This is a genomic window from Streptomyces sp. DI166 (assembly GCF_900091315.1).
Classification (GTDB): Bacteria; Actinomycetota; Actinomycetes; order Streptomycetales; family Streptomycetaceae; genus Streptomyces; species Streptomyces fuscus.
The window spans coordinates 1-113,414 of the sequence record NZ_FLSP01000008.1 but is presented as its reverse complement, the minus strand read 5'-3'; the positions used below and the strand labels follow the sequence as shown (position 1 = coordinate 113,414).

The 113,414-nt window shown below is 70.1% G+C and carries 106 protein-coding genes, 3 pseudogenes and 1 riboswitch (1 of these 110 running past the window's edge); of the genes and pseudogenes, 57 read left to right on the top strand and 52 right to left on the bottom strand.

The window, feature by feature from the left end:
* Together GA0115233_RS06465 and GA0115233_RS06460 are read right to left on the bottom strand one after the other, a co-directional pair.
* Window positions 1-290 carry the 5' portion of a hypothetical protein gene (locus GA0115233_RS06465; protein ID WP_093719108.1) on the bottom strand. Its footprint begins 250 nt before the window's first position, so 290 of the gene's 540 nt are visible here — the first part of the coding sequence; the start codon lies at window positions 288-290; the stop codon falls past the left edge of the window.
* On the bottom strand, window positions 287-568 hold the full coding sequence (locus GA0115233_RS06460) for a WhiB family transcriptional regulator (RefSeq protein WP_176711657.1): 282 nt from the start codon (window positions 566-568) through the stop codon (window positions 287-289). Before GA0115233_RS06460 ends, GA0115233_RS06465 begins: the two co-directional genes overlap by 4 nt.
* 341 nt (window positions 569-909) lie before the next feature.
* Here GA0115233_RS06460 and GA0115233_RS06455 point away from each other — a divergent pair, with 341 nt between their 5' ends.
* Window positions 910-1,728 (top strand): GntR family transcriptional regulator, encoded by an 819-nt coding sequence (locus GA0115233_RS06455; RefSeq protein ID WP_093719133.1) that lies wholly within the window; start codon window positions 910-912, stop codon window positions 1,726-1,728.
* On the top strand, window positions 1,725-2,117 hold the full coding sequence (locus GA0115233_RS06450) for a hypothetical protein (protein ID WP_141689482.1): 393 nt from the start codon (window positions 1,725-1,727) through the stop codon (window positions 2,115-2,117). Before GA0115233_RS06455 ends, GA0115233_RS06450 begins: the two co-directional genes overlap by 4 nt.
* Window positions 2,118-2,190: 73 nt before the next feature.
* Here the strand turns inward: GA0115233_RS06450 and GA0115233_RS06445 are convergent, their stop codons facing one another.
* Window positions 2,191-2,868, bottom strand: a complete 678-nt coding sequence (locus GA0115233_RS06445) for a YdcF family protein (protein ID WP_255310067.1) — start codon at window positions 2,866-2,868, stop codon at window positions 2,191-2,193.
* Window positions 2,869-3,101: 233 nt separating this feature from the next.
* Between GA0115233_RS06445 and GA0115233_RS06440 the strand changes: the two genes are divergently transcribed.
* Window positions 3,102-3,419, top strand: a complete 318-nt coding sequence (locus tag GA0115233_RS06440) for a hypothetical protein (protein ID WP_093719104.1) — start codon at window positions 3,102-3,104, stop codon at window positions 3,417-3,419.
* Between the two features lie 198 nt (window positions 3,420-3,617).
* Here GA0115233_RS06440 and GA0115233_RS06435 read toward each other — a convergent pair whose 3' ends face one another.
* From GA0115233_RS06435 to GA0115233_RS06425, 3 genes are all read right to left on the bottom strand, one after another.
* Window positions 3,618-3,851 carry a hypothetical protein gene (locus GA0115233_RS06435; protein WP_141689481.1) on the bottom strand — a complete coding sequence of 78 codons (234 nt, stop codon included), beginning with the start codon at window positions 3,849-3,851 and terminating at the stop codon, window positions 3,618-3,620.
* A 201-nt stretch (window positions 3,852-4,052) separates the two neighbouring features.
* Complete coding sequence (locus tag GA0115233_RS06430; protein WP_093719102.1) at window positions 4,053-6,866, bottom strand: NB-ARC domain-containing protein; 2,814 nt, start codon at window positions 6,864-6,866, stop codon at window positions 4,053-4,055.
* A 5-nt stretch (window positions 6,867-6,871) separates the two neighbouring features.
* The gene (locus tag GA0115233_RS06425; protein WP_093719101.1) at window positions 6,872-7,309 is read right to left on the bottom strand and encodes a hypothetical protein; all 438 of its coding nucleotides are present in this window, start codon (window positions 7,307-7,309) and stop codon (window positions 6,872-6,874) included.
* A 178-nt stretch (window positions 7,310-7,487) separates the two neighbouring features.
* Between GA0115233_RS06425 and GA0115233_RS06420 the strand changes: the two genes are divergently transcribed.
* Entirely contained in the window at window positions 7,488-7,940 is a 453-nt protein-coding gene (locus tag GA0115233_RS06420) for a DUF6292 family protein (protein WP_093719100.1), read from the top strand.
* Between the two features lie 186 nt (window positions 7,941-8,126).
* On the opposite strand, the gene GA0115233_RS06415 is transcribed toward GA0115233_RS06420, so the two are convergent.
* From GA0115233_RS06415 to GA0115233_RS06395, 5 genes are read right to left on the bottom strand one after another with little or no spacing between them, the layout of a single operon-like run.
* Window positions 8,127-9,260 carry a hypothetical protein gene (locus tag GA0115233_RS06415; protein WP_093719099.1) on the bottom strand — a complete coding sequence of 378 codons (1,134 nt, stop codon included), beginning with the start codon at window positions 9,258-9,260 and terminating at the stop codon, window positions 8,127-8,129.
* A complete protein-coding gene (locus GA0115233_RS06410; protein ID WP_093719098.1) occupies window positions 9,257-10,192 on the bottom strand; it encodes a lactate/malate family dehydrogenase in 936 nt (311 codons plus the stop codon). Before GA0115233_RS06410 ends, GA0115233_RS06415 begins: the two co-directional genes overlap by 4 nt.
* On the bottom strand, window positions 10,189-11,403 hold the full coding sequence (locus tag GA0115233_RS06405; RefSeq protein WP_093719097.1) for a phosphotransferase: 1,215 nt from the start codon (window positions 11,401-11,403) through the stop codon (window positions 10,189-10,191). The genes GA0115233_RS06410 and GA0115233_RS06405 overlap by 4 nt, the downstream gene beginning before the upstream one ends.
* Entirely contained in the window at window positions 11,400-11,891 is a 492-nt protein-coding gene (locus GA0115233_RS06400) for a hypothetical protein (RefSeq protein ID WP_141689480.1), read from the bottom strand. The genes GA0115233_RS06405 and GA0115233_RS06400 overlap by 4 nt, the downstream gene beginning before the upstream one ends.
* Window positions 11,888-12,337, bottom strand: a complete 450-nt coding sequence (locus GA0115233_RS06395; protein WP_093719095.1) for an ATP-binding protein — start codon at window positions 12,335-12,337, stop codon at window positions 11,888-11,890. The genes GA0115233_RS06400 and GA0115233_RS06395 overlap by 4 nt, the downstream gene beginning before the upstream one ends.
* Window positions 12,338-12,578: 241 nt before the next feature.
* Between GA0115233_RS06395 and GA0115233_RS06390 the strand changes: the two genes are divergently transcribed.
* Entirely contained in the window at window positions 12,579-14,171 is a 1,593-nt protein-coding gene (locus GA0115233_RS06390; RefSeq protein WP_141689479.1) for a helix-turn-helix domain-containing protein, read from the top strand.
* Here the strand turns inward: GA0115233_RS06390 and GA0115233_RS06385 are convergent.
* From GA0115233_RS06385 to GA0115233_RS06370, 4 genes are all read right to left on the bottom strand, one after another.
* The gene (locus GA0115233_RS06385; protein WP_093719132.1) at window positions 14,132-14,686 is read right to left on the bottom strand and encodes a GNAT family N-acetyltransferase; all 555 of its coding nucleotides are present in this window, start codon (window positions 14,684-14,686) and stop codon (window positions 14,132-14,134) included. The two genes, GA0115233_RS06390 and GA0115233_RS06385, sit on opposite strands and share 40 nt — an antisense overlap.
* 97 nt (window positions 14,687-14,783) lie before the next feature.
* Window positions 14,784-16,583, bottom strand: a complete 1,800-nt coding sequence (locus tag GA0115233_RS06380; RefSeq protein WP_093719093.1) for an ADP-ribosylglycohydrolase family protein — start codon at window positions 16,581-16,583, stop codon at window positions 14,784-14,786.
* Window positions 16,580-17,314: a DarT ssDNA thymidine ADP-ribosyltransferase family protein gene (locus GA0115233_RS06375; RefSeq protein ID WP_093719092.1), complete on the bottom strand. Its 735-nt coding sequence runs from the start codon at window positions 17,312-17,314 to the stop codon at window positions 16,580-16,582. Before GA0115233_RS06375 ends, GA0115233_RS06380 begins: the two co-directional genes overlap by 4 nt.
* Window positions 17,311-18,699, bottom strand: a complete 1,389-nt coding sequence (locus GA0115233_RS06370) for a 3'-5' exonuclease (RefSeq protein WP_093719091.1) — start codon at window positions 18,697-18,699, stop codon at window positions 17,311-17,313. Before GA0115233_RS06370 ends, GA0115233_RS06375 begins: the two co-directional genes overlap by 4 nt.
* Window positions 18,700-19,264: 565 nt before the next feature.
* Between GA0115233_RS06370 and GA0115233_RS06365 the strand changes: the two are divergent.
* From GA0115233_RS06365 to GA0115233_RS06350, 4 genes and pseudogenes are all read left to right on the top strand, one after another.
* Window positions 19,265-19,837, top strand: a pseudogene (locus GA0115233_RS06365) (ATP-binding protein); the annotation flags it as partial.
* Complete coding sequence (gene dprA, locus GA0115233_RS06360; protein ID WP_176711656.1) at window positions 19,834-20,982, top strand: DNA-processing protein DprA; 1,149 nt, start codon at window positions 19,834-19,836, stop codon at window positions 20,980-20,982. The pseudogene GA0115233_RS06365 and the gene dprA, both read left to right, overlap by 4 nt.
* A 282-nt stretch (window positions 20,983-21,264) precedes the next feature.
* Entirely contained in the window at window positions 21,265-22,107 is an 843-nt protein-coding gene (gene whiG, locus GA0115233_RS06355; protein ID WP_093719089.1) for an RNA polymerase sigma factor WhiG, read from the top strand.
* An 86-nt stretch (window positions 22,108-22,193) separates the two neighbouring features.
* Window positions 22,194-22,751 (top strand): TetR/AcrR family transcriptional regulator, encoded by a 558-nt coding sequence (locus GA0115233_RS06350; RefSeq protein ID WP_093719088.1) that lies wholly within the window; start codon window positions 22,194-22,196, stop codon window positions 22,749-22,751.
* Window positions 22,752-22,771: 20 nt separating this feature from the next.
* Here GA0115233_RS06350 and GA0115233_RS06345 read toward each other — a convergent pair whose 3' ends face one another.
* On the bottom strand, window positions 22,772-23,299 hold the full coding sequence (locus GA0115233_RS06345; protein ID WP_093719087.1) for a M23 family metallopeptidase: 528 nt from the start codon (window positions 23,297-23,299) through the stop codon (window positions 22,772-22,774).
* A gap of 272 nt (window positions 23,300-23,571) precedes the next feature.
* Here GA0115233_RS06345 and rpsB point away from each other — a divergent pair, with 272 nt between their 5' ends.
* The 5 genes from rpsB to GA0115233_RS06320 all read left to right on the top strand — a co-directional run bounded on the left by rpsB (window position 23,572) and on the right by GA0115233_RS06320 (window position 28,191).
* Window positions 23,572-24,441, top strand: coding sequence for a 30S ribosomal protein S2 (gene rpsB, locus GA0115233_RS06340; protein ID WP_093719086.1), 870 nt, complete (start codon window positions 23,572-23,574; stop codon window positions 24,439-24,441).
* Between the two features lie 133 nt (window positions 24,442-24,574).
* The gene (gene tsf, locus GA0115233_RS06335; protein WP_093719085.1) at window positions 24,575-25,411 is read left to right on the top strand and encodes a translation elongation factor Ts; all 837 of its coding nucleotides are present in this window, start codon (window positions 24,575-24,577) and stop codon (window positions 25,409-25,411) included.
* A gap of 182 nt (window positions 25,412-25,593) precedes the next feature.
* Entirely contained in the window at window positions 25,594-26,352 is a 759-nt protein-coding gene (gene pyrH / locus GA0115233_RS06330; protein WP_093719084.1) for a UMP kinase, read from the top strand.
* Window positions 26,353-26,497: 145 nt separating this feature from the next.
* Window positions 26,498-27,055 (top strand): ribosome recycling factor, encoded by a 558-nt coding sequence (gene frr, locus GA0115233_RS06325; RefSeq protein WP_014675285.1) that lies wholly within the window; start codon window positions 26,498-26,500, stop codon window positions 27,053-27,055.
* Window positions 27,055-28,191, top strand: a complete 1,137-nt coding sequence (locus GA0115233_RS06320) for a phosphatidate cytidylyltransferase (protein WP_093719083.1) — start codon at window positions 27,055-27,057, stop codon at window positions 28,189-28,191. The genes frr and GA0115233_RS06320 overlap by 1 nt, the downstream gene beginning before the upstream one ends.
* Window positions 28,192-28,394: 203 nt before the next feature.
* On the opposite strand, the gene GA0115233_RS06315 is transcribed toward GA0115233_RS06320, so the two are convergent.
* The 12 genes from GA0115233_RS06315 to GA0115233_RS06260 all read right to left on the bottom strand — a co-directional run bounded on the left by GA0115233_RS06315 (window position 28,395) and on the right by GA0115233_RS06260 (window position 35,443).
* Window positions 28,395-29,657: a tyrosine-type recombinase/integrase gene (locus tag GA0115233_RS06315; protein WP_093719082.1), complete on the bottom strand. Its 1,263-nt coding sequence runs from the start codon at window positions 29,655-29,657 to the stop codon at window positions 28,395-28,397.
* The gene (locus GA0115233_RS06310; protein ID WP_055573517.1) at window positions 29,657-29,854 is read right to left on the bottom strand and encodes a helix-turn-helix transcriptional regulator; all 198 of its coding nucleotides are present in this window, start codon (window positions 29,852-29,854) and stop codon (window positions 29,657-29,659) included. The genes GA0115233_RS06315 and GA0115233_RS06310 overlap by 1 nt, the downstream gene beginning before the upstream one ends.
* 2 nt (window positions 29,855-29,856) lie before the next feature.
* Window positions 29,857-31,239 (bottom strand): replication initiator protein RepSA, encoded by a 1,383-nt coding sequence (gene repSA / locus GA0115233_RS06305; RefSeq protein ID WP_093719081.1) that lies wholly within the window; start codon window positions 31,237-31,239, stop codon window positions 29,857-29,859.
* On the bottom strand, window positions 31,232-31,417 hold the full coding sequence (locus GA0115233_RS06300) for a hypothetical protein (RefSeq protein WP_093719080.1): 186 nt from the start codon (window positions 31,415-31,417) through the stop codon (window positions 31,232-31,234). The genes repSA and GA0115233_RS06300 overlap by 8 nt, the downstream gene beginning before the upstream one ends.
* 85 nt (window positions 31,418-31,502) lie before the next feature.
* On the bottom strand, window positions 31,503-32,054 hold the full coding sequence (locus GA0115233_RS06295; protein ID WP_093719079.1) for a GGDEF domain-containing protein: 552 nt from the start codon (window positions 32,052-32,054) through the stop codon (window positions 31,503-31,505).
* An 89-nt stretch (window positions 32,055-32,143) separates the two neighbouring features.
* A complete protein-coding gene (locus tag GA0115233_RS06290) occupies window positions 32,144-32,470 on the bottom strand; it encodes a SpdD-like protein (RefSeq protein WP_093719078.1) in 327 nt (108 codons plus the stop codon).
* Between the two features lie 12 nt (window positions 32,471-32,482).
* Window positions 32,483-32,638 (bottom strand): hypothetical protein, encoded by a 156-nt coding sequence (locus tag GA0115233_RS06285; RefSeq protein ID WP_093719077.1) that lies wholly within the window; start codon window positions 32,636-32,638, stop codon window positions 32,483-32,485.
* Between the two features lie 9 nt (window positions 32,639-32,647).
* On the bottom strand, window positions 32,648-32,839 hold the full coding sequence (locus tag GA0115233_RS06280; RefSeq protein ID WP_093719076.1) for a mobile element transfer protein: 192 nt from the start codon (window positions 32,837-32,839) through the stop codon (window positions 32,648-32,650).
* Window position 32,840: 1 nt separating this feature from the next.
* Window positions 32,841-33,035, bottom strand: coding sequence for a hypothetical protein (locus GA0115233_RS06275; protein WP_093719075.1), 195 nt, complete (start codon window positions 33,033-33,035; stop codon window positions 32,841-32,843).
* Window positions 33,036-33,054: 19 nt separating this feature from the next.
* The gene (locus GA0115233_RS06270) at window positions 33,055-33,711 is read right to left on the bottom strand and encodes a DUF2637 domain-containing protein (RefSeq protein ID WP_093719074.1); all 657 of its coding nucleotides are present in this window, start codon (window positions 33,709-33,711) and stop codon (window positions 33,055-33,057) included.
* 19 nt (window positions 33,712-33,730) lie between these two features.
* Window positions 33,731-35,086 carry an FtsK/SpoIIIE domain-containing protein gene (locus GA0115233_RS06265; RefSeq protein ID WP_093719073.1) on the bottom strand — a complete coding sequence of 452 codons (1,356 nt, stop codon included), beginning with the start codon at window positions 35,084-35,086 and terminating at the stop codon, window positions 33,731-33,733.
* Between the two features lie 3 nt (window positions 35,087-35,089).
* Window positions 35,090-35,443, bottom strand: coding sequence for an SCO3933 family regulatory protein (locus GA0115233_RS06260; RefSeq protein ID WP_093719072.1), 354 nt, complete (start codon window positions 35,441-35,443; stop codon window positions 35,090-35,092).
* A gap of 157 nt (window positions 35,444-35,600) precedes the next feature.
* Between GA0115233_RS06260 and GA0115233_RS06255 the strand changes: the two genes are divergently transcribed.
* Together GA0115233_RS06255 and GA0115233_RS06250 are read left to right on the top strand one after the other, a co-directional pair.
* A complete protein-coding gene (locus tag GA0115233_RS06255) occupies window positions 35,601-36,332 on the top strand; it encodes an XRE family transcriptional regulator (RefSeq protein WP_093719071.1) in 732 nt (243 codons plus the stop codon).
* A gap of 28 nt (window positions 36,333-36,360) precedes the next feature.
* Window positions 36,361-36,831 carry an NUDIX hydrolase gene (locus GA0115233_RS06250; protein ID WP_093719070.1) on the top strand — a complete coding sequence of 157 codons (471 nt, stop codon included), beginning with the start codon at window positions 36,361-36,363 and terminating at the stop codon, window positions 36,829-36,831.
* Here the strand turns inward: GA0115233_RS06250 and GA0115233_RS06245 are convergent.
* The 4 genes from GA0115233_RS06245 to GA0115233_RS06240 form a co-directional block, all read right to left on the bottom strand.
* Entirely contained in the window at window positions 36,819-37,379 is a 561-nt protein-coding gene (locus GA0115233_RS06245; RefSeq protein WP_093719069.1) for an HDIG domain-containing metalloprotein, read from the bottom strand. The two genes, GA0115233_RS06250 and GA0115233_RS06245, sit on opposite strands and share 13 nt — an antisense overlap.
* Before the next feature lie 413 nt (window positions 37,380-37,792).
* A complete protein-coding gene (locus tag GA0115233_RS40555; protein ID WP_141689478.1) occupies window positions 37,793-38,686 on the bottom strand; it encodes an S-4TM family putative pore-forming effector in 894 nt (297 codons plus the stop codon).
* A gap of 9 nt (window positions 38,687-38,695) precedes the next feature.
* Entirely contained in the window at window positions 38,696-39,574 is an 879-nt protein-coding gene (locus GA0115233_RS40550; protein WP_176711655.1) for a nucleotidyltransferase domain-containing protein, read from the bottom strand.
* A 351-nt stretch (window positions 39,575-39,925) separates the two neighbouring features.
* Window positions 39,926-41,302, bottom strand: a complete 1,377-nt coding sequence (locus tag GA0115233_RS06240) for an IS1380 family transposase (RefSeq protein ID WP_093719068.1) — start codon at window positions 41,300-41,302, stop codon at window positions 39,926-39,928.
* 198 nt (window positions 41,303-41,500) lie between these two features.
* On the opposite strand from GA0115233_RS06240, the gene GA0115233_RS06235 reads away from it, so the two are divergent.
* From GA0115233_RS06235 to GA0115233_RS06210, 6 genes are all read left to right on the top strand, one after another.
* On the top strand, window positions 41,501-42,127 hold the full coding sequence (locus tag GA0115233_RS06235; protein ID WP_093719067.1) for a hypothetical protein: 627 nt from the start codon (window positions 41,501-41,503) through the stop codon (window positions 42,125-42,127).
* Window positions 42,128-42,296: 169 nt separating this feature from the next.
* Window positions 42,297-43,403, top strand: a complete 1,107-nt coding sequence (gene rlmN / locus GA0115233_RS06230; RefSeq protein ID WP_093719066.1) for a 23S rRNA (adenine(2503)-C(2))-methyltransferase RlmN — start codon at window positions 42,297-42,299, stop codon at window positions 43,401-43,403.
* A gap of 31 nt (window positions 43,404-43,434) precedes the next feature.
* A riboswitch (TPP riboswitch) is annotated at window positions 43,435-43,540 on the top strand.
* 76 nt (window positions 43,541-43,616) lie between these two features.
* Window positions 43,617-44,705, top strand: a complete 1,089-nt coding sequence (locus tag GA0115233_RS06225; protein WP_093719065.1) for a thiamine ABC transporter substrate-binding protein — start codon at window positions 43,617-43,619, stop codon at window positions 44,703-44,705.
* A gap of 38 nt (window positions 44,706-44,743) precedes the next feature.
* On the top strand, window positions 44,744-46,345 hold the full coding sequence (locus tag GA0115233_RS06220; protein ID WP_093719064.1) for an ABC transporter permease: 1,602 nt from the start codon (window positions 44,744-44,746) through the stop codon (window positions 46,343-46,345).
* A complete protein-coding gene (locus GA0115233_RS06215) occupies window positions 46,345-47,373 on the top strand; it encodes an ABC transporter ATP-binding protein (protein WP_093719063.1) in 1,029 nt (342 codons plus the stop codon). Before GA0115233_RS06220 ends, GA0115233_RS06215 begins: the two co-directional genes overlap by 1 nt.
* 15 nt (window positions 47,374-47,388) lie before the next feature.
* The gene (locus GA0115233_RS06210) at window positions 47,389-48,186 is read left to right on the top strand and encodes a maleylpyruvate isomerase family mycothiol-dependent enzyme (RefSeq protein ID WP_093719062.1); all 798 of its coding nucleotides are present in this window, start codon (window positions 47,389-47,391) and stop codon (window positions 48,184-48,186) included.
* Window positions 48,187-48,213: 27 nt separating this feature from the next.
* Here GA0115233_RS06210 and GA0115233_RS06205 read toward each other — a convergent pair whose 3' ends face one another.
* The 7 genes from GA0115233_RS06205 to GA0115233_RS06175 all read right to left on the bottom strand — a co-directional run bounded on the left by GA0115233_RS06205 (window position 48,214) and on the right by GA0115233_RS06175 (window position 54,852).
* Window positions 48,214-48,900, bottom strand: coding sequence for an LAETG motif-containing sortase-dependent surface protein (locus GA0115233_RS06205; RefSeq protein ID WP_093719061.1), 687 nt, complete (start codon window positions 48,898-48,900; stop codon window positions 48,214-48,216).
* A gap of 149 nt (window positions 48,901-49,049) precedes the next feature.
* Window positions 49,050-50,171, bottom strand: a complete 1,122-nt coding sequence (locus GA0115233_RS06200; protein ID WP_093719060.1) for an LOG family protein — start codon at window positions 50,169-50,171, stop codon at window positions 49,050-49,052.
* A gap of 26 nt (window positions 50,172-50,197) precedes the next feature.
* On the bottom strand, window positions 50,198-50,605 hold the full coding sequence (locus GA0115233_RS06195; protein WP_093719059.1) for a VOC family protein: 408 nt from the start codon (window positions 50,603-50,605) through the stop codon (window positions 50,198-50,200).
* Between the two features lie 111 nt (window positions 50,606-50,716).
* A complete protein-coding gene (locus GA0115233_RS06190; protein WP_093719058.1) occupies window positions 50,717-51,967 on the bottom strand; it encodes a hypothetical protein in 1,251 nt (416 codons plus the stop codon).
* Entirely contained in the window at window positions 51,949-52,692 is a 744-nt protein-coding gene (locus GA0115233_RS06185) for an ABC transporter ATP-binding protein (RefSeq protein ID WP_093719057.1), read from the bottom strand. The genes GA0115233_RS06190 and GA0115233_RS06185 overlap by 19 nt, the downstream gene beginning before the upstream one ends.
* A gap of 236 nt (window positions 52,693-52,928) precedes the next feature.
* Entirely contained in the window at window positions 52,929-54,293 is a 1,365-nt protein-coding gene (locus GA0115233_RS06180) for an aspartate aminotransferase family protein (protein WP_093719056.1), read from the bottom strand.
* A 19-nt stretch (window positions 54,294-54,312) separates the two neighbouring features.
* Complete coding sequence (locus GA0115233_RS06175; RefSeq protein WP_093719055.1) at window positions 54,313-54,852, bottom strand: Lrp/AsnC family transcriptional regulator; 540 nt, start codon at window positions 54,850-54,852, stop codon at window positions 54,313-54,315.
* Between the two features lie 171 nt (window positions 54,853-55,023).
* Here GA0115233_RS06175 and GA0115233_RS06170 point away from each other — a divergent pair, with 171 nt between their 5' ends.
* The 3 genes from GA0115233_RS06170 to GA0115233_RS06160 all read left to right on the top strand — a co-directional run bounded on the left by GA0115233_RS06170 (window position 55,024) and on the right by GA0115233_RS06160 (window position 58,379).
* On the top strand, window positions 55,024-56,463 hold the full coding sequence (locus GA0115233_RS06170; protein ID WP_093719054.1) for a gamma-aminobutyraldehyde dehydrogenase: 1,440 nt from the start codon (window positions 55,024-55,026) through the stop codon (window positions 56,461-56,463).
* A 132-nt stretch (window positions 56,464-56,595) separates the two neighbouring features.
* Window positions 56,596-57,777, top strand: coding sequence for a polyamine ABC transporter substrate-binding protein (locus GA0115233_RS06165; RefSeq protein WP_093719053.1), 1,182 nt, complete (start codon window positions 56,596-56,598; stop codon window positions 57,775-57,777).
* Between the two features lie 62 nt (window positions 57,778-57,839).
* Window positions 57,840-58,379, top strand: coding sequence for a hypothetical protein (locus GA0115233_RS06160; RefSeq protein ID WP_093719052.1), 540 nt, complete (start codon window positions 57,840-57,842; stop codon window positions 58,377-58,379).
* Here GA0115233_RS06160 and GA0115233_RS06155 read toward each other — a convergent pair.
* The 3 genes and pseudogenes from GA0115233_RS06155 to GA0115233_RS06135 all read right to left on the bottom strand — a co-directional run bounded on the left by GA0115233_RS06155 (window position 58,351) and on the right by GA0115233_RS06135 (window position 61,893).
* Window positions 58,351-59,052 (bottom strand): glycerophosphodiester phosphodiesterase, encoded by a 702-nt coding sequence (locus GA0115233_RS06155; RefSeq protein WP_218063401.1) that lies wholly within the window; start codon window positions 59,050-59,052, stop codon window positions 58,351-58,353. The genes GA0115233_RS06160 and GA0115233_RS06155 overlap by 29 nt on opposite strands.
* Window positions 59,049-60,244: pseudogene (locus tag GA0115233_RS06150) on the bottom strand (adenosine deaminase). Before GA0115233_RS06150 ends, GA0115233_RS06155 begins: the two are co-directional and overlap by 4 nt.
* Before the next feature lie 1,064 nt (window positions 60,245-61,308).
* On the bottom strand, window positions 61,309-61,893 hold the full coding sequence (locus tag GA0115233_RS06135; protein WP_093719048.1) for an NADAR family protein: 585 nt from the start codon (window positions 61,891-61,893) through the stop codon (window positions 61,309-61,311).
* Window positions 61,894-62,104: 211 nt separating this feature from the next.
* Here GA0115233_RS06135 and GA0115233_RS06130 point away from each other — a divergent pair, with 211 nt between their 5' ends.
* From GA0115233_RS06130 to GA0115233_RS06095, 8 genes are all read left to right on the top strand, one after another.
* Window positions 62,105-63,637 (top strand): gamma-aminobutyraldehyde dehydrogenase, encoded by a 1,533-nt coding sequence (locus GA0115233_RS06130; RefSeq protein ID WP_093719047.1) that lies wholly within the window; start codon window positions 62,105-62,107, stop codon window positions 63,635-63,637.
* A 50-nt stretch (window positions 63,638-63,687) separates the two neighbouring features.
* A complete protein-coding gene (locus tag GA0115233_RS06125) occupies window positions 63,688-64,935 on the top strand; it encodes a polyamine ABC transporter substrate-binding protein (RefSeq protein ID WP_093719046.1) in 1,248 nt (415 codons plus the stop codon).
* Window positions 64,932-66,089 carry an ABC transporter ATP-binding protein gene (locus GA0115233_RS06120; protein WP_093719045.1) on the top strand — a complete coding sequence of 386 codons (1,158 nt, stop codon included), beginning with the start codon at window positions 64,932-64,934 and terminating at the stop codon, window positions 66,087-66,089. The genes GA0115233_RS06125 and GA0115233_RS06120 overlap by 4 nt, the downstream gene beginning before the upstream one ends.
* On the top strand, window positions 66,089-67,012 hold the full coding sequence (locus tag GA0115233_RS06115; RefSeq protein WP_093719044.1) for an ABC transporter permease: 924 nt from the start codon (window positions 66,089-66,091) through the stop codon (window positions 67,010-67,012). Before GA0115233_RS06120 ends, GA0115233_RS06115 begins: the two co-directional genes overlap by 1 nt.
* On the top strand, window positions 67,013-67,813 hold the full coding sequence (locus GA0115233_RS06110) for an ABC transporter permease (protein WP_093719043.1): 801 nt from the start codon (window positions 67,013-67,015) through the stop codon (window positions 67,811-67,813).
* A 35-nt stretch (window positions 67,814-67,848) separates the two neighbouring features.
* The gene (locus tag GA0115233_RS06105; RefSeq protein WP_093719042.1) at window positions 67,849-69,267 is read left to right on the top strand and encodes an NAD(P)/FAD-dependent oxidoreductase; all 1,419 of its coding nucleotides are present in this window, start codon (window positions 67,849-67,851) and stop codon (window positions 69,265-69,267) included.
* A 129-nt stretch (window positions 69,268-69,396) separates the two neighbouring features.
* A complete protein-coding gene (locus GA0115233_RS06100) occupies window positions 69,397-69,843 on the top strand; it encodes a hypothetical protein (protein ID WP_093719041.1) in 447 nt (148 codons plus the stop codon).
* 174 nt (window positions 69,844-70,017) lie between these two features.
* Window positions 70,018-71,826 (top strand): chitinase, encoded by a 1,809-nt coding sequence (locus tag GA0115233_RS06095; protein ID WP_093719040.1) that lies wholly within the window; start codon window positions 70,018-70,020, stop codon window positions 71,824-71,826.
* Here GA0115233_RS06095 and GA0115233_RS06090 read toward each other — a convergent pair.
* Entirely contained in the window at window positions 71,765-72,628 is an 864-nt protein-coding gene (locus tag GA0115233_RS06090) for a phosphatase PAP2 family protein (protein ID WP_093719039.1), read from the bottom strand. The genes GA0115233_RS06095 and GA0115233_RS06090 overlap by 62 nt on opposite strands.
* A gap of 115 nt (window positions 72,629-72,743) precedes the next feature.
* Window positions 72,744-74,078 (bottom strand): 4-aminobutyrate--2-oxoglutarate transaminase, encoded by a 1,335-nt coding sequence (gabT, locus tag GA0115233_RS06085; protein WP_093719038.1) that lies wholly within the window; start codon window positions 74,076-74,078, stop codon window positions 72,744-72,746.
* A gap of 242 nt (window positions 74,079-74,320) precedes the next feature.
* On the opposite strand from gabT, the gene GA0115233_RS06080 reads away from it, so the two are divergent.
* From GA0115233_RS06080 to GA0115233_RS06070, 3 genes are all read left to right on the top strand, one after another.
* Entirely contained in the window at window positions 74,321-76,423 is a 2,103-nt protein-coding gene (locus GA0115233_RS06080; RefSeq protein ID WP_093719037.1) for an ATP-binding protein, read from the top strand.
* Window positions 76,424-76,523: 100 nt separating this feature from the next.
* Window positions 76,524-78,209: a PucR family transcriptional regulator gene (locus GA0115233_RS06075; protein WP_093719036.1), complete on the top strand. Its 1,686-nt coding sequence runs from the start codon at window positions 76,524-76,526 to the stop codon at window positions 78,207-78,209.
* Window positions 78,210-78,343: 134 nt separating this feature from the next.
* Window positions 78,344-79,789 (top strand): aldehyde dehydrogenase family protein, encoded by a 1,446-nt coding sequence (locus GA0115233_RS06070; RefSeq protein ID WP_093719035.1) that lies wholly within the window; start codon window positions 78,344-78,346, stop codon window positions 79,787-79,789.
* Window positions 79,790-79,943: 154 nt separating this feature from the next.
* Here GA0115233_RS06070 and GA0115233_RS06065 read toward each other — a convergent pair whose 3' ends face one another.
* A complete protein-coding gene (locus GA0115233_RS06065) occupies window positions 79,944-82,763 on the bottom strand; it encodes a glycoside hydrolase family 3 C-terminal domain-containing protein (protein ID WP_093719034.1) in 2,820 nt (939 codons plus the stop codon).
* Window positions 82,764-83,139: 376 nt separating this feature from the next.
* Here GA0115233_RS06065 and GA0115233_RS06055 point away from each other — a divergent pair, with 376 nt between their 5' ends.
* From GA0115233_RS06055 to GA0115233_RS06030, 6 genes are all read left to right on the top strand, one after another.
* Window positions 83,140-84,831, top strand: coding sequence for an extracellular solute-binding protein (locus tag GA0115233_RS06055; RefSeq protein ID WP_093719033.1), 1,692 nt, complete (start codon window positions 83,140-83,142; stop codon window positions 84,829-84,831).
* Between the two features lie 27 nt (window positions 84,832-84,858).
* Window positions 84,859-85,893, top strand: coding sequence for an ABC transporter permease (locus tag GA0115233_RS06050; protein WP_093719032.1), 1,035 nt, complete (start codon window positions 84,859-84,861; stop codon window positions 85,891-85,893).
* On the top strand, window positions 85,890-86,819 hold the full coding sequence (locus GA0115233_RS06045; RefSeq protein ID WP_093719031.1) for a carbohydrate ABC transporter permease: 930 nt from the start codon (window positions 85,890-85,892) through the stop codon (window positions 86,817-86,819). The genes GA0115233_RS06050 and GA0115233_RS06045 overlap by 4 nt, the downstream gene beginning before the upstream one ends.
* Window positions 86,820-86,884: 65 nt before the next feature.
* Window positions 86,885-88,882, top strand: coding sequence for a beta-galactosidase (locus tag GA0115233_RS06040; RefSeq protein WP_093719030.1), 1,998 nt, complete (start codon window positions 86,885-86,887; stop codon window positions 88,880-88,882).
* A complete protein-coding gene (locus tag GA0115233_RS06035) occupies window positions 88,879-91,080 on the top strand; it encodes a glycosyl hydrolase family 95 catalytic domain-containing protein (protein WP_093719029.1) in 2,202 nt (733 codons plus the stop codon). The genes GA0115233_RS06040 and GA0115233_RS06035 overlap by 4 nt, the downstream gene beginning before the upstream one ends.
* 38 nt (window positions 91,081-91,118) lie before the next feature.
* Window positions 91,119-91,835 carry a glycoside hydrolase family 12 protein gene (locus GA0115233_RS06030; protein ID WP_093719028.1) on the top strand — a complete coding sequence of 239 codons (717 nt, stop codon included), beginning with the start codon at window positions 91,119-91,121 and terminating at the stop codon, window positions 91,833-91,835.
* A 50-nt stretch (window positions 91,836-91,885) separates the two neighbouring features.
* On the opposite strand, the gene GA0115233_RS06025 is transcribed toward GA0115233_RS06030, so the two are convergent.
* Window positions 91,886-93,928: a glycoside hydrolase family 31 protein gene (locus tag GA0115233_RS06025; protein ID WP_093719027.1), complete on the bottom strand. Its 2,043-nt coding sequence runs from the start codon at window positions 93,926-93,928 to the stop codon at window positions 91,886-91,888.
* A 72-nt stretch (window positions 93,929-94,000) separates the two neighbouring features.
* Window positions 94,001-95,008: a LacI family DNA-binding transcriptional regulator gene (locus tag GA0115233_RS06020; protein WP_093719026.1), complete on the bottom strand. Its 1,008-nt coding sequence runs from the start codon at window positions 95,006-95,008 to the stop codon at window positions 94,001-94,003.
* Between the two features lie 283 nt (window positions 95,009-95,291).
* Here GA0115233_RS06020 and GA0115233_RS06015 point away from each other — a divergent pair, with 283 nt between their 5' ends.
* From GA0115233_RS06015 to GA0115233_RS05985, 7 genes are all read left to right on the top strand, one after another.
* Window positions 95,292-97,223 carry an acyl-CoA dehydrogenase family protein gene (locus tag GA0115233_RS06015; RefSeq protein WP_093719025.1) on the top strand — a complete coding sequence of 644 codons (1,932 nt, stop codon included), beginning with the start codon at window positions 95,292-95,294 and terminating at the stop codon, window positions 97,221-97,223.
* Window positions 97,224-97,585: 362 nt separating this feature from the next.
* The gene (dxr, locus tag GA0115233_RS06010) at window positions 97,586-99,019 is read left to right on the top strand and encodes a 1-deoxy-D-xylulose-5-phosphate reductoisomerase (RefSeq protein ID WP_255310061.1); all 1,434 of its coding nucleotides are present in this window, start codon (window positions 97,586-97,588) and stop codon (window positions 99,017-99,019) included.
* Between the two features lie 8 nt (window positions 99,020-99,027).
* A complete protein-coding gene (locus tag GA0115233_RS06005; RefSeq protein WP_093719129.1) occupies window positions 99,028-100,320 on the top strand; it encodes a M50 family metallopeptidase in 1,293 nt (430 codons plus the stop codon).
* 159 nt (window positions 100,321-100,479) lie between these two features.
* Window positions 100,480-101,637, top strand: coding sequence for a flavodoxin-dependent (E)-4-hydroxy-3-methylbut-2-enyl-diphosphate synthase (gene ispG / locus GA0115233_RS06000; RefSeq protein ID WP_093719024.1), 1,158 nt, complete (start codon window positions 100,480-100,482; stop codon window positions 101,635-101,637).
* A 335-nt stretch (window positions 101,638-101,972) separates the two neighbouring features.
* A complete protein-coding gene (locus GA0115233_RS05995) occupies window positions 101,973-102,821 on the top strand; it encodes a GNAT family N-acetyltransferase (protein ID WP_093719023.1) in 849 nt (282 codons plus the stop codon).
* Window positions 102,822-102,840: 19 nt separating this feature from the next.
* Complete coding sequence (locus tag GA0115233_RS05990; RefSeq protein ID WP_093719022.1) at window positions 102,841-103,371, top strand: GNAT family N-acetyltransferase; 531 nt, start codon at window positions 102,841-102,843, stop codon at window positions 103,369-103,371.
* A gap of 72 nt (window positions 103,372-103,443) precedes the next feature.
* On the top strand, window positions 103,444-105,144 hold the full coding sequence (locus GA0115233_RS05985) for a proline--tRNA ligase (RefSeq protein ID WP_093719021.1): 1,701 nt from the start codon (window positions 103,444-103,446) through the stop codon (window positions 105,142-105,144).
* A gap of 64 nt (window positions 105,145-105,208) precedes the next feature.
* Here the strand turns inward: GA0115233_RS05985 and GA0115233_RS05980 are convergent, their stop codons facing one another.
* Together GA0115233_RS05980 and GA0115233_RS05975 are read right to left on the bottom strand one after the other, a co-directional pair.
* Complete coding sequence (locus GA0115233_RS05980) at window positions 105,209-105,454, bottom strand: hypothetical protein (RefSeq protein WP_093719128.1); 246 nt, start codon at window positions 105,452-105,454, stop codon at window positions 105,209-105,211.
* A gap of 120 nt (window positions 105,455-105,574) precedes the next feature.
* Complete coding sequence (locus GA0115233_RS05975; RefSeq protein WP_093719127.1) at window positions 105,575-105,997, bottom strand: helix-turn-helix domain-containing protein; 423 nt, start codon at window positions 105,995-105,997, stop codon at window positions 105,575-105,577.
* 311 nt (window positions 105,998-106,308) lie between these two features.
* On the opposite strand from GA0115233_RS05975, the gene GA0115233_RS05970 reads away from it, so the two are divergent.
* The 4 genes from GA0115233_RS05970 to GA0115233_RS05955 are packed head-to-tail and all read left to right on the top strand — an operon-like array spanning window position 106,309 to window position 108,681.
* Window positions 106,309-106,899: an RNA polymerase sigma factor gene (locus GA0115233_RS05970; RefSeq protein ID WP_093719126.1), complete on the top strand. Its 591-nt coding sequence runs from the start codon at window positions 106,309-106,311 to the stop codon at window positions 106,897-106,899.
* A complete protein-coding gene (locus GA0115233_RS05965; RefSeq protein WP_176711654.1) occupies window positions 106,896-107,699 on the top strand; it encodes a BN159_2729 family protein in 804 nt (267 codons plus the stop codon). Before GA0115233_RS05970 ends, GA0115233_RS05965 begins: the two co-directional genes overlap by 4 nt.
* Window positions 107,696-108,379, top strand: a complete 684-nt coding sequence (locus GA0115233_RS42310; RefSeq protein WP_141689476.1) for a WhiB family transcriptional regulator — start codon at window positions 107,696-107,698, stop codon at window positions 108,377-108,379. The genes GA0115233_RS05965 and GA0115233_RS42310 overlap by 4 nt, the downstream gene beginning before the upstream one ends.
* Window positions 108,265-108,681 (top strand): hypothetical protein, encoded by a 417-nt coding sequence (locus tag GA0115233_RS05955; protein WP_354432400.1) that lies wholly within the window; start codon window positions 108,265-108,267, stop codon window positions 108,679-108,681. The genes GA0115233_RS42310 and GA0115233_RS05955 overlap by 115 nt, the downstream gene beginning before the upstream one ends.
* 301 nt (window positions 108,682-108,982) lie before the next feature.
* On the opposite strand, the gene GA0115233_RS05950 is transcribed toward GA0115233_RS05955, so the two are convergent.
* The 3 genes from GA0115233_RS05950 to GA0115233_RS05940 are packed head-to-tail and all read right to left on the bottom strand — an operon-like array spanning window position 108,983 to window position 110,898.
* Window positions 108,983-109,882 (bottom strand): aminoglycoside phosphotransferase family protein, encoded by a 900-nt coding sequence (locus tag GA0115233_RS05950; protein ID WP_093719018.1) that lies wholly within the window; start codon window positions 109,880-109,882, stop codon window positions 108,983-108,985.
* A gap of 27 nt (window positions 109,883-109,909) precedes the next feature.
* Entirely contained in the window at window positions 109,910-110,374 is a 465-nt protein-coding gene (locus GA0115233_RS05945; RefSeq protein ID WP_093719017.1) for a ferritin-like domain-containing protein, read from the bottom strand.
* Window positions 110,371-110,898, bottom strand: a complete 528-nt coding sequence (locus GA0115233_RS05940) for a hypothetical protein (RefSeq protein ID WP_093719016.1) — start codon at window positions 110,896-110,898, stop codon at window positions 110,371-110,373. Before GA0115233_RS05940 ends, GA0115233_RS05945 begins: the two co-directional genes overlap by 4 nt.
* A 196-nt stretch (window positions 110,899-111,094) precedes the next feature.
* Here GA0115233_RS05940 and rimP point away from each other — a divergent pair, with 196 nt between their 5' ends.
* The 4 genes and pseudogenes from rimP to GA0115233_RS05920 all read left to right on the top strand — a co-directional run.
* Window positions 111,095-111,604: a ribosome maturation factor RimP gene (rimP, locus tag GA0115233_RS05935; protein WP_093719015.1), complete on the top strand. Its 510-nt coding sequence runs from the start codon at window positions 111,095-111,097 to the stop codon at window positions 111,602-111,604.
* A gap of 2 nt (window positions 111,605-111,606) precedes the next feature.
* On the top strand, window positions 111,607-112,593 hold the full coding sequence (gene nusA / locus GA0115233_RS05930; RefSeq protein ID WP_093719014.1) for a transcription termination factor NusA: 987 nt from the start codon (window positions 111,607-111,609) through the stop codon (window positions 112,591-112,593).
* 102 nt (window positions 112,594-112,695) lie between these two features.
* Complete coding sequence (locus GA0115233_RS05925; protein WP_093719013.1) at window positions 112,696-112,974, top strand: YlxR family protein; 279 nt, start codon at window positions 112,696-112,698, stop codon at window positions 112,972-112,974.
* Between the two features lie 146 nt (window positions 112,975-113,120).
* A pseudogene (locus GA0115233_RS05920) lies at window positions 113,121-113,414 on the top strand (translation initiation factor IF-2 N-terminal domain-containing protein); the annotation flags it as partial.

Below are 113,414 nucleotides of genomic sequence, written 5' to 3'. Positions count from 1 at the left end.
GGGGCGGGCGGGACGGCGGCTGGGATGGTCGCGGCCAGCAGCCGGGCCAGGCCCGCCCGCAGCTGCAGGATCGCCATCACCAGCGCGTCGGAGTCCATCTCCTTCAGCGGCAGCGCGATGGCCTCCGATAGCAGGTCGCGGGCGCTTTCGGCGGCCTCGACCCGGCGCGCGGCCGGGGACGCGGCGGACAGACCGTTCCACGCCATCCGCATGTACTCGGCCAGCTCCGGAAACACCGGCTCCGGCAACGCGCGGTTGCGCCGCGGCAGTTCGGGCTGGTGCGCGTTCATGCCGCACCCCCGCTCCGCGCCTGCTGGCGGGCCTGGTACATCTCCCGCCGCTCCTCCTGGCGCACCCCGCCGAAGACCCCGTTGATACGCGTGATCTCCGACTGGGCCAGGTCCCGCTCCAGGCACACCGCACGGACAGCGGCCGGGCACACCGCGCACACCGCCAGCGCCGACCGCTCACCCCTGTTGGGCGGCTGGTCAAGCTCGGAGGGGCGGGCGAAGAAGATCTTCGTGTCCAGGCCGGTGCAGGCGGCCTGCGGCCGGCCGTCGGAATCCACGGGCGGGGCACCGAACGGCAGTTGCAGTAACGAACCGGGCGAACGCCGTGCCACGGCGGCTGGCGCGCTCATACGCTTGGGCATGCGGAAGTCACTCCCAAAGCTCTGGTGGGCTTTCCGCGCCGAGGACCCCTGAGATCGGTGGAAGGAGATCGGGGGTCCTCTGCACGTTTTGGACAAGGCAGTGCTGTACGGGCGCAGGGCAAAACAGCCCCAACATCCCGCCGACTTCACTAGTGAAGTTGGTGAGATCGACCGTAGACAGAGATCCGCAACCTCGTCAAGAGTTCACTAGTGAAGTGCGCGTGACCTGACTAGTGAAGGTGCTCTACTCTGAGCCCATGACGGCAAAGGACCCGAGGCCGCGCGGAGCGCAACGGATCGCCGACGATCTCCGGGCGGAGATCGAATCCGGCGCCATCGAGCCGGGAGAAAGGCTCCCGACCACGCGTGAGCTTGTGGCGAAGTACCAGGTGACGGGCGAGACCGTGCGCCAGGCGATCATCCGGCTGAAGAACGCCGGGCTGGTCACCAGCCGGCAGGGCGGCGGCGTCTACGCCCGTGACCGCCCGCCCCTCAAGCGGCTCGGGATCCAGCGCTATGACAAGGCGAAATGGCGCGACAGCGACGAGGTGGCCTTCATCGCCGACCGGGTCGCCTCGGGCCGCGAGTACAGCCGTACCGACCAGACCCAGACCGTTCGCAAGGTGCCGTCCACTCGCGAAATCGCCTCCGCCCTGGGCATCCCAGAAGGGTCGGAGGTCTACGAGCGCGCCCGCTTGGTGAAGGAGAAAGGCCAGCCCACCCACACGCTGACCAGCTACTACCGGCCCAGCCACGTGGAAGGCACCCGGCTGGTCGACCCCACCCCCGGGCCCGCCGGCGCCGGGGGCGGCTTCCGCGTGTTCTACGAGCTCGGCCTGGAACCCGACCACATGACCGAGGAACTGCGGGCCCGCATGCCCACTCCGGCCGAGATAGAGCAGCTGGAGCTTCCCCCCGGCGAACCGGTCGTGGTCCTCAAACGCACCACCTACACCGCCGACGAGACCGTCATCGAGTACGCCCTCGGCGTCCACGCCTCCAGCCGCTTCAGCTGGAGCTACAGCTTTCAGTTGCCCGACTCCGCCCGCGACCAAGCCGAAAGGCAGGAATCATGACCAGTGAAGGAAAGCCGCGCGCGCTCGATGTGGCCGAGCTGACCGCTCCGGGCGACGTCCCGGAGGCGGGCGTGGTGGAGATGGCCCACCGCCGCCAGCGCCACCAGGACCGCATCGCGGGCACCGTCCGCGGTCTGCCTCCGCAGGAGACCGTCACGGCCGACGGCTCCGACGCCATCGCCGCGCTTGTCCTGGGCACCGCGATCACGGTGCAGATCGGCGACGAGCAGCCGTCCCTGATGCGCCAGGCCCTTAAGCACGGCCGAACCTGGGACGAGATCGCCACGGCGGCCGGGCTCACCGCTGAGCAGGCCCGAGCCGCCTATACCGCCTGGGCCGAGCGCCTCGAAGGGCCCGACCGCACGGAGGCCCTCAGCCTGGCCGGCTGACGGCAATCCGCACGCGCCGGTGCCCCGCGAGACAAGGAACGTCCTCGCGGGGCACCGGGCGCGTCTGGGCCGGTCAGCGCGGCAGGAGACGGCTGTCGAAACCGGCGTCGGCCAGCCGCTTGAAGGCCGCGGCCACGTCCTCCGGGACCTCCTGGGGGATGATGAAGCCCTGCTTGGGGTACACCATCACCCGCTGCAGCGCGCCCACCAGCATGTCGATGACCAGCTTCGTATCCCCGATCCCTTCGGCGTACGCGGCCAGCCCCACCGGCTCCGAGGAGCAGATTACGTCCACCCCGGGCCACACCTTCTTGAACGTCGCGTACGAGCGGCGCTCCTCGTACGGCTTGCACACCACCAGCACCGACTCCGGCACGATCCCGGCCTCCGCCAGCACCTGGCGGGAGAAGACGGCGTTCTGGCCGGTGTTCGCCGCCTTCGGGTCCACCAGCACCGCCTCCTCGGGCACGCCGAGCTCCAGGGCATGCTCGCGGTAGTGCACCGCCTCGCCCCGCGGGAAGCGCGCCTTCGTCGTCGGGCTGTTGCCGCCGGTGAACACCATCACCGGGAACAGGCCCTGCCGGTAGAGGTGCACGGTGTGTGAGGCGACCCCCAGATCGTGGCTGCCCAGGCCGATTCCCGCCGAGCACGGCCGCAGTTCGTGGTGCATCTGGTGGTAGTCCCAGATCAGCTCCGCATCCCGCCACTCCTGGGCGGTGATCACGCGCTGCCGTCCTTCGGCGTCTGCCACGGCCGCCACTCCCTGATCGATCCTGCTTCCGGCGCACGGCGTATCCGGCCGCCGCATCGTGATCGGCGGCGGGCCCGGGCCCCCTTGATGAGTACATTAGTGAACTCATGCGGGAGGGTTGCGCCGGGCACCGAGCCCACCTCCGCCCCGGGAACTTCGCCGATCCGGCTGTACGGGCAGGTCAGCGGCGGCAGACTGAGATCTCTGCCACCGTGAGCGGGAGGAATCAGCCGGTGCCGTACGATCCCAGCCCCCTGTCACGGGACGCAGCGAAGACTCTGCGGGAGATCGCCCGGGACCTTGAGGGCGGCAAGGCCGAGTACGGCAGCCCGCGCAGCGCGGCCCGTGTCCTGCGCGACCTCCACGAACTCGCCGAGTACCTGCCTCAGATCCTGCTGCAGACCTCTGCCGCGGTCGACCGGATGGCCCGCGACCGGGACGACGCCATGAGCGTGGCCCGCATGATCGGGGAGGCCGCCACCACTGCCACGAACCTCACCGACCAGCTCCGCCGCGCACACGAGGCCGCCCAGGACGTCCGCGGGCGCTGACGGCCGGCATCTGCCGACGGCACGGGCAGCCGGGAGGGCGTTGTCAGTGGGGTGCGGCAGGCTGGGCGGCATGAGTACGCATGTGACCGGCGGCACCGGACGGGGCGATCAGATCCCGGCCCGGCTGACGCAAGTGGGGCCGGGCTGGCACCCCTTGCTGAGACGGCTGCATGAACAGCTCCTCGCCCTGATGGCGGACTACCGCCTGGAGGAGTTCAGCCGAAACTCGGCGGCCTGCGCATCTACGTCGCCGACCGCTTCGACGACGACGGAGAGTTCGACGGCGCCTGGGCCGACATGGCCGGCGCTCTCGTCGAAGCAGCCGAGGCCGAAGCCGAGCGAACCTGCGAGGCCTACGCGGGTGCGGGCCGCCCCCGCTTCCACGGCGACCAGGACGGCACCTGGATCCGCGCCCTGTGCGACGGCTGCCACATGAGCCGGACACTGCCCGCCGGGCCTGCCGTGGCGGCGGCGCCTACGAACGAAGCTGCGGGCGCCTCGGACTTAGAAGCGGGCCGTAGGCGGCCAAGAGGCGCTCTACCGCGAGTCGGCGGCTGGTGCCTTACTAGATGATCAAGGTTGGCGAGCCGCTCGTGCCGGGCGGCCGGGAGGGAGAATCACGCGTGTTCGTCGTCACTTTGATGATCCGTCGTCTGACTCAGCCGACTCGCCCGGCGGTAACTCCTGTGAGCGGTGATACGCGTCCAGCCACGCCGTCCCTGCCGCGATTTGTGACGGCAATAGCCCGGTCTCCTGCTCTAGCGTTGTCGGGTTGAGCTCCTCTTTCGCACGCGTCATCGTTGCGTGGGCGATCTTGCATACGGACGCTTGGGCAAGCTCACCGAGCAGTCCAGCTTTGAGTTCCGCGGTATATCGGAGGAGTTCGGAATGTTCGGCAGGGTCGTTTCGGGCCAAGCCGGTAGCAATGTCGACCGCCTCCGTGGAAGCCTTTAACGCTGCGGGCAGTTGGGCGCTGTCCTGGGAGAGAACCCAGGCGAGATTGTCCAACGCTAGGGCAAGGTTCGTTTGGTGAGCGTGCGGATCCTGCTCAGCCAGTTGGCGGACGATAGTCAGGGCCTCTTGTGCAGCAACCTGGGCCTCATCACAGCGGCCCAGGTGCACGAGTGGAGTGCTGTAATTCCTCAGGATGTCGGCCAATTCTGGTGCAACTTCGTCAGGTCTGTTCTCGACTGCGCGGCGTGTAAGCGTGATTGCTTCGGAGAGCGCGTCCGCAGCCTGCTCGTAGTTCCCCTCGTGGGCGGTTGCGGTTAGCCTGGAGTCGCTGCCCTCGCCGGAGTTCTCTCCCAGGGCGATCAGGGTTGCCCCAAGGGCTCTGAAAGCTTCAGCTGCGGAAGTGTCGTCGCCTGTCTGCTTGAAAAGGGCGGCGCCTTGCCGGAAGTAGAGGCTTGCCTGAACGGGTTGTTCATCCTCCGAAAAGAGATTACCCAAGAAGACCGAGGCTTTTGCTGCGATGTCGGTCTCCCAGGGGCCACCCGCTTCAAGAGCGCACGCAATGCATTCTTGGAAGGAGTGGGTGGCTTCGGCGCGCCGACCAACACCGTCCAGTGCGTGGGCAAGATTCAGCAAGGCAAGGGTCTTTACGCTTTTGCTGGTCTGAGACAACACTGCCAGGCTCTCCTGCAGCGCACCAATTGCCTCGTTGTATCTTTTGAGGAGCGTCAGGTGAGCGCCGTAGTCCATGAGCGCTACCGCAGCAAAGTGCCGGTTGGAGCCTCGTTTCAGCAGAGGGATGGCCTGTTCGGACATCCGGAGAGATTCCTCATAGTGGCCGGAGTAGCTTAGGGCCGAGGCGAGGGCACGTAGTGCCATGCCTTCGCCGGATTGGTCACCCAGGCAGCGGAAAATCTCCGCCGCCTTGCGTGACTCAGAGATGGCTTCGGCGTAGGCATTCAGCGCACGCAGCGCGTCGCTGAGTGACACGCCTGCACGGGCCGCACCACGCTCATCATCCAAGGCCTGCGCGGCCCGAATGGCGAGCGCGGCATTGGCACGCCACTCCTCCACATAACCGTGCATGCTGAAGTAGTTCTCCAAGGCCAAAGGCAGATCCCGGGCGATGTCGTGGTGCCCCATAGCCTCTGCAAGAGCCGCCGCTGCGAACAGATTCTCCCGTTCTGCGTCCAGCCATGCGACCGCCTGGGATCGGTCGGGGAAACCGTGGGGCGTCGGTTCCATCAGATTGACCACATAGTCGTCAGCCCGCGTTGCGCGTTCGAGGTAGTAACGGAGAAGCCGCCTGACATCATCTGTCGTCGTAGGCTCCTTGGCTGCCCGCTCGCTGGCGTACACCCGGACCAGGTCATGGAGCCCCCAGCGCCCCCAGACAGCTCCAGGTTCGACCAAATGGGCACGGGTGAGCTCCAGCAGGAGTTGCTTGGTGTGCAACTGGTCCGCGGCGGCACCGTGCGCGGCTGCCGCAGTGGACAGATCGGGGCCGGGATTGAGAGCGACCAGCCGGAACATCCTGGCCTGGGCTTCGCTCAGTTGCTCGTACGACAGATCCAATGCAGCTCGCACGGCGCGGCTCTCGCGCGCGAGCTGGTCCAGCCGGTGGTGAACGTCAGACAGGGCCTGGCTCAAGTCGGCAAGGGGACGTCTAGGGGTATCGGCGAGGAGGGCGGCGGCGATGCGTAGGGCCAGGGGCAGGCCCGCGCACAACCGGGCGATCATCGCAGCATCCTCGGGGGCGTCAGATACGCGGGTGTCGGCGGCATCGCGCGCCTCGAAGAGGGCCTTGCGCAGCAGCTCAACGGAAGCGTGCTCGTCGAGGATGTCGAGGTCGTGGAGGCGGGCGCCCAAATCAAGGGTGTGGCGGGAGGTGAGCAGGACCGCGGTGGTGCCGTCGGTGGGCAGCAGCGGATCGACCTGCTCGCTGCTTGAGGCGTTGTCGATGACGACCAGAATGCGACGTTTCTGCCTGGCGAATTCCGCCAACACGCTGCGGTAGAGGCGCGAGCGATCCTGCTGTTCCTCGGGGATGTGCTCGTCGGGTATGCCCAGAGCGTGCAGGAGGCCGCGCAGGGCCTGCGCGGGGGACAGTCGACGTTTGCTGTCGTAGCCGAACATGTCGACGAACAACCCCCCTCCGGGGAACCAACCGGGCTTTTCCAACGCCCGGGCGGCGGTCTGCACGACAAGTTCGGTCTTGCCGACGCCGGCCAGGCCCGCTACTGACGCAACGAGCACCGCTTCCTGCCGCTGTGGGCCGGGAGCCAGCCCCTGCAAGAGCGCTTCCAGGTGGCTGTCGCGACCAATGAAGGTGGTCGAGGCTGGAGGCAGGCCGGACAGTGCCGGAGTGACCGGAGCAGGCAACTGCAGACTGACGTTCCGCCCCTGGATCACCCAGCCGAAGTACACGCCATCGTGGATCTGGTTCGACGTGTCCCGGCTCGCGCTATCTTCACCGGCGGCGTCGGCCTCAGCCATCCCGGTCAGTCATCCGTCGGCGGCGAGCTGGGGGTGGTTGGAGGCGGAGTGGTGAAGGAGACTCCGGAGAAGTCCCGGCCAAGCACAGCCGGTCCGTGAAAGGTGCCGCCCTTGATCTCGTTGTGCACCTCGCCGTCACCAGTGCGCACCAGCCTCGCCTGCTCAAGCCATCGCTGCAGCCCTGTCTGGAAGTCCGGGTCGAGGGCAGCCCGCACCGCCAGGGCGGTGCTCAGTGCCTGAGCGCGTGCCGGATCCGCCGGTGCATGCTCCAGTCTGGCCAGCTCAGCCTCCCCCGAACTCACCGCTCGGCCAACCGCGGCGTCCTGGCCGCGCTGAAATGGACGCCTCACCAGTGCGCTCAGCCCTGCCCATGCCTGCCGCCCGACTTCACCACCAGCGCCACCCGCCAAAGCAGCCAGCAGTCCCACCGAAACCGGATTCACCCGCTTCACCCCCGGTGCCTACGCACTCACCGATAGTAGACACACTACGAGATGCAACGGTTCCCGCGCAGGGCGATTAGGACTTATCGTCGGGCTGCGGGCCCGACGTCTTCGACGCCGTTTGCCGTCTGCCAACTGGAAGTCACAGTGGTTCGCTACCGCGGCGTGCGATCCCCACGTGAGGTTCAGAAACAGGCACTACAGGGCCGCGGTCGTCGCCCAGTTGGTGAAGGAAGGGATCCCGGCCACCGGCTACAGCATCCCTCCGGACCCATCGCCCGACGACTTCGATGGCGAGGCGGACGGGCATATCGAGATCCCCTTCGAGTTCACCACCCGGCACTACGGTCCGGGCCTGGAGGAACTCTGCCTTTGGTGGAATTCGGTCTCGGGCTGGCGCGTCCACACCCAGTACGACCCCAACCGGCCGGGCGAGGGCAGGCAGTGGATGGGGGCGGGGCTGCTCCCACCGCCAGCGAGGGTGTCTGCGTTCTTCGCCACCATGATGGTCGACCACACGATGGCCGGGTCCTTGGAGCGGCCGTTCTACCGTCGGCAGGGCGAGAGCGTGGCTGCGCTGCTTGAGCGCCTTCAGGTGTACGGGCGGCCGGCCCCGCCGGGACGGCCCTGACGGGCGGTTGTTCGATGCGGCGGTTGTGTCTGTGTGCATGAGCGGGGCGGGCGGGGGGCGGGGTTGCTCCGCCGCCCGCCCCTTGTGGCTCCGCCGCTTCCCGCTGCCCTTCTACGTCAAGACCGGGGGTCGGCGGAGTGCGTCCCGCCGGGCGCGGGGAGGGCAGCGCCCGGCGGGGGCCTCGGGCTACTCGCTGAGCAGCTGGTGGAGGAAGGCGGCGTTGGCCGCCAGGTCATGGCCGAGGACCACGGTGTGCTGGGGCAGCTTCTCCAGGTGGTAGGCCACGCTTTGTCGGGCGTCGCTGCTGCCGCTGCCGCCGGCCGGGGCGAGGCCGAGGATGTCGGCGTAGCGGTCCTCGGTCGCGCCGTGCATGAAGTCGGCGTCGCTGAGCGTGCGGCGGCAGCCTTCGACGGCTGGGGGGGCGTCCCGCCGGATCCGCGGGAAGAGCACGGCCTGGGCGAGGCCGCCGGTGGCCAGCTTGAGGCCGAACCAGTCGGCGAACTGGTCGGGGTAGACCTGCACCTTGCGTTCGCGCTTGCCGCCGGGTTCCCACAGCGGTTCGCGCCGCCCGGCCAGAACAGCGTCGGTGACGTCCGGGTGCTGGGTGGGGTGGAGGGCCTCGCCGGCCTCAAGGCGCTTGCGGGCGACGTCGTGCCAGCCCAGCGCGTCCAGCAGACCGAGGCCGATCGCGGCGGCCGACGGCCAGGGCAGTACGTGCAGTTGCCCGCCCTCGTCCGGTCGGACGAAGATCCGGTCGTTGGCCAGCAGCTGCCAGCCAAGGTTCGCCAGGGCGAGTGCGGTGGTGGTCTTGCCCGCACCCTTTTCGCCGAAGGTCAGCACGGTGCGGCAGTTGTTGTCGGTGACGGCGGAGGCGTGCAGCAGTGTCCAGCCGTCCCGCAGCAGCAGGCCGCGCATGGCGTCCCGGGCGATTCGTGCGGCGGCCAGCGCCACGGGCTCGCTCTCGGTGCCGATCACGGACAGGCGGCCGTTGGCTGGCTCGTGCCGGTAGGCGAGCTGCTGTGTGGAGCTGACCGCGGTGATCGTGCCCTCGGTGTCGCGGGCCACGAGTGTGGCGGCCTTGGCGTAGGTGGTCTCCTCGTGCGGGCACGTCTCCACCAGGGCCTGGAGTGTGGCGTACTGGTCGGCGTCGACGTCGGCGAAGACCACCGGGGTGGCGCACACGCTGGCGGGCAGCACCTCGAAGGCGTTCCACCACGGGCCGAAGTAGCGGCGCGCGTAGTCGGTGACCGCGGGGGTGTTGCTGACCATCGTGATGTTGACGTCCGCGGCATGCAGCCGCGTCGCGGTGACGGTGTTCATGAAGCCCTTTCGCTGTCGGGAGATTGAAGTTCGGGCAGGGACCGCACGGCCTGGTAGGCGGTGCGGAGCTTGGTGTCGGCTGCGGTGAACTGCCGCTGCTCGGCCGCGTCGAGGGAGGGCAGGCACGCTACGGGCTGGCCCTGGGTGAAGCGCAACGGAATTCCCAGCCAGCCGCCCCCATGCGGGGCGGACAGCTCCTCGATCCCGTCGTCCACCGCGAGCGACTTGCGCAGGGCGGAGAGCACGGCGCCGGCGGGCCCGGAACGGGTGCGGCCGATGCCCGCACTGATCCGTCCGGCCCTGGTGGCGAGCTCGTCCCGGAGCTGCTGCAGTGGCAGCGGGACCCGCTGGTCGTTGACGGTGGTGGCCGAGGCGCACACCACGGCGGCGTCCCCGTGCTCGCCGATCACGTGCCCTGCCACCGCGGCGGCTGGGACGTGCAGATGGCGGGCGAGGGCGGCCCGGTAGCGGGCGCTGTCCAGGTTCGAGCCGATGCCGAATACCCGGTCGCAGCCGGAGAGTTCGGCGAACAGCCTGCTCATCACGTCGACCGGGTTGGTCACCACCAGCACCGTGCCCGGATAGCCGTGCAGCGCGGCGGCCAGCTGGCCGATGGCGGGTGCGTTGGCGACCGCGCCTCCCATGCGGACGTCGGCCCTTCGGGGGTTGGTGAATGAGGCACGCACGGCGATGACCACTGCCTGGCAGTCGGCCAGGTCGGCCACGCGGCCGGCGTGGGGGTGCACAGGTGAGGCGGTGGCCTGCCGCATGTCGTCGATGTCCGCGGCCAGGGCGGCGGCCTGCTCCGGGGAGCGGCTGGCGATCAGCAGGCGGTGGCAGAAGCCGGTCGTGCACAGCGTGGTGGCCACGGCTTGGCCGATCGCGCCCGCTCCGACGATGCCGACCACGTCCACGGTGGGTGTGCGGGTCATCCGGCCACCGCCTTGGTCTCGCCCAGTGCGGTGTCCCACACGCGGTGCGCGTCCAACCCGCTGCCCAGAGCGGTGCTGATGCGGTCGGTCATGGTGCACACCGCCACCGCCCGCTCCACCAGGGGGCGCCCGCGCGGTGGCAGTGGCAGCGTGGCCGGGGCCGACAGGAAGGTGGTGAGGATGTTGACGGTGTCCATCAGCCACACGATCAGCAGCTCGCGCAGCCACGAGCGGGCCGCCTTGGGCGCCATCGCCCGCATCCGCTGCTCGGCGAACGCCCCGAGCCCGTCCGCGATCTGCTCGGCTGCCGTGGCGCCGGGGCGGGCGGAGGCGAGCAGGAGTACGGTGCGGCTGGTCAGCTTGGCGGCGTCCACCGAGGCCCTCGCCCTCAACAGGCTGGGATCGATGAGGACCGGCCGCCCGCCGGGCCCGTCGGGAAACACCAGGTGCTCGGGCTTGAGATCGCCGTATGTCAGCACGGCCTGGCCCGGCGCGAGCGCGGTCGGCCTCATCCGGTGCAGCCGGGCGACCACCGCTCGTAGCAGCGCGGCCACCTCGGCCTGCTCGGCCTCGGTGCACTGCTCGGCGCCCAGGCGGGTGAGGTAGGTCTGGCCGCTGATGCCGTTGAACTTCCGCTGGAACGTCGCCGCCACACTCCGCTCGGAGATCGTCCCGGCCGGGGCCAGCCGCTGGGCGGTCCGCGAGCGGTGCAGCCGGTGCAGGTCGGTGAAGACGGCCTCGAACAACCCGGCCGTGCTCGTCGGATCCCGTAACAGCAGGGCGGCCAGCGTCGGCCCGGGCACCGGCGCGGTGAACAGCACCCCGCGTGCAAGGCCGGCGACCTCGCACACCCGGGGCCTGCCCAGGTCGGCCAGCAGCCGCAGCTGCGCGGCCTCCCGCACCAGCAGCGCATCCGGCCGCTGGACATACACGGCCTGGGCGCGCTGCACCTCGGCCCAGTCACCGGCAACGCCATGCAGGATCGACACCAGCGACATCCCCAGGAAGGAGTGCTTGGCGTACAGCTCCCGGCCGCCCACCCGGATGCGGTGCACGTAGCCGGTGACGCTCGGGATGTGGGAGGACAGCTCCACGCGGGCGCCGGGCCACAGTTCGGCGGCGGCCGAGCGGATCTCGTCCTGGGCGAAGGCGAAGACCTCGGCCACGTCCGGCACCGGCCCTGGGGAGGTACGTGCTGCGGCTGTGCTCACGAATGACTCCTTCGCACTCGGCAGGCCGCGTCAGCGGCCTGCGGGCAGATGGTGTTCTGCGAAGCCGTCAGGGCCGCCCGCAGTGCGGCGGGCTGGGACCACTCCAGCGCGCACGGCGGCAGCGCGCGGCCGGTGCGGTGGGCCAGCGGCAGGAAGCCGACGGGCCGCGCACTCCAGACCAGCCGCAGCTGCTCGTGCCGCAGCGCGATGGCGAACGGCTCGCCGCGCTCCAGCGCGGCGGCGGTGGGATTCGAACCGAACAGCAGCCACTCGTGGACCGGCTCGGCCTCGGCCGCGTCGACCACGGAGACCAACATGCGCACGGCGATGCGGATCCAGCGCACCGCATCGCGGGCGGCATAGGCGTCGAAGGAACCGACCAGCACTGTGCTGTCCGATTCCGCCGAGGTCAGCAGGCACTCGCACCAGAACCCCGGCCGCGCGCCGGCGGTGGTCAGCGGCCCGCTGCCGCTGGCAGACGCTGTCATGCCACACACCCTGCGGGTGCGGGAAGCGACGCCCACACTGTCTTGCCGCCGCCCTCGCGATATCTCCAGCCCCACGCGGCGGCCAGGGCCTGCACCAGGAACAGGCCGCGGCCCTCCTCGACCTCCGCGCCGACCCGGCGCGGTACCGGCCGCTGCATGGAGCTGTCATCGACCTCCAGCAGCGCCTGGCCCTCCACCAGCTGCAACCGCACGGTGGCCTCACTGCCAGCGTGCTTGAGCGCGTTGGAGGCCAGCTCGGACGCCACGACCGCCATGTCGTCGGCGATGGCGCCTGCACCCCAGGACGTCAGCGTCGCCCGCACCGAGTGCCGTACCTCGGCGACCACCGCCCTGTCCGTAGCGATGCTTATCTCCAGGGCCCGGACCGTGGCGGAGGAGGAACCGGCCTGAGTCAGGCCCGGATCGGTATGGGTAGTCAGACGCATGACGCTGCATCACCTCGAGGCACGTCGGCGGGAACGGGCGACACCGCGAACCAAGTTCGCTAGTGAAGCAGAGCCTCAACTGTTGCGCCGTCGCAGCACGCAGGGCCATCCCGTCCAGCCGCCAACATGAGGCCGGGATCTCCCGGTTCAACCGGGAAAGAACGCACGCGTGTTGACGCGCCCCGCGCCGCGCTACCGTGCTGAACAAGGTGCGATCCACACACGGCCGAGAGGGGGCTGGGTGGCAGCAAGACCCCGGAGCCGCAGGCAGGAACAGGTGCAGTTCGCCACCGAGCTGCGGGCGGCCGGCAAGACCTGGCCCGAGGCGGCTGCCGCAGTCCGGCACCGCTACCGGGTCAACGCCCGCGTGGCGCCCCGGCTGGCCCGCGGCCTGAGCCAGCGCCAGGTCGCCGAGTTGTGGAACCAGCGGTGGCCGGACGACCCCAAGACCTTCAAGAACATCTCCACCTGGGAACTCTGGCCCGCCAGCACCGGGCACGCCCCCTCGCTCGACACCCTGGACCGGCTCGCCCAGCTCTACGAATGCTCCGTGGCCGACCTGCTCGCCGACCTCCCCAACCACGGCCACCCGCCGCCACACCCGCCACCGACCCCAGCAAGCCCCGGCCCCGCAGCTGGCGCCGACCTCTTGGACGGCCTGGCCGCCGAACCGCTCTTACTCACCCCGCAGCTGGCCGGCATCCTGGTCCACCGGCTGCACGACGTACGCTTCGAGGAACTGGCACAGGCACTGATCATGTGGGCACAGCAGGCCAATCCCGGGCTCAACCGCCGCGAACTGCTCCTGAAGATCAGCACCGCGCTCACCGTGGCTGCCGCGGCCCCGCTGCTGGACATCGCCGACGCCGACGAACGCGACCGCGTCGCCGCCGTTCTCGACGACCCCAGCCGCCTGGACCTGGCCACCATTACCCACGCCGAACGCGTCCTGCAGCACTACCGCCGCCAGGGCGACGTCCTCGGCCCGCAGATCGCCCTGCAGACCGCCCTCGCCCAACGCCAAGTCGTCGCGGACCTCGTGGCCAGCGCCCCTGAAGACCTCCGCCCCCGGGTGCTGACCGTGTACGCCGAGCTCAGCCAGATGGTCGGCTGGCAGCTGTACAACCTCGGCGACTACCGGGCCGCCCAGTACTACTACGACGACGCCCGCACCGCCGCCCACGACGCCGAGAACACCGAACTCGTCACCTACGTCCTGTGCACCATGAGCCAGCTCGCCACCTGGCAGAACAAACCCCGCGTCGGCATCGACCACGCCATCGCCGCCCAGGCCTGGGCCGCCCAGACCGAAAGCCCGGCCGCCCTCGGCTACGCCGCCGACGTCGCCGCTCGCGCCTTCGCCGCCGCCCAGCAGCCCGACAATGCCCACCGCGCCCTCGAACAGGAACACGCCGCCGTGCGCGACATGGCTGCCGGCACCCCACACGCCTCCTGGTGGTACTTCTACGACGAGTCCTTCTACTGGGGCACCAGCGCCGAATGCGCCCTCGTCCTGGGCACCCCCGAGAAGGCCCTGGCAGCCGCCCGCACCTCACTGCCCATGATCGACCCCACCAACGTGCACAACTACGCCCACACCCTCGCCCTGCAGAGCCAGGCCCACCTCCAGCAGGGCGACATCGCCGAGGCCAGCACCATCGTCGGCGACATCGCCCGCATCTCCGGCGTCAACCGCTCCCCGCGCATCACCCAGCGCATCGCCGACCTCCGCACCGCCCTCACCCCCTGGCAGCGCAGCGGGGCCGTCCGCACACTCGACGACCTGCTGACCCACTACCGGCTGACCGGCAGCTCCAGCACGAACAAGTCGTAGGCCGAGTAGTAGTCGCCCTCGTCCCCGGGAATCCGGCCCACCCGCCGCCACCCCCAAGACTCGTACACCGGCTGCGCCGCAGCGTCCGGGCCCGTCGCCAGCGTCGCCCGCTCCTCACCCCGCGCGCCCAGCGCCGCGTCATGCAGCGCCCGGCCCACCCCTCTGCCCTGCCAGGCCCGCCGCACCTCGATCTCCGACAGCACCCACGTCCGCGACCCGGTCTCCTCCAGGAACTCCGCCGTGGGCTCCGGCTGCACCCCGCCCCACCAGTGCGTATCCCCGGCCGGGAGCGTGTAGCCGAAGACAAACCCGACCAGTCGGCCTTCGTCCCGCGCCGTCACCCGTGCGAAACCAGGCCGTGTGAATTGCTTCTCCGCCCTGCGGCGAAACGCGGCCGTCTTCTCGTCACTCGGCTCCACCCCGTACGCGTCCGCATACACGTCACACAACTCCTCCAACAGCGCGGCGGCTTGCTCACCGTCGTGATGCGTCAGAGACACGTCGTTGATCGTCATGACGGTCAGGCTAGGGGCTTGCAATTGAAGGTGACCAGGCATGGAAGGTCCTGGCCTGGTCGGGGTCCAGAGGAGCGATGTCCGGCGGCCGTCCTCATTATTTCGCAGGGCGCTGGCCGACACGCACAGTGCGCCCGTCTGGATCCCGCACCTCAAACGTTGCGGATACACCGCTCGTCACGGTGCTCTCGATGCCAAGGCGGCGTGTGGCCTCGGCAAGGTCATCGACGGTGATGTGCACGATGACGGACGCTGCATCGATCAACGTGCCCGTTGCAGATTGACGAAGAAGCAGCCCAGGGCTGATCTCGACGGTGCCAGCACGCACCGGAATATCGCGGCCGGTGAGTTGAGCGTAGAAGGCTGCGGAGCGGGCGAGGCTCAAGGTGGCGAGGACAGCGTCGGTTTCGGGCTGGGTGGAGTGCCTTGCCACCGAGTGGGGCGCCATTGGTGTGTGTGTTGCGCTGCGGCTGCTCGTTCCGACTGGTTCACTCGCGCCGTTGGACTGTCCGGACGTGGGCTGTCGCTGTCGGGATGAGTGCTCACGGCTTGTCTCGCCGGACCTGGTTGTCGGGTCTGTGGGCAGGTCAATAAACGCGGTTTGGCCATCGTCAAGGAAAAGCCGTGCGCGCAGTACGCGACCGTCATGAAGAACGGCAAAGTCGTCGACGTGGCACTGGCGCCCATCGGGGAACTCGCTGTGGAAAGCACGGCGGGGAAGCAGCGCGTCGTTTAGCGCCCTGCGTAGCGCCATCGGACGACGGGTTGGCCACTTTGGCGGGTCGGCGGCGTGGGCGGCGCTGCGATCGGCCAACCTCGCGATGTAGTTGGCATCTTGCACCTCGGCAGCTAGGTTCCCCAGCCAATTTGTGTCGTGCAGTGCACCGAGTATCGCAGCGGTGAGTGAGGCCAAAGTGTCGGTGTCGCCCTTACGCAGGAATGCTGCGGTGAGCAGACCTCCTTGTGGGCGGGCGGCAAATCGGCTCGCGAGGTAGATGGCTGCAGCCGCGCTCACAGTTCCAGCACCGTTGATCTTCGGATCGGTGCATCCGAGCCGTTCCAGCGTGATCTCAGGGTTGCTCATGGCGCCGCGATGCAACGAGTCCGCAATGAGCTCCAGGAGTTGCGATGTCTCCTTATTAGTGTCCTGCCAGGTGACCGCGAACCGTTCGAGGTCGTGGGCGGTGCCCCAGCCGGTGGGCAATACCCGGAGGACTCGCTCGACGTCAACGAGGCCGGCAGCGGCAGCCTCGACGCTGTCGCCGAAGCCGTGTGTCGTTTGCGAGGAGGCGGCGTCGCGGAGTGCGAAAGCGTAGACCAGTGCGCCGACCAATGCGCGGGGATGGCCATGGGTTGTGATGCCGTCGAGTACGATGCGTCGGATCAGGTCGTCGGAAGTCTCGGCCCACAACACGTGGGGGGCGATACGCATCGCGACGCCATTGGCGCCAGCATTGCGGTAGCGCTTCTCGACGGCCTGCGCCCGTGATGGCCCATCGTTGCGCCATGGCGGACGTCCGTCGGCCCAGGACGCGGCTGCGGCTAGGACTGCTCCACCGCCGCCCCGCTGATACGACGGCCAGGTAGGGAGCTCTACCTCAGTGAGCCGCTCCCACCAACGCTCACCGGCCAGGCATGACCTGGCCACGGCAAGCAACAGTTGGGTGTCATCGCTGTATTCGCCAGCGTGGACAGGGTCGCGATAGCGCTTGGAGTAGTGGCCGGCGTATCGAGTCCAGTTCTGAAACTCGGGCCGTGGGGTAGCGCGGTCGCGTTCTTTCTGCCCGCCAACAAGACCGCCGCGGACCTCTTGCGGCCATCCCAGCGCGTCCCCGACTGCCGCGCCCAGGAAAATACCTCGCGCGGTCTTCGCCATGGTGTTGCTGGTACTGGTCATGATGTTGCCCTTGGTGAGGCCACCATTGACCAGGTGGCCTCAGGGAAGTAGCGGCTGTTCTGGACGGCGGCTGTGATGGTCCACTTATCGAACATACCCGGCGAAATCACCCATCGGACGCCATTGGGTGGGAGTGTGCCGAATCGGTCCAGCCGCCCATACTCCTCCGACGCTGCGGCTTCGGTAGGGAACACGATCGCATGGATCGCTGACACCGGCACCGGGGCGGTCACCAGTACCTCGGCTTGGATGTCGGTAGGGCTGCCAGGGTCGTGGCGCGGCCCACGGGTGCGGGTCTGTCCCCCTTGGCCCTGAACCGACGGAGCATAGCAAGCCCTGAAACCGGCCACACCGGGGGCGGCGAGGCCACTTCCTGCGGCAGCGTTCCGCGGGCAGAACAGTGCTCCCTCCGTCGCGGCGACGGCCTTGTCCAGCAGGAGGCACACCCAGTCCGGATAGTTGACGACATGGGCTTTGCGTCGGGCGATGTCGAAGTAAAAGCCGTTCGGATACTGCAAACTGCAGCAAACTCTGTCCGGGTAACCATCCAGACGCTGGAGATCAGTTACCCGGTAGCAAGCGCGCACATCCTCGGACAGGTCCTTGACGCTGCGTAGCTGGCCGTCGGCGAAAATGCTGGGCAGATTCAACGAAGGGGTAAAGTGCGTCAGCCGGGTCAGCGGCATAGAGGCCAGTGCGGCGGCGACCTCGACGTTGACTTGGCCAGTCATGTTGTCACCTGGTAGAGACCGGAGTCTGGAGCTGGTAGCAACGGGGTCGGGTCGCCGGTGTGGGTGATGATGAGCTCATCGCGAGCACGAGTCACGCCGACGTAGAGCAGGCGACTCTCACGGCTGGCGGCTTCGTCGTACCCGAAAGCGGTCACCGTGTCGCTGTCAGGGGAACGAGCAGCTCCGCAGAAGGGCAGGAACACGACATCAAATTCGAGTCCCTTGGCGGAGTGGTACGTACCCGCGTACACGCCGGCTTCGATTTCCCACCGCTGCAGCTGATCATGCAGCATCCGGACGCCCGCCACGCCCTGGACGGCCAGTCGTGCTTCTGCACGGGTGCGAGCGAGCACGCCTACGCGTGCGACTTTCGCGAAGGCCGCGACGCTGGTCGCGACTGCGGCTGCCTCGGCCTCGGTTGACGGGTAGCTGACAAGAGTGGGCTTTGCGCCGGCCGCGCGTTGTGGTGCCCGGGGTTCTACCAGGTCAGCAGAGTCGCGGAAGTGGGGCATCTGAGCCATGGCGATCGCAAGGCGAGCAATCTCAGGGCTGTTGCGATAGTTGTCGAGGAACACCTCGGTTTTGGCAACCTTCAGGCCACAGGAACGCCACGACACCCGCTGTCCGTAGATCTGTTGGGCGTAATCCGCGAAGAGCGTCAGACTGCCGTCTGCAGGGATGGCTTCTGCCAGTGAGCGGATCGACTCCGGGGAGAGGTCTTGTGCCTCATCGACCACAATGTGCTTGTACCGGCGGGCAACCGTGTCAGCGGCCAACGAGGTGCGCACCGAGGCTGGCAGCGAGGCCCAGTCGTACGGGTAGCCGCCCGCTGTGCGGGCGGCTAGGTAGTTCTTACGAATATCCCAGACCGCTCGTCGTTGACCTGGCTGCAGCGCGGCCATCCGACCGACCCGGTCGACCGCGAGGTAGGCCTCGACCGTGCCGAGCCCGTTACCGTCGATCCATTCGAGCTCGTCCAAGAAGAAGTCCGTTGCTCGGTCGAAGAACGAGTTCGGCTTGTAGGACGCCGCGGTCTCCTTGACGGCCTGCTCTACGAAAACCTTGCGCTGGTCCGGGCCGGCGATCTGGTTGTAGCCCATCCGACCCTGTGCGGCCAGGTATCCGCGGGCAAAGGTGCCGTAAGTCTCGATCGTGACCCTCGGCAACTTGTTAGCGAGATGCCGCAGGTATGTGACCAGTGACTTGTTGTACGTGAGCAGCAGCGTGGGCCCGTTGTTTCGAGTACGAGCGTCGGCTAGATGTGCTGCACGATGGATGGCCATCACAGTCTTGCCGGTGCCAGCGGTTCCTAGGACGACCTGATGGCCGTGCGCGGCCAAGTAGACGACGTCGCGCTGATGACCTTGAGGTATTGGCAGGCCCAAGATTCGTCTCCCTGTAGATCACCGGCGGTTGGGAGGGCCACTGGCATGGCACCGCCGAGAGGAGCGGAATCCTATCGGATTATCGGAAGCCTGTCCTCTCGGGTGTATTCGTCCCTGCTGTGATCGCTCGGTGACGATCCGACGGTCCGTAGTAACGACGGGTTGTATGGGCTGCGGCCCGCTTACCTAGTGGAGACCGCGATCTGCCAGGCGCTCACCGACTTCGTCGACCGGTAGAGCCTTGAGATCGCCACGTACGACCCCACATCTGCCGCCCAGGCTTTGGAAGCATCTTCGCCTACGGCTTCGCTCACAAGATCATCAAGGCCCTCGGTCGCTGAGATGAGGACGGAGGCATCTGTTACACGTGCGACGACGGGAGGGTCGAGGCTCGGGTGCCAGCCTAGAGGGGTTGAGTCAATCCCTGGAGAAGTCACACAGGGTGACATTCGAAGAGATCAAGAACGAGAGAGCGCCGTGCAAGAGGTGGTACGGGGCTTCCTGCGCGGGGGTTGGGTTGAGGTCTCGGAGCGGACAACGGACAGGAGTGAAGCACCCCGATAAGCTCGCGGCCAACCCCTGCCCCTGCGGCCGCTTCTCCCGTACCGACGACCTGTGCGAGTGCCCGCCCGCCGCGATCCGCCGCTACCAGGCCCGTCTGTCCGGACCGCTCCTCGACCGGGTCGACCTGCGCGTCGAGGTCGACCGGGTCACCCGCGCCGAACTCACCGAACGCGGCGCCCGCGGCGAGTCCACGGCGACCGTGGCCGCCCGGGTGCTGCAGGCCAGGGAACGCGCAGCCGCCCGCCTGGCCGACACCCCGTGGCGGACCAACAGCGAGATTCCCGGCCGGGAGCTGCGCAGCCGCTGGTACGCCGCGCCGGGTGCGATGGACGAGGCCGAGCGCCATCTGGAGCGGGGTGTGCTGACCGCCCGGGGCCTGGACCGGGTGCTGCGGGTCGCCTGGACCGTCGCCGACCTCCTCGGCCACGACCGCCCCGACGCGACGGACGTCGCCCTGGCGCTGCAACTGCGGACCGGGGTCCCCCGCGGGGTGCCCATGGCGATCGGGGCGTTGACGTGCCGGTATTCCGGGGTGCTCCGGGGCGCGTCCACAGCGATGGGAGCGTCGACGTGAGCCCCGGCGCCGAGCTGTACGACCGGGTCTTCCTCGCGCGTGTCCTCGAACCCGGGGACGAGGCGGCCGGGCGCTGGCTGCGGGAGGCCGGGGTGCGGGAGGTCGCCGGGCGGCTGCGCGGGAAGGGGCGCCGGTTCGAGGGCATCAGCGAGCGGCGCTGGGCCGGGCTGCTGGCCCGGGCGGAGCGGGCCGATCCGGAGCGGGACCTGGCGGTCGCCCGCGAGACGGGGGTGCGGTATGTGTGCCCGGGGGACGGGGAGTGGCCCCGGCAGCTCGACGACCTCGGGGACGCCCGGCCGCTGGGGCTGTGGGTGCGCGGAAGCCCGAACCTGCGGATGTGGGCCCTCAGGTCCGTCGGGGTCGTGGGAGCGCGGGCCTGCACGGAGTACGGGGCGCACACGGCGGCCACGGTCGCGGCGGGGCTCGCCGAGCGGGGCTGGGTGGTGGTCTCCGGGGGCGCCTACGGCATCGACGGCGCCGCCCACCGGGGCGCCCTCGCCGCCGGCGGGGCCACCGTCGCCGTGCTGGCCTGCGGGGTCGACCGGCCGTACCCGCGCGGGCACACCCAGCTGATCACCCGGATCGCGGAACAGGGGCTGGTCATCGGGGAGTTGCCGCCCGGTGACCACCCCACCCCGAGCAGATTCATCGTCCGCAACCGGGTGATCGCCGCCCTGACCAGGGGGACCGTCGTGGTCGAGGCCGCGCACCGCAGCGGCTCGCTGGCCACGGCACGGGCGGCGCAGCGGCTGGGGCGGCACACGATAGGCGTCCCCGGACCGGTGACCAGCGGGCTGTCCGCCGGGGTGCACGAGCTGCTGCGCGGGGACGCCGTGCTGGTCACGGACGCCGCCGAGGTCGTCGAACTCGTCGGGGACATGGGGGAGCTGGCGCCCGACCGGCGCGGACCCGTCCTGCCCCGGGACCTGTTGGCGGCGGGCACCCGCCGGGTGCTGAACGCACTGCCCGCACGGGGTGCGGCCCCGCCCGACGAGATCGCCCGCGGGGCGCAGACCACCCATGACGACGCCGTCGCCCGGCTGTACGAACTCCGAGCACTTGGTTACGTCGAACGACACGGCGACGGCTGGAAGTTGACACGCCAGGCGGTGATGCCACTCCGTGACGATCGCGGCCGATGCTGACCGAGCGTGTTCGGCCGTCCGGGGGAACCGCGATGCCCTTGGGAATTCCCGGAGTTGATACCCCGGGCCGATCACGCAGAGCGATCGGGCTGCCTCGGGGGGACGCCCAGCGGAACGTATCTGCGCATGCTCCGCGCCCCGTCCTTCGCACACCGCGACACTCCAGTCACGCTACGCTCACGGGGATTCCGGTGCAGACCGGCACCACGGCACCAGACCCGTACCAGACCGACAGCTCACCCAGGCACCCGCACTTCACGGCAGAACGGCACAAGGCGACGAATGCCCCAGCACACCTCCGGGTCCGACCGGGCGGCGATCCCCCCAGCCGCCCGCGACGGTGGCAGCGTGCGGCCGCCCGCTCCCTCGACGCTCGACGAGTTGTGGCGGTCGTACAAGGCGACGGGGGACGAGCGACTGCGCGAGCAGCTGATCCTGCACTACTCGCCGCTCGTGAAATACGTGGCGGGACGGGTGAGCGTCGGCCTGCCGCCCAATGTGGAGCAGGCCGACTTCGTCTCCTCGGGAGTCTTCGGGCTGATCGACGCCATCGAGAAGTTCGACATCGACCGGGAGATCAAGTTCGAGACGTACGCGATCACCCGGATCCGCGGCGCGATGATCGACGAACTGCGCGCCCTGGACTGGATCCCGCGCTCGGTGCGGACCAAGGCCCGGAACGTGGAGCGGGCGTACGCGACGCTGGAGGCACGCCTCAGGCGCACCCCGACCGAAGTGGAGGTCGCCGCCGAGATGGGGATCGCGGTGGACGAACTCCACTCGGTCTTCAGTCAGTTGTCGCTGGCCAACGTGGTGGCGCTGGAGGAGCTGCTCCATGTGGGCGGCGAGAGCGGCGACGGGCTCAGCGTCATGGACACGCTGGAGGACACCGCCGCGGACAACCCCGTCGAGGTGGCCGAGGACCGGGAGCTGCGCCGCTTCCTCGCCCGGGCGATCAACACCCTCCCCGAGCGCGAGAAGACCGTCGTCACGCTCTACTACTACGAAGGGCTCACCCTCGCCGAGATCGGCAATGTGCTGGGCGTAACCGAGAGCCGGGTCAGCCAGATCCACACCAAGTCGGTCCTGCAGCTACGGGCGAAGCTGGCCAGTTTCGGCCGTTGACCGGGCGGCGGACCTTCGGGAGCTACTCCCGTACCGGGCGGTGCGTCCGTAAAGTGGACGACGTGCCAAGGATTCGAGCGGCCTCCGTGGCCGAGCACAGGTCGATGCAGCGAGCCGCCCTGCTGGACGCGGCTCGTTCCCTGCTTTCCGAGGGCGGTACGGAGGCGCTGACGTTCCCGGCGCTGGCCGAGCGGACGGGCCTCGCGCGGTCGTCCGTGTACGAGTACTTCCGGTCACGGGCCGCCGTGGTCGAGGAGCTGTGCGCGGTCGACTTCCCGGTCTGGGCGGCCGAGGTCGAGGCGGCGATGGCCGCGGCGGACGGTGCCGAGGCCAAGATCGAGGCGTATGTGCGCACCCAGCTCGCGCTGGTCGGGGACCGGCGGCACCGGGCCGTGGTCGCGATCTCCGCGAGCGAGCTGGACGCCGGCGCCCGGGAGAAGATCCGCGCCGCGCACGGCGGGCTCGTCACGATGATCGCCGAGGCCCTGCGGGAGATGGGCCACGCCGAGCCCCGGCTGGCGGCGATGCTGCTCCAGGGCGTGGTGGACGCGGCGGTGCGCCGGATCGAGCTGGGTGCGGCGGAGGAGCCGGAGGCCATCACGGAGGCGGCGGTGGCCATGGCACTGCGGGGAGTGCGGGGCTGAGTCCAGCTCGGCCCGAGCTCCTACGGCAGGGGCACCCCCAGCACCGGCAGCAGTCTCGACGGGCCTGGGTTCAGCAGGGTCAGCGGGTCCAGGTAGGTCTTCCCGCGCCGCAGCCCCCAGTGCAGGCAGGACACCGCGCAGTGCGGCGGCCCGGCGCCGACCGTGCCGATCACCTCGCCGGCCCCGACCTCCGCCCCCTTCTCCACCTGCGGATCGACCGGCGCGTAGGTCGTTCGCAGCGGCGGAGTGCCCGTCCCCGGGTGCTCCACGGAGACCACGCCCCTCCCCGCCACCCGCCCCGCGAAGAAGACCCGGCCCGCCCGCGTCGCCCGTACGGGCGTGCCGGCCGGGGCCGCGAGATCCACACCCCGGTGGCCCCGGGCGTACGGCGTCGGCGGGGGTTCGAAGCCGCGCAGCACCGTGGGGCCGGGGACCGGCCAGGGGGCGGCGGACACCGCCGCCGTGGGGGACAGGGGCACCTCGGCGCCCGTGCCGAACAAGGCCGCCAGGATCAGTAACAGCAGGACCGCGCATCGTTTCGCTCGCATCCGCCCAGGCTCCCCGCGCCCCGCCGATCATGGCGCGATCTGTGGACGACCGGCGGCTTGTGGACAGCGGCGTCACCCGGGGCCTCCCCGGTCCCGTACACTTCTCATGGCGATCCGGGTCACCGGGTCGACTTCGCACGCCCCGACTCGGGTCGACAAAACGACCTGAGTCCGCGCTCCTCGGTCCTTCGTGGCACGGCGCATTCGGGGCGTCAGGCGCGGGAGCCGTCCGGCACCCGCGGCACAACCGAGAAATTCAAGGAGATACGGCCATGGCCGTCGTCACGATGCGGGAGCTGCTGGAGAGCGGCGTCCACTTCGGTCACCAGACCCGTCGTTGGAACCCGAAGATGAAGCGCTTCATCTTCACCGAGCGCAACGGCATCTACATCATCGACCTGCTCCAGTCGCTGTCGTACATCGACCGCGCCTACGAGTTCGTCAAGGAGACCGTGGCCCACGGCGGCACGGTCATGTTCGTCGGTACGAAGAAGCAGGCGCAGGAGGCCATCGCCGAGCAGGCCACCCGCGTCGGCATGCCCTACGTCAACCAGCGCTGGCTGGGCGGCATGCTCACCAACTTCTCGACCGTCTACAAGCGTCTGCAGCGCCTGAAGGAGCTTGAGCAGATCGACTTCGAGGACGTCGCGGCCTCCGGTCTGACCAAGAAGGAGCTCCTGGTCCTCTCCCGCGAGAAGGCCAAGCTGGAGAAGACCCTCGGCGGTATCCGCGAGATGCAGAAGGTGCCCAGCGCCGTCTGGATCGTGGACACCAAGAAGGAGCACATCGCCGTTGGTGAGGCCCGGAAGCTGAACATCCCGGTCGTCGCGATCCTCGACACCAACTGCGACCCCGACGAGGTCGACTACAAGATCCCGGGCAACGACGACGCGATCCGCTCCGTCACCCTGCTCACCCGTGTGATCGCCGACGCCGTCGCCGAGGGCCTCATCGCCCGCTCCGGCGTCGCCACCGGCGAGAAGGGCGAGAAGGCCGCGGGCGAGCCGCTCGCCGAGTGGGAGCGCGACCTGCTTGAGGGCGAGAAGAAGGCCGACGAGGCCCCCGCCGCCGAGCAGGCCCCGGCCGCCGAGGCGCCCGCCGCCGAGGCCCCCGCGGCCGAGGCTCCGGCCACCGACGCCTGATCAGTCAGCGTTGACGGCGGGGGCGGCGACATCCTGAACGCCCCCGCCGTTCACCCGTAGGTCCGAGAACCGCATCTACGTGTGGGGCTCGGACCGGGTAGATCTCCCGACTTCGAGAAAGACTCAACGACTCATGGCGAACTACACCGCCGCCGACGTCAAGAAGCTCCGTGAGCTCACCGGCGCCGGCATGATGGACTGCAAGAAGGCGCTGGACGAGGCCGACGGCAACGTTGACAAGGCCGTCGAGGCGCTGCGTATCAAGGGCCAGAAGGGCGTCGCCAAGCGCGAGGGCCGCTCCGCCGAGAACGGCGCCGTGGTCTCCCTCATCGCCGACGACAACACCTCCGGTGTCCTGGTCGAGCTGAAGTGCGAGACGGACTTCGTCGCCAAGGGCGAGAAGTTCCAGGCCGTCGCCGCCGCCATCGCCGAGCACGTCGCCAAGACCTCCCCGGCCGACATCGACGCCCTGCTCGCCTCCGAGATCGAGGCCGGCAAGACCGTCCAGGCGTACGTGGACGAGGCCAACGCCAACCTCGGCGAGAAGATCGTCCTGGACCGCTTCGCGCAGTTCGCCGACGGTTTCGTCTACGCCTACATGCACCGCACCATGCCCGACCTGCCCCCGCAGATCGGTGTCCTGGTCGAGCTGGACAAGGCCGACGCCGACCTGGCCAAGGGCGTTGCGCAGCACATCGCCGCGTTCGCGCCGAAGTACCTCTCCAAGGACGACGTCCCGGCCGAGGTCGTCGAGTCCGAGCGCCGCGTCGCCGAGGAGACCACCCGCGCCGAGGGCAAGCCCGAGGCCGCCCTGCCGAAGATCGTCGAGGGTCGCCTCAACGGCTTCTTCAAGGACGCCACCCTGCTGGGCCAGCCCTACGCCCTCGACAACAAGAAGTCGGTCGAGAAGGTCCTGCAGGAGGCCGGTGTCACCCTGAAGCGCTTCACGCGCATCAAGGTCGGCATCTGAGTCCGTACCGCGATCGACGCGCGACCCCGATAGGGTCGACAGCAGTCGTCCCGGTACGCCGTCACCGGCGTGACGGACGACAGCAGATCTGACGAGGAGGCCATTGCCGCGCATGGGATGCCAACACCCCACCGGCAATGGCCTTCTTCGTATGTGCAACACGTGAAAGAGGCGGGATCTCCATGACCACCAAGGCCCAGAAGAGCGACGACGGCAAAGTACACGGCCGGTTTCTGCTGAAGCTGTCCGGAGAGGCCTTCTCCGGCGGTGGGGGCCTGGGCGTGGACCCTGACGTGGTGCACAAGATCGCCCGCGAGATCGCGGCCGTCGTCCGGGACGGCGCGCAGATCGCGGTCGTCATCGGCGGCGGCAACTTCTTCCGCGGCGCCGAACTCCAGCAGCGCGGCATGGACCGCGCCCGCTCCGACTACATGGGCATGCTCGGCACCGTGATGAACTGCCTCGCCCTCCAGGACTTCCTGGAGAAGGAGGGCATCGACAGCCGGGTCCAGACCGCCATCACCATGGGCCAGGTCGCCGAGCCGTACATCCCGCTGCGCGCCGTGCGCCACCTGGAGAAGGGCCGCGTGGTCATCTTCGGCGCCGGTATGGGCATGCCGTACTTCTCCACCGACACGACCGCCGCCCAGCGCGCCCTGGAGATCGACGCCGAGGCGCTGCTGATGGGCAAGAACGGCGTGGACGGGGTCTACGACTCCGACCCCAAGGCCAACCCGGACGCGGTCAAGTTCGACTCCCTCGGCTACGGCGAGGTCATCACCCGGGACCTCAAGGTCGCCGACGCCACCGCCATCACGCTGTGCCGCGACAACAAGCTCCCGATCCTGGTGTTCGAGCTTCTGGCGGAGGGCAATATCGCCCGCGCCGTCAAGGGTGAGAAGATCGGCACGCTTGTGGGTGACCAGGGCAGCAGGGACTGACAGGCAACACCCACGGACCCTGACCGGGGGATGGACAATGGTCCACCGGTCGGGAACCGTGCAGGAAGAAGACGCGACGCAGCCGGCCGCCGCCCCCTCGCAAGGAACCGCAGCCGGGCCTACTCAAGACACGCAGGAGCAAGTGGTGATCGAAGAGACCCTCCTCGAAGCCGAGGAGAAGATGGAGAAGGCCGTCGTGGTCGCCAAGGAGGACTTCGCCGCGATCCGCACCGGCCGTGCGCACCCGGCGATGTTCAACAAGATCGTGGCCGACTACTACGGCGCGCCGACGCCGATCAACCAGTTGGCCTCGTTCTCCGTGCCGGAGCCGCGCATGGCGGTCGTGACCCCGTTCGACAAGAGCGCGCTGCGCAACATCGAGCAGGCGATCCGCGACTCCGACCTGGGCGTCAACCCCAGTAACGACGGCAACATCATCCGTGTGGTGTTCCCCGAGCTGACCGAGGAGCGCCGCCGCGAGTACATCAAGGTCGCCAAGGGCAAGGGCGAGGACGCCAAGGTGTCCATCCGCTCGGTCCGCCGCAAGGCCAAGGACGCCATCGACAAGCTGATCAAGGACGGCGAGGTCGGCGAGGACGAGGGCCGCCGTGCGGAGAAGGAGCTCGACGACACCACCGCGAAGTACGTCGCGCAGGTGGACGAGCTCCTGAAGCACAAGGAAGCGGAGCTGCTTGAGGTCTGATGAATGACTCTTCCTGGGGCGCTCCGCCACACTCCGGGCCACATCCCGGGTACTGGGGACCGTCCGACCAGGGGCCTGTCCAGGGGGCTGCCCCGGCGGGTCCCGCGTACGATGCGCCTGAGGCGCAGCACACTCGCCCCATGCCCATCGTGCCCGACGTACCCGCGTATGGCGGAGACCAGGATGACGACCGGGGGGCTGCTCGGCTGAGCGGCCCCTTGTTCCGCGACGAGACGCCGCAGGCGCAGGCCCCCCGGACCGCGCCGCAGAATCCGGAGCCCATGCCCGACGCCCCGCAGCCGGCGCCGCGCCCGCAGAAGAAGAGCGCGGGACGCGACCTGGGCGCGGCCATAGGGGTCGGCGTCGGTCTCGGCGCGGTGATCGTGGCCTCGCTGTTCGTGGTGAAGGCCGTGTTCGTCGGGGTTGTCGTGGTCGCCGTGGTCGTGGGTCTGTGGGAACTGACCTCGCGGCTTCAGGAGCGCAAGGAGATCAAGGCGCCGCTGGTGCCCCTGGCTCTCGGCGGCGCCGCCATGGTGATCGCCGGGTACGTCCGGGACGCGGAGGGCGCCTGGGTGGCGATGGCGCTCACCGCGCTGGCCGTCCTGGTCTGGCGCATGGCCGAGCCACCCGAGGGCTACCTCAAGGACGTCACGGCGGGTGTCTTCGCGGCGTTCTACGTCCCGTTCCTGGCGACGTTCGTCGTGATGATGCTGGCGGCGGACGACGGCGCCTGGCGGGTCCTGACGTTCCTGGTACTGACGGTGGTCAGCGACACCGGCGCCTACGCCGTCGGCTGGCGCTTCGGCAAGCACAAGCTCGCCCCGCGCATCAGCCCCGGCAAGACCCGCGAGGGCCTGCTGGGAGCGGTCTCCTTCGCCATGGTCGCGGGCGCCCTGTGCATGCAGTTCCTGATCGACGACGGCTCCTGGTGGCAGGGCCTGCTCCTGGGCCTCGCGGTCGCGGCCAGCGCCACGCTGGGCGACCTCGGCGAGTCCATGATCAAACGCGACCTGGGCATCAAGGACATGGGCACCCTCCTCCCCGGCCACGGCGGCATCATGGACCGCCTGGACTCCCTCCTGCCGACGGCACCGGTGGTGTGGCTGCTGCTGGTGGCGTTCGTGGGGTCGGGCTGACGATCCTTCGATCCTGGAACAGGCCCCCGCTTTGGCGGGGGCCTGTTCCGTTGCGTGCCGGGTGGGAAATCCGGCGGCTCCGGCCACCCGAATCGATCTGCGACACTGGATGGGTTATGCCGAAGCCCGGAGAACTGGCAGTAGCCGGGCAGCAAGAAGCCCCCTACCAGCGCGTTTGGCGCGGACAGGGGGCCTGATTCAGCTCACTGGGCCGTCTCTGGGCCGTCAGGGTGTACCGGGGCCGCGAAGAACACCCGATCTATGGCTTTCCTCGTACGCTCCTGGCTCGACGGCATCAGGTGCGCGTACACCCGCAGCGTCAGGCCGGGGTCGGAGTGGCCCAGGTATTCGCTCACGGCTTTGATGCTTTCGCCCGCGTCCAGCAGTACCGAGGCGTAGAAGTGCCTCAGCGCGTGCATCCCGTGTTCGCGAGCGGACTCGTACTTGCCGTCCTCCCCGGCCTCGGCGATCAGACCGGCCGACGCGAGGGCGGGCTTCCACTCCTGCGCGTTGAAGTTGCTGCGCCAGACGAGACCGTTCGCGGTGTTCGTGAACAGCAGGCGGGCCGAGACTTTCGGGCCGTCCGGCTTGCGCCAGGGCAAGGTGATCTCCACAGGCTTGAAGGAGTCCATGTGGGCTCGCAGCGCCTCGGCCACTGACGGCGGTAACGGTACGTCGCGCTCCTTGTTGCACTTCGGTGGAGCGAAGACGGCCTTGCCCCGGATCAGCTTCACCTGTCGGAGCACGCGAATCATGCCGCCGTCGAAGTCGAGGGCATCCTCCGCAAGCCCCACGATCTCGCCCTGACGGAGCCCGCACCCCGCGCCGACGTCCACCATCGCCCGGTAGCGCCGGGGGAGTGCCCCACGGACCGCCAGAACCTGAGCAGGCAGCCACGGCACGACGCGCCGCTGTTCGGCCGTGGGCGGGCGGACGGACTTCGCGGAGCACGGATTCCGGGGCAACAGCCCGTCGTCGACGGCCGCGCTCAGGACGGCCCGCACGTCGCCGTAGATGTTCCGGGCGTAGCCGCCACTGACGGCGGGGTCGTTCTCCAGCGCGCTCACCAGGCCCCGGATGTGCTCCGGGCGGAACGAGTCCAGAGGCCGAGAGCCGATCAGCCGGAACGCGTGCAGGCGCAACCGCTGCTCGACCACAACCTGACTGGCGGGGTCGATGCCGTGCGTCTTGAGCCACTTCTCGGCGTAGCTCTTGAAGGTGATCCGTGCTGCGCGCGGATCGATGTACCGGCCCCGAGACATGTCCGAGGCGATATCGGTCAGCCACTGCTCGGCGAGCCGCTTCTGTCGATCCGGGAAGCTCTTGGACTTCTCGGTGCCGTCGGGGCCGACGTAGCGCGCCCGGTAGCGCATTCCGGTCCCATAGCGGTCGGTCTTGACCTTGCGGGGCTTGCCGTCCGGACCAGTCTCGGTGCGGTACCAGCGGTCTTGGACGTGTCCGGCCATCAGGCAGCCTCCCCGAGCTGGGAGTCGACCCAGGCGCGTACGTCGGTGGGGTCGAAGCGCAGATGCCGGCCGACGCGGAAGCCACGGGGACCGGTGCGCTTGCGGCGCCACTGGTAGACCGTCTCGACGCTGGGAAGCTCGAACATCTCGACCAGGTCCTCGGGCGTCAGGAACCGGTTCGGCAGTTCCGAGGCCATGGTCAGCACCCCCCTTCGTCGGTGAGTAGGTCGCGCAGGGCTTCGCGGGCGGTTTCGCGGTTGAGCTGGAGGTCGCGGGCGATGGTTGCGGCGAGGACGGATTCGCAGGGGGTGTGGCCGTGTCCGGCGTACTGCCAGTCGGCGAGGACGAGGACGGTGTCCGGTTCGCGGTCCTGGTCGTCGAGGCCTAGGGCGGCGCGTTCCTGGGCGGCGCGGTAGTCGGCGCGTGCTTGGCGGAGTTCGCCGAGGGTGGTGGAGTAGCGGCGGGACTTGGTGGAGAAGTGGCCGCGGAAGCCGAGCATGTGGGCCCAGGCCCAGAGCCGCCGGTCGGGGTAGAGCGGGTCGAGGGTCTTGCAGGCTTCGATCAGGCGGCGGGTGTGGTCGGGGACCTGGTGGCGGTCGAGCTCGGCAAGCTCGCCGATGCGGCGGTCAAGGGTGCCTGTGTTCTCGGCGGCTTTGGTGGCGTACTTGGCCACGTAGGAGGCGACGGCTTGTTCGGTGATCTCCGAGCCGTCACCGAACGCCTTGACCGGCCGGATGTCGAGCTGGGTGCCCCAACGGAAGGTGCGGGCCGGTTGATCGGCGGCGGCCCGGACCGAGACCGAGGTGTAGGCGTGTCTGACGGCGGCTCGGATCGCGTCGGTGAGTAGGCCGGTGGTCGCCCAGGACGGCGGCGGGGCGTCCGGGCCGTCGGATCCGTCGAGACGGATCACGGCGTGGAAGTGCAGGGCACCGCGCTTCTGGAACTCGGCGACCTTGCCGTACGAGACACGGCAGACCTCTTTGAGTCCACGCTGGGTGAGTCCGGCGCGGGCGGCGATCTCGCGGCGGAGCCGGTTGGCGAAGCGCTGCCAGAGTTGTCCGGCGTGGTTGTTGAACAGCACCGCGCCCGCGTAGTCGTACGTGTTCGGGTCCAGGGCGGTGCCGAGTTCCGGGGCGTCGGGGGCATGGCGGATGCCGCAGCGGCAGACGCCGTGGTCGGGCCGGTTGTGCACGCGGCCGAACGACGGTGCGGTGAAGGTGGCGAAGACGCGGGGGTGGTCGCGGACGGCGGCGGGGATGTCGCGGCGGTCGTCACCGGCCAGGCCCGCGCGGATGAGGTGGTAGGTGTCGCCCGCGTAGGTCCAGGCGCAGGCGGGGCAGCGGGAGGCGCGGCGGTTGCCGCAGGCGATGCGGAGGCGTCCGCCGGGTTCGTGTTCGGTGGTGTAGTGGTGCAGGGTCTCGCCGGTGGTCTTGTCCTTGTGGAGGGTCCAGCCGGTGAGGTGGACGGGGTCGGCGCAGCCGCCCGTGCGGCGGATCTGGTCTTCCCAGCGGTGGTAGTCGGGGGCCGAGGCCACCCTCAGCAGGTCGCCGAGGGTGGTCGGGTCGAGCAGCGATTCAGGCACGGGCGCCCTCCGGGGAACGCCGGGCGTCGGTGGTGCCGGTGCCCTGGCAGATTGGGCAGTGGGCGGTGATGGTGCGCAGGTGGCCACGGTGGTCACGGCCGCCGATGGTGACGGCGGCGGAGGCGAAGCCGTCGCAGGCCGGGCAGATCCTCGGCGCGGGCGGGGTGTGCTGGGCCATGATGGGGGTTCCTTTCGATTGCGGTTGGAAGGAACGGCCCCGGGTGGCGGCGTGCTTGGCGGCTTGTGCGCCACCCGGCGGCCGGTCAGCGAGAGGGGTGCGAGCCCCGGCGGCTGCGGCCCTTGGCCGCGTACATCGCCGCGTCGGCGGTGGCGAGCGCATCGGTCAGCAGAGGGACCGGCAGCTCAGCCAGGCGGCAGACGCCGACCGAGGCGGCCAGGGGAAGCAACACCCCGGCGTGGTTCAGCGGTCGGTGCAGCGCAGCGATCAGCGCGCCGAGGTCGGCGGCGGCGAGGTCCTGGACGACGGCCACGAATTCATCCCCGCCGAGGCGACCGGCGGTGCCGTTGCGTCCGCACCAGGTGCGCAGCCGGTCAGCGGCGGCGATGAGGGCGGCGTCTCCTGCGGCGTGGCCGTGGGTGTCGTTGAGGGTCTTGAAGTGGTCGAGGTCGACCAGGAGCACGGCGGCGGTCGGGTGCCGGCGGATGACGTGTTCGGCGCGGGCGGTCCAACCGGCGCGGGTGTGCAGGCCGGTGAGCGGGTCACGGCGAGCCGAGGCGAGTCGGTGGGTGAGGATGCCGCCGTGTACGGCCCAGCCCAGTAACGGGGCTAAGGCGGCGGCTATGTGCGGATCCATGAACGTTCCCTTCGGTGATGGCGGTTGGCGGGGGTGGGTCTCGGGAGGCGGCGGCGTGCTTGGCGGCTTGTGCGTCGCTCCCGGAACGGTCAGTGGCGCTTGGCGCTGGAAGCCAGGAGCGAGCGCAGGACCAGGGCGCAGACGGCCACCGAGGCGGCCGTGATGGCGACCGCGAGCAGCATGGAGATCAGGACCGCGCCGACGACCAGGACCACGGCGGTGCCGCCGCCGACCAGGGCGAGCGCGGTGCCAGGCGTGAGCTGCACCGTGGGCCGGGTCGATGCGGCCCGAGCCGGGGCAGCAGGGGCCAGCGGAGAGGCGGGGGTGCCTGGCGTAACGGTGGTCGGCTGCACCACGGTGGGCCGGGCGGGCGTTCCGGTGGGCTGGGGCATGGTCGGGAGCTTGGGACGGAGCATCGTCGGTTCTCCTCAGTCGATGAAGGTGTCGATCACGGGGGACAGAAGGCTGTCGGCGAGGAGGTAGCCGCCGAGCATCAGGACCAGGACCAGCCAGAGCGGCGGGCGGACGAGCTTGATGCCGAGGACTCCGACACAGAGCAGGGCGAACCAGAGCGGGACGTCCACGGTCGCCTCCTAGCGGGCCTTGCAGCGGTGGGTGCGGGCGGCGAGCTGGGCAGCCGACTGGCTGGAGTACTCGGCGGACCAGCCGCAGCCGTCCGAGGTGCACACGGCGGCGTGCTTGGTCTGGCCGTTGCGGTCGCGGTGGCTGCCGATCTGCACGGGGCCGATCCGCAGCACGGAGTGGAAGAAGTCGCGGGCGGGCATGTCAGTCGGTCTCCTTGCGGGTCAGGGTCGGGTCGGGGAAGGCGGCGCGGATCCCGGCGGCGGTTGCCGGTGCGGCGGTGCGGCGGGCAGCTTCCTCGGCGAGCAGGTGGGCGAGGAAGGGCCGGTTGGTGGCGGCCATTTCGCGGGCGGCGTCGAGGTAGTCGGCGGCGGTCAGGTCGGCCGGGTCGACGAACATGAGGTGTCTCCTTTCGGTGTCAGGCGAGCTGAGCGGCAATGGCGTCGGCCAGATGCGGCGGGACGCCGAGGCGGGCGCGGAGGGTGTCGGTGTCGATCCGGACTCCGGTGCGCTGCTGGTGGTCGGCGGCGACCTTGCGGGCGTGGTCGACCAGCGCGGCCGGGACCGGAACGGCCGACGGTGCCGAGTCTGGGTCGGCGGCCGGGAGGGTGGGGGTGTCGTCGGCGACCGCCACCGGTAGCGGGTCCGGTTCAGCGGTGGCGGCCGGTTCGGGCTCCACTTCGGGCGCGGGGGCCGGGGCCGAGGTGTGGCCCACGGGCGAGTGGGCCAGGAGAGTGCCGCCCATGAAGGCCAGGGCGGGCCAGGCGGCGACGAGGATACGCAGCCAGGCCGGAACGTCACCGAGGTCGAGGAGTCCGGCGGTGGCGACGTTGGCCCCGAGGGAGGCGACCAGGGCGATCAGGAACCAGCACCAGGCCAGCCGGGACGGGCCGTCCGTGCGCAGCCGACGCCAGGCGGCGACCAGCAGCAGGTCCACCGACACCGGATAGGCCCAGGCTTTCCAACCGTCCTGCCCGGCAGCGGCCGCCAAGTCGTGCAGGTGGGCGAACGACAGTGCCCCGGCGATGACGGCTTGGACCAGGACGGCATCCACGCGAAGCGCTGAGCGAGGCATGGTTGCTTCTCCTTCCTGGTCAGGCGATGGCCGGGGTGGACTCGGCGGCCGGGGTCTGAACCCGCGCAGGGCTTCCGAGCACGGGCCGGAACGGGGCCAGGGCGGGCAGGTCCGGTGCCAGGAAGGCGTACCGGTTGCAGATGTTCACGGCCTGTCGCAGCGAGGTGTGCGGGGCACGGATGCGAGCCCAACCACCAGACGAGTCACCGGCGACGGCGACGCCGGGTGTGTCCGTGGGGATCTGAATCGTGGCGAGTACGGCGTCCGGGGCGATGTCGCCGAAGGCCATGTTCGCGCTGGATTCGTCGTTGACGCGGTGGGCCGTACGGCCGGTGAGCTGGGCGCGGAGCATGGTGATGCCCTTGCCGAGTTCGGAGCCGAAGCGCTGGCCGCAGATCTCCAGGTAGATGCCGGCGGCGCGGCCAAGCTGGGCGAGCCGGGCCAGCGCGGTGATGATCCGGTCTCGGCGCTTCTCCTCCTCCTTGCTGGCGAAGAGGGCGAGTTCGGCCACCTCGTCGACCAGGACCACGACGGGCACCGGCCGCAGGTCAGGGGGTAGATCCCAGATGTCGGCGGCGATCTCTGCGTCGGGTACGGCGGAGGTGATCCGTTGCTCGGCCCGGATGAGCTGGTACACGTCCTGCATGTGGGACACCAGGGCGTCCAGGAGTTCGGCGGCGGTGTCGGGATTGTCGGCGAGGGCGGAGAACCGGCGGGCCAGCGGGAACAGTTCGACTCCCTGCTTGCAGTCGATCCCGACCAGGGCAACGCGTTGTGGCGCGAGCGCGGCGACGAGGTTGCGCTGGTAGACGGACTTGCCGGACTCCGTCGCGCCGAGCGTCAGAGCGTGCGGGACGGCCCGGTAGTCGCGGTAGTGGACCGCTCCGTCTTCCCGGAGGGCAACCGGGACCCGCATCGGACGGATGTCGACCTTGGTCGGCATCTGCACCCGCTTGAGCACGTCGTAGCCGGTCATCCGCAGTTCGACCACACCGGAGCGCAGCTCACGGGAGGTGACCCCGTACATGGCGAACGAGTGCCGCAGCCGGTCACACGACGCGGCCACGTCGAAGGCGTCCTGACCAGGGCGGAGCTTCAGCCGCAGTACCAGGCCGGTCCGGGTGATTCGTACTCGCTGAATGCGCGGTGCGCGAGGACCGGGAACGCGCTGGTGCGTCAGCCGGGCCAGGGCCAGACGCCAGCGAGGAGCCGGGACCGTCAGACCGCAGGCGTCCATGACGGACCCGTACCGGACCAGGACCCGCAGGACGGCGAACGTGATCCCGAAGCTCAGCCAGTACCAGGCGGGGCGCCGCCACCGCAGGAGACCCGCAGCAGCGACGACCAGCATCAGCGAGACGAGTAGCCACGTCACGGCTCAGGCCGCCTTCGACGCCGAGCCCGCAGCGGCCAGGGAGGTCACGGCGACCGCACGGAAGGCGATCCCGTGCCGCTTCTGGCCGTTGAACTCGTTCTCCCACGCCGAGGCGACCAGGCCGGTCAGCGCGACCGGAGTGCCCATGATCAGGTCCTCGGAGACGCCGGGCTGCGGAACGGTGAGCTTGAGGATCTCGACCTCGTCGGGCGTGGAGAACATGACCTCCACGACCATCAGCGTGACGCCGTCCTTGTCGGTGGCGATCTCACCGGTACGGCGGTCCTTCACCTTGGGCTGCGGGGGCTTGGCGACCATCACGGTGGCGTTGGAGGTGTCCACGGGAATCTGACGCATCGTCTTGTCTCCTGTAAGGGCGGGGTGTTGACCGACATCCCGTCGGCGAGATCAGGAGACCGCGAGGAGGGGTGGACGCAACACGGTCCGTATGGACGTTTAGGGACGTCTGAGCTACCGTCAAAACGTCCCTAGTGGTCCCGGCGAAGGGCACGACATGGCGAACGAGCGTCTGCGCGCGGCGATTTCAGCGAAGGGCGAGACGATCCAGTCCGTAGCCGAGCACGTCGGCGTGGATCCCAAGAGCGTTGAGCGGTGGATCACCACCAACCGCACACCCCACCGCGGGCACCGCTGGAAGGCGGCCAGCTTCCTGGGAGTTGACGAGGTCTACCTGTGGCCGTCGGTGGAGAAGCAGGCGGAGAAGGCCAGCACGTCCGAGCTGATCACGTACTACCCGCACCGTGGCGCGGTCCCCGTTCCGCTCTGGTCATCTTTGATCGAGGGGGCGAAGGACCAGATAGACATCTTGGTGTACGCCGGGCTGTTCCTCTTCGACAGCCACCCGGATCTGCCCGATCTGCTCGCCGAGAAAGCGAGTGCCGGCGCCCAGGTCCGGATCCTGCTCGGCGACCCCGAGTCCGAGGCGGTTCGCCAGCGTGGTGAAGAGGAGGGAATCGGCGGCGACTTGGCCGCGCGGGCGCGGATCACGCGCCGCTACCTCACCCCTGCCATGTCGACGCCCGGCGTGGAAGTCCGGCTGCACGACACGATCCTCTACAACTCGATCTACCGGTTTGACGAGGACGTTCTCGTGAATCCGCACGTCCTTGGAGCTCCCGCCGGTCAGAATCCGGTGATGCACTTCCGGTACCTGCCTGGAGCGCGGACCTTCCGGCACTACATGCGGAGCTTTGACTACGCGTGGGAGCGGGGCCGGGAGGCGTAGCAGGCCCTGGGCGTGCGAGGGTGAATGCATGGCCCGTGTCGACTACTTCAACGATCCCAACGCCCCGAAGGCGAACAGCCTCGTCCCTTCCGTGACTGCCATCGCCCGCAACGAGGCAGGGGAAGTCCTGCTGATCCACAAGACCGACAACGACCTCTGGGCACTGCCCGGAGGCGGCGTCGACCTCGGCGAGTCGGCTCCGGACGCAGCTGTACGCGAGACGAAGGAAGAGACCGGGTTCGACGTGGAAGTGACCGGCCTGGTCGGCATCTACACCAACCCCGGTCACGTCATGGCGTACGACGACGGCGAGGTCCGCCAGCAGTTCTCCATCTGCTTCCACGCCCGCATTGTCGGCGGCGAGCTGCGGACGAGCAGCGAGAGCAAGGAAGTGGCGTTCGTGGACCCGAGCAGGCTGGACGAGCTGAACATTCACCCGTCCATGCGCATGCGGATCGAGCACGGCCTGGCCGAACGGGCGCAGCCTTATCTCGGCTGACGAGCCATGCGCTCGCGGGTCCGGTCGACGGCTGCACCGAGGTACGGCCGGGCCTTGCTGATCGCGTTGTGCACCTCACTGCCCGGCTCGTACCGGACGAGGATCTCGTCGATCCGGGTGTCGAAGTCGAAGGACTGCCCGGCGGGGCCGGTCGTCATGTCGGCGAAGATCAGGGCATCCAGGACCGGGGAGTCTTCCCGCTCGTAGACGGCCAGTTCTGCCGAGAGCCCGCGCTGTTCCGCTTCGTACACGGCTCCGGAGTGGTGGGCGACCAACCGCACCAGGCGCGCCGGCGCACCGAGGGATTCGAGGTGCCGGGCACCGTCGAGGGGGTGGAACCCGGTATCGCGCAGCTCGGGCGCGTAGCCGATGTCATGCAGCCAGGCGGCGGCGACCAAGAGATCCCGGTCAGCCTCGGACACTGCCGCGCAAGCCTCACGGGCCCGAGCAGCCACGGCTTGAGTGTGCAGCCAGCGGTTCCCGAGTGGAGGGAGCAGGGACTCGGCGAGCTCGGCCGCTCCCTGGGGCGTGTCCAATGCAGAAGGCATGGATTGAACGGTAGCCGAGGCGAGCGGAGAGCCGACAGGCCACGATCGGGGCGGTTGCCGATCATGAGCGCGGTAAGACTTTCCCTACGTTCATCAAGGCCCGCGCACGGCGCGGGCGCGCGCCGCCTCTGCGGCGCGGCCTGCCTCCTGTCTTCGCCCCGGCTGGCCGCGCCCGGCGGCGCGCTCGGCGGCTGCGGGCATGAAGTGGGGAGACACCCTCTGTGGCTGGGGCGGTCGGCTCCACGGCTTTAGGCAGCCACTTTGGGGCGAGCCTCTAAGATCATGGCCCCAACGTCGTGCTTTAACGGGCAGGTCCACAGACTGCCCGACTCGCCGGAAGCTTAAGGGGCCATGATCACTCGCCCCAAAGCAGCTCCAGCCCAAAGCCGTTCCGCCGGCCTTCGGTTTCTGTGCTACGGACGCTCTAGAACTCCGAGATCCTGCTTTATATCAGCGATGGCAGCCTTCATTCGATTATCGTCCGAGTCGCGATATCGTTCGTATAGAAATTTTGGCACCCTCGTAGCTTTACATCGCACTGCGAAGATTTCGTCCTGAATTTTTCGGCAAGCCTTAACCAGTGACTTCTGTTGAGGCGCAGACAGTTGACGGCCTGCCCACTCGAGCTCGCTGGAGATGCGAGCCTTAACTGCAGATCTGTCGGCAATAGTCTGTCTCTGTGAGTGGATAATCTCCCAAGCCAGCGAAATGATCGCCAACGACGGGACATACCAGCGTAGCATCAAATTCAACGTACTTACATTAGCAAGCAGCCCGTACAGTATGCCGAGGCATAGCCAGATAATCAGGCTGCTGGTGACCGCATTCTTCCAGCGTTGCCTCAGACGCATATCCCATGTCACATTCGATCGCTGGCATAGTAATACTGCAACCGGAGACGGGAAATCCGACACGTCGGCGTAATAGTCGCTGAGCTTGTTAATGTCTTCTTTGAAGCGAGTCGAGAATTCCCTGATCCTTTCAGGGTCAACCTTATCCCCCCTCTCGCTCCATTCCATTTCGAAGACATAAGTGTCGAAGTGTTCCTGCAACCTAGCTGCTTCTGCAGATCTTTGCTTGACGAGTGGAGCCAGGAGAAGTGTCGAGAGAACCGCCCACACGAAGCTGATAATGATTAGTACGGTATTTGTTCGCTGCAGACATGCGAACACCGCGCCCACGACGGCTATGAGCAGAGACGGCGTGTAACGGAGCCACTCGATCCTCTGTGCGGCGCGATGTGCGGCGATGACAGCAGTGTGTAACAGTAGGCCGCGGTCGTCCTTCTGTCGCTCATTGATTCCCATCGCATCCCCCTACTGCTCATCCGGGCTTGGGAAACAGGGTCCGTACACCCTAGCCCAAGCCTCTACGGCTTGCGTATACCGGCGATCATCCTGCGCGGAAACCGCGAGGTGTGCCTTATTCCTGTAATTCTCGATCAGAACCGAGACAGCTTTCCTCTGGCAAGGTGTGAGGTAAGAGGATAGGTCACCCTGCTGGCCAGCCGGATCCTGTACGCTCAATCCTTCCGCGTACGTTTCGTAGAATCTGAGGGTGGCAATTGAATAGTTGTCACCTAGCTTATCTGCTACGTTAGCCACCATTGCTTCAAGATGATATGAGCGAAGTATCCCTCCATTTTCGACATTCCATTGTTTGATTCCTCGCGTAAATTTCGAGAGGTCTATTCTCGATGCATCGCAGCGCTCTTTGAAGTAAGCATTCTGCGTATCGGGGTCAGTCACCGCCCAGCGCCCAAACCCCCCAGGGAAAAGATAGCCGCCACGGCTGCTCTTGATGCAGGGAAGGATGTCGATCGTCACTTCCCCCGGAAAGGAGACGCTTACTACCTCTCGCATCCTCGACAAGTCTGCAGCACCTCCGAGCAACTCGCTGAGGCACTCTTCTAGGTAGGTCAAAAGCGACAGCGAATCATGAGCGTGTGGCGAATCTCCTGCTGCGAACTCGAACATTACGTCTACGTCGCTACTTTGTCGGATTGCCGTCCTTCTGGCATATGAGCCCATCAGTCGGTAACCCAGGAATGCGTACCACGGCCCGTCCATGCTGGAAGCTCGGGTTATGTCTGTGGCAAGTTTACGCACGCGCCTCATTGCGAGCTGTAAGTAGGAGTCAGGAGGTGTGATTGATCCATAGAAATGAGAGAAAGCCGTACCAACTTGGGTATCCATGTGCGACCCATTTCCCCCTGGCTCATGGTCGAGGTAACGATACTGGGTGTTCGCCTGCTCCGGGCCTGAACCGGAAAAGCGTTCAACAACTTGCCTGCGGTCCGCTTGGTCCCTTGCATGTGACGCTGAGGTAAGTGTCGAACTGCGTGTGCCAGTCGGATCGAGAGGGGGCCTGTCCCAGCCCTGGCTAGCCTCGAAGTTTCGTGACGGTCCGCCGACGGCGTCGGTGGACCGTTTTCGTGCCGTGGGCTGAGGCTGTGCAGGCCGAAGGGCCGAGTGTCGCCTCGGGATGGCGCGGATTCCACGGTTCCGGGGGTTGGGGTGCTGTCGAAGGGACGGGGAATCTGCTGGTCAGCCAGGGTCGGGCAGTTGGGTGAGCCGTTCGAGAGCTGTGGTGATGTGGCTGGTCCAGGGCCAGTGGCGGGCCAGGCGGAGGACTCGTCGCCGGCCTGTGGTCACGAGCTGTCCGGCCGCGGTGAACAGGCGGAGCCGTAGTCGGCGGGGCTCCCAGCACCTGGCCTTGCCGGTCAGTGCGAGCATCGGCATCCAGGCCAGCAGGTCGAGAGCGATCTGCACGATCTCCAGCCAGATCCGGTTCTGGGCGGTGCGGTGCAGGGGCAGGTTGCGCAGGCCGGTGGCCCGGGCGGCGCGGATGCGGTCCTCGGCCCGGGCCCGCAGCCGGTGACGGAGCTCGAGCTCGGCGATCGGCCGGCTTGAGGTGTTGGTGGCGAAACAGGTCAGCCGCATGCCGTCCGCGTCCGTGAGTCTCAACTGAGCCCCGGGATGCGGTCGTTCCTTCCTGACGATCAGCCGCATGCCCTTCGGCCAGCCGTCCAGGACGTCGCCGGTGAGTTCGGCGACCCAGGCGCCGTCGCGTATCTCACCGTCGGCCTCGATGGCCGCCGTCCAGGCTGACGCCGGAATCTTCAGCACGTGCTGGTGGATGGTGTCCGTGATCACCATGCCGACCGAGTAGGACAGCCAGCGTCCGCGCTGAGTGAGCCAGGCGACGAAGTCGTGGGTGCCGCCCGCGGAGTCAGTGCGGATCAGGGTCTGACGTCCGCGCCGGTACTTCTTCGGCAGTTGTGCCAGGGCCAGTTGGGTGGCGGTGATGTGGTCGGCTGCCGTGTTCGAGCCTGCGTTTCCCGGCCTGAGCAGGGCCGCCACCGGTTCACCGGTGCCGCCCGGCCCGTGGTCGACGAACGCCATCAGCGGGTGGTGGCCGTAGGTTCGCTTCCACGTCGGTGCGGCGTCCTCCTTGTCCGAGTGTGCGATCACCAGCACCCCGTCGAGGTCGACGGTCACCGTCCCGCCCGCATCCGGCGCTTTGCGGTCGGCCAACTGCCAGACACGGCGGCGGGCTTCAGCCCGCGCGGCACGGATGGCCCGCAGGGTCTTCTCCCCGGAGGCGGCGAGGGTGCCGATGAGGCGGGAGACCGTGGGGTCGGAGGTCACCGGCCCGAACACGGCCGGTTCGGCCCGCAGCATGGCGACATCCGCGAGGCAGTCGCCGCCCAGCGCGACCGCCAGGGCCACGTCCAGCAGGATCTTGCCCGGATCGTGCACCGCCCGAGGCTTCCGCCACGGCGTCAGCGCCGCTGATATCGCGGTGTCCAGGCCGGTCTTGCGGACGGTCTCGACCAGCAGCACGCCCCCGGCGTGCGAGACCACCGCCCGGCCGCCGCCCTCGATGCGGACACGCGGGTACGACCCGATACGCTTCTTCACCTGGAGAGTGCTTCTTTCCCTGCAGCCAACAGGACCCTAGACAAGTCCCATCGTTGCAGGTCAGGAGCACTCTCCGCTTATTTGATCAAGCCTCGGACACTCCACCTCGTGAAAGCGCGAGGCTAGAACGCCCCCTTGTTGCCCTTCATGTATGTGTCACACAGTTCAGAGGCGGGGACCAGGGGGAGGGGGCACAGTATGTCGGTGTTGGGTCGCTATCCGGGGGGACCGTCGACCTGGGCCGTCGAGCGGTTCGGGCGGCATGCCGGCGCGCTTGCTGCTGCCGTTCCGGTGCAGCTGGCCAAGGCGCACGCGAAGGCTCATGCCGCGCACCTTGCCGCGGGGCTCAAGAAGCGGAGTCCGTACGGGGTGGCCCTGGCGGGTCTCGTGCGCGAGCACCTGGCGGAGACGGCTCGTGAGCTGGGGGAGGCCGTACGGGACGTGCGTGGGTACGAGTACGCGGTGATCAACGATCACGCACTCTTTCCCTTCCGGTACGCGGACAGGCCCAGGCCGCTGGATCGGGCCCGGTTGCCGGCCAATGCGTCTCCTACGCGGCAGCGGCTGTTTCGGGCGCATGGGCCGCAGCCTCCCGACACCCTCTTCGACGTCGACGAGAACCTGGTGACCGAGGAGTACCTGGGGCTGCACGAAGCGTTCGAGGAGCTGGGAGCTTCCACCCGGCTCGTCTGCGTGTTCTTCACGGCCGACGCCGAGAACGGCATCCATGCCATTCACTGGGGCGACGCCCATCTCGAACCCGACCGCACCTTTACATGGCCGTACAGGGAGCAGCTCCCGGTCGCTCCGGTGCGGATGGAATGACTGGCCGTGGCGTCGCCACCTGGGCGGCTGTGATGCCGGCTGACTCGGGTCTGGGCCGTCCCTGGGCCGTGCGAGGTTGGCCGACGATGACAGACGGCACCCGTGGGTGACCGCCCCCACCCTGCTCCGGCCTGGGCATCCAGAGTTGATCTGCCACACTGGAAGGGTTATGCCTGCACCCGGAGAACTCACATTCGTAGCGCCGCGCGGAGCGAAGAAGCCGCCGCGGCATCTTGCTGATCTGTCGCCTGCTGAGCGCAAGGACGCTGTCGCGGCGGTCGGGGAGAAGCCGTTTCGTGCCAAGCAGCTGTCGCAGCACTACTTCGCGCGGTACACGCACGACCCCGAGCAGTGGACGGACATCCCTGCCGGGGCGCGTGAGAAGTTGCGGGAGGAGTTGTTTCCCGAGCTGATGACGGTCGTGCGGCATCTGTCGACCGACCAGGGGACCACGCGGAAGACGCTGTGGCGGCTGTTCGACGGGACCCTCGTGGAGTCCGTGCTGATGCGGTACCCGGACCGGGTGACCATGTGCATCAGCTCCCAGGCCGGGTGTGGGATGAACTGTCCCTTCTGTGCCACCGGGCAGGCGGGGCTCGACCGGAATCTCTCCACCGCTGAGATCGTGCATCAGATCGTGGACGGGATGCGGGCCCTGAGGGACGGGGACGTGCCCGGGGGGCCTGCTCGGCTTTCCAACATCGTCTTCATGGGGATGGGTGAGCCGCTCGCCAACTACAACCGCGTCGTCGGGGCCATTCGGCGGCTCACCGATCCCGAGCCGGACGGGCTCGGGCTGTCGCAGCGCGGCATCACCGTGTCGACCGTCGGGCTCGTGCCTGCTATTCATCGGTTCGCCGATGAAGGGTTCAAGTGCCGGCTAGCCATCTCGCTGCACGCCCCCGACGACGAGCTGCGCGACACCCTCGTGCCCGTCAACACGCGGTGGAAGGTGCGCGAGGTGCTGGACGCCGGGTTCGAGTACGTCGAGAAGTCGGGGCGGCGGCTGTCGATCGAGTATGCGCTGATCCGGGACATCAATGACCAGGCCTGGCGCGGTGACCGGCTCGGGCGGCTGCTCAAGGGCAAGCCTGTGCATGTCAATCTGATCCCGCTCAACCCGACTCCGGGTTCGAAGTGGACGGCCTCGCGGCCCGAGGACGAGAAGGCGTTCGTGGAGGCCATCGCCGCCCATGGTGTGCCGGTGACGATCCGGGACACCCGTGGTCAGGAGATCGACGGGGCGTGTGGTCAGCTCGCGGCCACCGAGCGGTAGTCTGAGCCCGTACATCCGTACGTACATCTTCATATTCCGACAGGGGAGCGCCACAGCGCTGAGAGTGCGGGAGAGTCCGCAGACCCTCTGAACCTCGCCCAGGTCATTCTGGGTAGGGAGATCGGTCGTCACTCAAGCTGTTGCGCCCTGCTCCGGAACCACTCGGTCCGGGGCAGGGCCGCGTCTCTTCCTGGTCACTCCAGGAGGAAGTCAGTGCACATCAAGAACAAGAGCATCGCCTTGGCCGTGGGGCTGGGGCTCGTCGCCCTGCCCGCGTTGTCCGCCTGCGGGTCGGAGGACGACAGCGGGTCCTCGGGTACGTCCAAGAACGTCACCCTCGTCAGCCACGGCTCCTGGGCCGCGTCCGAGGACGTCATCGCCGCGTTCGAGAAGCAGTCCGGGTACAAGGTCAAGGTCCTGGAGGACGGCGACGCCGGGCAGGCCGTCAACAAGGCCATCCTCACCAAGGACAACCCGCAGGGCGACGTCTTCTTCGGCGTCGACAACACCCTGCTCTCCCGTGCCCTCGACAACGGGCTCTTCCAGTCGTACGAGGTCAAGGGGGCGGACCGGATTCTGCCCGAGTACCGGGTGGACGAGGGCAAGCATCGCGTCACGCCCGTCGACACCGGGGACATCTGCGTCAACTACGACAAGAAGTACTTCGAGGAGCACAAGCTCACCCCGCCCGCGACCTTCGACGACCTGATCAAGCCCGCGTACAAGGACCTTCTCGTCACCGAGAACGCCTCCACCTCCTCGCCCGGGCTCGGCTTCCTGCTCGGTACCGCCGCGCAGTACGGGGACGACGGCTGGCAGGGCTACTGGGAGAAGCTCAAGGCCAACGGCGTGAAGGTGGTCGACGGCTGGGACCAGGCCTACAACGAGGAGTTCTCCGGCTCGGCCGGTGGCAAGGCCGCCAAGGCGGAGCGTCCGCTCGTCGTCTCGTACGCCTCCTCGCCGCCGGCCGAGGTGATCTTCGGGGACCCGAAGCCGAAGACCGCGCCCACCGGGGTCGCCGAGGGCACCTGCTTCCGGCAGGTCGAGTACGCCGGACTGCTGAGCAACGCCAAGAACCCCGAGGGCGGCAAGGCGCTGCTGGACTTCCTGGTCGGCAAGACCTTCCAGGAGGACATGCCGCTGAACATGTTCGTCTACCCGGTGACCGAGGGCGCCCAGGTGCCGGAGGAGTTCGTGAAGTACGGGCCCCAGGCGAAGGACCCGCAGACCATGGCCCCGGAGAAGATCGCCGACAACCGCGACGACTGGGTCAAGTCGTGGACCTCGCTCGTACTGAAGTAGGCCGCCCCACGCGGAGGCACGCGGCGCGGCTGGGCTTGATGGCCCTGCCCGTCGCGTTCTTCGGCGTCTTCTTCGCCTACCCGGTCGCCGCGATCCTCGCGCGCGGCCTCAAGGTGGACGGGGTCTGGCAGTTCGGCCGGATCGCCGACGTGCTCGGGCAGAGCGACATCCGGCACGTGCTGTGGTTCACCACCTGGCAGGCCCTCGCCTCCACCGCCCTCACCCTGCTGGTCGCCCTGCCCGGCGCGTATGTCTTCGCCCGCTACGACTTCCCCGGCAAGCAGGTCCTGCGGGCCGTCGTGACGGTGCCGTTCGTGCTGCCGACCGTCGTGGTCGGTACGGCCTTCATGGCGCTGGTCGGGCGGCGGGGGCTCCTCGACGAGCTGTGGGGGCTGCGGCTGGACACCACCGTGTGGGCGATCCTGCTGGCGCACGTCTTCTTCAACTACGCCGTTGTCGTCCGCACCGTCGGCGGACTGTGGGCGCAGCTCGACCCGCGGCAGGAGGAGGCGGCCCGGATGCTCGGGGCGTCCCGCTGGAGGGCCTGGCGCACGGTCACCCTTCCCGCCCTCGGCCCGGCCGTGGCCGCCGCCACGCTGATGGTCTTCCTGTTCACCTTCACCTCCTTCGGCGTCGTCCAGATCCTCGGCGGGCCCACCTTCTCCACGCTGGAAGTGGAGATCTACCGGCAGACCTCGGAGATCTTCGACCTCTCCACCGCCGCGGTCCTCACCCTCATCCAGTTCGCGGCCGTCGGCGCCATCCTCGCCCTGCACGCCTGGACGGTACGGCGCCGGGAGAGCGCGCTGCGGCTGGTGGACGCCGCGCAGACCGCCCGCCGCCCGCGCGGCGCCGGACAGTGGACCCTGCTGGCCGGGGTCCTCGTCACCATCGCCGTGCTGCTCGTCCTGCCGCTCGCGGTGCTGGTGCAGCGCTCCTTCGGCGCCGCCGACTTCGCCTACTACCGCGAGCTGACCAGCGACGAAAGCGGAATCTTCCTGGTCCCGCCGATCGACGCGATCGGCAACTCCCTGTCCTACGCCGTCGTCGCCACCGCCATCGCCGTCCTCGTCGGAGGACTGGCCGCCGCCGCGCTGACCCGGCGCGACGCCGGACGGTTCGTACGCGGCTTCGACGCGCTGCTGATGCTGCCGCTCGGGGTGTCCGCGGTGACCGTCGGGTTCGGGTTCCTGATCGCCCTGGACGAGCCGCCGCTGGATCTGCGGGCCAGCTGGATCCTGGTGCCGTTGGCCCAGGCGCTGGTCGGTGTGCCCTTCGTCGTACGGACCATGCTGCCCGTGCTGCGGGCCGTGGACCAGCGGCTGCGGGAGGCGGCGGCGGTGCTGGGGGCCTCGCCGTGGCGGGTGTGGCGGGAGGTGGATCTGCCGCTGGTGCGGCGGGCCCTGCTGATTGCGGCCGGGTTCGCCTTCGCGGTGTCGCTCGGGGAGTTCGGGGCGACGGTGTTCATCGCGCGGCCGGACAATCCGACGCTGCCGGTCGCGGTGGCCCGGCTGCTGGGGCGGCCCGGCGAACTCAACTACGGCCAGGCGATGGCCCTTTCGACGATTCTGATGGTGGTGTGCGCGGTGGCGCTGCTGGTGCTGGAGCGGCTGCGGACCGACCGGACGGGGGAGTTCTGATGCTGCTGAGCCTGGAGAACGCGACCGTGCGGTTCGGTGGGCAGGCCGTGCTCGACGCGGTGGACCTGTCGGTCGCCGAGCACGAGGTGGTCTGTGTCCTCGGGCCGAGCGGCAGTGGCAAGTCGACCCTGCTCAGGGCGGTCGCCGGGCTTCAGCCGCTGGACGCCGGGCGGGTGTCGCTCGACGGGCACGACCAGCGCGGCATCCCCGCGCACCGGCGCGGCGTGGGGCTGATGTTCCAGGACCACCAGCTCTTCCCGCAGCGGGACGTCGGCGGCAACGTCGCCTTCGGGATGCGGATGCACGGTGCCTCGAAGGCGGAACAGGCTGCCCGGGTGAAGGAGTTGCTGGACCTCGTCGGGCTGCCTGGGGCCCCGGGAAGGGCCGTGGGCTCACTGTCCGGCGGGGAACAGCAGCGGGTGGCGCTCGCCCGGGCGCTGGCGCCCCGGCCCCGGCTGCTGATGCTGGACGAGCCGCTCGGCCAGCTCGACCGCTCGCTGCGGGAGCGGCTGGTGGTGGAACTGCGGGAGCTGTTCAGCGAGTTGGGCACGACCGTGCTGGCGGTGACGCACGACCAGGGCGAGGCGTTCGCGCTGGCCGACCGGGTGGTGGTCATGCGGGACGGGCGGATCGCCCAGACCGGGACGCCGCTTGAGGTGTGGCAGCGCCCGGCGGACGAGTTCGTGGCCCGCTTCCTCGGCTTCGACAACGTCATCGCCGCCACGGTCGCCGGCGAGGCCGCCGCTACCCGCTGGGGCAAGCTTCCGGTGCCCGAGGGCACCCCCGAGGGCCCCCGCACCCTCCTCGTCCGGCCCGCCGGGGTCCGCCTGGTCGCCGCCGACCAGGGCCTGCGCTGCACGGTGGCCGCCCGGACCTTCAAGGGCACCCATGTCGCCGTACACCTCCAGCCCGAGGACGCGCCCCGGCTGGAGGCCGCGTGCGCGCTCAGGGAGGCGCCGGAGGTCGGGGACGAGGTCGGGGTGGAGTTCGACGCGACGGAAATCGTGGTGCTCGATCGCGCGGAGTGATCCTAAGGTGTGCGGATGACGCTTCTCGCACACGACCGCTACTGCGATGAAATCGACCGCCAGGTACAGCAGTTGAGAGCCGTGGTGACCTCCGGCGCAGACCTCTCCCGCACCGTCCCGACCTGCCCGGACTGGTCCCTGGAGGACCTGGTACGGCACAACGGCGGCGCATTCCGCTGGGCGGAGCTGCTGGTGCGCACCCGGGCCGAGGAGGACATCCCCGAGGACAAGGTGCCGCTCATCGACGGACCCGACACGAAGGGGGACGCCGCCGCGCTGGACGCCTGGCTGGCCGAGACCGGCCGGATGCTCGTCGACACCCTGCGTGCCGCGGGCCCGGACGCCAAGGCCTGGAGCTGGGCCGAGACGCACACCGCCGGGTTCTGGGCCCGTCGTATGACCCACGAGATCACGATTCACCGCGCGGACGCCACGCTCGCCGCCGGGCTGCCGTACGAGGTCGCACCGGAAGTGGCCGCCGACGCGATCGACGAGTGGCTGGAAATCGTGGAGTTCGTGCAGCGGAGCCAACCGGAGGACTCGGCACGGGAGTTGCGCGGCGACGGCCGCACCATTCATTTGCACGCCACCGACGGCACACCGGAGCTGAATGCCGAGTGGGTCATCGAGCTCGCCGAGGACGGGGTGCGGTGGCGCCGGGGCCATGAGAAGGCGGATGTCGCGCTGCGCGGACCGCTGACCGCCGTACTGCTCGCCTTCTACCGCCGGCTGCCGCTTGACAGCGCCGAGGTGGAGGTCTTGGGCGAGCGGGAGCTGCTGGAGTTCTGGCTGGAGCGGGCCACCTTCGGGTAACCCCGTGCGATGGCCCGCTCCGCGGCGTCAGCGGGTGCTGCCGCGCTTGCGCAGGCCGAAGAAGACCGCGCCGCCGCCGGCCGCGACGAGGGCGATGGCGATGCCCGCGATCAGGCCGGTGTTGGAGTTGGCACCGGTCTCGGCGAGGTTGGACTCACCGGCCGGGGACGGGGCGTTGCTGGAGGTGTCCGCGGGGGTGGTGCTGGTCTCCTCGGACGGCTCCGGAGCCGGGGACGACTCCTCCTCGGCCGGGGTGGACTCCGACGGCGTCGGGGTCGCGCTCTCCGACGGCGGGGTGTCCTCCTTCTTGCAGGCGGTCGACGGGGTCGTCAGGTTCGGCTTGATGTCCTCGTCGACCAGGTCCGCGGCCTTGACGTGGATGCGGTACTCGGCGTTGGGCTTCCAGTCCTCGTTGAAGGTGATGGTGACGCCCTCGGAGGAGCCCTTCACCACCTGCTCGCCGACCTTCTTCAGGTCGGCGCCGTTGTTCTGGAGGTAGACGGTGACCGTGGCCGGGACACCGCCCGGGTCCACGTCGGTGACGGTGATGACGCCCTTGTCGCCGTCGCACTTGGCCTCGGCGGAGAAATCCTTGATGTCGCACGCGAACGCGCTGCCGCCGGCGCTGAGCACGAGCGCGGCCGAGGCGGAGGCGAGGCCGAGCACACGGGCGGAGCGGGCGACGGTACGGCGGGATATGGACAGGACTGCCACGTTGGTCCTTCACATGTTGCGCAGATGAGGGGGGTTTGAGGAGTGGCGTCGCGGGGCAACTCCACTCCCAGGAGTCTCACAGGTTTATAAGTGCCGCGTAAGTAGTGTCAACGCATATGCGCGTCAACCTTCTTGGCTTTGCCACCTTATTAACCGCCGAGACGTTTCAACGCCTCGGGTACCTCGTCGATTCGGTCAACCAGGGCGATACGGGACTCCATTGACCGCTCCCGCGCCAGCGACCGCAGCAACGGCCAGGCGGGCAGCCGTTCCGTCCAGTGCTCCTTGTTGACCAGCACCATCGGTGTGGGTTCGCCCCGCGACTCGTAGTAGTTGGGCGTCGCGTTGTCGAAGATCTCCTGTACGGTCCCGGCGGCGCCCGGCAGGAAGACCACGCCCGCGGTGGAGCGGGCCAGCAGGCCGTCCTCGCGCAGGGCGTTGGCGAAGTACTTGGCGATGTGCGCGGCGAAGGCGTTCGGCGGCTCGTGGCCGTAGAACCAGGTCGGGATGCCGATCGAGCCGCCGCCCCGGGGCCAGCGGGTGCGGACCTCGAAGGCGGCCGTCGCCCAGGCGGTGACGGACGGGGTGTACGACGGTTCCTTGGCGAGGATGTCGAGGGCCTCGGCGAGCATCTCGTCGCCGTAAGGGGCGGCGTACGCGCCCAGGTTGGCGGCCTCCATCGCGCCGGGGCCGCCGCCGGTGGCCACCGTGAAGCCCTCGCGGGAAAGTTCGCGGCCGAGCCGGGCGGCGCCCGCGTAGGCGTCCGAGCCGCGGGCCATCGCGTGGCCGCCCATCACGCCCACCACGCGTGCGCCGCGCACCAGTTCGTCCAGCGCGTCGGAGACGGAGTCGTCGTGGACCGAGCGGAGCATCGAGGCGAGTATGTCGCCGTCGGACTTGGTCTGCTGGAACCAGGCGTAGGTGAGCGCGTCCGGTGTGCGGTCGTAGCCCTTGGCCAGATCGGTGAACAGCTCGTCCGGGGTGTAGAGAAGACCCCGGTACGGGTCGAAGGGCAGTTCCGGGACCGGCGGGAAGACCATGGCGCCGTCGGCGCGGACCTTCGCGGCGGCGTTCTCCCGCATCCGGCAGCCGAGGAAGATCGCGCCCGTGGTGTCCGTGCCGAGCAGTTCGCGCGTACGGTCCGTCAGATCGACGGCCTGGATCCGGTATCCGGAGAGCGTGCCGCGCGCGGAGACGGTGGCGTCGAACTCCTGGAGGGTCTCGATCTCACGGTCGTTGTGGTTCGCCGCATGGGCGGGCATCGTCTGCACCCGCCCATGCTAGACAGAGCGGTTCCTCAGCCCTCGATCGCGGCGGGGTCCATCCACACGACCTCCCAGGTGTGGCCGTCGAGGTCGTCGAAGGCGCGGCCGTACATGAAGCCCATGTCCTGGATCTTGTCGGAGGCCTTGCCGCCGGCGGCGATCGCCTTCTCCACCAGCTCGTCGACCTTCTCGCGGCTCTCGGCGCTCAGACAGATCAGCACCTCGCTGGTCTTCGTGGCGTCCGCGATCTCCTTGTCGGTGAACGTCGCGTAGAACGGCTTGGTGAGGAGCATCGCCACGATGGTGTCGCTGATGACGACGCTCGCCGCGTTCTCGTCGCTGAACTGGGGGTTGATCGAGTAGCCCAGCTCGGTGAAGAACTTCTTGGCGGCGTCGAGGTCCGTGACGGGCAGGTTCACGAAGATCATCTGCTGGTACATACGAGGTCTCTCCCAACGGGGTCGGTCTGTTCGATGGGGTAGACCGGCGGGCGGGGCGGAACTCATCGCGGTACGGAGATCTTTTTTCGAACGGGTTTCGCGGGGGACGCGTCAGCGGGCGAGGGGGAGTGCGGCGAGTTCGGCGACCGTCAGGGTCAGGGGGCCGAATACGAGGAGCAGCGCGCCCGCTCGCAGGGCGGCGGCGCCGCGCAGTACGGCGGCCGGGGCGCCCAGGCGGAGCAGGGCGGCCGTGGTGTCGGCCCTGGCCTGGCGTGCCTCCACGGCGGCGGTGAGCAGGGTGGCGACGGCGCAGGTGGCGACCACGGTCGCGCCGAGCGTGGTCAGCGGGCCGGGGGTGCGGCCGTCGGCGGCCGGGTCGTGGAGTACGGCCATGGCGTACGCGGCGGAGGCCACGGCGCAGACGATGCCCAGGGGACGGCCGATGCGGGTGGACTCCTCCATGAGGATGCGGCCCGCCAGGAGGCGGAGGGCGCCGGGGCGGACCGACTGGAGGACGCGGCCGCAGAGGTGGGTGAGGCCGGGGCCGGCGAGGGCGAGGCCGAAGGCGGTGAGGGCCCAGCCGAGGAGGGCGGCGGTGGGGGCGGTGGGGAGGCCGGTGGGGAGGGTGGTGGGGGTGCCCTTTGTCGTACTGGCGTACGCCTCGATGGTGAGGCCCGCGGCGAGGATGGCGATGCCCCAGGGGAGGCCGGAGGGGGGTGCTGTGGGTGGCTTGTCCCGTGGGGACTGTGCCCGGGTGTCGCTTGCCGACGCTTGCCGGGTGCCTCCCCCGGAGGGGGGACCCCCAGCGCCCACCCGTGCCGCCCCAGCGGCACGACTGCCCGCAGGGTGCGCTGTCTGTGGGCGGTGGTTGAAGGCGACTGCCAGGGACGCCGTTGCTGGGAGCAGGGAGAGGAGGGTCAGGGCTGCCGGGAGGGGCAACGGGTGGGACGCGGCCAGGAAGTCCGCTGCCGCGCCGTCGAACGGCATGCCTGTCAGGTCGCCGCGCAGGTGGAGGAAGAAGAGCAGGGCCAGCATCGAGCCGAGGGTGGTCGACAGGGCCGTGACGGTCGCCGCCACCGCCATCAGGCGCACCGGGCCCAGGCCGATCGCCGCGAGGCCGGGCCGGGGCCGGGTGCCGGGGTCCGTGCGGGCCACCGCCACCGCGAAGTGCACCGTCGCCGCCAGCGGTGCCGCACACCACGTCAGGCGCAGGGCGGACGCGCCCGGGGTGTCGGGGTGCGTCATCGCGTGGCCCAGGGCGCACAGGAGCAGGAAGCCCGTACCCGCCGAGGCCGACACGACCAGCAGGCGGCGCAGTTGTACGGCGGGACGGGCGCGGCGGGTCAGGCGGAGAGCGAGCACGCGGCCCGGCCTTCCTCCGACTCGGCCATCGGCGGCAGGTGGACGGTGTTCACGCGGCGGCCGTCCAGCAGGGACACCGTGCGGTCGGCCAGGGCGGCGGTCTCCGCGTCGTGGGTGGCGAGGACGACCGTGATGGCGTGCGAGCGGGCCGCGGTGGTCAGGGTGCGCAGGACGTGGGCGCGGTCGGCGCGGTGCAGCGGGGCCGTGGGCTCGTCCGCGAACAGGACCGTGGGCGCCGGGGCGAGGGAGCGGGTGATGCAGACGCGCTGGCGCTGGGCCTGGGTCAGTTCGTGGGGCCGCTTGCGGGCGCAGTCGCCGATGTCCAGGCGCTCCAGCCACTCCAGCGCCGCGGTCTTGGCGCGGCGGCGGCCGGTGCCGCGCAGCATCAGGGGCAGGGCGGCGTTCTCCCAGACGTTCAGCTCGGGGACGAGGACCGGTTCGGGGTCGATCCAGCCGAAGCGGTCGCGGCGCAGCCGTTCGCGGTGGACGGGGCCCATGGTGTGCACGGGGACGCTGTTGAACCAGACCTCGCCCTGCTGGGCGGGCAACTGGCCGGACAGACAGCGCAGCAACGTGGTCTTGCCGCTGCCCCGGGGGCCGTTGACGGCGAGGATCTCGCCCTCGCGGACGCCGATCGAGACGCCGCCGAGCGCGGGTGAGCCGTCGGGGTGGGTGAAGTGCAGGGCACGGGCCCAGAGCACATCGTTGTCGGGCGGGGCCTCCATGCGCGTCACACCTCGTTCTGGTCCGTAGTGCCTAGGGCAGTTGCACAGCACCGTGGGTTACAGCCGGGCTGATCCAAACGACCGGCCCTGGCAGTCCCCCGTGCGGGGGAACGAAAGCAGGGCCGATCGGTTACCAGGAACGCTAAGGATTACGCGCCGGAACGCCGGACAGCACGCGGCCCCGGCCGCACCCATCCCACTCGTTCGGGTGCAGCCGGGGCCGTCCTGCCACGGGGTTACAGCTTGGTCCACGCCTCCGTGAGCGTCGCGCGCAGGATCTGCTCGATCTCGTCGAACGTCTCCTGGTTGGAGATCAGCGGCGGCGCCAGCTGGACGACCGGGTCGCCGCGGTCGTCGGCCCGGCAGTACAGGCCGTTGTCGAACAGGGCCTTGGAGAGGAAGCCGTACAGGACGCGCTCGGTCTCCTCCTCGTTGAAGGACTCCTTGGTGTTCTTGTCCTTCACCAGCTCGATGCCGTAGAAGTAGCCGTTGCCGCGGACGTCGCCGACGATCGGCAGGTCGTGCAGCTTCTCCAGCGTGGCGCGGAAGGCGCCCTCGTTGTCGAGCACGTGCTGGTTCAGGCCCTCGCGCTCGAACAGGTCGAGGTTGGCGAGGCCGACCGCCGCGGAGACCGGGTGGCCGCCGAAGGTGTAGCCGTGCAGGAAGGTGTTGTCGCCCTTGTAGAACGGCTCGGCCAGGCGGTCGGAGATGATGCAGGCGCCGATCGGGGAGTATCCCGAGGTCATGCCCTTGGCGCAGGTGATCATGTCCGGGACGTAGCCGAACTTGTCGCAGGCGAAGGTGGTGCCCAGACGGCCGAAGGCGCAGATGACCTCGTCCGAGACGAGCAGCACGTCGTACTGGTCGCAGATCTCGCGGACCCGCTGGAAGTAGCCGGGCGGGGGCGGGAAGCAGCCGCCCGCGTTCTGCACCGGCTCCAGGAAGACCGCGGCGACCGTGTCCGGGCCCTCGAAGAGGATCTGCTGCTCGATCTGGTCGGCGGCCCAGCGGCCGAAGGCCTCGGGGTCGTCGCCGAACAGCGGCGCGCGGTAGATGTTGGTGTTCGGCACCTTGTGCGCGCCGGGGACCAGCGGCTCGAAGGGGGCCTTCAGGCCCGGCAGGCCGGTGATGGACAGGGCGCCCTGCGGGGTGCCGTGGTAGGCGACCGCGCGGGAGATGACCTTGTACTTGGTCGGCTTGCCGGTCAGCTTGAAGTACTGCTTGGCCAGCTTCCAGGCGGTCTCGACCGCCTCGCCGCCGCCGGTGGTGAAGAAGACCTTGTTCAGGTCGCCCGGGGCCTCGTTGGCGAGGCGCTCGGCCAGCTCGACGGCCTTGGGGTGGGCGTAGGACCAGACCGGGAAGAAGGCCAGCTCCTGCGCCTGCTTGGAGGCGGTCTCGGCGAGCTCGGTGCGGCCGTGGCCCGCCTGGACCACGAACAGGCCCGCGAGTCCGTCGAGGTAGCGCTTGCCCTTGTCGTCGTAGATGTAGGTGCCCTCACCCCGGACGATGGTGGGGACGGGGGAGTTCTCGTACGAGGACATGCGGGTGAAGTGCATCCACAGGTGGTCGTACGCGGTCTGGCTGAGGTCCTTGGAGCTCACGGTTATCGGGTCCTCACGGCTATCGGGTTCCCCACATGTAGGTCTGCTTCTTGAGCTTCAGGTAAACGAAGCTCTCGGTGCTCCGCACTCCGGGGATGGCGCGGATGCGGCGGTTGATGACCTCCAGCAGGTGGTCGTCGTCCTCGCAGACGATCTCCACCATCAGGTCGAAGGAGCCGGCGGTCATCACCACGTACTCGCATTCGGCCATGTCGGTCAGGGCGTCGGCGACCGACTCCACGTCGCCCTCCACATGGATGCCGACCATCGCCTGGCGCCGGAAGCCCACGGTCAGCGGGTCCGTCACGGCGACGATCTGCATCACGCCCTGGTCGAGCAGCTTCTGGACGCGCTGGCGCACGGCCGCCTCGGACAGGCCCACGGCCTTGCCGATGGCGGCGTACGGCCGGCGGCCGTCCTCCTGGAGCTGTTCGATGATGGCGAGGGAGACGGCGTCCAGGTGCGGCGTGCTGCCGTTCCTGGATTCGCGGGAGGACTCCCGGCTGTCCCGGGAGTCCTTTGGGTCTGCGCTTCGACTGGCCACGACGTCACTGTGCACGAGGTCTCGACAGTTTCGCAAGGTTCGGGCGATGAAATTCGTTGTTTACATCGGTGAGACGTGCGGATTTCGCAGCAACGGCCGGATCGGGGGTGTTGAAAACGTGGGGCTGACGATTAGGGTGGGTGTCTCAGCTATTGGACAGTTCGACCCTGACACAGGAGGCCGGCAGTGAGCACCGAGCTGCGTCGTCTGCGCAACTACATCGACGGTGAGTTCCGGGACGCCGCCGACGGACGGACCACTCAGGTGGTCAACCCCGCGACCGGCGAGGCGTACGCGACCGCCCCGCTGTCCGGGCAGGCGGACGTCGACGCCGCCATGGAGGCCGCCGCCCGCGCCTTCCCCGCCTGGCGCGACACCACCCCCGCCGAGCGCCAGAAGGCCCTCCTGAAGATCGCGGACGCGTTCGAGGAGCGCGCCGAGGAACTGATCGCCGCCGAGGTGGAGAACACCGGCAAGCCGATCGGGCTCACCCGCTCCGAGGAGATCCCGCCGATGGTGGACCAGATCCGGTTCTTCGCCGGTGCGGCCCGCATGCTGGAGGGCCGCTCGGCCGGTGAGTACATGGAGGGCATGACCTCCATCGTCCGCCGCGAGCCGGTCGGCGTCTGCGCCCAGGTCGCGCCGTGGAACTACCCGATGATGATGGCCGTATGGAAGTTCGCCCCGGCCATCGCCGCGGGCAACACCGTCGTCCTCAAGCCGTCGGACACCACCCCGGCCTCCACCGTGCTGATCGCCGAGATCCTCGGCTCGATCCTGCCCAAGGGTGTCTTCAACGTCATCACCGGTGACCGCGAGACCGGCCGCATGATGGTCGAGCACTCCGTCCCCGCGATGGCCTCCATCACCGGTTCGGTGCGCGCCGGTATGCAGGTCGCCGAGTCCGCGTCCAAGGACCTCAAGCGGGTCCACCTGGAGCTGGGCGGCAAGGCGCCGGTCGTCGTCTTCGAGGACACCGACATCGCCAAGGCCGTCGAGGACATCTCCGTCGCGGGCTTCTTCAACGCCGGCCAGGACTGCACGGCCGCCACCCGCGTGCTGGTCCAGGAGTCCATCCACGACGAGTTCGTCGCCGCGCTCGCCAAGGCCGCCGCCGAGACCAAGACCGGCCAGCCGGACGACGAGGACGTCCTCTTCGGCCCGCTGAACAACCCCAACCAGCTCAGCCAGGTCTCCGGCTTCATCGACCGCCTCCCCGCGCACGCCAAGGTCGAGGCGGGCGGCCAGCGCGTCGGCGACAAGGGCTACTTCTACGCGCCGACCGTGGTCTCCGGCCTCAAGCAGGACGACGAGATCATCCAGAAGGAGGTCTTCGGCCCGGTCATCACCGTCCAGTCCTTCTCGGACGAGGAGCAGGCGGTGGCGTGGGCGAACGGCGTCGAGTACGCCCTGGCCTCCTCGGTGTGGACCAAGGACCACGCCCGCGCGATGCGCATGTCCAAGGCGCTGGACTTCGGCTGCGTGTGGATCAACACCCACATCCCGCTGGTCGCCGAGATGCCGCACGGCGGCTTCAAGAAGTCCGGCTACGGCAAGGACCTGTCGGGTTACGGCTTCGAGGACTACACCCGCATCAAGCACGTGATGACGTCGCTGGACGGCTGACAGCCCGCGTTGCCGGACGGCTGACGCCCCCGCCTTCCCGTCGCGGGCACCCGACACACTGTCGGGTGCCCGCGGTTTCGTTTGACGAGGCGTCCATTGCCCGTCCCCCGGGGCGGGCGGCATGCTGCGCAGATGCAGCCGACCTCCCCGAACGCCTTCCGTCCCGCCCGCCGTTCCGTGCTGCTCGCCCTCGGCGGCGCCGCGCTCGCCGGATGCGGGGTACCCGCGGCCTACGTCGCCCCGGGCGACCGCGCCGGAGCCGACCTGTCCTCCTCCGACCACCGGCTGACCTGGGCGAACTGGCCGCTCTACATCGACGTCGACGACGAGGACGAGACGAAGCGGCCCACGCTGGACGCCTTCGAGGAGCGCACCGGGATCTCCGTCGAGTACGTCGAGGAGATCAACGACAACGACGAGTTCTTCGGGAAGATCAGCCCCGCGCTGATGAACCACCAGCGCACCGACCGCGACCTCATCGTCATCAGCGACTGGATGTGCGCCCGGTTCGTCCGGCTGGGCTGGGTGCAGGAGATGGACCGCTCCCGGCAGCCCCATGTCACCCGGTACCTGGACCCGCTGCTGCGCGAGCCCGCCTTCGACCCCGGCCGCAGGTTCACGGTGCCGTGGCAGTCCGGGATCACCGGCATCGCCTACAACAAGCGCCGCCTCGGCCGGGAGATCCGCCAGGTCTCCGACCTGTGGGCGGACGACCTCAAGGGCCGCGTCACGCTGCTCTCCGGCCTCGACGAGGCCTTCGCGCTGTTGATGCAGGGCAACGGCGTCGACATCACCCGCTGGACCGCGGACGACTTCCACACCGTCTGCGAGCAGGTCGAGCGGCAGGTGAAGAGCGGCCACATCCGCCGCTTCACCGGCAACGACTACATCAAGGACCTCTCCACCGGCGACGTGCTGGCCTGCCAGGCGTACTCCGGCGACGTCATCCAGCTCCAGGCCGACAACCCGGACATCGAGTTCGTGGTCCCCGAGGAGGGCGCCGAGCTGTGGTCGGAGTCCCTGATGATCCCCAACCTCGCCCGCCACAAGACCAACGCCGAGCGGCTGATCGACTACTACTACGAGCCCGAGGTCGCGGCGGAGCTGGCCGCCTGGGTCAACTACGTCTGCCCGGTCCCGGCCGCCCAGGACGTGCTCGCCTCCGCCAAGGACGAGGAGACCGCGGCACTGGCCGAGGACCCGCTGATCTTCCCGGACGCGGCGATGCGCGAGCGGCTCGTCATCGCACGGGACATCACGGCGGACGAGCGGGTGGAGTTCGCGAAGAAGTGGAACGGGATCGTGGGTCTGTAGGGGGGAGGCGAGTACGCGGGGGCAGTTTTTGAACGTGTTCAACAAGGGCGTAGTCTGCTGCCATGAGCGACAGAGCCGCCCTGTTGAGGGGCATTCGCGGCTGGCTGGTCTTCTTCGTCGTGTGCCTGGTGCTGAGCGGCGCCACGGCCTTCCCGCTGGTGCACGAACTGCGCTGGACCGAGAGCGTGCTGCGGTCGCTGTCGGTGCAGGAGTACCTGCCCGGACTCATGGAGTGGATCGAACGGGTGCGGCTCGGTCTCGACACCGCCGACGCCGACTACCCGTTCCTGCTCTACGGCACCGACTGGCTGGCCTTCGCCCACCTCGTCATCGCCGTCGCCTTCTACGGGCCCTACCGGGACCCGGTCCGCAACGTCTGGGTGATCGAGTTCGGGATGATCGCCTGCGCGGGCATCATCCCGCTCGCCCTGATCTGCGGACCGATCCGCGGCATTCCCTTCTGGTGGAGCGTGATCGACATGGCGTTCGGGGTCTTCGGGGTGATCCCGCTCTACGTCGTACGGCGCCGGATCAAGCGGCTTGAGGCGCTGACGCAGGAAGCGGCCGCCGGGGTCACCCCCGCTCCCGCCGCCCAGGCGTGAGCGTACGGAGCACGTCGATGCGGTTCGTGGTGATCGAGTCCACGCCGAACTCGATCAGACGGCGCATCGAGCGGCGGGTGTCCGGGGTCCACACCGACAGCAGAAAGCCGTCCCGGTGGACCTGCTCGGTGAGGGCCCGGTCGACCAGCCCGAAACGGTAGTTGAGCCAGCGCGGCCGGACCGCCGCCAGCAGCGCCGGGCGCGGAGGCGCCAGCGTGGTCCAGGTCAGCGCGATCTCGGCGTCCGGGTCGGCGGCGCGTACGGAGAGCATGGCGGGGGCGCCGGCGCAGTAGTACACGCGCTCCGCCGCCCCCGACTCCCGTACGACGTCCACGATGCGGCGCGTGCTGCGCAGGTCGGGGGCGCCGGGCAGGTCCAGCATCACGCGGTGCCCGTCGGTCGCGGCCAGCGCCTCGGCCAGGGTGGGCACACCGCCGTCCGTGACCCCGCGCACCTCGTCCGCCGACAGTTCCCGCAGCGGGCGGTCCAGCTGCCACAGGCGCTTCAGTGTCGCGTCGTGCAGGAGGACGGGGACGCCGTCCCTGGTGAGCCGTACGTCGATCTCCACGGCGTCGGCGCCGCGCGTGAGGGCCGAGCGCAGGGAGGCGAGGGTGTTCTCGCGGTGCAGGTAGGGGTCGCCGCGATGGGCGACCGCGGTGAGCTCGTCGGTCACGGGGCCAGCCAAGTGGTCGTGTAGGTGTCGATCTCCTCCTTGATACGGGCCTTGGCGGGCCCGTCGAGGAAGGAGGCGTCCACGGCGTTGTGGGCGAGCTGAGCGAGGCCCCGCTCGTCCAGGCGCAGCAGGCGGGCGGCGACCGCGTACTCGTTGTTCAGGTCGGTGCCGAACATCGGTGGGTCGTCGGAGTTGATCGTCACCAGGACACCGGCCTCGACGAACTCCTTGATCGGGTGCTCCTCCAGGGTGCGCACCGCGCGGGTGGCGATGTTGGACGTCGGGCACACCTCCAGCGGGATGCGGTTCTCCGCGAGGTGCGCGAGGAGCTTGGGGTCCTGTGCGGAGCTGGTGCCGTGCCCGATGCGTTCGGCGCCGAGGTGGGTGAGGGCGTCCCACACCGTCTCCGGGCCGGTGGTCTCGCCCGCGTGCGGCACGGAGCGCAGGCCCGCGGCGATCGCCCGGTCGAAGTACGGCTTGAACTGCGGGCGCGGTACGCCGATCTCGGGGCCGCCGAGGCCGAAGGAGACCAGGCCCTCCGGGCGCAGCCGGTCGTCGGTGGCGAGCCGTACCGTCTCCTCCGCCGACTCCAGGCCCGCCTCGCCCGGGATGTCGAAGCACCAGCGCAGCACCGTGCCGAACTCGGCCTCGGCCGCCTTGCGGGCGTCCTCGATGGCCTCCATGAACCCGCGCTCGTCGATGCCGCGGCGGGTGGAGGAGAACGGGGTGATCGTCAGCTCCGCGTAGCGGACCTGCTGGCGGGCCAGGTCGCGGGCCACCTCGTAGGTGAGCAGGCGGACGTCCTCCGGGGTGCGGATCAGGTCCACGACGGAGAGGTACACCTCGATGAAGTGCGCGAAGTCCGTGAAGGTGAAGTAGTCGACCAGGGCCTCGGGGTCGGAGGGCACCCTGGAGTCGGGGTGGCGGGCGGCCAGTTCCGAGACGATGCGCGGGGAGGCGGAGCCGACGTGGTGGACGTGGAGTTCGGCCTTGGGCAGTCCGGCGATGAAGGCGTGCAGGTCACGGTGGGCGTCCGTGAGACCGGTGGTGATCTGGTCGGGCAAGGTTCCTCCCCGGGAACGGCGGCCCGTCCGCGCGTCGGTGGTCGCGGCGGGGCGCGGGTGATCGGCTGATCGGTGACTCCGGGATCATCGTAGGCCGGGGGGTGGGGTGGACGTCGGCGGCTTAGCATGGCGGGACGCAGACAGAGGGGGGCCGCGCATGTCCGACGACGCGCAGACGCCGGGGGCGGGGGAGAACGGCGGGGGCTCGGATCCGTGGGCGCCGCCTGCGGGGGGTACGGACGGGCCTGGGTCTACGGCTTTGTCCGGGTCGGATGTGTGGGCGGTGCCGTCTTCTTCGCCTGCGGCGTCTTCTTCGCCTGCGGAGTCTTCTTCGTCTGCGGAGTCTTCTTCGTCTGCGCCGTCTTGGCCGTCTGTGCCGGCTGTGCCTTCCGGGACTTCCGTGCATGATCAGCCGACGATGACCTCTATGGAGGGGCTGGGGGTGCCGGGGCCTGTGCCGCCGTCGGCGCCGGTGTCCACGGGGCCTTGTTTTCCTCCTCCCCATGGACAGGGGCATGGGCAGGTTCATGGGCAGGGGGAGCCTGTGCCGCCGCCTCCTGTCGCGCCGGATGGGCCCGGGCAGGTGCCGTACGGGTATCCGGGCGGGGGTTACGGGTATCCCGGGGGCGTGGGGGCTGGTACCGGTGGGGGGAACGGGTATGGGTACGGCTATGGGTACGGGGTGCCGGGGATGGCGCCCGTGGCCGTGCCTGGCAACGGGGTGGGGACTTCGGCGCTCGTGCTCGGGATCATCTCTGCCGTCGTGTTCTGTTTGTGGCCGGTGGCCATCCTGCTTGGGGTGCTTGCGCTGATCTTCGGGGTGATCGGGCAGGGGAAGGCGCGGCGGGGGGAGGCCACGAATGGGGGGCAGGCGTTGGCGGGGACGATCTGTGGGGCGGTGGGGATTGTGCTGGGGTTCGGGGCGTTGGCGTTTGTGATCGCTACGCGGTAGGTGGTTGCGGGGCGGTTTTTTCGCCCCCGCCGCCCCTTCCCATTCCCGTCCCCAGGGGCTTTGCCCCTTCGACCCCACCAGGGGGCTCCGCCCCCTGGACCCCCGTCGGCCTGAACGGCCTCGTCCTCAAGCGCCGGACGGGCTGGATATGCCGACCCTCGTCCTGAGGCGCCGGACGGGCTGGATATGCCGACCCTCGTTCTCAAGCGCCGGACGGGCTGGATATGCCGGCCCTCGTCCTCAAGCGCCGGACGGGCCGGTATTGCTCGCCTGCGTTCTCAGCCTCTCCCGTGCCTCCATCAGCGCGAAGCCCAATAGGTTCGGGCCCTTCCAGCGTTCCGGGTTCCAGGCGCCGGGGTCCTTGGTCGAGAGGCCGATGCCCCAGATGCGGTCCACGGGGCTGGCCTCCACCAGGACTCGGGTGCCGGTGGTCAGGAGGTAGCTGCGCAGGGAGTCGTCCGAGCTGAACTTGTGGACGCTGCCTTCCACGACTATGCGGAAGCGTTCGCGGGCCCACAGCTCCTCGGTGAAGTTCTTGACCAGGCGGCCCGCGTTCTTGGCCTCCGAGGGGTGGGATGCCGACAGGACGGCCTGTTCCGCCTCCTTGTCGGCGAACAGCCGGGCCTTCTCCGCCATCATCCAGTGTTCCGCCGTCGGGTAGGTCACCCCGGCCACCGTGAAGGGGGACGGCCACCACTGGCTCAGGCAACTCGCGGTGATGCGGCCGTCCGGATTGGGGCGATGGCCCCAAAAGTGCAGATACTTGACCTCTGTACCTTTACGGACCTCCCTGAGCAGGGCCTCCCGAGAGTCGATCTTTTCCATGCACGCGAGTGTGGCACGCACCACTGACACTCCGTACTCGCTTTTTCGCGTTCACTCGACACCTGGTCGACAGATTCCGTCGCGTAACCAAAAGGCAACAACGGAATCACTTGTTGGAGTCTCATTGCTCTGTCAGGATCGGCAGTCAAATCGAGCTGGAGCTACGCCACCCGCCCCCGTCACAGGCGGGGCGAAGGCGGAGGAGAGCGACATGCACAAGCCGGGCAGCACCCCGGAACGATTCCCCGCGCGCGAGCGCTTCGCCGCTGGCGCGCAGTACATCGCGGGCCGCTACACCAAGGGCACCTCCGGCCGCACCCACGCGGTCGTCGACCCGGCGACGGGGGAGGAGGTCCTCAGCTACGAGCTGGCCGGTGCGGCGGACGTCGATGCCGCTGTCGCGGCTGCCAAGGCCGCCTTCCCCGGCTGGTCCGGCGCCACCCCCGGTGAGCGCTCCGACGCGCTGCACAAGCTCGCCGCCGTGCTTGCCGAGCGTGCCGAGGACTTCGCCCGCGCCGAGTCCCTGCAGTGCGGCAAGCCGCTGAAGCTCACCCGGGAGTTCGACGTGCCGGGGACCCTGGACAACACGTCGTTCTTCGCGGGTGCCGCCCGGCATCTGCAGGGCCAGTCGGCCGGGGAGTACTCCGGCGACCACACCTCGTACGTGCGCCGTGAACCCATCGGCGTCGTCGGCTCCATCGCGCCCTGGAACTACCCCCTCCAGATGGCCGCCTGGAAGATCCTTCCGGCGATCGCCGCGGGCAACACCATCGTGCTCAAGCCCGCCGAGCTGACCCCGCTCACCTCGCTGATGTTCGCCGAGGCCTGCACCGAGGCCGGTATCCCCGACGGTGTCGTCAACATCGTCACGGGGACCGGCAAGGAGGCCGGGGAGCATCTGGTGGGGCACCCCGACGTCGTCATGACCTCCTTCACCGGGTCCACCGCCGTCGGCAAGCGGGTCGCCGAGATCGCCACCGCCACCGTCAAGCGGATCCACCTGGAGCTGGGCGGCAAGGCCCCCTTCGTGGTCTTCGACGACGCGGACCTGGAGGCCGCCGCCAACGGCGCCGTCGCGGGCGCCCTCATCAACACCGGGCAGGACTGCACGGCCGCCACGCGCGCGTACGTGCAGCGGCCGCTGTACGAGGCGTTCGTGGAGCGGACCGCCGCGCTCATGGAGAGCGTCCGGCTCGGTGACCCCTTCGTCGGAGGGACCGACCTCGGCCCGCTGATCTCGCATGTGCAGCGGGACCGGGTCGCCGGGTTCGTCGACCGGGCGCGCGCCTACGCGCGCGTGGTGACCGGAGGGGAGGCGCCGCAGGGGGAGCTGAAGAACGGCGCCTACTACCTGCCGACGCTGATCGCCGACGCCGCCCAGGACAGCGAGGTCGTGCAGTCCGAGATCTTCGGGCCCGTCCTGGTCGTCCTGCCCTTCGACACCGACGACGAGGGGATCGCGCTCGCCAACGACACGCCGTACGGTCTCGCCGCCTCCGCGTGGAGCCGGGACGTCTACCGGGCCAACCGGGCCACGCGGGAGATCAAGGCCGGGTGCGTGTGGGTCAACGACCACATCCCGATCATCAGCGAGATGCCGCACGGCGGGTACAAGGCGTCCGGCTTCGGCAAGGACATGTCAGCGTACTCGTTCGAGGAGTACACACAGATCAAGCACGTTATGTTCGATAACACCGCGGTTGCCAGAAAGGACTGGCACCGCACCATCTTCGGGGACCGTTAGCAGCCAGGCCGCCCGACCCGCGGCCGCCCACCCGAAAGGGCACCAAGCGCATGGAGCAGTACGAGCCCGACCGCCTGTCCCCGGCCCAAGTGGCCGCCATGCGGCGCAGTCTCCGTAACGGCAGGGCCTCCCTCAGCCGCCGTTCGATGCTGCGCGCCTCCGCCGGCGGGGCTCTCGCGGTCGGCGGTCTGGGGACGCTGAGCGCCTGCGGCATCCCGGCCGCGGGCCGCACCGAGGGCGGGGAGTCCACCGACGACCGCTCGGACAAGGAGAAGTCCGTCAACTTCTCCAACTGGACCGAGTACATGGACGTCGACGACAGCGGCAAACGCCACCCCACCCTCGACACGTTCGCCGAGCGGACCGGTATCAAGGTCAAATACACCGAGGACATCAACGACAACGTCGAGTTCTTCGGGAAGATCAAACCGCAGCTCGCCGCCGGTCAGGACACCGGACGTGACCTGATCTGCGTCACCGACTGGCTCGCCGCCCGGATGATCCGCCTCGGGTGGGTCCAGAAACTGGACCCGGCCAACCTGCCGAACGCCTACGCCAACCTCTCCCCCCAGTTCCGCTCCCCGGACTGGGACCCGGGACGGGCGTACTCCTACGTCTGGCAGGGCATCTCCACCGTCATCGCCTACAACAAGAAGGCGCTCGACGGTGTCGAGGTCAAGACCCTCTCCGACCTGCTGGACAACCCCAAGCTCAAGGGCCGGGTCGGCGCCCTGTCCGAGATGCGCGACACCGTCGGCATGACCCTGCTGGACATGGGCAAGGACCCCGGCAACTTCACCACCGACGACTACGACGCGGCCATCGCGCGCCTGCAGAAGGCCGTCGACAAGGGGCAGATCCGCCGCTTCACCGGCAACGACTACACCTCCGACCTGAGCAGCGGCGACTTCGCCGCCTGTATCGCCTGGGCCGGAGACGTCGTCCAGCTCAAGGCCGACAGCCCGGACATCGACTTCGTCATCCCGGACAGCGGCTACATGACGTCGACCGACAACCTGCTGATCCCCAACAAGGCCCGGCACAAGAAGAACGCCGAACGGCTCATCGACTACTACTACGAGCCGGAGGCGGCGGCCCAGCTCGCCGCCTACATCAACTTCGTCTGCCCCGTGGAGGGCGCCAAGGCGGAGCTGGCGAAGATCGACGAGGACGCGGCGAACAACCCGCTGATCATCCCGGACAAGGCCATGGCCGCCAAGTCCCGTGCCTTCCGCTCGCTGAGCTCGAAGGAAGAGACCGCATTTGAAGAGAAGTTCGCGAAGCTGACGGGGGCGTGACCGACGTGACGAACAAGAACGACAACACCGGCGACGTCCGCCTCAGCGGCATCAGCAAGACGTACGGCGGTTTCACCGCCGTGCACCCGCTGGACCTGACCGTGCCCCAGGGCTCCTTCTTCGCCCTGCTCGGCGCCTCCGGCTGCGGCAAGACCACCACCCTGCGCATGATCGCGGGCCTGGAGGAGCCGACCTCCGGCACCGTCCACCTCGGCGACCAGGACGTCACCCGGCTGCCTCCCTACAAGCGGCCGGTGAACACCGTCTTCCAGTCCTACGCCCTCTTCCCGCACCTCGACATCTTCGAGAACGTCGCCTTCGGCCTGCGCCGCCGCGGCATCAAGAGCGTGAAGAAGCAGGTCGAGGACATGCTGGAGCTGGTCCAGCTCGGCGAGCAGGCGCGCAAGAAGCCGCACCAGCTCTCCGGCGGCCAGCAGCAGCGTGTCGCCGTCGCCCGCGCGCTGATCAACCACCCCAAGGTGCTCCTGCTCGACGAGCCGCTCGGCGCCCTCGACCTCAAGCTGCGCCGCCAGATGCAGCTGGAGCTCAAGCGGATCCAGACCGAGGTCGGCATCACCTTCGTGCACGTCACGCACGACCAGGAGGAGGCCATGACCATGGCCGACACGGTCGCCGTGATGAACGCGGGCCGCGTCGAGCAGCTCGGCGCCCCCGCCGACCTGTACGAGAACCCGAAGACCACCTTCGTCGCCAACTTCCTCGGCACCTCCAACCTCATCGAGGCCGAGGTCGACACCAAGAGCGGCGACGACATCGTCCTCAAGGCGGGCGGCGGCAAGCTCGTGCTGCCCCAGGCGCGCTGCACCGCGCCCACCACGACCGGCGGCAAGGTGCTGGTCGGGGTGCGCCCGGAGAAGATCTCCCTCGCCCACGCCGACGACGCCGGCGAGATCCCCGAGGGCCGCAACCGCATCACCGGCACCATCGCCGACGCCTCGTTCATCGGCGTCTCCACGCAGTACGTCATCGACAGCCCGGTCTGCCCCGAGCTGGCGGTCTACGCCCAGAACGTCGACCGCGACGCCCGGCTCGTCCCCGGCGCCGAGGTCGTCCTGCACTGGGCCCCGGCCCACACCTTCGGCCTGGACGCCGCCCAGGACATCGACGCGGGCATCCAGGAAGAGGCGGTCTGATGGCGACGGTCACCGAGGCGCCGCCGCTGGCGCCGGCCCCCGAGAAGAAGCCCCCGCGCAAGCGGGGCCGCTGGACGCCGTACCTGTTGCTGCTGCCCGGTCTGGCCTGGCTGTTCGTGTTCTTCGCGCTGCCGATGGTCTACCAGGCCTCCACCTCGATCCAGACCGGCTCCCTGGAGCAGGGCTACGAGGTCACCTGGCACTTCTCCACCTACTGGGACGCGCTCACCGAGTACTACCCGCAGTTCCTGCGTTCGGTGCTCTACGCCGGGTCCGCGACCGTCCTGTGTCTGCTGCTGGGCTACCCGCTGGCCTATCTGATCGCCTTCCGCGCGGGACGCTGGCGCAACCTGATCATGATCCTGGTGATCGCGCCGTTCTTCACCAGCTTCCTGATCCGCACCCTGGCCTGGAAGACGATCCTCGCCGACAACGGCCCGGTCGTGGAGGCGCTCAACACGCTGCACGTCCTGGACGTCACCAGCTGGCTCGGCATGACGGTCGGCGACCGGGTGCTGGCCACGCCGCTGGCGGTGGTGTGCGGTCTGACGTACAACTTCCTGCCATTCATGATCCTGCCGCTGTACACCTCGCTGGAGCGGATCGACCCCCGGCTGCACGAGGCCGCGAACGATCTGTACGCCAAGCCCAGCACGACCTTCCGCAAGGTCACCTTCCCGCTGTCGATGCCCGGCGTGGTCTCCGGCACGCTCCTCACCTTCATCCCGGCCGCCGGTGACTACGTCAACGCCGATCTGCTCGGCTCCACCGACACCCGGATGATCGGCAATGTCATCCAGTCGCAGTTCCTGAGGATTCTCGACTACCCGACAGCCGCCGCCCTTTCCTTCATCCTGATGTTCGCGATCCTCATCATGGTCACGCTCTACATCCGCAAGTCGGGGACGGAGGATCTGGTTTAAATGGCCTTCGTCAACTGGCTCAAGCGTCATTTCGTCGTCATCGCGGGCCTGTTCACGCTCGGATACCTGCTGCTGCCCAATGTGATCGTGACGATCTTCTCGTTCAACGACCCCAAGGGCCGCTTCAACTACGAGTGGCAGAAATTCTCCACCGACGCCTGGACCGACCCGTGCGGCGTCTCCGGGCTCTGCGACTCGCTCACCCTCAGCCTCCAGATCGCCCTGTGGGCGACGCTGGCCGCCACTCTGCTCGGCGCGATGATCGCCTTCGCCCTGGTCCGCTACCGGTTCCGGGCGCGCGGCGCGGTCAACTCGCTGATCTTCCTGCCGATGGCGATGCCCGAGGTCGTCATGGCGGCCTCACTGCTCACCCTGTTCCTCAACATGGGCATCCAGCTGGGCTTCTGGACGATCCTCATCGCCCACATCATGTTCTGCCTCAGCTTCGTCGTGATCGCCGTCAAGGCGCGCGTGATGTCGATGGACCCGAGGCTGGAACAGGCCGCGCAGGACCTCTACGCCGGTCCCGTGCAGACCTTCCTGAGGGTCACCCTGCCGATCGCGGCACCCGGAATCGCCGCGGGCGCGCTGCTCGCCTTCGCGCTCTCCTTCGACGATTTCATCATCACCAACTTCAACGCGGGCTCCACCGTCACCTTCCCCATGTTCGTCTGGGGCTCGGCACAGCGCGGCACGCCCGTCCAGATCAATGTCATCGGTACCGCGATGTTCGTCATCGCCGTACTGCTCGTGCTGGTCTCCATGCTGATCAGCAACCGCCGCAACAAGCAGAAGGCATAAAGCCCTTCCGCCCATTCCCGTAGGGAGTTGAAATCATGGCCCCAAGCGCCATGAGCCGTTGGACAAAGGCACTTTCCGAAGCACAGCCGGTTCCGTACTGGCTGGACGACCCCGGCAGGCCCCGCCCCGAGCCCGCCCTGACCGGCGCCGAGAGCTGCGACCTGCTGGTCGTCGGCGGCGGGTACAGCGGACTGTGGACCGCGCTCCTGGCCAAGGAGCGCGACCCCGCACGGGACGTCGTCCTGCTGGAGGGCCGCGAGGTGGGCTGGGCCGCCTCGGGCCGCAACGGCGGCTTCTGCGCCGCCTCCCTCACCCACGGGCTGCCCAACGGGCTGACCCGCTGGCCCGACGAGATCCACAAGCTGGAGGAGCTGGGCGCCCGCAACCTCGACGAGATCGAGGCGGCGGTCGCCCGGCACTCCATCGACTGCGACTTCGAGCGCACCGGCGAGATCGACGTCGCCACCGAGCCCTACCAGGCGTGGGAACTGCGTGACTGGCACGAGGAGATCCAGCGCCGGGGCCTCGCCGAGGGCATCGAGTTCCTGGACGCCGACGCCGTGCGCGAGCAGGTCGACTCACCGACCTTCCAGGCCGGCCTGTACGACCGGCGCGGCGTCGCCATGCTCAACCCCGCCAAGCTGGTCTGGGGCCTGAAGGCGGCCTGCGTCCGGCTCGGCGTCCGCGTCTACGAGCACACCCCCGCCCTCACCCTGAAGCAGTACGGCGCCGGCATGGCCGTCCGCACCCCGTACGGGCAGGTCCGGGCCCGCCAGGTCGCCCTCGGCACCAACATCTTCCCGAACCTGGTCAAGCGGGTGCGCCCCTACACGGTGCCGGTCTACGACTACGCCCTGATGACCGAGCCGCTCACCGACGACCAGCTCAAGGAGATCGGCTGGCGGAACCGGCAGGGCCTCGGCGACAGCGCCAACCAGTTCCACTACTTCCGGCTCTCCGCCGACAACCGGATCCTGTGGGGCGGCTACGACGCCGTCTACCCCTACGGCGGCCGGGTGCGCGCCGAGTACGACGACCGGCCGGAGACCTACGCCAAGCTGGCCGGGCACTTCTTCACCTGCTTCCCGCAGTTGGAGGGGCTGCGCTTCACCCACGCCTGGGGCGGCGCGATCGACACCTGCTCGCGGTTCTCGGCGTTCTTCGGCACCGCCCACCAGGGCCGGGTCGCCTACGCGGCGGGCTTCACCGGGCTCGGCGTCGGCGCCACCCGCTTCGGCGCGGACGTGATGCTGGACCTGCTGGCCGGGGAGCGCACCGAGCGCACCGAACTGGAGATGGTCCGCAAGAAGCCGCTGCCGTTCCCGCCGGAGCCGTTCGCCTGGACCGGGATCGCGCTCACCAAGTGGTCGCTGGCCCGTGCCGACGCGCACGGCGGGCGGCGCAATCTGTGGCTGAAGACGATGGACCGGCTGGGCCTGGGCTTCGACAGCTGAGCCTTCCCTCCATGTGGCTGTGACTCACTTCACCCCTACGGGTGAGGAGAAGTCGCGTAATGCCGGACGGGGACCTCTCTCTCCCTCGTGACGCACAAGGCGTCCACGTAGGAAAGGGAGGTCCCCGTCATGACAGGGGCGAAGACGGCCGTCGAATGGCTCGCGTCCGTGGCACCGGACCCCGAGGCGTGCCGCTGGGAGTGGGAGCGCAATGCGCAGGGGGTCGCCCTGCTGCCCGCGGGCCGGGCCTGGGACGTGCTGATCCTGCCCGCCGAGCTGGGCTATCCGACGCTCGACGTACTGACCCGCATCCTCGACCAACCGGGCCCGGTGCTGGTCGACTTCGGCGACTCGCGCATGGGGTTCTTCGTGCCGCCGGGCACCGCGGCCCGCTGGCTCGGCACCGGGATCCGCACGGCGGGCGCGGGCACCTGGATCGTGGTGCCCTACCCGGGGCGCGCGACCGGCGGGGTGCGCTGGCTGGTCGCGCCGGACGGCTCCGGGACGCTGACCGATCCGGCGCTGCTCGAACTGGCCATGCACGAGGCTGCCGCCGGGTTGGCCGCTGACGACTAGGGAGGGTGCCGCCTTGGGTTGTCGGTCGGCTGCTACTGCGTTGTGGCTGATCGCGCAGTTCCCCGCGCCCCCAGGCGGAGCTGCCGAACCCGGCGGGACATCTTGACAAGCTGATTGGTCTGGACCAAGTTGAGCGCGATCCACCCTCCAATTCCCCCATGCCCGGAGGCACTTGTGGACCGCACCAGACCATTCGTCCCCCGATCCGTCGTCGCCGCGCTCACGGCCACCCTGCTGGCCGGAACCGGCGTCACCGCGCTGTCGTCGGCCGCCCGTGCGGCCGACGCCGACCTCGTCCGCAACGGCGGCTTCGAGTCCGGCCTCGACAACTGGAGCTGTACGGCGGGCACGACCGTCAACTCGCCCGTGCGCAGCGGCAGTTCGGCGCTCCAGGCGACCCCGGCCGGGAGCGACAACGCCCGGTGCGCGCAGACGGTGACGGTGAAACCGGACTCCCAGTACACGCTCACCGGCCATGTCCGGGGCTCCTACGTCTACCTCGGCGCGACCGGCACCGGCACCACCGACGTCTCCACCTGGACCCAGTCGGCGCCCAACTGGCAGCAGCTCACCACGACGTTCCGCACCGGCCCGTCCACCACCAAGGTGACGATCTACACCCACGGCTGGTACGGCACCGGCGCCTACCACGCCGACGACATCTCCCTGGTCGGCCCGTCCGTCGACCCCGGCCAGCCCCCGGCCCCGCCGACCGGCCTGAAGACCGGCACCGTCACCTCCACCAGCGTGGCCCTGTCCTGGTCGGCCGTCCCCGGCGCCACCTCCTACGCCGTGTACCGCGACGGCGCCAAGGTCCGTACCGTCAGCGGCACTTCGGCCACGGTGACCGGCCTCACCCCGCAGACCGCGTACGCCTTCCAGGTCACCGCCGTCAACGACGCCGGTGAGTCCGCGAAGTCGGCCGCCGTCACCGCGACCACCACAGCGGGCGGAGGCGGCAACACCGACCTCCCGCCGCACGCCCTCGTGGGCTATCTGCACGCCAGTTTCGCCAACGGCTCCGGCTACACCCGGCTCGCCGACGTCCCCGACAGCTGGGACGTCATCGACCTGGCCTTCGGCGAGCCCACCTCGGTCACCTCGGGCGACATCCGCTTCAACCGCTGCCCGGCCACCGAGTGCCCCGGCGTCGAGAGCGACACCGAGTTCAAGGCCGCGATCCGGGACAATCAGGCCGCGGGCAAGAAGGTGCTGATCTCCATCGGCGGCCAGAACGGCCAGGTCCAGCTGACCACGGCCCAGGCCCGCGACACCTTCGTCTCCTCCGTCTCGCGGATCATCGACGAGTACGGACTGGACGGCCTCGACATCGACTTCGAGGGCCACTCGCTGTCCCTGAACGCCGACGACACCGACTTCAAGAACCCGAAGACACCGGTGATCGTCAACCTGATCTCGGCGCTGAAGACCCTGAAGGCCCGCTACGGCGACGACTTCGTCCTCACCATGGCCCCGGAGACGTTCTTCGTGCAGCTCGGCTACCAGTACTACGGCACCGGCAAGTGGGGCGGCCAGGACCCGAGGGCCGGGGCCTACCTCCCGGTCATCCACGCCCTGCGCGACGACCTGACCCTGCTGCACGTCCAGGACTACAACTCCGGGCCGATCATGGGCCTGGACAACCAGTACCACTCGATGGGCGGCGCCGACTTCCACATCGCCATGACCGACATGCTGCTCACCGGCTTCCCGGTCGCGGGCGACGCGGGCAACGTCTTCCCGCCGCTCAGGGCGGACCAGGTGGCGATCGGCATGCCGGCGTCGACGAACGCGGGCAACGGTTACGTGCCGCCCGCCGAGGTGGTCAAGTCCCTCGACTGCCTGACGAAGAAGGCGAACTGCGGCTCGTACGCCACCCACGGCACCTGGCCCGACCTGCGGGGCCTGATGACGTGGTCGATCAACTGGGACCGGTACTCGAACTGGGAGTTCCAGCGGACGTTCGACGGCTACTTCGGCTGATCAGCAGGACGTACGACATCAGCAGCACCGCACCGAGGCACCAACTGGCCACCACGTCCAGTGGCCAGTGGTAGCCGCGCCGGACCAGACCGTAGGAGACGCCGAGCACGAGGGCCGCGCAGCCGGTGACCAGGGCGCGGCGGGCCGCCGTCGACCGGAGCCGGGGGAGGAGGAGCAGGGCCGTGGCGCCGTAGGCGATGACGGCGGTCGCGGTGTGGCCGGAAGGGAAGTAGCCGGTGGCAGGTGGCACGGCCGGGGTGCCGGGGCGGTCGGTCAGCACCTTGAGCGGGACGACCAGCGCCGGGACCAGGGCCATCAGCAGCAGGGCGGCCGTGGGCGGCCACCACCAGCGGTCTGTACCGGTGCGCCGGGCGCGCAGGGCGGTGAGGAGCGCGGCGAGGGCCAGGACCGGCACGGCGACCGGGACGTTGCCCAGGTCGGAGAGGAGTTCGGAGAGGCGGTCGGGGTGGACGAGTGCCCTGCTCAGGCGCTCGTCCAGCCGCACCAGCGGGCCGTCGGCCACGACCTGCCAGGTGATCACCGCGAAGAGAAGGAGAGGGACTGCGAGAAGTCCGAGGAGGGAGGTCGGCCGCCCCGGAACAGGGGGGGTAGTTCCGAGGCGGCCGTCCGGACCGGGTGGTCGCGCGCCCCGGGGGGTTTGGGGCGGGCGACTGTCCGATCGGTGAGGAGATCCGGGACCGGAGGCCCCGTTTGTGTGCGCGAGGGCACGACCAGGCCGAAGCTGGGGAGGCCCCGCCCTGAAGTCGCCCACAGTCCCCTGTGGGCGGGGTGTATCTCTCATCTGGGTAGAACCTACGACAGGGGGTGTGCCCGTGACAGCCGGAATCGAGACCTGACAGACACCCCGCACACGTTCTTCACACCCTCTGCCACCGAGCGGTAGCGCTCGGAGGCGGTCAGATGCGGGAGAAGGCCTGCTCGATGATGTCGAGGCCCTCGTTGAGCAGGTCCTCGCCGATCACCAGCGGGGGCAGGAAGCGCAGCACGTTGCCGTAGGTGCCACAGGTCAGGACCAGCAGGCCCTCCGCGTGGCAGGCCTTGGCGAGCGCGCCGGTGGCCTCCGGGTTGGGCTCCTTGGTGGCGCGGTCCTTGACCAGCTCGATGGCGATCATGGCGCCGCGGCCGCGGACGTCGCCGATGATGTCGAACTTCTCGGCCATGGCGGTGAGACGGGCCTTCATGACCGCCTCGATGTTCTTCGCCCTGGCGTTGAGGTCCAGCTCCTTCATCGTCTCGATCGCGCCGAGCGCGCCCGCGCAGGCGACCGGGTTGCCGCCGTAGGTGCCGCCGAGGCCGCCGGCGTGGGCGGCGTCCATGATCTCCGCGCGGCCGGTGACGGCGGCGAGCGGCAGACCGCCCGCGATGCCCTTGGCGGTGGTGATCAGGTCCGGGACGATGCCCTCGTCCTCGCAGGCGAACCACTGGCCGGTACGGCAGAAGCCGGACTGGATCTCGTCGGCGACGAAGACGATGCCGTTGTCGTTGGCGAACTTCACGATCGCCGGCAGGAAGCCCTTGGCGGGCTCGATGAAGCCGCCCTCGCCGAGCACCGGCTCGATGATGATCGCGGCGACGTTCTCCGGGCCGATCTGCTTGGTGATCTGGTCGATGGCCTGGGCGGCGGCCTCGGGGCCGGCGTTCTCCGGGCCGGTCGGCCAGCGGTAGCCGTAGGCGACCGGCACGCGGTAGACCTCGGGCGCGAAGGGGCCGAAGCCGTGCTTGTACGGCATGTTCTTCGCGGTCAGCGCCATCGTGAGGTTCGTACGGCCGTGGTAGCCGTGGTCGAAGACCACGACGGCCTGGCGCTTGGTGTACGCACGGGCGATCTTGACGGCGTTCTCGACGGCCTCGGCGCCCGAGTTGAACAGGGCGGACTTCTTGGCGTGGTCACCGGGGGTCAGCTCGGCGAGCGCCTCGGCGACCTCGACGTAGCCCTCGTAGGGCGTGACCATGAAACAGGTGTGGGTGAAGTCGGCGAGCTGGGCGGAGGCACGCCGTACGACGGCCTCGGCGGAGGCGCCGACAGAGGTCACGGCGATACCGGAGCCGAAGTCGATCAGACGGTTGCCGTCGACGTCCTCGATGATGCCGCCGCCCGCACGCGCGGTGAACACCGGCAGCACGGAGCCCACACCCTGCGCCACCGCGGCGACGCGGCGGGCCTGCAGCTCCTGCGACTTCGGTCCGGGAATGGCGGTGACGACGCGGCGCTCCTGCGGAAGGTCGGTCATGAGGGGCTCCTGGGTGTTTTGCGGACGCTTGTCTTCTCTTTTCTCGCAGGCTAGGACGGCGAGCGGGGGGTGGGCATGCTCCATGTGGGCGTTGTCGGAGGAGTGGGTTGTCCGCGGTGGACATAGCGGGGTTCCGGCCCCTTCCAGCGCGCCGGGGCGGCAAACGGTGAACTCCCTTTGCCGGGGCGTTAGATTGACTCGCTGACGTACGTACGGAACGGCTGGTCAGGGGGAAAGGGCAGATGGACAGCGACGGGACGCAGGAGGCTCGGGGTACTCATGCGAACCCGGTACCGCGATCACGCTCCGCTGCTGTGCCACCGATGCCCAGCACCCCGCCCAAACCGGACGGCTCGGCCTTCCTGTCCTGGCTGCGCACCCCCCGTCCGGAGGCCGCGCCCGGGGTCTGGCGGTTCGGCCATGTGCCCCGGCCCGAGCAGGAGCCGGAGGTCATTCCCGCACGTCAGCTCTTCAGCGGGGCGCTGATCGCGTTCCTGGTCGGGTGGCTGGTCTGGTCGCTGCTGTGGAACGGCTACCTGGGCGGCTGGTGGGTGCTGCCGCTCACCGCCATGACGGACTCCTGGACCGACCCCCACTCGATGAGCCGGGTCGTCCTCAGCTACGCCTGGTACGTCATCGTCGCGCTGACCATCATGGTCAGCGTCGGCCGCCTGGGCCGCTGGTCCGAGATCTGGCGCCGCTACCTGGCCCCCGGCCTGCGCCGCCTCACCACTCCGCAGCCCGGCGAGGCACCCCCGCCCCCGCAGGAGGACCCCGCCCAGTGGCCCCAGCTCCGCGCCGCCGGTGCCGTGGACGCCGCCGAGCGGCTGGCCGCCGAGGCCGGGGCCGGGCTGATGCGGGACGTCGATCACGCTCGGATCAGCCGGGCCTGGCAGGGCGTGCGGAGCGGGCGGCACAGTCTGGCGACCTTCACGGGGGCCGTACTCCAGGACGGGGCCGCCGCCTGTCTGCACCCTTCCGGGGAGCGGGACCTGCCCACCCGGCTGGCGCGGCACGACCTGCTCACCGGGCAGGTACGGATCGGCACCACCGCCGACGACCCCCGCAACCCCTACACCTACCGCGGCACCGGCCTCGCCCTCGGCCCCGAACTGCTGGGCACCTCGCTGCTGGCCGTCGGCCCGGCCGGGTCCGGGAAGACCGGGACCGTCGTACGGCCGCTCGCGGAGTCGCTGTGCCTGCACGCGCTCGCCGGACGCGCCGCCGTCGTGGTGGTCGGCGCCGCGGGCGCCGGGATCGGCCCGGCGGACGCCTACGACGTCGTCGTCCGCATCGGCAACCCGGAATCCGTGTACGACCTCGACCTGTACGGCGGCACCACCGACCCCGACGAGGCCGCCGCCGTGCTCGCCGAGGCACTGGTCGGGGACCTCGCCGACCCGCACCCCGGCAACGACAGCCGCCGCTCCACCACCGTGCTGGCCCAGCTGCTCGGCCCGTTCCGGGCGGTCCACGACCGCTTCCCGTCCGTCCCGGAGCTGCGCCAGCTCCTCGACGGCGCCCCCGCCCCGCTGGCCGCCCTGCGCACCGCCCTGGAAGGCTCCGGACAGGAGTCGCTGCTGCGCGAACTGGACGCGCGGGAGCGGCAGCTGGCCCACCCCGGTGACGTGGCCGGAGTGCTCGCCGACCGGGTGGCGCTGCTGGACCGCCCCGCCTTCGCCGGGTTCTTCGACACCTCCGGGCAGTCCCGGCCGTTCTCCCTCAAGGCCCTCGACCACCCGGTGCGGGTCCGTATCGACCTGCCCGCGCGCGGGCACGCGGACGCCTCCCGGATCCTGGCCCGGCTGGTGCTCGCCCAGTTCACGGCGAGCGTCGCCGTCCGCGAGGACCGGTCCCTGTTCGCCTGCCTGGTCCTCGACGACGCGACCGGCGTCATCACCCCGGAGGCCGTCCGCGGCATCCAGCGCCTGCGCTCCGGCAACGCCGGCGCCGTCCTCACCCTGCGCACCCTGGACGACGTGCCCAGGCCGCTGCGCGGACCGCTGCTCGGCGCCACCGGGTGCCGGATGGCACTGTCCGGGCTCACCCCGTGGGACGGGCAGGACTTCGCCGAGGTGTGGGGCAAGGAGTGGACCGAGGCCCGGGACGTCACCGACCGGCAGATCATCGCGGAGACCCCGGCCGGGAAGGCCCTGCACGCGGTGCGCCGGGTGATCACCGGCAAGGCGCCGACCGCGCGCGCCGTCACCGTCCGCCAGGTCGAGCGGGAGCGCTGGTCCGCCTCCGAGCTGGCGCACGCGCTGCCGCCGGGGCACGCGGTGCTGTCGCTCACCAGCGTGCGCGGCGAGCACGCGCCGCCGCTGCTGGTCGATCTGCGGGAGTGATCCCGCTACCGTACGGTGAGGCAGAATCGGCACAGGCCGTTCATACGCCGCGGCCAAAAGATCAGCACGATCGCACCGACGTCACCGACCTGAAGGCCCCATGCCTCCCACGCTCGCCTCGCTCGTCCACCACTCCGCGCTCAAACTGACCGTGCGCGCGGGCGAGGACCGGCTCGACGTGCCCGTCCGCTGGGCCCACGTCAGCGAGCTGGCCGACCCCGTCCCCTATATGGAGGGCGGCGAGCTGCTGCTGATCACCGCCCTGAAGCTGGACGCCGAGGACCCCGAGGCGATGCGCCGCTACGTACGGCGGCTGGTCGGCGCCGGAGTGGTCGGGCTCGGCTTCGCGGTGGGCGTGAACTACGAGGACATCCCGCAGGCCCTGGTCGACGCCGCCCGCAAGGAGGGGCTGCCGCTGCTGGAGGTGCCACGCCGCACCCCCTTCCTCGCCATCAGCAAGGCCGTCTCGGCGGCCATCGCGGCCGACCAGTACCGGGCGGTCACGGCGGGGTTCGCCGCCCAGCGCGAACTGACCAGGCAGGCCCTCACTGACGGCCCCGAGGGACTCCTCGCCGCACTCGCCGCGCAGGTCGACGGCTGGGCCGCGCTCTACGACGCCTCCGGCGCCGTCGTCGCCACCGCCCCCGAGTGGGCGGGCCGCAGGGCCGCCCGGCTCACCCCGGACGTGGAGCGGCTGCGCGAACGCCCGGCGCCCGCCTCCTCCGTGGTCGGCGGCCCGGAGAACGAGGACCGCGTCGAACTGCACACCCTCGGCACCGGCCGCAGGCCCCGCGCCGCGCTCGCCGTCGGCACCGCCGCCGCCCTCGGCACCGCCGAGCGCTACGCCGTGCACTCCGCGATCGCCCTGCTCACCCTGACCACCGAGCGCTCCCGCTCCCTGCACGCCGCCGAGCAGCGCGTCGGCACCGCCGTCCTGCGCATGCTGCTCGCCGGGGAGCCGGACCACGCCCGCGCGGTCGCCGGGGACCTGTACGGGGGACTGCTCGACGCGCCCTTCCGGATGATCGTCGCGGAGACGGTCGCCGTGTCCGGCTCGGCCACCGCCGCCCTCGCCGCCGTGGAGAACCCGCCCAAGTCGGCACCGGCGGCCAAGCCCTCGGCCGCCGTCCTCGCCGCCGCCTCCGATCCCGACGGCGACCCGCTCGGCGCGCTCGCCGAGATCGTCGAGTCCGCCGCCGCGCGTGCCGGGGAGGCCGTGCTGGTCGTCCCGGACGGCGAGCGCCTGGTGGTGCTGGCCGCGGACGGCGGCGCAGCCGTCACCGCCTGCGCCGACTACGCCACCGCGCTGGAGGCGGCCCGCGCGGGCGGCACCGCACGCGAGAAGGCACCCGGTGAGGAGGGCGAACTCGTCGTCGGGCTCTCCGCCCCGGCCGGTCCGATCGCCGCAGCCGCCGCCTACAAGCAGGCCGAACAGGCGCTGTCGGTGGCCCGGCGGCGCGGCAGGGTCTTCGTCGAGCACGAGCGGCTGGCCTCCGGCTCGGTGCTGCCGCTGCTCGCGGACGACGCCGTACGGGCGTTCGCGGACGGGCTGCTGCGGCCCCTGTACGAGCACGACGCCACCGGCCGCGGTGACCTGGTCGCCTCCCTGCGGGCCTGGCTGTCCCGGCACGGCCAGTGGGACGCGGCCGCCGCCGACCTCGGCGTCCACCGGCACACCCTGCGCTACCGGATGCGGCGCGTGGAGGAGATCCTCGGCCGCTCCCTGGACGACCCGGACGTACGGATGGAGCTGTGGCTGGCGCTGAAGGCGACCTCCGCCGAATAGCCCACCGCGCCAATCCGTAGTGGGCCCCGTGGCCACTACTACGACTCGGACAAACGCCACCGCGCCCCCGCGCCCCTACCGTGGACGTCGAACCAAGAACTCCACCCCCAACGCGGAAGGGCCGGGACTCCACTATGACTTCCACCCACGCCTTCTGGCTCGCCGGCCGCCAGGTCTCCGGCGAGGACACCTTCGACGTCACCTCCCCCTGGGACGGCCGGGTCGTCGGCAAGGTGAGCGTGCCGACCGACGCCCAGGTCGAGGAGGCCGTGGCCGCCGCGTACGCCGTGCGGGACGAGTTCGCCGCCACCCCGGCGCACGTACGGGCCGCCGCTTTGGACCACGTCAGCCGCCGGCTCGTGGAGCGCACCGAGGAGATCGCCCAGCTGATCTCCGCCGAGAACGGCAAGCCGATCAAGTGGGCCCGCGGCGAGGTCGGCCGCGCCGTCTCCGTGTTCCGCTTCGCCGCCGAGGAGGCCCGCCGCTTCAACGGCGGCGAGGCCCAGCGCCTGGACACCGACCTCGGCGGCCAGGGGCGCCTCGCGCTGACCCGGCGCTTCCCGAAGGGCGTCGTGCTCGGCATCGCGCCGTTCAACTTCCCGCTGAACCTGTGCGCCCATAAGATCGCCCCCGCGATCGCCGCCGGCGCGCCGATCATCCTCAAGCCGGCCCCGGCCACCCCGCTCTCCGGCCTGATCATCGGTGAGCTGCTCGCCGAGACCGAGCTGCCCGCCGGTTCCTGGTCGATCCTGCCGGTCGCCAACGACCGTATGCCCGCCCTCGTCCAGGACGAGCGGCTGCCGGTGATCTCCTTCACCGGCTCCGAGAAGGTCGGCTACGCGATCATGGAGTCGGTGCCGAGCAAGCACTGCACCCTGGAGCTGGGCGGCAACGGCGCGGCCGTCGTGCTCGCCGACTGGGCCAGCGACGAGGACCTGGACTGGGCCGCGAACCGCATCGCGACCTTCTCCAACTACCAGGGCGGCCAGTCCTGCATCTCCGTGCAGCGCGTGATCGTGGACGCCTCGGTCTACGACCGGCTGCTGCCGCGCATCGTCTCCGCCGTCGAGGCCCAGGTCACCGGTGACCCCTCCGACGACAGGACCGACGTCGGCCCGCTGGTCAGCGAGGACGCCGCCAAGCGCGTCGAGGCGTGGGTCGACGAGGCCGTCGAGGCGGGCGCCACCCTGCTCACCGGCGGCAAGCGCGACGGCGCCTCCTACGCGCCGACCGTCGTGACCGACCTGCCCGCCGGCACCACGCTGGCCTGCGAAGAGGTATTCGGCCCGGTGCTGTCGGTGCAGAAGGTGGACGGCGAGGCCGCGGCCTTCGCCGCCGTCAACGACTCCAAGTACGGCCTCCAAGCGGGCGTGTTCACCCACGACCTGCAGACCGCCTTCCGCGCCCACCGCGCGCTGGAGGTCGGCGGTGTGGTCGTCGGCGACGTGCCGTCCTACCGGGCCGACCAGATGCCGTACGGCGGCGCCAAGCGGTCCGGTGTCGGCCGCGAGGGCGTGAAGTTCGCGATGGAGGACTACACGTACGAGCGGGTGCTGGTCCTGACCGGCCTCGCCCTCTGAGCCGACCTGACCCGGCTCGACGGCCGGAGCCCACTGTGCGGGGGCTCCGGCCGTCATCCATGGGGGGAGTACGTCTCCCGCAGGGGCGAAGGGGCCCGGCACCGTTGCCTTCCGGTGCCGGGCCCCTTCCTGTGCGCCGGCTCGCTCCGGACCCTCAACCGGAGAAGCCGACGTGCGCGAGCCGCAGCGGGCCGCGCAGCCCGATCCGGACGTCGTGGACGCCGGTGGCGGTGAAGTCGGTGGTGAGTTCGGTGTATTCGTACGTGCCTGACGGTGCGTCGGTCGCCAGGGTGGCGAGCACGGGGCCGCCGTCGAGCGAGACCTCCACCGTTCCCGCCCCGGCCACCGTCACCGACACCTCCGTGACCCCCGGTCCGAAGTCGCAGGCCCGGTAGAGGAGTTCGCCCGCCCGGTCCCCGGCCGGGGACACCGCGTCGCCCGCCGTCCGGGTGCGGTCCACGAGCGCGGTACCGCTCTGCTCGTCGAAGTCGGCCGCGTCCAGGCCGCGTTCGCGCACCGCGCGCGGCGGCACGGGCGCACCGTCGAGCAGGACCGTCGTCCGCAGCCGCACGTCCTCGCTGGAACCTCCCGCCATCAGGTCGTACGGCCCCGGCTCCCGGTGCCACCGGCCGTGCGCCACGTCCCAGAACGCGAAGGCCGACAGCGGCACCTCGAAGACCAGCTCGGCCCGCTCGCCCGGGGCGAGGGTGACCCGGCGGTGATCCAGCAGCTCGCGGCGCGGACGCGGCACCGAGGGGTCCACCGCGCGGGCGTAGAGCTGGGCGACCTCGTCGGCGGTCATCCGCCCGGCGTTGGTCACCGAGAAGGTCACCCGGACCGTGTCGCCGGACACCTGGGCGGTCAGGTCGTCGTAGGCGAAGGACGCGTACGACAGGCCGTGGCCGAAGGGGTAGAGCGGGGTGCCCTCGAAGTACAGGTAGGTCTGGCGGCCGCCGATCACGTCGTAGTCCAGCAGGTCGGGAAGGTCGGCGTCGCTCGCGTACCAGGTCTGCGGGAGGCGTCCGGCGGGGGAGACGTCACCGGCCAGGACGCGGGCCAGCGCGGTACCGGCCGCCTGTCCGCCGTGCGCCGTCCAGAGCACGGCGGACAGGGCTCCCGGTTCGATGGCGTAGGGGTAGGCGGAGACCAGGGCCAGGATTGTGCGGGGGTTGGCGGCGCGGGCGGCGTGCAGCAGCCGCTCCTGGTGCGCGGGCAGCCGCAGCGTCGTACGGTCCTCGGTCTCCCGGCCGTTGATGTGCGGGTCGTTCCCGGCGACCACCAGCACCACGTCGGCGCCCGCCGCCGCGCGGGCCACCGCGTCCGTGCCGCGCTCGACGAGCACCACCTCGAAGACTTCCCCGTCCTCCTCGGCAACCCGCAGGCCGTCGGCGGCGACACAGACGTGGTGACCCGTGCCGATGTGCCTGAGGAGGTGTCCCGCGCCGTGCGGTTCCAGCCGGAACGTCTCCCGCACGACCCAGCCGCCCGGCTGGTCGGCGGAGGCGCGTACGTACCCGTCCTCGGCGACCGACAGATACCGGCCGTCCGGCGCCCGCAGCGTCAGCACGCCCTCGCCCCAGTCCACCAGCGCCAGTTCGGTGCCCACCGGGTCCGTGGTGAGCGGCGGCAGATCCGTGCGGCCCGCCAGCAGCGCCGGGTCCAGGGTGCCCTCGGCGCCGGGCGCCTCGTCGTCGGCGCCGCCGTCGGGGACGTACAGGAAGGCCCCGGTGGAGGTGCGCAGCCGTACCCGGTCCACGCCCTCCGCGAAGGTGACCCGCTTGGCGCCGAACCGCTCGTACAGGCCCTCCAGCGGGGTGGAACGGTGCAGGAGGCCGCCGCTGTACCAGTCGAGCTTGCACTCGTCGGCGAGCAGGCCGACGACGGCGACCCGGGTACCGGGTGCCAGCGGCAGTACGCCGTCGTTGCGCAGCAGGACCACCGCCTGCTCGGCCGCCTCCCGGGCCAGCGCCCGGTGTTCGGGGGTGTCGAAAACGCCCGGGTCGTCGTGGTCGTCGAACTCGCCGAGCCGGAACCGGACCCAGAGCTGGCGGCGGACCGCGGCGTCGATGTCGGCCTCGGTCAACAGGCCCCGCTCATAGGCCTTCCGCACGCGCTCCACGATCTTCGAGCTGTCCGTGCCGTGGTCCGTGAAGCTGTCCACGCCCGCCCGCAGCGCCGCCGCCGTCGCCTCCTCGTGGGTGTCGAAGTAGTGCTCGGAGTCGACCAGGTTGGAGGGCGCGCCCGCGTCCGAGCAGACCAGCAGCTCCTGGTCGGTCCAGGTGCGCAACTGCTCGCGCAGATACGGGGAGACGTGGTTGGGGCGGCCGTTGACCAGGTTGTACGCCGGCATGACCCCGGCCACGGCGCCCGCCTCGACCGCGCCGCGGAAGGCGCGCAGGTCGTACTCGTGCAGGACGCGGGGGCGGACCGAGGAGGACGTGGTGTCGCGGTTGGTCTCGTTGTTGTGGGCCAGCCAGTGCTTCAGGACCGGCGCGGTGCGCCAGTACACCGGGTGGTCGCCGCGCAGGCCCCGGGTGTAGGCGGCGGCGAGGGCGGAGGTCAGCCCCGGGTCCTCCGAGTAGCCCTCCTCGTTGCGGCCCCACAGGGGGTGGCGCAGCAGGTTGACCGTGGGGGACCAGACGTTCAGGCCCACCCGGTCGTCCTTGGCGCGCATCGCCCGGGCCTCCCGGGAGACGGCCTCGCCGATCCGGCGCAGCAGGTCGGGGTTCCAGGTGGCGCCGAGGCCCACGGCCTGCGGGAAGACGGTCGCCGGGCCCATCCAGGCCACGCCGTGCAGGGCCTCCTGGCCGGTGCGGAACGCCGCGACGCCGAGCCGCTCCACGGCGGGGGCGAACTGGTGCAGCCAGCCGATCTTCTCGGTGAGGGTCAGTCGCGCGAGAAGGTCGTCGACGCGCTTCGCGAACGGCAGCCGCGGATCGCGGAACGGCGGAACGGGCGGCGGGTGTGCGGTCACGTGGGGATCCCCTTGCGATGGATCGACTCGGCGCTTTCGAAGCGCTTCGATGCTCATTCGAGGTGGGGTGGAGTGTCAAGAGACGTACCCGGTCAGTTCAAGCAGCACATAGAAAAGGTCGAGTCCACCCGGCGCGAGGAATCTTGCGAACGACCCTTGTGCGCCCCTGGGTGTTCACTTAACCTCGCAGCAACATCGAAGCGCTTCGACTGCGATCCGCGCCCCACAGGTCGGAGCACTGCTTCCAGCTCGGCCAGTACTCAAGATCGGCCAGTTACTCAAGATCGGCCAGTTACTCAAGATCGGCCAGTTCTCAAGACACCGCAGCCGACGGCCCACCGCCGGGTGTCCAGGTGCGCCATGAAGGGTTGACGCAATGACGCCGAACGCCTCCTCCGCCCCGTCCGCGCCCAGCCGGAGAAGCTTCCTCGCCTCCTCGGCGGTCGCCGCCGCGGCGGTGGCCGGAGGGATGCCGCTGCTCGCCGCGTGCGGGGACTCGGACACCAGCTCGCGCGAGGGGACCACGTCGGCGAAGGACGCGAAGAAGATCCTCCCGGCGTTCGTCGCCAGCAACGTCGTCAAGCCGGACATCCCCGCGAGGAACGGCTCCGCGATCGGCTTCACCAGCAAGCTGGACCTGGCCGGCCTGAAGACCTCGGTGCCCAAGAAGCTCGGCAAGGGCGGCAAGGTCACCATCATGTCGCCGTTCTGGGGCTCCCCGCCCAAGGGCGACAACGACTACTACACGGCGATGAACGAGCTGATCGGCGTCGACGTCCAGTGGCAGAACCAGGACGGCAACACCTACGAGCAGAAGCTCGGCGCGGTCCTCGCCTCCAGCGACGTCCCGGACGTGGTGGTCGTCCCCGGCTGGAACATGAACGGCAAGATACCCAGCGCCATCATCAGCAAGTTCGCCGACCTCAGCCCCTACCTCTCCGGCGACAGGGTCAAGGAGTACCCCAACCTCGCCGCGATCCCCACCGACGCCTGGCGGCGCTCCATCTTCGGCGGCAAGCTGCGCGGACTGCCCATGCCCGCGCCCTGGGCGCCCAGCATGGTGCCGCTGTACCGGCGGGACATCTTCGAGAAGGAGGGCTACGAAGTCCCCACGTCCTGCGACGAGTTCATGGCGCTGGCCAAGGACATCACCAACGCGAGGGCCAAGCGCTGGGCCTGCCTGGACATGAAGTGGACCGCCTTCCAGGCCTTCGGGGTCCTCTCCGGCAGTGAGAAGCCGCTCGGCTGGAACCTGGTCGACGGCAAGCTGGTCAACCGGGTGGAGACGGAGGAGTACCTCGAAGCCCTGGAGTGGTCCCGCAAGCTCTTCGAGGCGGGCGTCGTCCACCCCGACTCCAAGATGGGCAAGAACGCCCCCGACGCAGGGCCCAAGTTCGCCAAGGGCGAGTTCCTGATCTACCCCAACAACATCTCCCAGTGGTGGGGCCGCACCGCCGAACAGGCCGCGGCCAACCCGGAGTTCAGGATCTGGGGCATGGACATCTGGGGCCACGACGGAGGCGACCCGACCCTGTGGGCCGACCAGCCCGCCGGCATCTTCGCCTTCGTCAACAAGAAGGCCTCCGAGTCGGTGATCCGCGAGGTCCTCGCCGTCGCCAACACCACCGCGGCGCCGTACGGCACCAAGGAATACATGATGACCAACTACGGTGTGGAGGGCACCCACTACACCGTCAAGGACGGCGTCCCCACCAAGACCGACCAGGGCAACCTGGAGGTCAGCAACGCCTACGTCATGGTGGCGAGCCCCGCCCCGACCATCGCCCACCCCGACTTCCCCGAGGTCGCCAAGGGACAGGTCGAGTGGCAGCAGCGAATGGGCGCCTTCACCAATAAGTCCGCCTTCTACGGCATGCAGATCACCGAGCCGAGCCGCTGGACCAACCTCTCCAACGACTTCGAGCAGCTGGAGGACGACATCGTCCGCGGCCGCAAGAAGATCAGCGACATGCAGCAGGCCGTGTCCGACTGGAAGAACAAGGGCGGCGACAAGCTGCGCGACTGGTACCAGCAGATCCTCGACGAGAACGGCTCCGCCGCCAACTGACCGGGCACCGAGGCAAGGAGAAGAGCCGTGTCGCACAGCACGGTGCCTCGGAGCAGGGCCGAGGCCGAAACGACGGCGAAGTCCCCGACGGCGTCCGACGACGCCGTCGGGCCGGGTGGCACACCCCCGAAGGGGAAGCTCGGCCTGCGGCACAGGTTCAGGCGCGACCGCGTCCTGCTCCTGATGACCCTGCCCGCCGTCCTGCTGGTCCTGCTCTTCAACTACGTGCCGATCCTCGGCAACGTGGTCGCCTTCCAGGAGTACGACCCCTACATCAGCGACAACGGCGTCGTCTCCATCTGGCACAGCCCCTGGGTGGGCCTGGAGAACTTCCAGCGGATCTTCGAGGACTCCGCCTTCTGGCAGGCCGTCCGCAACACGCTGGTCCTCTTCTTCCTCCAGCTCCTGCTGTTCTTCCCGATCCCGGTCGCCCTCGCGTTGCTCATCAACAGCGTGATCCGGCCCCGGGTGCGGGCGGTGGCGCAGGCCGTGCTGTATCTGCCGCACTTCTTCTCGTGGGTGCTGGTGATCTCGGTCTTCCAGCAACTGCTGGGCGGCGCGGGACTGTTGTCGCAGCTCCTGCGGGACCACGGGTACGACGGCCTGGACATCATGACCGACCCGGGCACCTTCAAGTTCCTGGTCACCGCGCAGGCCGTGTGGAAGGACGCGGGCTGGGGGATCATCGTCTTCCTCGCCGCGCTGGCCGCGGTCAGCCCCGACCTGTACGAGGCCGCCGCGATGGACGGCGCGGGGCGCTGGCGCCGGATGTGGCACGTCACGCTGCCCGCGCTGCGCCCGGTGATCGCGCTGCTGCTGGTCCTGCGCGTCGGTGACGCCCTGACCGTGGGCTTCGAGCAGATCCTGCTGCAACGCGACGCGGTGGGACCGGGCGCGGCGGAAGTGCTGGACACCTTCGTGTGGTGGAACGGCGTCCGCAACCAGGACTTCGGCTACGCGGCCGCCGCCGGCCTCGTCAAGGGCGTCATCAGCATCGGACTCGTCCTGGCCGCGAACAAGGTGGCCCATCTGATGGGCGAGCAGGGGGTGTACAAGAAATGACCACGGCCGTCGACAAGCCGGTACGGCGCCGCTTCGCCGCCCCGCCCCGGCCGGTCTGGGAGGGACCCCCGAGCAGGGCGGGCCTGGCGAGCAAAGCCCTGGTCCTGGGTCTGGCCTGCCTGGCCATCCTGTTCCCGCTGTGGATCGTCGTCGTCACCAGCCTGTCCACCCGGCAGACCATCGACGAGGCAGGCGGTCTGGTGATGGTGCCGAAGGACATCACCTTCGTCGCCTACCAGGAGCTGCTCAGCGGCGGCCAGGTGACCCGCGCGACGATCGTCAGCGTGCTGGTCACCCTGGTCGGCACCGCCTTCTCGATGACGGTGTCCGTGCTGTGCGCCTACGGCCTCTCGCGCACCGGCTCGCTCGGCCACCGGTGGATCCTGATGACCCTGCTGGCCACGATGTTCTTCAGCGCCGGACTGATCCCGACCTATCTGCTGGTGCAGACGCTCGGACTGACCGACAGCTATCTCGCGCTGATCCTGCCGAGCGCGCTCAGCGTCTTCAACATCCTCGTGCTGCGCGGCTTCTTCATGGGGATCTCCCCGGAGCTGACCGACAGCGCCCGCATCGACGGCGCCGGGGACTTCCGCATCCTGTGGCAGATCGTCCTGCCGCTGTCCCGGGCGGTCGTCGCGGTGATCACCCTGTTCTACGCGGTCGGGTACTGGAGCGCCTGGTTCAACGCCTCGCTGTACCTCAACGACCAGGACATGATGCCGCTGCAGAACGTGATGATCCAGCTGGTGCAGAAGCAGGAGGCGCCGGTGGGTCTGGGACAGGCGATCAAGACGGGCCAACTGTCCGGGCTCGCGGTGCAGATGGCCGTGATGGTGATGGCGCTGCTCCCGGTGGCCGTTCTCTCGCCCTTCGTCCAGCGGCACTTCAAGAAGGGGATGCTGACCGGCGCGGTGAAGGGCTGACCACGCCCCTCGGACCTCGGACCTCGGACGAGCAACCCCCCTTCCCACTCAGCGAGGTGTGTTTCATGCCCCTGCCTCCATTGCCTCCCCGCGTGAGGCCGGCCCTCGCCGACGCCACCCGGGGCCGCATCCTGTTCGGCGGCGACTACAACCCCGAGCAGTGGCCCGAGGAGACCTGGCCCGACGACATCCGGCTGATGCGGGAAGCCGGGGTCAACTCCGTCACCGTCGGCGTCTTCTCCTGGGCGAAGCTGGAACCCCGGCCGGGTGAGCGGGAGTTCGGCTGGCTGGACCGCCTGCTGGAGCTGCTGCACGAGAGCGGCATCGGCGTGGTCCTCGCCACGCCCACCGCCTCACCCCCGCCCTGGCTCGGCCGCCTCCACCCCGACACCCTCCCCGTCGACGAGGACGGCCGCACCGAGTGGTGGGGCGGCCGCCAGCACTTCTCGCACTCCAGCGACACCTACCGCCACCACGCCGCCGCCATCACCGAGGACCTCGCCGCCCGCTACGGCAGCCACCCGGCCCTCACGATGTGGCACATCAACAACGAGTACTGCACCTACGACCACAGCGACCGCGCCGCCGCCCGCTTCCGGGACTGGCTCAAGCAGCGGTACGGCACCCTCGACGCCCTCAACACCGCCTGGGGCACCGCCTTCTGGAGCCAGGGCTACGGCGACTGGGCGGAGATCCACACCCCGCGCCGCGCCCACTACCTGCGCAACCCGTCCCAGGTGCTCGACTTCAAGCGGTTCACCTCCGACATGCTGCTGGAGTGCTACCGCGCCGAGCGCGACATCGTCCGCCGCTACAGCCCCCACATCCCCGTGACCACCAACTTCATGCCGCTGTGGGAGGGCGTGGACGCCTGGCGGTGGGCGGACGAGGAGGACGTGGTCTCCGTCGACCTGTACCCCGACCCCCGCGACCCGCTCGGCGCCCAGCACGGCGCCCTCGTCCAGGACCTCACCCGCTCCCAGGCCCGCGGCCCCTGGATGCTGATGGAGCAGGCGGCGGGCCCGGTCAACTGGCGGGGCGTCAACCACCCCAAGCCCCGCGGCCTCAACCGGCTCTGGTCGCTGCAGGCCGTGGCCCGTGGCGCCGACGCGGTCTGCTACTTCCAGTGGCGCCAGTCCCGGCAGGGCGCCGAGAAGTTCCACTCCGGGATGGTCGGCCACGCGGGGGAGCGGGGCCGTACGTACCGGGAGGTGCGGCGGATCGGCGCCGAACTTGCCCGTATCGCACCCGAGGTGACCGGCACCCACACCGTCAACGACCTCGCGATCCTGCACGACTGGCACTCCTGGTGGGCCGGCGCCCACGAAGGGCGGCTGTCCGCCGAGGTCGACTACGCACAGGTCCTCACGGCCTGGCACCGGGCCCTGTGGGAGTCCCACCTCACCGCCGACTTCGCCCACCCCGAGCACGACCTGACCCGGTACCGCATGGTCGTCGTCCCGCAGTTGTACGCGCTCACCGACACCGCGATCGACAGTCTCGTCGCCTACGTCCGCCGGGGCGGCACTCTCGTCTCCGGCTTCCTCACCGGCATCGCCGACCAGGACGACCGGGTGCGCCCCGGAGGCATGGACGCCCGGCTGCGCGAACTGTTCGGGATCGGCACCCTGCACGAGTGGTGGCCACTGGAGGCGGGGGAGAGCATCCGGTGCGGCGGGTTCGGCGGGACGCTGTGGTCGGAGGAGATCGAGAGCGTGGAGGGCGCCGAGGTCGTGGCCGCCTACGAGGGCGGCGAACTCGATGGGCTTCCCGCTGTGCTCCGCAACGGGCGCGCCTGGTACCTCTCGACCCTCCCCGAGCCGTCCCACCTGCGCGAGCTGCTCGCGCGCATCGCCGCGCAGGCGGGCGTGCGGCCCCCGCTGGACGGACTGCCCCCGCAGGTCGAGGCCGTACGCCGGGGCGAGGCCCTCTTCCTGCTCAACCACGCCCGCGAACCGGTCACCGTTCCCGTCCCCGGCACCCACCACGACCTGCTGACCGGCGCGAAGGTCACCGACGAGGTCACCCTCGACCGCTACGGAGCGGCGGTGCTGAAGCCATGACCGGCACCCCCGTCCACGGCACCTGGGAACCCGCACCGGCCGCCCGCTGGGAGGACGCCTTCCTCAGCGGCAACGGCCGTCACGGTGTCCTTGTGTTCGGTGATCCGAACGATGACCGGGTCATCGTCACCCATCACGCCCTCGTCCGCCCGAACGGCAGCGAGGACGCCCGCCCGCCCGAACTCGCCGCCCGCCTCCCAAAACTCCAGGACCGGCTCCTCGCCGGCGACACCACGGCCGCCGACGACTTCACCGACGGCCGCCCGCTGCAGTGGGTGCAGCCCTTCCATCCCGCCTTCCAGGTCAGGCTCCGCAGCGAGACGCCCGGCGCCGAGCACGGCTACCGGCGCTCCGTCGACTTCACCACCGGGGAGGCCACCGCCGTCTGCGAGGGCCGGTCCAGCCGGGTCTTCGTCTCCCGAGCCGACGACGTGATCGTCCAGTACGTCACCACACCCGGCCGCCGCCTCGACATCGCCCTCGACCACCGCCTCCCCGGCGCCCCCGACGGACTCGGCATCGGGGAGAGCGCCGTCCTCACCGGCGACGGCGCCCTGCTCAGCCTGCGCGCCCGCTACCCAGGCAGCGACCGCGCGTACACCGGGGTCACCCTCGCCGTCGTCACCGGCGGCGCCCGCTCCCTCGTCCCGCCCGGCCTGCGCGTCGAGGGCGCCGCCACGGTCCTGCTGCTCACCCGCGTCCGCCGCCACACCGGCGAGGCCGACGTGCTCGCCGAGGGGCGCGCACTGCGCGCACTCCTCCCCGGCACCGAGCAGCCGTACGACACCCTCCTCGCCCGCCACCTCCCCCCGCACCGCGCCGCCTACGAGCGCGTCACCCTCGACCTCGACGCCGACCCGGCGGAACGCGCCCTGCCGGGCGCGGAGTTGCTGAAGCGGACGCGCAGCGCGGCCCTGCTGGAACGGCTCTTCGCGGCCGGGCGCTACCACCTGCTGTCCAGCAGCGGCATGCTCCCGCCCCGCCTCACCGGCCTGTGGACCGGCGACTGGGACACCGCCTGGTCCGGCGCCTTCACCACCGACGCCAACCTCAACCTCCAGATCGCCTCGGCCACCGCGGCGGCCCTCCCCGAGGTCACCGAGGCCCACGCCGCCCTGCTCCACGGCCAGGTGGAGCACTGGCGCGACAACGCCCGCGCGATCTTCGGCACCCGTGGCGTGCTGGCTCCCGCGCACACCGACGGCGAGTCCGGGCATCTGTACCACTTCAGCCGTGAGTACCCGCTGCACCTGTGGACCGCGGGCGCCGACTGGCTGCTCGCCCCGCTCGTCGAGCACGACGAGACCCACGGCACCCGCGACCCGCGCACCGCCGCCCTGCTCGCCGAAGCCGCCCGGTTCTACGAGGACTTCCTCACCCGCACCGACGCCGACGGCAACCTCGTCGTCGTCCCCTCCTACTCACCGGAGAACCGCCCCGCCAACGCGAGTTGGGCGACCATCAACGCGGCCATGGACCTCTCGGCGGCCCGGCACGCCCTGACCACCGCCGCCGACTACCACCCCGAGCACGCGGACCGTTGGCGCGCCCTCGCCGACCGGCTCCCCCCGCACCGGATCAACGACGAGGGCGCGCTCGCCGAATGGGCGAGCCCCGGTCTCCGCGACACCTACGACCACCGCCATCTCAGCCACCTGTACGGCGTCTGGCCCCTGACCGAGATCAACCCCTACGACACCCCCGACCTCGCCCGAGCCGCCCTCCGCGCCCTCGAACTGCGCGGCGCCGAGAACGACTCCGCGCACGGCCACCTCCACCACGCCCTCGTCGCCGCCCGCCTGCGCGACGCCGACCGCGTCGCCCACGCCCTCGGCCAGGTCCTGGACGGCGACTACTTCCACGCCTCCCTGATGAGCGCCCACTACCCGAACCGGCACGTCTACAACGCCGACGCCGCCCACGCCCTGCCCGCGTTGCTGATCGAGTCGCTCGTGCAGTCCACGCCGGGGCGCCTGGTCCTGCTCCCCGCCCTTCCACGGGCGTACCGGAGGGGCAGCCTGCGCGGTATCCGCACCCGCTTCGGCGCCGGGCTCGACCTCACCTGGACCCCCGACACGGTGACCGCCCTGATCCGCCCCACGCGCACCGTCCGCGTCGAACTCAGGACTTCCTCCGGAACGAGCGCACTCGATCTCGTCGCCGGAGAAGACCACGTCCTCACCGAGAGGACGCGGTGACACCCCCCCCATGTCCCCCCACCCATGGAAGGACACCCATGGCAGCGACCCGCACACTCGGCCGCCTCACCAAGGCCCTGCTCGCCCCGGCGCTCGCGCTCGGCGCCACCGTCGGCCTCGCCTCCGCCCCGGCGCACGCCGCGATCTGGAGCTCCTGCGACCAGTGGGGCAACACCAGCCTGAACGGCTACACCCTCTACAACAACATCTGGGGCTCCGGCGCGGGCGCGCAGTGCGTCTGGGCCAACTCAGGCACCAACTGGGGCGTCTGGGCCGACCACCCCAACACCGGCGGCATCAAGTCGTACCCGAACGCCAAGAAGGTGGTCAACAAGCCGATCACCTCCCTCACCTCGCTGACCAGCACCTACAACGTCACCGTCCCGTCGTCCGGCGCGTACAACACCTCGTACGACATCTGGGACACGGACTACGACTACGAGATCATGCTGTGGGTCAACCACAACGGTGCCGTCGGTCCGCTCGGCACCCCTCAGGGCTCGGTCACGCTCGGCGGGCACACCTGGAACGTGTACAAGGGCAACAACGGCGCCAACGAGGTGTTCTCGTTCCTGCGCACCTCGGACTCCAGCTCCGGGACCGTCAACCTCCTGCCGATCCTGAAGTGGATCAAGGACACCAAGGGCTGGATGGGCAACGAGACCATCGGTGACGTCCAGTTCGGCTACGAGATCACCTCGTCCGCCGGCGGCCTGGACTTCCGCACCAACAACCTGACGGTCAGCAGCAGTTGACCGGGTGAAAGTGTGCGGCCGATCCTCCCCTACGGGACCGGCCGCACACGTCATTCCGCGATCGGCAGCTCGGCGCCGTCGCGCAGGAACAGCGGGATGCGGTCCAGCGGCGCGTCCACCGTCACGGCCCGGCCGCCCTCGTACGTCCGTCCCGTCCACGCGTCGGTCCAGCGGGCGCCCGCCGGGAGGTACGTGGTGCGGGCCGTGGCGCCCGCCGTCAGCACCGGCGCCACCAGCAGGTCGGGGCCGAAGAGGTAGGCGTCGTCGACCCCCCAGCACGCCTGGTCGGCGGGGAACTCCAGGAACAGCGGCCGCATCACCGGCAGCCCCTCCTCGTGCGCCGCCCGCATGACCTCCATGACGTACGGCCGCAGCCGCTCGCGCAGACGCAGGTACCGCTCCAGGATCGCCCCCGCCTCCTCCCCATACGACCAGACCTCGTTGGGGCCGCCCGTCATGTCCGGGCCGAGCGGCATACCGGGGTCGCGGAAGCCGTGCAGGCGCATCAGCGGCGAGAAGGCGCCGAACTGGAACCAGCGGACCATGACTTCGCGGTACGCGGGGTCCTCCGGGTCGCCGCCGTGGAAGCCGCCGATGTCGGTGTTCCACCAGGGGATGCCGGACAGCGCGGTGTTCAGGCCCGCCGCGATCTGGCGGCGCAGGGTCGGGAAGTCGGTGCCGATGTCGCCGGACCACAGGGCGGCGCCGTAGCGCTGGCTGCCCGCCCACGCCGACCGGTTCAGGGTGACGATCTCGGTTTCCCCGGCCGCCGTCAGCCCCTCGTGGAAGGCGCGGGAGTTCTCCGCGGGATAGAGGTTGCCGACCTCCAGACCGGGGCCCGCCCAGTAGCGCAGGTTCTCCTGGAAGCCGGGCTTCAGCTCCGGCTCGCAGGCGTCCAGCCAGAAGGCCGTGATGCCGTACGGCTCCAGGTAGTTCGCCCTGATCCTGGACCACACGAAGTCGCGGGCCCCGGGGTTGGTGGCGTCGTAGAAGGCGACCTGGACGGTGGAGGCGACCTCCTTGTCCGGCCAGTCGGCGTGCGCGGTCGGACCGTACTGGGTGCCGATGAACCAGCCGCGCTGCTCCAGCACCGGGTGGTTCTCGGAGAGCGGGGAGACCGACGGCCAGACACTGACGACCAGCTTCACGCCCATCTCGTCCAGTTCCCGGACCATCGCCGCCGGGTCCGGCCACTCCTTCGGGTCGAACGTCCAGTCGCCCAGGTGCGTCCAGTGGAAGAAGTCGCAGACGATCGCGGACAGGGGCAGGCCCCGGCGCTTGTACTCCCGGGCCACGGAGAGGAGTTCGTCCTGGGTGCGGTAGCGCAGCTTGCACTGCCAGAACCCGGCCGCCCACTCCGGCAGCATCGGCGTGCGGCCGGTCACCGCGCTGTAGCGGCGCTGACCGTCGGCCGGGTCGCCCGCGCAGATCCAGTAGTCGATCTGCCGGGCCGAGTCGGCCACCCAGCGCGTGCCGTTGTGGGCCAGCTCCACCCGGCCGATCGCCGGGTTGTTCCACAGCAGGGTGTAGCCGCGGCTGGAGACCAGCACCGGGACGCAGACCTCGGCGTTGCGCTGGACGAGGTCCAGGACCAGGCCCTTCTGGTCCAGGCGTCCGTGCTGGTGCTGGCCGAGGCCGTACAGCTTCTCGTCGTCGTAGGCGGCGAAGCGCTGCTCCAGGCGGTGGTAGCCGTTGCCCACCGCCGTGTACAGCCGGGGTCCCGGCCACCAGAAGTGGGCGCGCTCCTCGGCGAGCAGTTCCCCGCCGTCTCCGGTGCGCACGAAGCGGATCATGCCCTCGGCGTCGATGTGGACGGTGAGCGCGCCGACGGTGAGCTGCCCCCGGCCGTCCTCGATCTTGACGGTCGACGAGGTCGCCGGGGCCTCGTCGAGCAGCGCGCCCGGCAGGTCCTCCAGCACCGGCCCGCCGAGCCGGGTCCGTACCCGCACCGCGTCCGGGCCCCACGGTTCCACGCGCACCGTCTCCTGGCGGCCGCTCCACTCCAGCGCGCCGTCGCGCTCGCGGAACGTGCCGACGGTGGGGGAGGACTGCGCCAGGCTGACCTTCACAGGGGTTTCGGCAGGCAGATTCACGAGGCGTACTCCTGAACGATGGCAGGGGGAAGCCGCCCCCAGGGGGCAAGGGGCGTCAGGGGCAGGTGCGGGTCAGGAAGCGGCCGGTCCCGAGCTCGCCCGGACCGTCAGTTCGGGAGCGAGGAGCACGACCTCGTCCGCGCCCCGCCCGTCCAGCTTGGCGACGAGGTGCTCCACGGCGCGCCGGCCCATCTCCTGGGCCGGGATGGAGACGGAGGTCAGCCGTACGGACGCCTGGACGGCGACCTGGTCGGGGCAGATCGCGACCACGGAGACGTCCTCCGGCACCGCGCGGCCCTGCTGGCGCAGCAGGGCGAGCAGCGGCTCCACGGCCGACTCGTTCTGCACCACGAACCCGGTGGTGCCGGGGCGCTCGTCGAAGACCCGCGCGAGGGTCACGGCCATGGCGTCGTAGCCGCCCTCGCAGGGCCGGTGCAGCAGCCGTACGTCCGTCTCCCGGGCACGTGAGCGCAGCCCGTCGAGCGTCCGCTCGGCGAAACCGGTGTGCCGTTCGTAGACCGCGGGCGCCTCGCCGATGACCGCGACATCCCGGTGGCCGAGCCCCGCCAGGTGCTCCACGCACAGCGCGCCGGTTGCCCGGAAGTCGAGGTCGACGCAGGTCAGCCCGGTGGTGTCGGCGGGCAGCCCGATCAGTACGGAGGGCTGGGCGGCCTCCCTGAGCAGCGGCAGGCGTTCGTCGTCGAGTTCGACGTCCATCAGGATCATGGCGTCCGCGAGCCCGCTGCCGGTGACCCGGCGCACCGCGTCCGGGCCCTCCTCGCCGGTGAGCAGCAGGACGTCGTAGCCGTGGGTGCGCGCGGTGGTGGCCACCGCGATGGCGATCTCCATCATCACCGGCACGTACATGTCGGTGCGCAGCGGGACCATCAGCGCGATGATGTTGGAGCGGCTGCTGGCCAGCGCCCGCGCGCCCGCGTTCGGGTGGTAGCCCAGCTCGCGGATGGACTGTTCGACCCGCTGCCGGGTGGTCGCGGAGATGGACCGCTTGCCGCTGAGGACATAGCTCACCGTGCTCGCCGAGACTCCGGCGTGCTGGGCGACCTCGGCGAGGGTGACCATCCGGCTTCTCCCAGTTGTGTGAAGCGCTTCGACAGTGCGCACGATGAATAGGGGCGGGTGAGGGTGGTTCGACAGTAGCCGCACGGAGGGTGGGTGTCCATAGGCTGTCGAAGCGCTTCGACAACCAAATCAAGGCCGACATCGGCCGAACGGCCGCACGCGGGGTGGTCACCTCGCCGCGAATCGGGTACATACGATCGAGTAGCACCGGTCGGTAACTCTATGTCCGCACGACCGGTCTCACGATCTGTCAGAGATCCCTATTCGCGGCGAGGTGAGCCTCATGTCCGCACCAACGACCAAGCCCACAGTGACTGAGCGTGAAGCGCGCCAAGTGGCCGAGGCGGCCCGTGAGCAGGACTGGCGCAAGCCGAGCTTCGCCAAGGAACTGTTCCTCGGGCGCTTCCGGCTCGACCTCATCCACCCGCACCCCATGCCGACCGACGAGGCCACCCAGCGCGGCGAGGAGTTCCTCGCCAAACTGCGCGACTTCCTGGAGACCAAGGTCGACGGCGCCCTGATCGAACGCGAGGCCCGCATCCCCGACGAGGTCATCACCGGCCTCAAGGAGATCGGCGCCCTCGGCATGAAGATCGACACCAAGTACGGCGGCCTCGGCCTCGGCCAGGTGTACTACAACAAGGCCCTCGCCCTGGCCGGCTCCGCCTCGCCCGCCATCGGCGTGCTGCTCTCCGCCCACCAGTCGATCGGCGTGCCCCAGCCGCTGAAGCTGTTCGGCACCCCCGAGCAGAAGGAACGGTTCCTGCCGCGCTGCGCCCGGACCGACATCTCCGCCTTCCTGCTCACCGAGCCGGACGTCGGCTCCGACCCGGCCCGGCTCGCCGCCTCCGCCGTGCCCGACGGGGACGACTACATCCTCGACGGGGTGAAGCTGTGGACCACCAACGGCGTGGTCGCCGACCTCCTCGTCGTCATGGCCCGGGTGCCGAAGTCCGAGGGCCACAAGGGCGGCATCACCGCCTTCGTCGTCGAGACCAACTCGCCGGGCATCACCGTCGAGAACCGCAACGCCTTCATGGGCCTGCGCGGCATCGAGAACGGCGTCACCCGCTTCCACCAGGTCCGGGTCCCCGCCGCCAACCGCATCGGCCCCGAGGGCGCCGGCCTGAAGATTGCCCTCACCACCCTGAACACCGGGCGGCTGTCCCTGCCCGCGTCCTGCGTCGCGGCCGGCAAGTGGTGCCTGAAGATCGCCCGCGAGTGGTCGGCGGCCCGTGAGCAGTGGGGCAAGCCCGTCGCCCACCACGAGGCGGTCGGCGCCAAGATCTCCTTCATCGCGGCCACCACCTTCGCCCTGGAGGCCGTCACCGACCTCGCCTCCCAGATGGCCGACGAGGACCGCAACGACATCCGGATCGAAGGCGCCCTCGCCAAGCTCTACGCCTCCGAGATGGGCTGGCTGATGGCCGACGAGCTGGTCCAGATCCGCGGCGGACGCGGCTTCGAGACCGCCGACTCGCTCCGGGCCCGCGGCGAGCGCGGCGTCCCCGCCGAGCAGATGCTGCGCGACCTGCGCATCAACCGGATCTTCGAGGGCTCCACGGAGATCATGCACCTGCTCATCGCGCGCGAGGCCGTCGACGCCCACCTCTCCGTCGCCGGGGACCTCATCGACCCCGACAAGTCCCTCCAGCAGAAGGCGAAGGCGGGCGCGGGCGCGGGCGTCTTCTACGCCAAGTGGCTGCCGAAGCTGGTCGCGGGCCAGGGCCAGCTGCCCTACGCGTACGGCGACTTCAAGCACGAGGTCGACCTGGCCACCCACCTGCGCTACGTCGAACGCACCTCCCGCAAGCTGGCCCGCTCCACCTTCTACGCCATGTCCCGCTGGCAGGGCCGGATGGAGACCAAGCAGGGCTTCCTGGGCCGGATCGTCGACATCGGCGCCGAACTGTTCGCCATGAGCGCCGTCTGCGTCCGCGCCGAGCACCTGCGCGCCCAGGGCGAGCACGGCCGGGAGGCGTACCAGCTCGCCGACGCCTTCTGCCGCCAGTCCCGGCTGCGGATCGAGGAACTCTTCGGCCGCCTGTGGCACAACACCGACGACCTGGACCGCACGGTGGTCAAGGGCGTGATGTCGGGCACGTACGAGTGGCTGGAGGACGGCATCGTCGACCCCTCCACCGACGGCCCGTGGATCGCGGACGCGACCCCCGGCCCCAGCGAACGGGAGAACGTCCACCGCGAGATCCGCTGACGGCGTGACGGACCGGGCGCTCCCCCCTCGGCCCCCCGTGAGGGGGGAGCGCCTGCCCGGCGAGCAGGATGTCCGCGCACACGGCCCCGATGAGGGGGCTGCCCGGAGTTCCCCGCCTCTGGGAGCCCGCATGACCTCCTTCTGTGAGGGAGGCCGTCCTGCGGGCCTGCCGTACGAGCGGGGCGTCGGCGGCTGTCGGCCTCGGGCGGGGCCCGTCGTGCGAGCGGGGTGTCCGCGCCAACCGCCCCCGGCCAGGGGGAGTGCCCTGCGCGCCGCGCGAGCCGGGCACCGGTGGCTTCCGCCCCCCCCGTGAGGGGGACCGCTCTGTCCTTCCCACCCCCGGTTCCGGCCACAATGGGGGAATGAGCGACTCTCCAGCCCCACGAGGGCGCGGGCCGGAAGCCCCGTCTGCCCCGCGACGCCATGCACGCACTCTCGACGCACCGGGCGCTGACCCAAGTACATCCAGTACGAGGGTCAACGCCCGGCACGCCGAGAGCACGCGCCTGACGCCGCAGGGCCCGCCCTCCGGGCGGACGACGGGGCTTCCGGCCCGCGCCCTCGCCGACCCGCACCTGGTCTACGACCCCCTCGCGGGCGACGGTCCCAAGGACGTGGTGATCCTCGGCTCCACCGGGTCGATCGGCACGCAGGCCATCGACCTCGTGCTGCGCAACCCCGACCGGTTCCGGGTCACCGCGCTCTCCGCCCACGGCGGGCGCGTCGCCCTCCTCGCCGAGCAGGCCCACCGCCTGCGGGTGAACACGGTCGCGGTCGCCCGCGAGGACGTCGTACCGGAGCTGCGCGAAGCGCTGCGCGAGCACTACGGCCCGGGCGAGCCGCTCCCCGAGATCCTCGCCGGGCCCGAGGCGGCCACGCAGGTCGCCGCCTCCGACTGCCACACCGTCCTCAACGGCATCACCGGCTCCATCGGCCTCGCCCCCACCCTCGCCGCTCTGGAGGCGGGCCGCACCCTCGCGCTCGCCAACAAGGAGTCGCTCATCGTCGGCGGCCCGCTGGTCAAGGCGCTCGCCAAGCCCGGTCAGATCATCCCGGTCGACTCCGAGCACGCCGCCCTCTTCCAGGCCCTGGCCTCCGGCAACCGCGCGGACGTCCGCAAGCTCGTCGTCACCGCCTCCGGCGGCCCCTTCCGCGGCCGTACCAAGGAAGAGCTGGCGCACGTCACCGTCGAGGACGCCCTCGCCCACCCCACCTGGGCCATGGGCCCGGTGATCACGATCAACTCCGCGACCCTCGTCAACAAGGGGCTGGAGGTCATCGAGGCGCACCTGCTCTACGACATTCCCTTCGACCGCATTGAGGTCGTCGTGCACCCCCAGTCGTATGTTCACTCGATGGTGGAGTTCACGGACGGATCGACGATCGCGCAGGCGACGCCCCCCGACATGCGGGGGCCCATCGCCATCGGCCTCGGCTGGCCCGAGCGCGTCCCGGACGCGGCGCCCGCGTTCGACTGGAGCACGGCCTCGACGTGGGAGTTCTTCCCGCTCGACAACGAGGCGTTCCCGTCGGTGAACCTCGCCCGCCACGTCGGTGAGCTCGCGGGTACGGCCCCGGCGGTGTTCAATGCCGCCAACGAGGAGTGCGTGGAGGCCTTCCGGTCCGGCGCGCTGCCGTTCAACGGGATCATGGATACCGTCACACGGGTGGTCCAGGAACACGGAACCCCGGCCACGGGAACCTCTCTCACCGTCGCGGACGTCCTCGAAGCGGAGACCTGGGCGCGGACCCGGGCCCGGGAACTGGCGGCACAGACGGCGGAGGCCCGTGCATGACGACCCTGATGTTCATCCTCGGCATAGTGGTCTTCGCCGTCGGACTGCTGTTCTCGATCGCGTGGCACGAGCTGGGGCACCTGTCCACCGCCAAGCTCTTCGGCATCCGCGTGCCGCAGTACATGGTCGGCTTCGGCCCGACCCTGTGGTCGCGCAAGAAGGGCGAGACGGAGTACGGCATCAAGGCCGTCCCGTTCGGTGGCTACATCCGGATGATCGGCATGTTCCCGCCCGGCCCCGACGGACGCCTGGAGGCCCGCTCCACCTCGCCGTGGCGCGGCATGATCGAGGACGCCCGCGAGGCCGCGTTCGAGGAACTCAAGCCGGGTGACGAGACCCGCCTGTTCTACACGCGCAAGCCGTGGAAGCGGGTCATCGTGATGTTCGCGGGCCCGTTCATGAACCTGGTGCTGGCCATCGGCCTGTTCCTCACGGTGCTGATGGGCTTCGGCATCTCCCAGCAGACCACCACCGTCAGCTCGGTCTCCAAGTGCGTCATCGCCCAGAGCGAGAACCGCGACACGTGCAAGAAGTCCGACGCGGCCTCCCCGGCCGCCGCCGCGGGCCTGAAGGCCGGCGACCGGATCGTCGCCTTCGACGGCGTGCGCACCGACGACTGGAACCAGCTCTCCGACCTGATCCGCGCCAACCCCGGCGAGAAGGTCGACATCATCGTCGCGCGGGACGGCAAGGAGGTCCCGCTCACCGCGACGATCGCCACCAACCAGGTCGCCAAGAAGGACTCCAGCGGCCAGATCGTCGAGGGCGAGTACGTCGAGGCGGGCTTCCTCGGCTTCAGCGCCGCCACCGGCATCGTCAAGCAGGACTTCGGCGAGTCCGTGACGTGGATGGGCGACCGGGTCGGCGACGCCGTCGACTCCCTCGCCGCGCTGCCCGGCAAGATCCCCGCCCTGTGGGACGCGACCTTCGGCGACGGCGAGCGCGAGGCCGACTCCCCGATGGGCGTGGTCGGCGCGGCCCGGGTGGGCGGCGAGATCTTCACCCTGGACATCCCGGCCAGCCAGCAGCTCGCCATGGCCGTCATGCTGGTCGCGGGCTTCAACCTCTCCCTGTTCCTGTTCAACATGCTCCCGCTGCTGCCGCTGGACGGCGGCCACATCGCGGGCGCGCTGTGGGAGTCGCTGCGCCGCAACACCGCGAAGGTGCTGCGCCGGCCGGACCCGGGTCCGTTCGACGTGGCGAAGCTGATGCCGGTGGCGTACGTGGTGGCCGGGATCTTCGTCTGCTTCACGCTGCTGGTACTGATCGCCGACGTGGTGAACCCGGTACGCATCTCGTAGCGATGAACGGCCGGGAACGCCGCGGTTCCCGGCCGTCCACCATTGAGTGGGTTTGCCGCCGGGATGTGCTCCAGGCCAGGCCCGTACCGTAATCTCGAACCCTGGAGCCCGCCGCTGACGGGACCGGACCTTGATCCACGACTTGGGGTTGCACAGCAGATGACTGCGATTTCTCTCGGCATGCCGTCCGTTCCGACCAGGGTTGCCGAGCGTCGGAAGAGCCGGCAGATCCAGGTGGGCACGGTCGCGGTGGGCGGCGACGCCCCGGTCTCCGTGCAGTCGATGACCACGACCCGTACGTCCGACATCGGCGCGACCCTCCAGCAGATCGCCGAGCTGACCGCGTCCGGCTGCCAGATCGTCCGCGTGGCCTGCCCCACCCAGGACGACGCCGACGCCCTCGCGACCATCGCCAAGAAGTCCCAGATCCCGGTCATCGCCGACATCCACTTCCAGCCGAAGTACGTCTTCGCCGCGATCGAGGCGGGCTGCGCGGCGGTCCGGGTGAACCCCGGCAACATCAAGCAGTTCGACGACAAGGTCAAGGAGATCGCGCGGGCCGCGAAGGACCACGGCACCCCGATCCGCATCGGCGTCAACGCCGGTTCGCTGGACAGGCGCCTGCTCCAGAAGTACGGCAAGGCCACGCCGGAGGCCCTGGTGGAGTCGGCGCTGTGGGAGGCGTCCCTCTTCGAGGAGCACGACTTCCGGGACATCAAGATCTCGGTGAAGCACAACGACCCGGTCGTCATGATCGAGGCGTACAAGCAGCTCGCCGCCCAGTGCGACTACCCGCTGCACCTCGGTGTGACGGAGGCGGGCCCGGCGTTCCAGGGCACCATCAAGTCGGCGGTCGCCTTCGGCGCCCTGCTCTCCCAGGGCATCGGCGACACGATCCGCGTCTCCCTCTCGGCCCCGCCCGCCGAGGAGGTCAAGGTCGGCATCCAGATCCTGGAGTCCCTGAACCTCAAGCAGCGCGGCCTGGAGATCGTCTCCTGCCCCTCCTGCGGCCGCGCCCAGGTCGACGTCTACAAGCTGGCCGAGGAGGTCACCGCGGGCCTGACCGGCATGGAGGTCCCCCTCCGCGTCGCCGTCATGGGCTGCGTGGTCAATGGCCCCGGCGAGGCCCGCGAGGCCGACCTCGGCGTCGCCTCCGGCAACGGCAAGGGCCAGATCTTCGTCAAGGGCGAGGTCATCAAGACGGTCCCGGAGTCCAAGATCGTCGAGACCCTCATCGAGGAGGCCATGAAGCTGGCCGAACAGATGACGGACGAGGGCACCCCGTCGGGCGAGCCGACGGTGTCGGTGGCGGGCTGACGGGGCCGAATTCCCGGGGCGAGTGGCCGCGCAGATCGGCCACTCCCAGCCCGTCCGGCGTTTGAGGACGAGGCCCTTTCGGGGCCGACGGGGGTCCGGGGCGTAGCCCCCGGAGGAGACCCGCAGGTGACTGCACGGGCCGGCCACTTCCAGCCCGTCCGGCGTTTGAGGACGAGGCCCGTTCAGGGCCGATGCGGGGGTCTAAGGGCGGAGCCCCAGGCACCCAGGGCAGCATGGACGTGCCGCATGCCGAAAGCACTGGCACACCGCGAGGCACGTCTCAGCTTCCGCAGGTACAGTGCGGAGATCAGCCCCCTGACCCGTGAGGCCCGCCCGTGTTGACGCAGACCACAACCCGGGTCCTCGAACCGAGCGACCTGGACGCGGCGCTCGCCGTCCTGGACCGCGAACCCGTCGCGAACGCCTTCGTCGCCTCCCGCGTCCAGGTCGCGGGCCTGGACCCCTGGCGTCTCGGCGGCGAGATGTGGGGCTGGTACGAGGACGGCATGCTGACCGCCCTCTGCTACGCGGGCGCCAACCTCGTCCCGATCTGCGCCACCCCCCGCGCCGTCCGCGCCTTCGCCGACCGCGCCCGTCGCGCCGGCCGCCGCTGCTCCTCGATCGTCGGCCCCGCCGAACCCACCGCCCAGCTGTGGCGGCTGCTCGAACCCAACTGGGGCCCCGCCCGTGACGTCCGCGCCCACCAGCCGCTGATGGTCACCGACCGCATGCCCGAGACGGTCACCCCCGACCCGTACGTCCGCCGGATCCGCAAGGACGAGATGGACACGATCATGCCGGCCTGCGTGGCGATGTTCACCGAGGAGGTCGGCGTCTCCCCGCTGGCAGGCGACGGCGGACTGCTCTACCAGGCCCGCGTCGCCGAACTCGTCGGGTCCGGCCGCTCCTTCGCCCGCCTCGACGACCGCGGCAAGGTCGTCTTCAAGGCGGAGATCGGCGCCGCCACCGACCGCGCCTGCCAGATCCAGGGCGTCTGGGTCGCCCCTGAGTACCGCGGCCGCGGCATCGCCGCCCCCGCGATGGCGGCGGTCCTGCGCTACGCCCTCGCGGACGTGGCCCCGGTGGTGAGCCTGTACGTCAACGACTTCAACACCGCCGCCCGCCGCACGTACCGCCGCGTCGGCTTCGAAGAGGTCGGCGCATTCATGAGCGTCCTCTTTTAGCTCCCTGTACCCTCCCCGCATGGACCTCGTGATCGGCCCCCTGGATCTGTCGGCCCACGTGGACGAGGCCCTGGCCGTCCAAGCCGTAGCCTTCGGACTCGGCGCGGACGAGGTCGCCGTACGCCGTCAGATCGTCCTGCGCCACATGACCTTCCCCGGCGCCCGCGCCCTCGGCGCCACCGTGCGGGGACGCCTCGTCGGGTTCGTCTACGGCATGCCCAACGACCGCGCCCACTGGTGGTCCACCGTCGTCGAGCCGTACCTGCGCGCCCGCGGCACCGACTTCTGGCTCGACGACTCCTTCGTCATCACCGAGCTGCACGTCCACCCCGACCACCAGAACCGCGGTATCGGCCGCACCCTGATCACCACGATCACCGACTCCGCCGGCGAACCCCGCTCCATCCTCTCCGCGATCGACACCGACAGCCCCGCCCGCGGCCTCTACCACTCCCTCGGCTACCAGGACCTCGCCCGCCAGGTCCTCTTCCCCAGTGCCCCCCGCCCGTACGCCGTCATGGGCGCCCCGCTGCCGCTGCGCCGTCGCTAACCGATTTCCGCCCCCGCGCACCACCCGGATAACCTCCTGCCATCACCTTCACGCAGCAGGAGTACGACACCCATGGCGAACGCACCGGTCCAGCGCATGTCCCAGTTGATGGCGAAGACGCTGCGCGACGACCCGGCGGACGCCGAGGTCCTCAGCCACAAGCTCCTCGTCCGCGCGGGCTACGTACGCCGCACCGCGGCCGGGATCTGGTCCTGGCTGCCCCTCGGCAAGCGGGTCCTGGCCAACGTCGAGCGCATCGTGCGCGAGGAGATGGACGCCATCGGCGCCCAGGAAGTGCTCCTGCCCGCGCTGCTGCCGCGCGAGCCGTACGACGCGACGGGCCGCTGGGACGAGTACGGCCAGGAGCTGTTCCGCCTGAAGGACCGCAAGGGCGGCGACTACCTGCTCGGCCCCACCCACGAGGAGATCTTCACCCTGCTGGTGAAGGACCAGGCGTCCTCCTACAAGGACCTGCCGGTCATCCTCTACCAGATCCAGCACAAGTACCGTGACGAGGCCCGTCCGCGGGCCGGCATCCTGCGCGGCCGCGAGTTCCTGATGAAGGACTCCTACTCCTTCGACACCGAGGACGAGGGCCTGGCGAAGTCCTACGCCCTGCACCGCGAGGCCTACCGCCGGATCTTCGAGCGCCTCGGCCTGGACTACCGCATCTGCGCCGCCACCGCCGGCGCCATGGGCGGCTCGAAGTCGGAGGAGTTCCTCGCCCCCGCCGAGGCCGGCGAGGACACCTTCGCCGACTGCCCGAACTGCGACTTCGCGGCGAACACCGAGGCGATCACCTACGAGCTGAAGCCGGTGGAGGCCGCCGATGTGCCCGCGGCCGAGGAGATCCCCACCCCGGACACCCCGACCATCGAGACCCTCGCCGCCCACCTCGGCGTCCCGGCCTCCGCCACCCTGAAGAACCTCCTGGTCAAGGTCGACGGCGAGATCGTCGCCGTCGGTGTCCCCGGCGACCGCGAGGTCGACCTGGACAAGGTCGAGGCCCACTTCGCCCCGGCGGTCGTGGAGATGGTCACCGAGGCCGACTTCGCCGAGCGCGCCGACCTGGTCCGCGGCTATGTCGGCCCGCAGGGCCTGGAGAAGGTGAAGTACCTCGCCGACCCGCGCGTCGCCCCCGGCACCTCCTGGATCACCGGTGCGAACAAGGAGGGCACGCACGCCAAGAACGTCGTCGCGGGCCGCGACTTCGAGGTCGACGAGTACGTCGACGTGGTCGTCGTGCAGGAGGGCGACCCCTGCCCGAGCTGCGGCACCGGTCTGAAGCTGGACCGCGCCATCGAGATCGGCCACATCTTCCAGCTCGGCCGCAAGTACGCCGACGCCCTCAAGCTCGACGTCCTCGGCCAGAACGGCAAGCCGGTCCGCGTCACCATGGGCTCCTACGGCATCGGCGTCTCCCGCGCGGTGGCAGCCCTCGCCGAGCAGACCGCCGACGACAAGGGCCTGTGCTGGCCGGACGAGGTCGCCCCGGCCGACGTCCACGTGGTCGCCGCGGGCAAGGCACTGCAGACCGAACTCGCCCTGGAGGTCTCCGAGAAGCTCGCCGCGAAGGGCCTGCGGGTCCTGTGCGACGACCGTGCCGGGGTCTCGCCGGGCGTGAAGTTCACCGACTCCGAGCTGATCGGCGTCCCGCGCATCCTGGTGGCCGGCCGCCGCTCCGGTGAGGGCGTGGTGGAGCTGAAGGACCGCCGCACCGGTGAGCGCGAGGAGCTGACGGTGGACGAGGCGATCGCGAAGCTGACCGCTTAGTACGTGTCGAGCCGTAGGGCCGCTCCCGCTCGGGTGGGAGCGGCCCTACGGGTTTGCGGGAGGCTCAGCCGGCCTCGGCCGCGGGGCAGCGGAGTAAGAGTTCCTCGGGCAGCTCCACCCGCATGCCGCAGAAGCAGCGCAGCTGCCCACAGCGCGCGGTGGGGGCGCCCAGGTCGATGATCAGGATGTCCCGCAACTCCCGGAGAACATCACGTACGGGGGCGTCCGAAGCGACGCGGATCCTGACTTCGTCCGGGTCCCAGACGGCAAGCCCCGTCAGGCCCTCGGTCAGGGCAATGTGGATGCACACAACTGTCTCCCCAGGGATGCACTGCAGCATGAGTGATCCGCTCCGGGAGGTCAGCGGCTGACTGATGGTACCGATGACTCTGGGCCCTGTGGGGCGTTTCGGCATATTCGCCGATTGATCTCAGACGATACGACTGACCTGGAGCATGGCCTCGGCGTCCTTGAGCAGCGCCCGCTGGCGTGACTCCGGCAATTGCCGGTACAGCTTCAGGAGCCGGGCCTCGCGCTCGTCCTCGCTCGGCCCCGGTACGGGCCGGCCGGCGGCCTCGAAGAACTCCTTCGGCGTCGTGCGCACGCCCCAGCGCCGGAACACCTCGACCATGGCCCGCAGCTTCTCCGGGTCGATGCGTGAGGTGCCGCGGGTGCGGTTCATCCAGGCGTTGAGCGTGGGATAGGAGATGCCGGCCTCGATCGCGAGGTCCTTCTGGGTCCTGCCGGGGGCCTGGGCCAACAGGCGGGCGAGCAGCCCTGCCAGGTCCTCGACCCGGCGCTGTGGATCGTGGCCTGGTTCGGGGTCTCCTGGGCGGCTCTGCGGGTTCGTCACGATCCGAGGATCGGCCATCAATATCTACAAGCGCAAGTAGATCGCAGATTGGCGCGGTGGTACCGGGGGAGCGCGTGGAGGCACCGCCGCCCGGGAGTGCCACCGCGCGCGCCCCGGCCCCTCCCGGGCGGGTGAAACACCCTCAACTCTCACCCTGCGTACGTGCCTTGACACTATATGCATCTACGTGAAGACTGTGGATCGCTTCGGAACGCGGGTCACGGCTCCTGGCGTGGGGCCGCTGGCGTGCGCTTCAGGAATCTACATCTACATGAATATTGAAGATCGATGATGTGACGGGAGAACCGATCGTGTCCCCACCGCCCACCCTCACCACCGCCCCGGCCGGCCCGGAACCCGAACTGATCGCCCGCGCCCGCGGCGGTGACCGGGAGGCGTTCGCCGCCCTCTACTACGAGCACTACCGCCATGTGTACGGCTTCCTGCTCGTCCGCACCCGCAACAGACATCTCGCGGAGGACCTCACCCAGGAGGCCTTCATCCGGGCCCTGCGACGCATCGACAACTACACCTGGCAGGGCAGGGCCTTCTCCGCCTGGCTGACCACCATCGCCAAGAACCTCTACCTCGACGAAGTCGCCTGCGGCCGCACCCGGTTGGAGACCCCGGTCGCCGAGTTCGACGAGCCGCGGCTCACGCAGCACGACACGGAGTCCCTCGTCCTGCGCGAACTGGAGGCCGTCGAGGCCCACGAGACGGTCCGCAGCGCCCTGCACAGCCTCAACGCGCTCCAACGGCACTGCGTGGAACTGCGCTTCCTCGACGAACTCACCCCCCAGGAGACGGCCCTCGCCCTGGGCCGCAGCGTCGGCGCGGTCAAGACGCTGACGTACCGGGCCCTCAGGAAACTGCGCTGGACGACGGAGGCGGTGTCCGCATGAACAGCAACCTCCCGCACGCCGCGGGCGTGATCCGTACGGTCCTGGAGTCCGTACCGCCCGAACAGGCGACCGCCGTCGCCCAGGCGCTCGACTCCGCGCGGCTGCTGGTCGACCCCGAGCGCACCTTCGGCGCGGTGCTGCACCGGACGTCCGACGGCCGCTGGTCCCGGGCCCGGCACGCGGCCACCGATCTGGAGCGGCAGGCGCTGGACTGGGACGCCGCCTGCGCCCGGGCCCGTTCCGTCGCCGCCGTCATCGAGCAGCGGCTGACCGAACACCCGGGGCCCTCCGGCGTCCGCGTGGACGGGGACCGGGTACGGGTCGTGCTCCGTGTCGACGGCCCGCACCAATGGGCCGACTGGCGGGCCTACTTGGGCATCACCGAGGTCAGGCACGGCGACCGCCCCCACACCGTCGTCGGCGAGGGGGAGCGCGGCGGTGTCCGGGTGGCCGTCCTGGCGCGGGCGGTCGAGGCACCGCCGTTCGCCCGGTCCGCCCCGCCCGAGCGTCTCTTCCGGCTCGGCACCACCACCTACGACCTGGCGGTCCCGCAGCGCGACGCGCACGGGGAGGTCTGGTACTTCCAGGGCTGGCGCAGCCACGACGGCATGCCCCTGATGTCGGTGGACGGCCGCCCCGAACGCTGCTCCCTCGCCAACGTGGCGACCCACCTGGGCCCGCTGACGCCGGTCCCGCAGCACGAGGACCCCGCCCCCGCCCCCACACCGCTCCCCGCCCTGCCCGCCCCGTCCAAACCACCGGCCACCCCGGTGTGCAGCCCGGCCGGGCCCGCCGGATGAACCGCGGTACACCGGCCAACCCGGTCATGCCGGAGCAGGGGTCCCGTGTCTGGGAGGCGCGCGCGGCGTGCCGGGAGTGGGACGCGGAGCTGTGGTTCACGGACCGGTACTGGGCCGCCGCCGTGGCGATCTGCGCCGCCTGTCCGGTGCTCGACGCCTGCCGGGACGCCGTGCTGCGCCGGGAGCGCGGCCTGCCCCGCTGCCGCCGCCAGGGTGTCGTCGCCGGACTGACCGGGGCCCAGCGCCACGAACTGGAGCGCCGGGCGCAGCAGTTACCGCCCCGCGCGCCCGCCGCGGACGGCAATGGGGCCGTGCCGCCGCGGGACCGGGCCGCCCCCTGCGGCACCCGGGCCGCCTACCAGCGGCACCTGCGCCGCGGCGAGCCCGTCGACGAGGCGTGCCGCGCCGCCAACGCCCGGAGCGCGAGCAGCTACCGCCGTACCGGCTCCACCCGCGACCGACGAGGAGCACCCGGCCCCGCACCACCGCCGGACCGGAACACCCCCGCCGTCCACCGCCACCGGAGTACGACATGCCCTCGCCGCCGGCCCGTCTGGCCGCCGCACTGCGCCGGTTCCTCCGGCTCCGCGCCCGCGACCGACTCGCGCTGGACCTGGATACCTGCCGGCAGGAACGCGACCGCTGGCGCCACAACGCCGACTCCTACGAACAGGAGCTGACCGGTGTCCGCCTCGAACGCGCGCACCTGCTCGCCTGGCTGGCGGCACTGCACCCGTCCAGCGCTGTTCTCACCGAGCGGGACGCGGACGGGGGGCCGGTGCTGTCGCTCCGTGCCGGGGAGCACACGCTGTTCTGGTCGCTCGCACCCGCCGAGCTGCCCTTGTTCGCGCATGTGCCGTACGCGGCGCCCGCACCACGGGAAGAAGCGCACGACCGCGCGGCACGCATCCGTGAGCACACGCGCCTGCTGGCGGTCGAGGACATGCTGACCTGCGCCGAACGGCAGCAACACCCGTACTGACCAGCCCAAAGCCCCGGTCGGCAGGCTCGGGAGGCACGTCGGCCGGACCCCCCACGCCCCCCTGCGAGGCTCCCCGCAGGGGGGCGTGGCACACGGGTCGCCCCAGGCCGTGTCCGTAAGTCCCGCCCGCCGCCCGGCACGCTCCCCCCGGTGCTCCGCGCCGGGGGGAGCCCCACTCACCGCAGGCCGGCCACCCGCGTACAACCAGTACGCGGGCGCCCGCCCGGCACGCCGAGAGCACGCACCGGACGCGCCGCTGAGCCCGCACTCCGGGCGGACGACGCGACTTTGCGGCCCCGGCCTACAGCCAGCCCGCGAACTCCAGCAGCAGTTCGGCGTCCTTCTCCCGGCCGACCCGCAGTGCCCGTACGCCGGACTCCACGGCCCGGAAGAGCGTCCAGCCGCGCAGGCGGTCCTGGTCCACGTCGAGGGACTCGGCGAGGCGCTTGATGCGCCGTCTGGTGGTGGCCGAACCGGAGGGGGAGGCGATCAGGTCCTCGACCCGGTCCCGGACCAGCCGGGCCAGGTCGAACGCGCACTCGCCGACCACCGGGTCCGGTCCCACGGCCAGCCACGGCGTCCGCTCCCCGGCCAGCACCTTGCTCTGCCGGAACGTGCCGTGCAGCAGCCGGTGCTCCGGGGGCGCCGCCAGCAGTTCCTCGCGGGCGGCGAGCGCGGCGTCCACCAGCACCGCCACCTGCGGCTCCGAGGCCGCCGTCACCCGCATCGCCTCCGCCTGACGGCCGGTCCGCTCGGCCACCGTCTCGAACGCGTGGTCGCCCGGCGGCACCACCCACAGCCTGCGCAGCGTGCCCGCGGCCTCCAGCAGCGCCTTCGCCTCCGGCAGGGACCGCACCGAGACATCGGGGTGCAGCCGCTCCAGCAGCAGCACCCCTTCCGTGGTGAACGGCTCCAGCAGCTGTACGGCGCCCAGGCCGTTCCAGTGCGCCAGCGCCGCCCGCTCGCTCTCCGGCCGGGCCCGCGGCGGCGCCAGCTTCAGCACCGCCGGGGTGCCGTCGGCGCGCCGCACCAGCACCACCAGGCTGCTGCGCCCGCCCGGCACCTGGACCCGCTCGACCGTCAACTCGCGTAGTGCCACGGCCTGCCGGGCCGTCTCCGGCAGCTTCTCCAGCCAGCCGTCGGCGCCCGGTGCCGTCTCACCGAGCGCCCTGACCAGACGCCGCGGCGGTTCGAAAGCCATACGCGAGAGTTTCCCTTCCAGTACAGGTCACGCCGTGGGCGTCGCTGTCACCGAGCCGGTGCCCGCGTGCTCGGCGAGCCCAGGGAAGGCTACGCTCTCGCCGCGCCAGCGCACCGCCCGCACCGCCGCCTCCCGCAGCGCCTCCGCCGCCGTACGCCGCCGCTTCCCGGTGGAGGCGCGCACCAGATCGGAGTAGACCCCGGCCACCCGGTCCTCCACCTCGGCGGCCAGGCGCACCGCGGCCGGGGAGTCCGGCACCGCGAACGGCAGGGAGTACCCGGGCTCCGCCGCCACCGGCTCCCCTTCCAGGTCAAGCACCTCGCGCAGCAGCGCGTCCCGGCGCGCCCGATGGGCGTCGTAGGCGCTGCGGGCCTCGTCCCGGCGGCCCTCGCGGATCCGGCCGCCGACGACGCCGTAGGCCCAGACGGCAGCGTGCTCGGCGGCCAGCGCCGCCTGGAGGGCCGTCAGCTCTCCCGCCTTGCTCTCGCTCACGCCTCACCCTCCGTCAGCAGGTACACGTGCGCCGCCCCGGCCGCCGCGACCGAGGCCAGCAGCCGGGCCAGCTCGCCAGGGACCGCCGTCAGCGTCTCGGTCCGGGCGTCGGCGAGGGCCCGTTCGGCCGCGGCGAGCTCCGCCAGCGCCGCCTTCTCGTCGGTGGGCACGACCGGTGGGGCCGCCGACGCCGACCGCGACGGGGCCGGCTTCGACGGCGCCGGGCTCTTCCTCCCCGTACCGCCGAAGGCCGCCACGTGCCGGACCACCTCCGCGCGCAGCGGGCGCAGCCGCTCGGCCAGCGGGGGATGCGCGGCGATCACCGCGTCGTAGCGCACCAGCAGATCCGCGCTGTCCCGGGCCGCACGCGTGCGTGCCCGGTCGGCGGCCGACGGACTGCCGCCCGTGCCGCCGGTGTCCGGGGCGGACGAGCAGCCCGCGAGCAGGACCGCGCCGGCGGCCGAGAGGAACAGGCTCCTTCTGCGCGGCCCCGAGGGCGGGCGCGACGGTGGGGGAAACGGCACGGCTGACGTCCTCGGTGCTCGAACGGCGGGGGAGGGCTGTGCGCCCGTGATCACCGTACCCGTGGACCCGTCCGGGGCCACCCACCGGCACCCGCGTCCTTGCTGATGGACGGCAACACACCCCGGGACCGGATACCCTTTGATCCAGACACGCGACCCATCCCACAACAGCACACGCGGCCGAGGAGTCACCCGGATGAGCACCACCCAGAGCGAGAGGCTGCGAGAACTTCTGGAACCGCTCGTCACCTCACAGGGGCTCGATCTCGAAGAGATCGCCGTGGACTCCGTCGGACGCAAGCGAGTGCTGCGTGTCGTCGTCGACTCCGATTCCGGTGCCGACCTGGACCAGATCGCCGATGTGAGCCGCGCGCTCTCGGCGAAGCTCGACGAGACCAATGTGATGGGCGATGCCGCCTACGACCTCGAAGTGGGCACCCCCGGCGCCGAGCGCGAGCTCACGGAGCACCGGCACTACGTGCGTGCCGTCGACCGCCTGGTGAAGTTCCAGCTCACCGAGGGCGGCGACCTGGTGGCCCGGATCCTGACCGTGGACGACGAGGGCGTGGACCTCGAAGTCCCCGGTGTGAAGGGCCGCAGGGCCACCAGCCGCAGACTCGCCTTCGCCGACATCGCCAAGGCGCGGGTCCAGGTCGAGTTCAACCGCAAGGACAAGAAGGACATGAAGGAAGAGGAGGAGGCGTAGCCGTGGACATCGACATGAGTGCCCTGCGGGGCTTGGTTCGGGAGAAGGAGATCTCCTTCGACCTGCTGGTCGAGGCGATCGAATCGGCCCTCCTCATCGCCTACCACCGCACCGAGGGAAGCCGCCGACACGCGCGCGTGGAGCTCAACCGGGAGACCGGGCATGTGACCGTGTGGGCGAAGGAGGACCCCGAGGACCTCGAAGAGGGCCAGGAGCCCCGCGAGTTCGACGACACCCCGTCGGGATTCGGCCGTATCGCCGCCACCACCGCCAAGCAGGTCATCCTGCAGCGGCTGCGCGACGCCGAGGACGACGCCACGCTCGGCGAGTACGCCGGGCGCGAGGGCGACATCGTCACCGGCGTGGTCCAGCAGGGCCGCGACCCGAAGAACGTGCTCGTGGACATCGGCAAGCTGGAGGCCATCCTGCCGGTGCAGGAGCAGGTGCCCGGCGAGACCTACCCGCACGGCATGCGGCTGCGCAGTTACGTCGTCCGGGTGGCCAAGGGCGTCCGCGGCCCCTCCGTCACCCTCTCGCGCACGCACCCCAATCTGGTGAAGAAGCTCTTCGCCCTGGAGGTGCCGGAGATCGCCGACGGCTCCGTCGAGATCGCCGCCATCGCACGTGAGGCCGGTCACCGTACGAAGATCGCGGTCCGTTCCACCCGTTCGGGCCTGAACGCCAAGGGTGCCTGCATCGGCCCGATGGGCGGCCGGGTGCGCAATGTCATGGGCGAGCTCAACGGCGAGAAGATCGACATCGTCGACTGGTCGGACGACCCGGCCGAGATGGTGGCGAACGCGCTCTCCCCGGCCCGGGTCTCCAAGGTGGAGATCGTGGACCTCGCGGCCCGTTCCGCGCGGGTGACGGTGCCCGACTACCAGCTGTCCCTGGCCATCGGCAAGGAAGGGCAGAATGCCCGACTTGCGGCCCGGCTCACCGGCTGGCGGATCGACATCCGCCCGGACACCGAGCAGCCCGGGGAATAGATCCACGCCGCGAGGCGCTTAGATCACGCCGTGTTGTCGCGCGGCAACTGTTCGATTCTTGCCCCAAAGGGGTGAGGTCGGCACAGGGAGGTAGACTTAGCAGTGTCTGGCCGGACGCGAGCCCCAGCCTGCCCCGAGCGCACCTGCGTGGGGTGCCGGGAGCGAGCGGCCAAGAAGGACTTGCTGCGGATCGTGGCGATCAAGGACGAGTGCGTCCCGGATCATCGCGGTACGCTGCCCGGCCGGGGTGCATATGTGCACCCCGCCCTGGTCTGTCTCGACCTGGCGGTACGCCGTCGGGCGTTCCCACGGGCGTTGCGCGCCCCGGGACCGCTCGACACCACGGCGTTGCGCCACTACGTCGAGCAGGCAACACCGTAAGAAGCGTCGCGCGGAACCCCGCGCGGCCCTGGTACCTCGCGAGTCGGAAGTAGGTCGAGATTGCGATGAGCACTCGATGAGTACGCGATGAGTACGCCCATGAAGTAGCGACGGTCCGGCCGCAACCCGGACCTAAAAGGAGCGAAGTGGCTAAGGTCCGGGTATACGAACTCGCCAAGGAGTTCGGTGTGGAGAGCAAGGTCGTCATGGCCAAGCTCCAGGAACTCGGTGAATTCGTCCGTTCGGCGTCTTCGACCATCGAAGCGCCTGTAGTCCGCAAACTGACGGACGCCCTCCAGCAGGGCAATGGTGGCGGCAAGCCCGCCCCGCCCGCAAGGCTGCCCCGGCGAAGCCGGCAGCCCCCTCTCCCGCGCAGGCCGCCCGTCCGGCTGCCCCGCGCCCGGCGGCTCCCAGGCCGCCCGCTGCCGAGAAGCCCGCGG

Bases quoted from the DNA above. Each gene is read 5' to 3' on its own strand.
- GA0115233_RS06100 (WP_093719041.1), top strand. From the start codon at position 69,397: ATGACAGGGGCGAAGACGGCCGTCGAATGGCTCGCGTCCGTGGCACCG.
- GA0115233_RS06300 (WP_093719080.1), bottom strand. From the start codon at position 31,417: ATGGCCCAGCACACCCCGCCCGCGCCGAGGATCTGCCCGGCCTGCGAC.
- GA0115233_RS06030 (WP_093719028.1), top strand. From the start codon at position 91,119: ATGGCAGCGACCCGCACACTCGGCCGCCTCACCAAGGCCCTGCTCGCC.
- GA0115233_RS06080 (WP_093719037.1), top strand. From the start codon at position 74,321: ATGGACAGCGACGGGACGCAGGAGGCTCGGGGTACTCATGCGAACCCG.
- GA0115233_RS06295 (WP_093719079.1), bottom strand. From the start codon at position 32,054: ATGGATCCGCACATAGCCGCCGCCTTAGCCCCGTTACTGGGCTGGGCC.
- GA0115233_RS06235 (WP_093719067.1), top strand. From the start codon at position 41,501: ATGTCGGTGTTGGGTCGCTATCCGGGGGGACCGTCGACCTGGGCCGTC.
- GA0115233_RS05985 (WP_093719021.1), top strand. From the start codon at position 103,444: ATGGCGAACGCACCGGTCCAGCGCATGTCCCAGTTGATGGCGAAGACG.
- pyrH (WP_093719084.1), top strand. From the start codon at position 25,594: ATGACCACCAAGGCCCAGAAGAGCGACGACGGCAAAGTACACGGCCGG.
- GA0115233_RS06310 (WP_055573517.1), bottom strand. From the start codon at position 29,854: ATGGCCTCGGAACTGCCGAACCGGTTCCTGACGCCCGAGGACCTGGTC.
- GA0115233_RS06070 (WP_093719035.1), top strand. From the start codon at position 78,344: ATGACTTCCACCCACGCCTTCTGGCTCGCCGGCCGCCAGGTCTCCGGC.
- GA0115233_RS06195 (WP_093719059.1), bottom strand. From the start codon at position 50,605: ATGTACCAGCAGATGATCTTCGTGAACCTGCCCGTCACGGACCTCGAC.
- GA0115233_RS06005 (WP_093719129.1), top strand. From the start codon at position 99,028: ATGTTCATCCTCGGCATAGTGGTCTTCGCCGTCGGACTGCTGTTCTCG.
- GA0115233_RS05950 (WP_093719018.1), bottom strand. From the start codon at position 109,882: ATGGCTTTCGAACCGCCGCGGCGTCTGGTCAGGGCGCTCGGTGAGACG.
- GA0115233_RS06160 (WP_093719052.1), top strand. From the start codon at position 57,840: ATGAGCGACAGAGCCGCCCTGTTGAGGGGCATTCGCGGCTGGCTGGTC.
- GA0115233_RS06210 (WP_093719062.1), top strand. From the start codon at position 47,389: ATGACGCTTCTCGCACACGACCGCTACTGCGATGAAATCGACCGCCAG.
- GA0115233_RS06040 (WP_093719030.1), top strand. From the start codon at position 86,885: ATGCCCCTGCCTCCATTGCCTCCCCGCGTGAGGCCGGCCCTCGCCGAC.
- gabT (WP_093719038.1), bottom strand. From the start codon at position 74,078: ATGACCGACCTTCCGCAGGAGCGCCGCGTCGTCACCGCCATTCCCGGA.
- GA0115233_RS06110 (WP_093719043.1), top strand. From the start codon at position 67,013: ATGGCCTTCGTCAACTGGCTCAAGCGTCATTTCGTCGTCATCGCGGGC.
- dxr (WP_255310061.1), top strand. From the start codon at position 97,586: ATGAGCGACTCTCCAGCCCCACGAGGGCGCGGGCCGGAAGCCCCGTCT.
- GA0115233_RS05990 (WP_093719022.1), top strand. From the start codon at position 102,841: ATGGACCTCGTGATCGGCCCCCTGGATCTGTCGGCCCACGTGGACGAG.
- GA0115233_RS06455 (WP_093719133.1), top strand. From the start codon at position 910: ATGACGGCAAAGGACCCGAGGCCGCGCGGAGCGCAACGGATCGCCGAC.
- GA0115233_RS06400 (WP_141689480.1), bottom strand. From the start codon at position 11,891: ATGACAGCGTCTGCCAGCGGCAGCGGGCCGCTGACCACCGCCGGCGCG.
- rlmN (WP_093719066.1), top strand. From the start codon at position 42,297: ATGCCTGCACCCGGAGAACTCACATTCGTAGCGCCGCGCGGAGCGAAG.
- GA0115233_RS06415 (WP_093719099.1), bottom strand. From the start codon at position 9,260: ATGAACACCGTCACCGCGACGCGGCTGCATGCCGCGGACGTCAACATC.
- GA0115233_RS06255 (WP_093719071.1), top strand. From the start codon at position 35,601: ATGGCGAACGAGCGTCTGCGCGCGGCGATTTCAGCGAAGGGCGAGACG.
- GA0115233_RS06020 (WP_093719026.1), bottom strand. From the start codon at position 95,008: ATGGTCACCCTCGCCGAGGTCGCCCAGCACGCCGGAGTCTCGGCGAGC.
- ispG (WP_093719024.1), top strand. From the start codon at position 100,480: ATGACTGCGATTTCTCTCGGCATGCCGTCCGTTCCGACCAGGGTTGCC.
- GA0115233_RS06135 (WP_093719048.1), bottom strand. From the start codon at position 61,893: ATGGAAAAGATCGACTCTCGGGAGGCCCTGCTCAGGGAGGTCCGTAAA.
- GA0115233_RS06380 (WP_093719093.1), bottom strand. From the start codon at position 16,583: ATGACCAGTACCAGCAACACCATGGCGAAGACCGCGCGAGGTATTTTC.
- GA0115233_RS06220 (WP_093719064.1), top strand. From the start codon at position 44,744: ATGGCCCTGCCCGTCGCGTTCTTCGGCGTCTTCTTCGCCTACCCGGTC.
- GA0115233_RS06280 (WP_093719076.1), bottom strand. From the start codon at position 32,839: ATGCCCGCCCGCGACTTCTTCCACTCCGTGCTGCGGATCGGCCCCGTG.
- GA0115233_RS06125 (WP_093719046.1), top strand. From the start codon at position 63,688: ATGGAGCAGTACGAGCCCGACCGCCTGTCCCCGGCCCAAGTGGCCGCC.
- GA0115233_RS06315 (WP_093719082.1), bottom strand. From the start codon at position 29,657: ATGGCCGGACACGTCCAAGACCGCTGGTACCGCACCGAGACTGGTCCG.
- GA0115233_RS06450 (WP_141689482.1), top strand. From the start codon at position 1,725: ATGACCAGTGAAGGAAAGCCGCGCGCGCTCGATGTGGCCGAGCTGACC.
- GA0115233_RS42310 (WP_141689476.1), top strand. From the start codon at position 107,696: ATGAACCGCGGTACACCGGCCAACCCGGTCATGCCGGAGCAGGGGTCC.
- rimP (WP_093719015.1), top strand. From the start codon at position 111,095: ATGAGCACCACCCAGAGCGAGAGGCTGCGAGAACTTCTGGAACCGCTC.
- GA0115233_RS06035 (WP_093719029.1), top strand. From the start codon at position 88,879: ATGACCGGCACCCCCGTCCACGGCACCTGGGAACCCGCACCGGCCGCC.
- GA0115233_RS06270 (WP_093719074.1), bottom strand. From the start codon at position 33,711: ATGCCTCGCTCAGCGCTTCGCGTGGATGCCGTCCTGGTCCAAGCCGTC.
- GA0115233_RS06185 (WP_093719057.1), bottom strand. From the start codon at position 52,692: ATGGAGGCCCCGCCCGACAACGATGTGCTCTGGGCCCGTGCCCTGCAC.
- GA0115233_RS06045 (WP_093719031.1), top strand. From the start codon at position 85,890: ATGACCACGGCCGTCGACAAGCCGGTACGGCGCCGCTTCGCCGCCCCG.
- GA0115233_RS06290 (WP_093719078.1), bottom strand. From the start codon at position 32,470: ATGCTCCGTCCCAAGCTCCCGACCATGCCCCAGCCCACCGGAACGCCC.
- GA0115233_RS40550 (WP_176711655.1), bottom strand. From the start codon at position 39,574: ATGGATACCCAAGTTGGTACGGCTTTCTCTCATTTCTATGGATCAATC.
- GA0115233_RS06130 (WP_093719047.1), top strand. From the start codon at position 62,105: ATGCACAAGCCGGGCAGCACCCCGGAACGATTCCCCGCGCGCGAGCGC.
- GA0115233_RS06075 (WP_093719036.1), top strand. From the start codon at position 76,524: ATGCCTCCCACGCTCGCCTCGCTCGTCCACCACTCCGCGCTCAAACTG.
- GA0115233_RS06430 (WP_093719102.1), bottom strand. From the start codon at position 6,866: ATGGCTGAGGCCGACGCCGCCGGTGAAGATAGCGCGAGCCGGGACACG.
- GA0115233_RS06375 (WP_093719092.1), bottom strand. From the start codon at position 17,314: ATGACTGGCCAAGTCAACGTCGAGGTCGCCGCCGCACTGGCCTCTATG.
- GA0115233_RS06105 (WP_093719042.1), top strand. From the start codon at position 67,849: ATGGCCCCAAGCGCCATGAGCCGTTGGACAAAGGCACTTTCCGAAGCA.
- GA0115233_RS06165 (WP_093719053.1), top strand. From the start codon at position 56,596: ATGCAGCCGACCTCCCCGAACGCCTTCCGTCCCGCCCGCCGTTCCGTG.
- GA0115233_RS06320 (WP_093719083.1), top strand. From the start codon at position 27,055: ATGAATGACTCTTCCTGGGGCGCTCCGCCACACTCCGGGCCACATCCC.
- GA0115233_RS05965 (WP_176711654.1), top strand. From the start codon at position 106,896: ATGAACAGCAACCTCCCGCACGCCGCGGGCGTGATCCGTACGGTCCTG.
- GA0115233_RS06395 (WP_093719095.1), bottom strand. From the start codon at position 12,337: ATGCGTCTGACTACCCATACCGATCCGGGCCTGACTCAGGCCGGTTCC.
- GA0115233_RS06215 (WP_093719063.1), top strand. From the start codon at position 46,345: ATGCTGCTGAGCCTGGAGAACGCGACCGTGCGGTTCGGTGGGCAGGCC.
- tsf (WP_093719085.1), top strand. From the start codon at position 24,575: ATGGCGAACTACACCGCCGCCGACGTCAAGAAGCTCCGTGAGCTCACC.
- GA0115233_RS40555 (WP_141689478.1), bottom strand. From the start codon at position 38,686: ATGGGAATCAATGAGCGACAGAAGGACGACCGCGGCCTACTGTTACAC.
- GA0115233_RS06250 (WP_093719070.1), top strand. From the start codon at position 36,361: ATGGCCCGTGTCGACTACTTCAACGATCCCAACGCCCCGAAGGCGAAC.
- GA0115233_RS06275 (WP_093719075.1), bottom strand. From the start codon at position 33,035: ATGTTCGTCGACCCGGCCGACCTGACCGCCGCCGACTACCTCGACGCC.
- GA0115233_RS06115 (WP_093719044.1), top strand. From the start codon at position 66,089: ATGGCGACGGTCACCGAGGCGCCGCCGCTGGCGCCGGCCCCCGAGAAG.
- GA0115233_RS06410 (WP_093719098.1), bottom strand. From the start codon at position 10,192: ATGACCCGCACACCCACCGTGGACGTGGTCGGCATCGTCGGAGCGGGC.
- GA0115233_RS06055 (WP_093719033.1), top strand. From the start codon at position 83,140: ATGACGCCGAACGCCTCCTCCGCCCCGTCCGCGCCCAGCCGGAGAAGC.
- GA0115233_RS06015 (WP_093719025.1), top strand. From the start codon at position 95,292: ATGTCCGCACCAACGACCAAGCCCACAGTGACTGAGCGTGAAGCGCGC.
- rpsB (WP_093719086.1), top strand. From the start codon at position 23,572: ATGGCCGTCGTCACGATGCGGGAGCTGCTGGAGAGCGGCGTCCACTTC.
- GA0115233_RS06385 (WP_093719132.1), bottom strand. From the start codon at position 14,686: ATGACGATCAACGACGTGTCTCTGACGCATCACGACGGTGAGCAAGCC.
- GA0115233_RS06090 (WP_093719039.1), bottom strand. From the start codon at position 72,628: ATGAGAGATACACCCCGCCCACAGGGGACTGTGGGCGACTTCAGGGCG.
- GA0115233_RS06345 (WP_093719087.1), bottom strand. From the start codon at position 23,299: ATGCGAGCGAAACGATGCGCGGTCCTGCTGTTACTGATCCTGGCGGCC.
- GA0115233_RS06245 (WP_093719069.1), bottom strand. From the start codon at position 37,379: ATGCCTTCTGCATTGGACACGCCCCAGGGAGCGGCCGAGCTCGCCGAG.
- GA0115233_RS06260 (WP_093719072.1), bottom strand. From the start codon at position 35,443: ATGCGTCAGATTCCCGTGGACACCTCCAACGCCACCGTGATGGTCGCC.
- whiG (WP_093719089.1), top strand. From the start codon at position 21,265: ATGCCCCAGCACACCTCCGGGTCCGACCGGGCGGCGATCCCCCCAGCC.